This is a genomic window from [Leptolyngbya] sp. PCC 7376 (assembly GCF_000316605.1).
Classification (GTDB): domain Bacteria; phylum Cyanobacteriota; class Cyanobacteriia; order Cyanobacteriales; family MRBY01; genus MRBY01.
This window is the reverse complement of record NC_019683.1, coordinates 2422205-2537547: the sequence shown is the minus strand read 5'-3', so window position 1 is coordinate 2537547 and position 115343 is coordinate 2422205. Positions and strand designations below refer to the sequence as shown.

87 protein-coding genes, 1 tRNA gene and 3 pseudogenes (1 of these 91 cut by a window edge) are annotated in these 115343 nt (G+C 44.4%); 41 read left to right on the top strand and 50 right to left on the bottom strand.

Going from position 1 to position 115343, the window contains the following annotated elements; translation table 11 throughout:
• Window positions 1–103: 103 nt before the first annotated feature.
• From LEPTO7376_RS11215 to LEPTO7376_RS11205, 3 genes are all read left to right on the top strand, one after another.
• A complete protein-coding gene (locus tag LEPTO7376_RS11215) occupies window positions 104–4348 on the top strand; it encodes a filamentous hemagglutinin N-terminal domain-containing protein (protein ID WP_015134292.1) in 4245 nt (1414 codons plus the stop codon).
• Between the two features lie 66 nt (window positions 4349–4414).
• On the top strand, window positions 4415–6214 hold the full coding sequence (locus LEPTO7376_RS11210; protein WP_015134291.1) for a ShlB/FhaC/HecB family hemolysin secretion/activation protein: 1800 nt from the start codon (window positions 4415–4417) through the stop codon (window positions 6212–6214).
• A gap of 84 nt (window positions 6215–6298) precedes the next feature.
• The gene (locus LEPTO7376_RS11205; protein ID WP_015134290.1) at window positions 6299–9031 is read left to right on the top strand and encodes a CHAT domain-containing protein; all 2733 of its coding nucleotides are present in this window, start codon (window positions 6299–6301) and stop codon (window positions 9029–9031) included.
• A gap of 21 nt (window positions 9032–9052) precedes the next feature.
• Here the strand turns inward: LEPTO7376_RS11205 and LEPTO7376_RS11200 are convergent, their stop codons facing one another.
• The 7 genes from LEPTO7376_RS11200 to LEPTO7376_RS11170 form a co-directional block, all read right to left on the bottom strand.
• On the bottom strand, window positions 9053–9955 hold the full coding sequence (locus LEPTO7376_RS11200; RefSeq protein ID WP_015134289.1) for a histone deacetylase: 903 nt from the start codon (window positions 9953–9955) through the stop codon (window positions 9053–9055).
• Between the two features lie 36 nt (window positions 9956–9991).
• The gene (locus tag LEPTO7376_RS11195; protein ID WP_041763503.1) at window positions 9992–11215 is read right to left on the bottom strand and encodes a glycosyltransferase; all 1224 of its coding nucleotides are present in this window, start codon (window positions 11213–11215) and stop codon (window positions 9992–9994) included.
• Between the two features lie 70 nt (window positions 11216–11285).
• The gene (locus LEPTO7376_RS11190) at window positions 11286–13070 is read right to left on the bottom strand and encodes a fatty acyl-AMP ligase (RefSeq protein ID WP_015134287.1); all 1785 of its coding nucleotides are present in this window, start codon (window positions 13068–13070) and stop codon (window positions 11286–11288) included.
• 62 nt (window positions 13071–13132) lie between these two features.
• Window positions 13133–13936: an SDR family oxidoreductase gene (locus LEPTO7376_RS11185; RefSeq protein WP_015134286.1), complete on the bottom strand. Its 804-nt coding sequence runs from the start codon at window positions 13934–13936 to the stop codon at window positions 13133–13135.
• A 101-nt stretch (window positions 13937–14037) separates the two neighbouring features.
• Window positions 14038–17376 carry an aminotransferase class I/II-fold pyridoxal phosphate-dependent enzyme gene (locus tag LEPTO7376_RS11180; protein ID WP_015134285.1) on the bottom strand — a complete coding sequence of 1113 codons (3339 nt, stop codon included), beginning with the start codon at window positions 17374–17376 and terminating at the stop codon, window positions 14038–14040.
• Between the two features lie 260 nt (window positions 17377–17636).
• On the bottom strand, window positions 17637–19511 hold the full coding sequence (gene glmS / locus LEPTO7376_RS11175) for a glutamine--fructose-6-phosphate transaminase (isomerizing) (RefSeq protein ID WP_015134284.1): 1875 nt from the start codon (window positions 19509–19511) through the stop codon (window positions 17637–17639).
• Window positions 19512–19590: 79 nt separating this feature from the next.
• Window positions 19591–20154, bottom strand: a complete 564-nt coding sequence (locus tag LEPTO7376_RS11170) for a DUF3172 domain-containing protein (protein ID WP_015134283.1) — start codon at window positions 20152–20154, stop codon at window positions 19591–19593.
• A 125-nt stretch (window positions 20155–20279) separates the two neighbouring features.
• Between LEPTO7376_RS11170 and LEPTO7376_RS11165 the strand changes: the two genes are divergently transcribed.
• Both LEPTO7376_RS11165 and LEPTO7376_RS11160 read left to right on the top strand, forming a co-directional pair.
• Window positions 20280–20648 (top strand): DUF86 domain-containing protein, encoded by a 369-nt coding sequence (locus tag LEPTO7376_RS11165; protein WP_015134282.1) that lies wholly within the window; start codon window positions 20280–20282, stop codon window positions 20646–20648.
• 33 nt (window positions 20649–20681) lie between these two features.
• Window positions 20682–21323 (top strand): histidine phosphatase family protein, encoded by a 642-nt coding sequence (locus LEPTO7376_RS11160; RefSeq protein WP_015134281.1) that lies wholly within the window; start codon window positions 20682–20684, stop codon window positions 21321–21323.
• 31 nt (window positions 21324–21354) lie between these two features.
• Here the strand turns inward: LEPTO7376_RS11160 and cphA are convergent, their stop codons facing one another.
• Window positions 21355–24060 (bottom strand): cyanophycin synthetase, encoded by a 2706-nt coding sequence (gene cphA, locus LEPTO7376_RS11155; protein ID WP_015134280.1) that lies wholly within the window; start codon window positions 24058–24060, stop codon window positions 21355–21357.
• A gap of 214 nt (window positions 24061–24274) precedes the next feature.
• Window positions 24275–25117 (bottom strand): cyanophycinase, encoded by an 843-nt coding sequence (locus LEPTO7376_RS11150; protein ID WP_015134279.1) that lies wholly within the window; start codon window positions 25115–25117, stop codon window positions 24275–24277.
• 246 nt (window positions 25118–25363) lie between these two features.
• On the opposite strand from LEPTO7376_RS11150, the gene trmD reads away from it, so the two are divergent.
• The 5 genes from trmD to LEPTO7376_RS11125 all read left to right on the top strand — a co-directional run bounded on the left by trmD (window position 25364) and on the right by LEPTO7376_RS11125 (window position 30557).
• Complete coding sequence (trmD, locus tag LEPTO7376_RS11145) at window positions 25364–26065, top strand: tRNA (guanosine(37)-N1)-methyltransferase TrmD (RefSeq protein ID WP_041765487.1); 702 nt, start codon at window positions 25364–25366, stop codon at window positions 26063–26065.
• Window positions 26066–26092: 27 nt separating this feature from the next.
• On the top strand, window positions 26093–26911 hold the full coding sequence (locus LEPTO7376_RS11140; RefSeq protein WP_015134277.1) for a hypothetical protein: 819 nt from the start codon (window positions 26093–26095) through the stop codon (window positions 26909–26911).
• Between the two features lie 83 nt (window positions 26912–26994).
• Window positions 26995–29385, top strand: a complete 2391-nt coding sequence (locus tag LEPTO7376_RS11135) for an HD family phosphohydrolase (protein ID WP_015134276.1) — start codon at window positions 26995–26997, stop codon at window positions 29383–29385.
• 80 nt (window positions 29386–29465) lie between these two features.
• Window positions 29466–30227, top strand: a complete 762-nt coding sequence (locus tag LEPTO7376_RS11130) for an MBL fold metallo-hydrolase (RefSeq protein WP_015134275.1) — start codon at window positions 29466–29468, stop codon at window positions 30225–30227.
• A gap of 99 nt (window positions 30228–30326) precedes the next feature.
• On the top strand, window positions 30327–30557 hold the full coding sequence (locus LEPTO7376_RS11125) for a DUF3134 domain-containing protein (protein ID WP_015134274.1): 231 nt from the start codon (window positions 30327–30329) through the stop codon (window positions 30555–30557).
• Between the two features lie 151 nt (window positions 30558–30708).
• Here LEPTO7376_RS11125 and LEPTO7376_RS11120 read toward each other — a convergent pair whose 3' ends face one another.
• Genes LEPTO7376_RS11120 through LEPTO7376_RS11105 form a run of 4 tightly spaced genes read right to left on the bottom strand, consistent with a single transcriptional unit; the run spans window position 30709 to window position 35952 of the window.
• Window positions 30709–32406 (bottom strand): DUF2079 domain-containing protein, encoded by a 1698-nt coding sequence (locus LEPTO7376_RS11120; protein WP_015134273.1) that lies wholly within the window; start codon window positions 32404–32406, stop codon window positions 30709–30711.
• Window positions 32407–32442: 36 nt separating this feature from the next.
• On the bottom strand, window positions 32443–33429 hold the full coding sequence (locus LEPTO7376_RS11115) for a glutathione S-transferase family protein (protein WP_015134272.1): 987 nt from the start codon (window positions 33427–33429) through the stop codon (window positions 32443–32445).
• Window positions 33430–33480: 51 nt separating this feature from the next.
• The gene (locus LEPTO7376_RS11110) at window positions 33481–34503 is read right to left on the bottom strand and encodes a DUF2325 domain-containing protein (protein WP_015134271.1); all 1023 of its coding nucleotides are present in this window, start codon (window positions 34501–34503) and stop codon (window positions 33481–33483) included.
• Window positions 34504–34542: 39 nt separating this feature from the next.
• A complete protein-coding gene (locus LEPTO7376_RS11105; protein ID WP_015134270.1) occupies window positions 34543–35952 on the bottom strand; it encodes a DUF697 domain-containing protein in 1410 nt (469 codons plus the stop codon).
• Window positions 35953–36189: 237 nt separating this feature from the next.
• Here LEPTO7376_RS11105 and LEPTO7376_RS11100 point away from each other — a divergent pair, with 237 nt between their 5' ends.
• The gene (locus tag LEPTO7376_RS11100) at window positions 36190–37026 is read left to right on the top strand and encodes a PTPA-CTERM sorting domain-containing protein (protein WP_015134269.1); all 837 of its coding nucleotides are present in this window, start codon (window positions 36190–36192) and stop codon (window positions 37024–37026) included.
• A 103-nt stretch (window positions 37027–37129) separates the two neighbouring features.
• Here LEPTO7376_RS11100 and LEPTO7376_RS11095 read toward each other — a convergent pair whose 3' ends face one another.
• The 7 genes from LEPTO7376_RS11095 to LEPTO7376_RS11065 all read right to left on the bottom strand — a co-directional run bounded on the left by LEPTO7376_RS11095 (window position 37130) and on the right by LEPTO7376_RS11065 (window position 44396).
• Window positions 37130–37357, bottom strand: a complete 228-nt coding sequence (locus LEPTO7376_RS11095) for a DNA-directed RNA polymerase subunit omega (RefSeq protein ID WP_015134268.1) — start codon at window positions 37355–37357, stop codon at window positions 37130–37132.
• A gap of 67 nt (window positions 37358–37424) precedes the next feature.
• Entirely contained in the window at window positions 37425–40448 is a 3024-nt protein-coding gene (locus LEPTO7376_RS11090; protein ID WP_015134267.1) for a DEAD/DEAH box helicase, read from the bottom strand.
• Between the two features lie 22 nt (window positions 40449–40470).
• Window positions 40471–40543 (bottom strand) — tRNA-Arg (locus LEPTO7376_RS11085).
• A 126-nt stretch (window positions 40544–40669) separates the two neighbouring features.
• Window positions 40670–41893 (bottom strand): ABC transporter permease, encoded by a 1224-nt coding sequence (locus tag LEPTO7376_RS11080; protein WP_015134266.1) that lies wholly within the window; start codon window positions 41891–41893, stop codon window positions 40670–40672.
• A gap of 65 nt (window positions 41894–41958) precedes the next feature.
• Window positions 41959–43407 (bottom strand): bifunctional orotidine-5'-phosphate decarboxylase/orotate phosphoribosyltransferase, encoded by a 1449-nt coding sequence (locus LEPTO7376_RS11075; protein WP_015134265.1) that lies wholly within the window; start codon window positions 43405–43407, stop codon window positions 41959–41961.
• Window positions 43398–43682 carry a DUF3288 family protein gene (locus LEPTO7376_RS11070; RefSeq protein ID WP_015134264.1) on the bottom strand — a complete coding sequence of 95 codons (285 nt, stop codon included), beginning with the start codon at window positions 43680–43682 and terminating at the stop codon, window positions 43398–43400. Before LEPTO7376_RS11070 ends, LEPTO7376_RS11075 begins: the two co-directional genes overlap by 10 nt.
• Before the next feature lie 15 nt (window positions 43683–43697).
• Window positions 43698–44396 (bottom strand): response regulator transcription factor, encoded by a 699-nt coding sequence (locus LEPTO7376_RS11065; RefSeq protein ID WP_015134263.1) that lies wholly within the window; start codon window positions 44394–44396, stop codon window positions 43698–43700.
• 67 nt (window positions 44397–44463) lie between these two features.
• Here LEPTO7376_RS11065 and LEPTO7376_RS11060 point away from each other — a divergent pair, with 67 nt between their 5' ends.
• Window positions 44464–44886, top strand: coding sequence for a gamma-glutamylcyclotransferase (locus tag LEPTO7376_RS11060; RefSeq protein WP_015134262.1), 423 nt, complete (start codon window positions 44464–44466; stop codon window positions 44884–44886).
• Window positions 44887–44917: 31 nt separating this feature from the next.
• On the opposite strand, the gene LEPTO7376_RS11055 is transcribed toward LEPTO7376_RS11060, so the two are convergent.
• The 8 genes from LEPTO7376_RS11055 to LEPTO7376_RS11025 form a co-directional block, all read right to left on the bottom strand.
• Entirely contained in the window at window positions 44918–46153 is a 1236-nt protein-coding gene (locus LEPTO7376_RS11055; RefSeq protein ID WP_015134261.1) for an EAL domain-containing protein, read from the bottom strand.
• 67 nt (window positions 46154–46220) lie between these two features.
• Complete coding sequence (locus LEPTO7376_RS11050) at window positions 46221–47381, bottom strand: 5-(carboxyamino)imidazole ribonucleotide synthase (RefSeq protein WP_041763494.1); 1161 nt, start codon at window positions 47379–47381, stop codon at window positions 46221–46223.
• A gap of 105 nt (window positions 47382–47486) precedes the next feature.
• Window positions 47487–47948, bottom strand: a complete 462-nt coding sequence (locus tag LEPTO7376_RS11045) for a cyclic nucleotide-binding domain-containing protein (RefSeq protein WP_015134259.1) — start codon at window positions 47946–47948, stop codon at window positions 47487–47489.
• A gap of 42 nt (window positions 47949–47990) precedes the next feature.
• Window positions 47991–49301: a HEAT repeat domain-containing protein gene (locus LEPTO7376_RS28385; protein WP_216700293.1), complete on the bottom strand. Its 1311-nt coding sequence runs from the start codon at window positions 49299–49301 to the stop codon at window positions 47991–47993.
• A 78-nt stretch (window positions 49302–49379) separates the two neighbouring features.
• Window positions 49380–51008, bottom strand: coding sequence for an NTP/NDP exchange transporter (locus LEPTO7376_RS28380; protein ID WP_216700292.1), 1629 nt, complete (start codon window positions 51006–51008; stop codon window positions 49380–49382).
• A 197-nt stretch (window positions 51009–51205) separates the two neighbouring features.
• Entirely contained in the window at window positions 51206–52357 is a 1152-nt protein-coding gene (locus LEPTO7376_RS11035; protein WP_015134258.1) for an iron-containing alcohol dehydrogenase family protein, read from the bottom strand.
• Between the two features lie 58 nt (window positions 52358–52415).
• The gene (locus tag LEPTO7376_RS11030; protein ID WP_015134257.1) at window positions 52416–52937 is read right to left on the bottom strand and encodes a Ycf51 family protein; all 522 of its coding nucleotides are present in this window, start codon (window positions 52935–52937) and stop codon (window positions 52416–52418) included.
• Window positions 52938–53170: 233 nt separating this feature from the next.
• Complete coding sequence (locus tag LEPTO7376_RS11025) at window positions 53171–54862, bottom strand: DMT family transporter (RefSeq protein ID WP_015134256.1); 1692 nt, start codon at window positions 54860–54862, stop codon at window positions 53171–53173.
• Window positions 54863–55097: 235 nt separating this feature from the next.
• Here LEPTO7376_RS11025 and LEPTO7376_RS11020 point away from each other — a divergent pair, with 235 nt between their 5' ends.
• The 5 genes from LEPTO7376_RS11020 (at window position 55098) to LEPTO7376_RS11000 (ending at window position 59863) form a co-directional block, all read left to right on the top strand.
• Complete coding sequence (locus LEPTO7376_RS11020; protein WP_225901202.1) at window positions 55098–55961, top strand: tetratricopeptide repeat protein; 864 nt, start codon at window positions 55098–55100, stop codon at window positions 55959–55961.
• A gap of 91 nt (window positions 55962–56052) precedes the next feature.
• Window positions 56053–56907: an ABC transporter permease gene (locus LEPTO7376_RS11015; protein WP_015134254.1), complete on the top strand. Its 855-nt coding sequence runs from the start codon at window positions 56053–56055 to the stop codon at window positions 56905–56907.
• 203 nt (window positions 56908–57110) lie between these two features.
• Window positions 57111–57539, top strand: coding sequence for a photosystem I reaction center subunit II PsaD (locus LEPTO7376_RS11010; protein ID WP_015134252.1), 429 nt, complete (start codon window positions 57111–57113; stop codon window positions 57537–57539).
• A gap of 254 nt (window positions 57540–57793) precedes the next feature.
• Entirely contained in the window at window positions 57794–59314 is a 1521-nt protein-coding gene (gene trpE, locus LEPTO7376_RS11005) for an anthranilate synthase component I (protein WP_015134251.1), read from the top strand.
• A 159-nt stretch (window positions 59315–59473) separates the two neighbouring features.
• Complete coding sequence (locus LEPTO7376_RS11000; RefSeq protein WP_015134250.1) at window positions 59474–59863, top strand: RidA family protein; 390 nt, start codon at window positions 59474–59476, stop codon at window positions 59861–59863.
• 27 nt (window positions 59864–59890) lie between these two features.
• Here LEPTO7376_RS11000 and LEPTO7376_RS10995 read toward each other — a convergent pair whose 3' ends face one another.
• Together LEPTO7376_RS10995 and LEPTO7376_RS23540 are read right to left on the bottom strand one after the other, a co-directional pair.
• Window positions 59891–61144, bottom strand: coding sequence for an FIST N-terminal domain-containing protein (locus LEPTO7376_RS10995; protein ID WP_015134249.1), 1254 nt, complete (start codon window positions 61142–61144; stop codon window positions 59891–59893).
• Window positions 61145–61565: 421 nt separating this feature from the next.
• Window positions 61566–62843: a putative sugar O-methyltransferase gene (locus LEPTO7376_RS23540; protein ID WP_015134248.1), complete on the bottom strand. Its 1278-nt coding sequence runs from the start codon at window positions 62841–62843 to the stop codon at window positions 61566–61568.
• Between the two features lie 643 nt (window positions 62844–63486).
• Here LEPTO7376_RS23540 and LEPTO7376_RS10980 point away from each other — a divergent pair.
• Window positions 63487–64041, top strand: coding sequence for a peroxiredoxin (locus tag LEPTO7376_RS10980; protein ID WP_015134245.1), 555 nt, complete (start codon window positions 63487–63489; stop codon window positions 64039–64041).
• A gap of 78 nt (window positions 64042–64119) precedes the next feature.
• Entirely contained in the window at window positions 64120–65442 is a 1323-nt protein-coding gene (locus tag LEPTO7376_RS10975; RefSeq protein WP_015134244.1) for a dihydrolipoamide acetyltransferase family protein, read from the top strand.
• Between the two features lie 667 nt (window positions 65443–66109).
• Here LEPTO7376_RS10975 and LEPTO7376_RS10970 read toward each other — a convergent pair.
• Together LEPTO7376_RS10970 and LEPTO7376_RS10965 are read right to left on the bottom strand one after the other, a co-directional pair.
• A complete protein-coding gene (locus LEPTO7376_RS10970) occupies window positions 66110–66664 on the bottom strand; it encodes a YqeG family HAD IIIA-type phosphatase (protein WP_015134243.1) in 555 nt (184 codons plus the stop codon).
• A 45-nt stretch (window positions 66665–66709) separates the two neighbouring features.
• The gene (locus LEPTO7376_RS10965; RefSeq protein WP_015134242.1) at window positions 66710–67348 is read right to left on the bottom strand and encodes a class I SAM-dependent methyltransferase; all 639 of its coding nucleotides are present in this window, start codon (window positions 67346–67348) and stop codon (window positions 66710–66712) included.
• Window positions 67349–67503: 155 nt separating this feature from the next.
• On the opposite strand from LEPTO7376_RS10965, the gene LEPTO7376_RS10960 reads away from it, so the two are divergent.
• From LEPTO7376_RS10960 to LEPTO7376_RS10950, 3 genes are all read left to right on the top strand, one after another.
• Window positions 67504–68361, top strand: a complete 858-nt coding sequence (locus tag LEPTO7376_RS10960) for a Tab2/Atab2 family RNA-binding protein (RefSeq protein WP_015134241.1) — start codon at window positions 67504–67506, stop codon at window positions 68359–68361.
• 177 nt (window positions 68362–68538) lie between these two features.
• On the top strand, window positions 68539–71082 hold the full coding sequence (locus tag LEPTO7376_RS10955) for a filamentous hemagglutinin N-terminal domain-containing protein (RefSeq protein ID WP_041763491.1): 2544 nt from the start codon (window positions 68539–68541) through the stop codon (window positions 71080–71082).
• A gap of 112 nt (window positions 71083–71194) precedes the next feature.
• A complete protein-coding gene (locus LEPTO7376_RS10950; RefSeq protein WP_015134239.1) occupies window positions 71195–71761 on the top strand; it encodes a hypothetical protein in 567 nt (188 codons plus the stop codon).
• A 15-nt stretch (window positions 71762–71776) separates the two neighbouring features.
• On the opposite strand, the pseudogene LEPTO7376_RS27550 reads toward LEPTO7376_RS10950, so the two are convergent.
• Window positions 71777–71973 (bottom strand): annotated as a pseudogene (locus LEPTO7376_RS27550) (IS1 family transposase); the annotation flags it as partial.
• 22 nt (window positions 71974–71995) lie between these two features.
• Window positions 71996–72257 (bottom strand): annotated as a pseudogene (locus LEPTO7376_RS26925) (carbonic anhydrase); the annotation flags it as partial.
• Between the two features lie 518 nt (window positions 72258–72775).
• On the opposite strand from LEPTO7376_RS26925, the gene LEPTO7376_RS10945 reads away from it, so the two are divergent.
• The 4 genes from LEPTO7376_RS10945 to LEPTO7376_RS10930 all read left to right on the top strand — a co-directional run bounded on the left by LEPTO7376_RS10945 (window position 72776) and on the right by LEPTO7376_RS10930 (window position 75557).
• A complete protein-coding gene (locus tag LEPTO7376_RS10945; protein ID WP_015134238.1) occupies window positions 72776–73789 on the top strand; it encodes a hypothetical protein in 1014 nt (337 codons plus the stop codon).
• A 136-nt stretch (window positions 73790–73925) separates the two neighbouring features.
• Window positions 73926–74048, top strand: a complete 123-nt coding sequence (locus LEPTO7376_RS29060; RefSeq protein ID WP_225901201.1) for an IS1 family transposase — start codon at window positions 73926–73928, stop codon at window positions 74046–74048.
• Between the two features lie 197 nt (window positions 74049–74245).
• Window positions 74246–74827, top strand: coding sequence for a Uma2 family endonuclease (locus LEPTO7376_RS10940; RefSeq protein ID WP_015134236.1), 582 nt, complete (start codon window positions 74246–74248; stop codon window positions 74825–74827).
• Between the two features lie 505 nt (window positions 74828–75332).
• Window positions 75333–75557 carry a hypothetical protein gene (locus tag LEPTO7376_RS10930; RefSeq protein ID WP_041763487.1) on the top strand — a complete coding sequence of 75 codons (225 nt, stop codon included), beginning with the start codon at window positions 75333–75335 and terminating at the stop codon, window positions 75555–75557.
• On the opposite strand, the pseudogene LEPTO7376_RS29055 reads toward LEPTO7376_RS10930, so the two are convergent.
• Window positions 75554–76428, bottom strand: a pseudogene (locus LEPTO7376_RS29055) (IS630 family transposase). The gene LEPTO7376_RS10930 and the pseudogene LEPTO7376_RS29055 sit on opposite strands and share 4 nt — an antisense overlap.
• Before the next feature lie 90 nt (window positions 76429–76518).
• On the opposite strand from LEPTO7376_RS29055, the gene LEPTO7376_RS10915 reads away from it, so the two are divergent.
• Window positions 76519–77466, top strand: a complete 948-nt coding sequence (locus LEPTO7376_RS10915) for a tetratricopeptide repeat protein (protein WP_051188769.1) — start codon at window positions 76519–76521, stop codon at window positions 77464–77466.
• A 126-nt stretch (window positions 77467–77592) separates the two neighbouring features.
• Complete coding sequence (locus LEPTO7376_RS10910; RefSeq protein WP_015134235.1) at window positions 77593–79452, top strand: CHAT domain-containing protein; 1860 nt, start codon at window positions 77593–77595, stop codon at window positions 79450–79452.
• Here the strand turns inward: LEPTO7376_RS10910 and LEPTO7376_RS10905 are convergent.
• Window positions 79449–79820, bottom strand: a complete 372-nt coding sequence (locus LEPTO7376_RS10905; protein WP_015134234.1) for a hypothetical protein — start codon at window positions 79818–79820, stop codon at window positions 79449–79451. The two genes, LEPTO7376_RS10910 and LEPTO7376_RS10905, sit on opposite strands and share 4 nt — an antisense overlap.
• Before the next feature lie 165 nt (window positions 79821–79985).
• On the opposite strand from LEPTO7376_RS10905, the gene LEPTO7376_RS10900 reads away from it, so the two are divergent.
• From LEPTO7376_RS10900 to LEPTO7376_RS23535, 5 genes are all read left to right on the top strand, one after another.
• Window positions 79986–81698, top strand: a complete 1713-nt coding sequence (locus tag LEPTO7376_RS10900) for a serine/threonine-protein kinase (RefSeq protein WP_015134233.1) — start codon at window positions 79986–79988, stop codon at window positions 81696–81698.
• A gap of 15 nt (window positions 81699–81713) precedes the next feature.
• The gene (gene cutA, locus LEPTO7376_RS10895) at window positions 81714–82043 is read left to right on the top strand and encodes a divalent-cation tolerance protein CutA (RefSeq protein ID WP_015134232.1); all 330 of its coding nucleotides are present in this window, start codon (window positions 81714–81716) and stop codon (window positions 82041–82043) included.
• Window positions 82044–82170: 127 nt separating this feature from the next.
• The gene (locus LEPTO7376_RS10890; RefSeq protein ID WP_015134231.1) at window positions 82171–84273 is read left to right on the top strand and encodes a BON domain-containing protein; all 2103 of its coding nucleotides are present in this window, start codon (window positions 82171–82173) and stop codon (window positions 84271–84273) included.
• Window positions 84274–84636: 363 nt separating this feature from the next.
• Window positions 84637–84852, top strand: coding sequence for a hypothetical protein (locus LEPTO7376_RS26395; RefSeq protein ID WP_015134230.1), 216 nt, complete (start codon window positions 84637–84639; stop codon window positions 84850–84852).
• Between the two features lie 253 nt (window positions 84853–85105).
• The gene (locus LEPTO7376_RS23535; RefSeq protein ID WP_015134229.1) at window positions 85106–91318 is read left to right on the top strand and encodes an SdrD B-like domain-containing protein; all 6213 of its coding nucleotides are present in this window, start codon (window positions 85106–85108) and stop codon (window positions 91316–91318) included.
• Window positions 91319–91481: 163 nt separating this feature from the next.
• Here LEPTO7376_RS23535 and LEPTO7376_RS10880 read toward each other — a convergent pair whose 3' ends face one another.
• Window positions 91482–91889, bottom strand: coding sequence for a universal stress protein (locus LEPTO7376_RS10880; protein ID WP_015134228.1), 408 nt, complete (start codon window positions 91887–91889; stop codon window positions 91482–91484).
• 160 nt (window positions 91890–92049) lie between these two features.
• Between LEPTO7376_RS10880 and LEPTO7376_RS10875 the strand changes: the two genes are divergently transcribed.
• Window positions 92050–93246, top strand: coding sequence for a phosphoglycerate kinase (locus LEPTO7376_RS10875; RefSeq protein ID WP_041765481.1), 1197 nt, complete (start codon window positions 92050–92052; stop codon window positions 93244–93246).
• Between the two features lie 420 nt (window positions 93247–93666).
• Complete coding sequence (locus LEPTO7376_RS10870) at window positions 93667–93909, top strand: DUF4327 family protein (RefSeq protein ID WP_015134226.1); 243 nt, start codon at window positions 93667–93669, stop codon at window positions 93907–93909.
• A 150-nt stretch (window positions 93910–94059) separates the two neighbouring features.
• On the opposite strand, the gene LEPTO7376_RS10865 is transcribed toward LEPTO7376_RS10870, so the two are convergent.
• The 7 genes from LEPTO7376_RS10865 to LEPTO7376_RS10835 form a co-directional block, all read right to left on the bottom strand.
• Entirely contained in the window at window positions 94060–94437 is a 378-nt protein-coding gene (locus LEPTO7376_RS10865; protein ID WP_015134225.1) for a hypothetical protein, read from the bottom strand.
• Between the two features lie 104 nt (window positions 94438–94541).
• A complete protein-coding gene (locus LEPTO7376_RS10860) occupies window positions 94542–94886 on the bottom strand; it encodes a hypothetical protein (protein WP_015134224.1) in 345 nt (114 codons plus the stop codon).
• A gap of 99 nt (window positions 94887–94985) precedes the next feature.
• Window positions 94986–95780, bottom strand: a complete 795-nt coding sequence (locus LEPTO7376_RS10855; protein WP_015134223.1) for an ion transporter — start codon at window positions 95778–95780, stop codon at window positions 94986–94988.
• Window positions 95781–95800: 20 nt separating this feature from the next.
• Window positions 95801–95992, bottom strand: coding sequence for a heavy-metal-associated domain-containing protein (locus LEPTO7376_RS10850; RefSeq protein ID WP_015134222.1), 192 nt, complete (start codon window positions 95990–95992; stop codon window positions 95801–95803).
• A gap of 11 nt (window positions 95993–96003) precedes the next feature.
• The gene (locus tag LEPTO7376_RS10845; protein ID WP_015134221.1) at window positions 96004–96756 is read right to left on the bottom strand and encodes a hypothetical protein; all 753 of its coding nucleotides are present in this window, start codon (window positions 96754–96756) and stop codon (window positions 96004–96006) included.
• Between the two features lie 22 nt (window positions 96757–96778).
• Window positions 96779–97411: a peptidoglycan-binding protein gene (locus LEPTO7376_RS10840; RefSeq protein ID WP_015134220.1), complete on the bottom strand. Its 633-nt coding sequence runs from the start codon at window positions 97409–97411 to the stop codon at window positions 96779–96781.
• A gap of 46 nt (window positions 97412–97457) precedes the next feature.
• A complete protein-coding gene (locus LEPTO7376_RS10835; RefSeq protein WP_015134219.1) occupies window positions 97458–98744 on the bottom strand; it encodes a pitrilysin family protein in 1287 nt (428 codons plus the stop codon).
• Between the two features lie 125 nt (window positions 98745–98869).
• On the opposite strand from LEPTO7376_RS10835, the gene LEPTO7376_RS10830 reads away from it, so the two are divergent.
• Window positions 98870–99646, top strand: coding sequence for a biotin--[acetyl-CoA-carboxylase] ligase (locus LEPTO7376_RS10830; protein ID WP_015134218.1), 777 nt, complete (start codon window positions 98870–98872; stop codon window positions 99644–99646).
• Window positions 99647–99707: 61 nt separating this feature from the next.
• On the top strand, window positions 99708–100355 hold the full coding sequence (locus LEPTO7376_RS10825; protein WP_015134217.1) for a PAP/fibrillin family protein: 648 nt from the start codon (window positions 99708–99710) through the stop codon (window positions 100353–100355).
• 3 nt (window positions 100356–100358) lie between these two features.
• On the opposite strand, the gene LEPTO7376_RS10820 is transcribed toward LEPTO7376_RS10825, so the two are convergent.
• The 5 genes from LEPTO7376_RS10820 to LEPTO7376_RS10800 form a co-directional block, all read right to left on the bottom strand.
• A complete protein-coding gene (locus LEPTO7376_RS10820) occupies window positions 100359–101246 on the bottom strand; it encodes a hypothetical protein (RefSeq protein ID WP_015134216.1) in 888 nt (295 codons plus the stop codon).
• A gap of 145 nt (window positions 101247–101391) precedes the next feature.
• On the bottom strand, window positions 101392–101601 hold the full coding sequence (locus tag LEPTO7376_RS10815; protein WP_015134215.1) for a hypothetical protein: 210 nt from the start codon (window positions 101599–101601) through the stop codon (window positions 101392–101394).
• Window positions 101602–101638: 37 nt separating this feature from the next.
• Window positions 101639–102244 carry a dephospho-CoA kinase gene (coaE, locus tag LEPTO7376_RS10810; RefSeq protein ID WP_015134214.1) on the bottom strand — a complete coding sequence of 202 codons (606 nt, stop codon included), beginning with the start codon at window positions 102242–102244 and terminating at the stop codon, window positions 101639–101641.
• 103 nt (window positions 102245–102347) lie between these two features.
• The gene (locus LEPTO7376_RS10805) at window positions 102348–102821 is read right to left on the bottom strand and encodes a universal stress protein (protein ID WP_015134213.1); all 474 of its coding nucleotides are present in this window, start codon (window positions 102819–102821) and stop codon (window positions 102348–102350) included.
• Between the two features lie 179 nt (window positions 102822–103000).
• Window positions 103001–104707, bottom strand: coding sequence for an ABC-ATPase domain-containing protein (locus LEPTO7376_RS10800; RefSeq protein ID WP_015134212.1), 1707 nt, complete (start codon window positions 104705–104707; stop codon window positions 103001–103003).
• A 272-nt stretch (window positions 104708–104979) separates the two neighbouring features.
• On the opposite strand from LEPTO7376_RS10800, the gene LEPTO7376_RS10795 reads away from it, so the two are divergent.
• The 4 genes from LEPTO7376_RS10795 to LEPTO7376_RS10780 all read left to right on the top strand — a co-directional run bounded on the left by LEPTO7376_RS10795 (window position 104980) and on the right by LEPTO7376_RS10780 (window position 109273).
• On the top strand, window positions 104980–105435 hold the full coding sequence (locus LEPTO7376_RS10795; protein ID WP_015134211.1) for an EVE domain-containing protein: 456 nt from the start codon (window positions 104980–104982) through the stop codon (window positions 105433–105435).
• A gap of 123 nt (window positions 105436–105558) precedes the next feature.
• Window positions 105559–108186 carry an ATP-binding protein gene (locus tag LEPTO7376_RS10790; RefSeq protein ID WP_015134210.1) on the top strand — a complete coding sequence of 876 codons (2628 nt, stop codon included), beginning with the start codon at window positions 105559–105561 and terminating at the stop codon, window positions 108184–108186.
• Between the two features lie 185 nt (window positions 108187–108371).
• Window positions 108372–108851 carry an SMC-Scp complex subunit ScpB gene (gene scpB / locus LEPTO7376_RS10785; RefSeq protein WP_015134209.1) on the top strand — a complete coding sequence of 160 codons (480 nt, stop codon included), beginning with the start codon at window positions 108372–108374 and terminating at the stop codon, window positions 108849–108851.
• Between the two features lie 83 nt (window positions 108852–108934).
• A complete protein-coding gene (locus LEPTO7376_RS10780; RefSeq protein WP_015134208.1) occupies window positions 108935–109273 on the top strand; it encodes a DUF760 domain-containing protein in 339 nt (112 codons plus the stop codon).
• A gap of 112 nt (window positions 109274–109385) precedes the next feature.
• Here LEPTO7376_RS10780 and LEPTO7376_RS10775 read toward each other — a convergent pair whose 3' ends face one another.
• Window positions 109386–115343, bottom strand: the 3' portion of a protein-coding gene (locus LEPTO7376_RS10775) for a filamentous hemagglutinin N-terminal domain-containing protein (protein ID WP_160148440.1). It continues 18 nt past the right edge of the window; only the last 5958 of its 5976 coding nucleotides appear in the window; its start codon lies beyond the right edge, outside the window — the gene reads right to left on this strand; the stop codon is at window positions 109386–109388.

The following is a 115343-nucleotide window of genomic DNA, read 5'->3' as shown; positions in this document are numbered from 1 at the left end:
TTGATGCTAATAGTCTTGTCTTAGTTCGGCACAAATCAAATAGTTTGCCATTTCGTTCTACTAGGGTTGGCGATCGCTAATATTCTGAAGACAACGGGTCGATATGAACCGCGCATCTAATCCAATTACAACGACATTTTCTTTTTCACGCTGGGTTGCTCTACTTACAGGAGTTGCTGTGGGGACAATAGTCTCTGAAGTTCCCAGCCAAGCGCAGCTGCTACCTGATAATACCCTCGAGGCTGAGAGTTCTATCGTTAGCCCAGACAACATCATCCATGGTGGCGCGACACGAGGTAGCAACCTTTTTCATAGCTTTAGCGATTTTAATGTTGAGACAGGACAATCGGTTTATTTTGCTAATCCAGTCGGCATTGAAAATATTCTCGGTCGGGTCACAGGAAGTAATGTCTCAAATATCGATGGTTTATTAGGAGTTCACGGCACCGCCAATCTATTTTTACTCAATCCCAATGGTGTGATCTTTGGTGACAATGCAGATCTAGATATCAGTGGTTCGTTTATTACCAGTACAGCCAATAGTTTTACTTTTGCTGATGGCAATAAGTTTAGTGCGACCCCAGCAACTGGGGAATTGCTGACAATGAGTGTACCCTTAGGCGTTCAATTTAATAATCAACCCCAAGGCGACATCATCAGTGTGGGACTTTTGGAAACTGGCCAAAATCTTATGCTTCAAGGTCAAAATCTTTATCTGGAAGGGAAACTGTTAGCCGGTAATGATCTTTCTCTACATGCTACAGATACGCTGAGGATTAGAGATACTGCAACAGACCCGTTTACTGCGCGAACAGGAAGAAGCTTAACTTTACAAGGTGATCAAGGCATTGACATCTTGGCGCTACAGCATCTGGAGCAAACGCCATTTATCAGTGGAGGAAATCTTTCTCTAATTAGTGATGGGGTAATTTCCGCAGATGCACATTTTGCTAGTGTCGGAAACTTACAATTTCTGAACCGTAATGGTGGGCCAGGTAATATTGTCAGCTACTATGACCCAATTATTTCTGCCATCGGCGATGTTGTGTTTGGTAACTACACAGGAGCCGCATTAAAAGTCGAAGCAACAGGTAGCATTCAAGGGGGCAATATCCGTATCTTTGGGCCAGATACAACCCTTATAGCAGATGGCTCAGGCTCTGATGAAGATCTATTAGCTAGTAGTCGAGCCGCCATTCTTCGGGCAGGGGTTGATGCCCTTTCTCTGGATACTCTGCCGCAAACAGCTGAAGGTACAAATTTTTCCGCAGGTGTAGTATCAGGCCAGCCAGCGGGGAGTATCGTTGTTGGCAGTATCAATACTTCTAATCAATTTATGGGCGACGGCGGCCCCATTATCCTAGAAGCGAAAGGGAATATTATTACCACTGATACTTTTGATGATGTGTTTGGTTTCCCAACTAGCCTAGGGTCTTTCGCATCATCAAATTCTGTAACCGCAGGTAGTGGAGGAGACATCCGGCTCAGTGCTCTGGCAGGAGAAATTCTTACTGGAAACATAGATGCAATTTCATATGTTGGAGGCCCCGGTGCTGGTGGAGATATTTCAATCTTGGCATTGGGAGATATCACCGCAGAAGATGTTTCAACGATCACGGTATCAAATGATGGTGGTGTAGGAGGCAATATTGAAATCACATCGATGTCAGGAGCTGTTGCAGTTGAGGATATTTTCTCCGCAGCAAATAACTCTCCTGGAAGTGCAGGATCAGGGGGAGATGTCACAATTTCTGCCTCGGGGGATATTCTTGTCGATGGGGAAATATTCGCTCGATCAGATGCAGAGGATGGCTCCTCTTCCAAAGGCGGTGATATTCAGTTGTCTACAATCTCAGGAGATATTACTGTCCGTGAGCCAATAGATACTAACTCATTTGCCTTTGGCGGAATCGCTGATAGAGCAGGTAATGTTGCTATTTCATCCCAGTCTGGAGACATCTTACTGATTGGTGGCTACTATAGCGTGATCGGCGCTCGTTCATTGTCCCAGCCATATGGTGATGGTGCCAGTGGCGGAAATGGTGGCAATATCACAATAAGCTCGACCTCGGGAAACATCGATATTCGCCAGGATCCTCGCCGGACAAATGCTGAACAAATTGCAGGGATTTTGTCTGGTTCATTTGGCGAGACTGTTGATGCTGGATCTGGCGGAGATATCGTGATTGCGTCGACATCTGGAGACATCACCATTGATGCAAGTATAGACACTTATTCCTCGTCGGAAACGAGGACTGCTGGTGTTGGTGGTAATATCACAATTTCCTCTCAATCTGGCGCTATTACTCTAACTCAAAGTTTGTCTTCAGCATCGCAGGCTCCAGATGTTGATGATGTTAGTTTTGGTTCAAACAAGATCTCTATTGAATCTGGCTCAGGCAATATTTTTACAAGTGGAAGCATAGCTTCTCTAACCACCAGTAATGGTCTGACAGGTATAGCAATTGCATCGCAGTCAGGTGATATTGAAATTAATAGCAGTCTCGTTGCTCAGGGGAGCGATATCCGGATCAGAGCTCCGCAAGGCTCGCTCTTCGGTGATAATGCTGTTTTTGCTACTAGTTTTGGCAATCCTGATTCTGGTTCCATTCGCATTGATGCTGGTGATACTATCTCTGGCTTGGAGTTGATTACCCTTGCATCTGCTGGTCAATCTGGTATTGTTGACATCCAAGGATTCGGTGATTTGCGTATTACAGATACGAAAGTCGTTACTGGTGCCGAGGTAACATATATTCTTCCTCCCAGTTCGCCTATGTCGCCACCAAGGATAATCACACAGTCAATAGGCGAAGAAGGACAATCAGGTGATACTTTTATCACTAGCACCGGGAATTTGACCCTAGAGAATGTTGAGATTTTGAGTGATACTTTCAACAGTAATTCTGGTGGTGATATTGGTATCCAAGATGCTAAATCAGTAGTTCTTCGTAATAGTCAACTGCAAACTCGCACTAATAATATTGGAAATGCTGGGAACATTTTTGTTGAGGATGCCTCGACTGCCATGATTGATGCTACTCAGCTATTGGCATCCACTAGTGGATCTGGTGCAGGCGGCAATGTATTCCTAGAAATTCCGACTATTCAATTTGATAACAATGCTCAAATCGCAGCTTCTACTTCAGGTAGCGGGTCTGGCGGTAATATTATTTTTGATTCTGGGAGTGATACTCTCACCCTCTCTGGTGATGGGACGATCAGTGTTGAAACAAGTGGTACTGGTCAGGCTGGAAGGTTTGTAGATAAAGACAACTTTGAAGCAGGCCGCTTTTTACTGCAGATTCCTTTTATTACTATTGATGGTGTTGAACTTACTGCCTCTACTAGTGGAATCCAAGATGGTGGTGATATCGAGATTCAAACCACAGATTTGAGCTTTGCTAATGGTGGAGAGATTAACGCTTCAACTTCAGGTAGTGGGAATGGGGGAAGTTTGACGGTTAATGGCAATAGTCCTTTGACATTGCGTGGGGATGGTCGTCTCACTGTCGCATCTCTAAATCCGATGGGTGGGCGAGCGGGAGACTTGATAGTGCATAATACCTCTATTCTTGCACTTAGGGATGGTGTGGAATTATCAGCGGAGAGCGCGTCAGAGCTTGGTGGCGGCAATGTAAATATTAACGTGGATAATCACCTTTTTCTGACTGGTGGGAGTTTGATCAATGCTAGTTCGAGCAATGCAAATGCCGGTGATGGGGGTAATGTACTTATTCGTCTCGGTGATGGTTTTTTAATTGCGAGACTAGAGCAAAACAATGACATTATTGCTAATGCAGTGGGAGGAAATGGCGGAGATATTGGTGTCAGTGCATTGCAAATTTTTGGTTTTACAGAACAAAGTAACAGTACTTTCTCTCTTCTGCGAAGTAATCTCACCAACGATATTAGCGCCAGCTCTGAATTTGGTCTCAATGGCGTTATCACTCTTTCCACCCTCGATCTTGACCCCAGTCAAGGTTTAACAGAACTACCGGCCACTTTGGGCGATCGCACCGATCAAATTGCGGCCGGTTGTGACCTCGGTAATTCAGAAAAACAAAGTGAATTTGTTGTCAGTGGTCGAGGAGGACTACCATCTAGCCAGAACAACTTAATTGGTGCGGGAGGTGTTTCTGTACCGTGGGTCCTGGCTTCAGATGATGAACCCATTGCACTCATGGATCAGACTCAGTTACCTACATCAGCGACTCTTGAGGAGGCGCAAGGAGTGGCAATTGATGCAGAGGGGAATACGCATTTTGTAGCTCATCGGAATGTACTAGCTAGCCCTGAAATACAAGCCGCTTCATCAGATTTTTGTCAAATGGCGCACCAGCTCTAGATCTGCAATATCTCCCTTGATCGTCTTTATCATTTCCATTGTTTACTTTTGCCCTAAATCACCTGCATGTTGTTGCCTCACTCTTCTCAAAAAGCTTTAACCCAGCGCTCTTTAACTTGTCCTTTATCCCTATCGAAGATTGCCAAAACCTCAGTGGGATGTGGTCTCGGTTTGGGAATGTGGCTGTTACAAGGGGTGACTTTTTCTGGGTCGGCGATCGCCCAAATTCCGACGCCAGAACGACCGGGAACCTCCCCTAGCTTGGAGCAACCTTCAGAGGCCGAAACATTACCTGCTTTACCGACCCTCGAAGATTTACTCGGCCCCGATTTTGTACCTGCTGCACCATCAGAAGTTCCCTTACCGGGCGATGGTATTACATTTACTGTCGAGCAATTCATGCTAACGGGCAGCACTGTTTATGAAGATACTGATTTCGCTGAAATTTTTGCGCAATATACAGATCGACAGATTACTTTCGAAGAAGTATTAAAAGTCCGCGATGCCATTACCCAACGCTATCGAGATGACAACTATTTAACGTCTGGTGCCATCATTCCCCCACAATCTTTGCAGGATGGGGTGGTCGAAATTCAAATCGTGGAAGGTCGTGTTGAGGATATCGTCATTGAAGGAAACGATCACCTCAAAGCCGAATATGTGCGAAGTCGTCTGGGGTTAGGTGCTCAAACACCATTACGGATTAGCGACCTCCTTGAACAAATTCAGTTGTTACAGCTTAATCCTTTATTAGAAAACATATCTGCTGACCTCCAAGCAGGAACCGTGCCGGGGACAAATTTGTTGGTCGTGACGGTCAATGAAGCAGATTCTTTTGATGTCGCTTATCAACTAGACAATAACCGTTCCCCCAGTGTCGGGACTCTCCGCCATCGCCTCAGCGTCAGGGAAGGTAATTTAATCGGCTACGGAGATGCGATATCAGCCAACTATTCCCACACAGAAGGTAGCGATAGTTTTGATCTCTCCTATACGTTACCTGTCAGTCCCCACAACACTTCTGTCACGGCTTATTACAGTACAACTAATAGTGATGTTATTGAGGATCCGTTTACAGCTCTTGATGCTTCATCGGAAGCTTCAGTTGTCGAACTTACTGTGCAACATCCCCTCATTGAAACGCCTACAACGGATTTAGTACTGGGCTTAATTGGTTCCCATCAACGCACTCAAACGTCCCTTGGTATTGATAATATCGGTGGTTTTCCATTATCAGCCGGAGCCGATAATCAAGGTCGTACAAAAGTAAGTGCTCTCCGTTTTTTCCAAGCCTGGAGTAAGCGCAGCCCAGAACAGGTAATTGCCGTGCGATCGCAGTTTAATTTTGGTCTTGATGCTTTTGGCTCCACCATTAATGACGATGCGGATGTGCCAGATAGTCGCTATTTTTCATGGTTAGGACAGGGGCAATGGGTGCGTCTATTGGCTCCGGATACTCCCCTCATTGTGCGCGGCAGTTTACAGTTAACCCCAGATTCTCTGCTGTCTTTAGAAAGATATGGCCTAGGCGGACAAAGTACTGTGCGGGGCTACCGTCAGGATGTTTTGCTCACCGATAACGGGGCGGCTCTCTCAGTGGAAGCTCGTATACCTCTCTGGCAAGATTCTGACCGCAATCTTTCGCTGCAACTAACCCCTTTTATTGATAGCGGTGTCGGTTGGAATAACCAAGGTGCAAATCCAGAGCGTAATTCTTTATTGGGTGTCGGCACAGGATTACGTCTTCAGTATGGCGATGCGAGCTTAAGGTTCGACTGGGGTGTTCCGTTAATTAAACAGAGTGATACAGATAAGACTTTGCAGGAGCAGGGACTTTATTTCACGCTCAATGTGCCGTTCTTTTAGCCATTCTTGTCCTTCAAAAAGCTATTTAGTATTCCAAGAAATTATTTAAAACAATTACGTCAAACAGGTAGCAGGTTGAGAGTTATGGTCGGATTTAAAAACATCAGAAAAATACGGTATTGGTTATTGGGTCTCGCGGCGCTATTCTTCTGCGCTTTTAGCACCCCAGTATTCGCATATTTATCGCCATCAGCAACCGTCGAACCTGAAGCACCAATCACCGAGGCGATCGCCCTCACGCCCGGCAGCCTGGATATCGCCCTCACCCCCAGAAGTTTAGATCACGAAGCTCAAAATGCTTATCAGCTAGGTCAATATCAGAAGGCCGCAGATTTATTACAGCAAGCCCAGCAACAATATAAACAGCAGGGACAACAGACAAAATCGGCGATCGCCCTGAGTAATTTATCGTTGACTTACCAAAAATTGGGTCAGTGGGATGCAGCAGACGAAGCGATCCAACAGGCTCAACAACAGCTTGCAAATCAAGAAGTTTCTTTAGCAGTACAAGCTCAAATTTTAGATGTACAGGGACAACTCGATTTCGCCACAGGACAGCTCGATTCAGCAATTGAAACTTGGCAGCAATCGGAGGAACTCTACGGTCAAATTGAAGATCCTCAACGGCAAATCTTGAGTCGTTTGCACCAAGCCCAAGCCTTTCAAGCGCAAGGATTATTCAATAAAGTTTCCCGCACCCTCGAAACATTAGCGGAAACCGTCAGCGAACAGCCAGATACCCTTACCAAAGCCACCATTCTCAGACAATTGGGAGATAATCTGCGCACCACAGGCAATTTAGACCAAGCCAAGGTTCAATTAGACGACAGTCTCGACATTGCAACCAGATTACAAAATCCGACTTTAATGGCAGCCAGTAACCTCAGTTTAGGAAACTGGGCACAGGGGAAATTCAACACGGCAGTGGAAGCAAAGCAACGTTCTGAAGCTAATGGTTTTATGCGCCAGTCCCTCGGGTATTACCAAGAGGCAACCAAACTTTCCGAGGGAGAACTCAATACTCAAGCCACTCTCAATCTGATGCGTCTGTTGATCAGTCCCAGTTTGCCACAATGGAAATTGGCGCTACAGCTTTATCCTTCTCTCAAAGATTCTTTAGCAACCCTTGCCCCCAGTCGCACCAAGGTTTTAGCCTATGTGAGTTTGGCAGAGAATTTGATCACACTGCGGGAAAATCAGGTTGCTAATGCACCAAGTTGGGACGAAATTGCAACGTTACTCATCCCCGCCCAAAACCAAGCCCAAGCGCTCCAAGATAATCGGAGTCAGTCTCTGGTATTGGGAACATTGGGTCATGTCTATGAAAAGTCCCAACAGTGGAATATCTCCCAAGAACTTTCTCGTGAAGCTTTAGCTGCGGCCAAACAAGTCCGTGCTGATGATCTCAGCTATCAATGGGAATGGCAATTGGGTCGAGTACTTAAGGCTCAAGGTCAAGAGTCTGAGGCGATCGCCGCCTATACCCGCGCTTTCAATACTTTAAAAATTATTCGTAGTGATTTGGTGACAGCCAATCCAGATGTGCGGTTTTCCTTCCGTGAAAAGGTCGAACCTATTTATCGGGAATTGGTACAGCTTTTGGTAGATCCTGTGCCAGAAGTGAATGAACTAGCTCAACTCAAGGCCAATCCCAAAACCCAAGGGACATCCTCCAGTCAGGATCAAGAACGACTACGGCAGGCGCGCGATGTTATGGAATCATTGCAAGTGGCCGAGCTAGAAAATTTCTTTCAGGCGGCTTGCATCGATAAAACCGTTAGCCTTGACCAAGTTGTCAGCGAACAGGACACCACAGCGGCAGCCATCTATGCCATCTTGTTGGGCGATCGCCTTGAAGTGGTCATGAAATTGCCGAAAAAGGCAGATCTCATTCACTACTCCACTCCTGTTGCACGGGCTGATATCGAGAATTTACTGACAAAATATCGTGCTCAGTTGACCAAAGGCCGCAATGTCGTGGAGCAAGGTAAAACTCTCTACAATTGGTTGCTTCGTCCTGCCGCAGAGCAAGGATTACTATCACCCGATGATCTCAAAACCCTCATTTTTGTATTGGATGGAAATTTGCGCCTGATTCCGATGGCAACGCTCCATGATGGCAATGATTTCTTGGTACGCAAGTATGCTGTTTCTCTAGTGCTGGGTTTGGAAGTGCGTGATCCACAAATCCTACCCACTCGCGAAGAGCTACAGGTATTGGCCGCATCCCTAGAAACACCTCCCCCAGAAGAAGCACAATTTTACTCGGATCTTCCCGGAGTAACGAAGGAATTAGCGCGCATCGAATCCACAGAAATGCCAACGACATTGCTGCAAGATCAAGCATTTACCAGCGATGCACTAACCAACGCATTGCAAACGAGTGAATTTAATATTGTGCATTTGGCAACCCATGGACAATTTGGCAGCGATCGCCAAAACACCTATATCCTTTCTGCGGATGGTCGTCTGGGTATCGATACCTTGGGTCAAATTTTCCGAGGAAGTCGCCAAGCTGATGCTCGCTTAGAAATGCTGATCCTCAGTGCTTGTAAAACAGCAACTGGTGATAGTCGAGAAGTATTGGGAATCGCCGGAGCCATGGTGCAATCTGGAGCAAGAAGTGCGATCGCCACCCTGTGGAGTGTGGATGACCAAGCCAGTATTTTGTTCACCGATACTTTATATACAGAGTTGGCAAAACCGGGCATTAGTCGTGCTGAAGCAATGCGTCGCGCACAGGTAGCCTTACTAGATCGTTATCCCGGACGGCCTCGTTATTGGGCCCCCTATGTGTTAGTTGGCAGTTGGCGCTAAATGTCCCAATTTTAGTTTGGGTTAAAAAATATCGTTGGCGGCGCGGTGCAAAAGAGAATGACGATAAACCAAATCATCAATATTTTTTGAATACCCCCCGCCAATGACACAAGCCACTGGATATCCCGCTGCATGGCAAGCACTGAGCACCATTCTTTCTCGACGATAAATTCCTCGGTCAGTCATCGCTAATTTACCGAGGCGATCGCCTACATGGGTATCCACTCCCGCATCAAAAAAAACTAAATCGGGTTTCACTGCGGAGAGGAGATCATCAAGGTGATTGGCGAGGATTTGCAGATAACCATCATCATCTAAACCAGCAGGCAACGGAATATCGAAATTACTGTTTTGTTTTTTGCTGGGAAAGTTAATCTCGCAGTGCATCGAAAAGGTATAAACATCCGGTTCATCTTGAAAAATAAATGCTGTGCCATCCCCTTGATGAACATCGAGATCGATAATTAAAATCTTTTTTGCCAGACCTAAATGTCGGACTGTTTTCGCGGCGATCGCCAAATCATTGAGAATGCAAAATCCAGAGCCATAGGTGGGAAAAGCATGGTGAGTTCCCCCGGCAGTGTTGCAAGCTAACCCATGTTCAAGGGCTAATTTTGCGGTTGTAACGGTACCACCAATTGCTGTCAGCGTTCGGGTCACAACGCCTTTGCTCCAAGGCAAACCGATGCGTCGCTGGGCTTTTTTATCGAGGGTCCCATTGCGATAGGCATCAATATAATTTCGGTCGTGAACCAGCTCAAGCCAATCCATCTCAGGAAATTCCGGCTCATAAACTTGCTCTGATCGAATCACGTCATCCCGCAGCAGCATCTCATACAGCCGCTTAAATTTCGGCATCGGAAAGCGATGTTCTTCAGGGATTGGCGTAACGTAATTTGGGTGATAAATGACGGGAAAACCCATGGTAGAGCTCAAGCAACTTGAGACAGTGTAGCGATTTTACTGGGTTTGGGCTTGGTCAATCTGCCGCTGTAAATATTCAATCCAAATATAACTAGGGTCATTTTTCTCGGAATGATTTGCCAAGATGTTTTTGCGTAATTGTTGGCGATCGCCCTCATTCTCAATCAAACTGGCTAATTTCTGAATAAAGTCCTCACCACTATTCGGATCAAACAAAATCCCATTTTGGTTAGGCTCGATGAGATTTCTAGTCCAATCGCAATCCGGTGCCAGAATTGGGGTTCCTACATAAAGGGACTCTTGCACTGTCCGACCAAAGGTTTCCTTAAGAGATGCAGTCACATGGAAATCCACATTGGCTAGCAAATTGGGTACTTGGTCATGGGCAACTTCTCCTAAAATTTTGGTTGGGAGTTCTTTCATGAAAGGATGGGTGGCGATCGCCTCATCGAGTTCCCCACGACCCGCAACTAAAATCGTGAATTTCTGAGTTATATTTTGTTGTTTTAGCTTAGCCAGATGTTGCAGCGTAAAATCCCAATTCTTATCGGGAGAAAGGCGGCCTAAAAATAAGATTTTGATATTTTGATCAACATCAGGAAGATTGTAGTTTTGGGCAAAAAAATCTGCTTGTTTTAATAGCTCTGGATTTTTAATGACTGGTGGCCCAATGACCTTGGCATAGTCAACATTATTAATGCCCCAAGCCTGTAATTTTTGTTCAATAAAACGGCTACCTACAAGGGTTATGGAACATTGGTTATAGAGCCATTTCGTCAAAAACAAAGCCGCTGTCTTGGCAATTCCAACCAAAAATCCCGGTACATAATCGGGGATGTAATCAATAAAATTCGTTCGATAGCAACCGATATAGGGAATATTATTTTGTTGCGCATATTTTAGTCCCGGTAAACTAAAGAGCGTTGTCCATAACCGTTCTGGCTCTTCAATTTCGATTACGTCTGGTTTGAATTGGGCGATCGCCTCCTCCATCATCTTCAGCGTAGAGCGCTTAGGATTACGTTCTTGGGGCACATCCATCCATTCCTCACTCGCTAAAGAAATAATTTTGATATTGGGAAAAAGATCACCAATATAATCTGACCACTTGGGATAAATTGACGCTATTTCTTGATAGCTAGACACAAAACAAAGTGCTTCATGACCCGCAACCGATAACTGCTTAATTCGTTCGTAAAGCGTAATGCTAACCCCATCATGGGACGGCAAAAACGTGGCCGAAATAATAACAACTTTCATTTTGTCTTTCGTCAGGGTATTAAAACTGGTAGAGGTTGTTCGCGAACCACCCTCACACACATTGCAAAACCTAGAGACTACCAGCTAATTCGGTAATACCTTTGCTTTCAGAAACCTCTAATTTCCATTCACCCACAACATTTAGACCTTCACCATCGAGATAAAGTTGACGACATTTGCGACGCTGAATTTTACCGCTACTGGTCTTCGGAATCGTGGCGGTTCTAATAAGAACGATGCCATAAACTTCGACGGAATGTTCTTCATAAATTGCCTTACGAATCGCGCTGACAACTTCTTCCACATTGAGTTTACGGATATGGCTCCGCTCAACTTCATGAACCACAACTAAACGTTCATCATTTTCGGCCTCAATGGAAAACGCCGCCCCCAAAGATGGTCGCAATGCTGGGTGACATTTTTCGACGGTGGCTTCAATGTTTTGGGGATAACGATAACGGCCCCATAGGATCATGACTTCCTTCATGCGACCCGTGATGTATACCTCGCCATCTTTCACAAAGCCTAAATCCCCTGTTCGCAAAAATGGCCCGCGATCGCCCAAATATTGCTTAAAGGTTTCTGCTGTTTCTTCGGGTCTTCGCCAATAACCCTGACCAATGCCGCCGCCACAAGCCCAAATTTCGCCAACCTTGCCATCTTCTAGCTCTGTTTTGGTTTCAGGATTGACGATCGCCACCTGATCATCTAGCCAAGGTTGACCACAACTCACGATGCCTAACTCACTTTCGGCGCTAGGAACAGCCCGATTTTCTTGTAAGGCCTCTGGGTCAAGATATTGAATGTTGGGCACTTTTGTCGCCTGGCCACCTGTGATAAATAACGTCGCCTCAGCCATGCCATAACAAGGATAGAAATATTCTGGCTTAAATCCAAAGGGAGCAAATACCTCGGTGAATTTTTTAAGGGTTGCAGCTCGCACTGTCTCTGCACCAGAAAATGCCAATCGCCAAGAACTCAGATCTAAATTTTCGAGTTGGGTCGGATCAACCTGTCGCGCCACCAGATCATAGGCAAAATTCGGAGCGCCACTGGTGGTGATTTTGTAATGGGAAATAGTTTCTAGCCATAAACGAGGCCGCTGAATTAACTCTACTGGCGACATCATGATCGACGGAAAACCCGTGTACAACGGCTGAATAATTCCACCAATTAAACCCATATCATGGAACACCGGCAACCAAGTGCCCATAATGCTTTCGGTGTTGTACTCAAAGGCATTACGGATGGTTTCAGAATTATTGAGGAGATTACCCTGAGTGATCATGACACCCTTAGGCTTACCCGTTGAACCCGAGGTGTACTGGAAAAAGGCGAGGTCATCAGCTGTCACTTCAGGATCCTGCCAATTGGTGGCTTCATCAAGGGGAATCTTATCCATTTCCACCAACTCAAGATGGCTGAATTTAGTCGCAACGCCCACACTTTTCAAAGGATTCTTGGCAAGTTTACCCTTGAAATAATTAATGACTTCCGAAGTTGTGACAACTGCCTTCGCCTGGGAATCTTCGATCCTCTCTAATAACTTATCGAGAGCATCGGCGTTCTTACTAGGATTGATTGTGACGGCTACCGCACCCGCATAGGAACAGGCATAAAAACTCGCTACGAATTCCAAGCCATCACTGTAGGGAAAGAGCAATAAAATCCGATCGCCCTTCTGAATTTTTGTTTGGAGATGGGCGGCGATCGCCTTAACTTTGGTTTCTAGTTGTTGGTAGGTGAGGCTGGTGACATTGGTCGGCGTCTCAGAAACGAAAGAATAAGCTAACCGATCTGGAGTAGTAGCAGCGCGATCGCGGAGAACATCAACAATGGTGGAATAGGTTTTCATCGGTTAATTACAACTAGAAACGAAGAATAATTTGGGCGGCGATCGCCAGAATAGTTACAAACTTAATTGCCCCGAACCTTACGGACAATACCGTCAAAATACCAGTTCAGCACAGGCGCGAGCAAACTATGGAGGCGATTGAGTAGCGTCAGTTCTAAACCCGGTGCGATCGTAAATTGTTGCTTTTCAACGCCTTGCAAAATAACAGCGGCAAGCTTATCCGGCTGCCACATTTCAGCCGTCCCCGTAATTTGTTTGGTTTCCTCGGGCTTCGTCTCATTTTCAGCGGCAAGTTGAGGCGTATCGGTGTCGGGTGGATAGACAATAGAAACCCCAATCCCAAAACATTTCAATTCTCCCCGCAGTGATTCCGCCAAACCTCGCAACGCGAATTTGGAGGGGCCATAGGCGGTATAACCATATAAACCAATCAAAGCTGCCCCAGACGAAATAATCACAATGCGACCTTTCTGCCGTTGTTTCATGGCGGGAATTGCCGCTTTAATCGCATACAACGTCCCCAAATAATTCACGTTAATGGCCTGCTCAAAAATCTCTAAGGGCATTTCCTCAAAATAACCAGGCTGCGCCACTCCTGCTGAAGTAATCAATAAATCAGGCACACCAAGCTTGGCGATCGCCTCTTCCACTACCGATGTAATTTGTGTCTTCTCAGAAACGTCTGCTGGAAAACAAAGAATCTTTTGCTCAGAGTTAATACACTCTTTCTCTAAATCAATTTTTGCACCCTCTAAAAGTTCTGGGCGGCGGGCAATCAGCGACAAACTATACCCCTGTTGGAGCAGGAGAGTGGCGATCGCCTTACCAATCCCACTCGACCCACCCGTAATAATGGCGTGCTGCATATATACAAAATTCTCACTGACAAAAAATAATGTGGCTCTATGCCCCCATTTATTTCCCTTTCAAAGGGAGGTGGCGAAGCCGGAGGGATCAAAACTTTCGGCTAGGAAATAATCTCTAACTTGCGACCAACCTCAGCAATGATCGTCAATGCCTTATCAAGATGCTCCTTCGTGTGAGTTGCCATAACACTAGTCCGCAGAGAAGCCTGATTTCGGGGAACCGCAGGATAAACCGCCGAGTTCACATAAACTCCAGCCTCCAACAATTCCTTACAGAAGACCATACATTTCAGGTCATCACCTACAAGCACCTTAATCACAGGCGTTTGAGATTCACCAACCGTGAACCCAAGCTTTTCCAGACTATCTTTCCAATACTTTGCATTCTTATGGAGAGTTTCGACACGCCAAGGCTCTTCAATCAAAATATCGAGGGAAGTAGAAGCCGCAGCTAGAGAAGTTGGTGGAATAGATGCCGAGAACAACATTGAACGACCGTTAAAGCGAATCCAATCAATTACTTTGGCCTCAGCTGCAACCCAGCCACCAATTGATGCCAAACTTTTCGAGAATGTACCGCAGAGAATGTCACTACTGCCGATCATGTCGAAATACTCTTCTGTACCTCGACCTGTTTTACCCAGGACACCGAGGGAATGGGCATCATCTACCGCCAGCGTTGCACCATAACGATCACACAATGCACGCAATTCAGGTAGCGGTGCAATATCACCAGTCATCGAATACACACCATCAACCGTCACCATCGTTGCAGACTTGCCAGCAACCTGCTGTAATTTCTTTTCGAGATCTGCCAAATCATTATGCTGATAGGTCATTACCTTACAGCGACTCATAAATGCACCGTCGTAAATACATGCATGGGCTTCGCTATCGAGAATGATCGTCGTATTTTCATTCATCAATGCTGAGATAAACCCGAGGTTTGCTTGATAACCTGTCGTAAAGACTAATGCATCTTCATGACCGACAAATTTGGCGAGTTTTTTCTCTAATTCGCGGTGTTGGCTAGTAGAACCATTTAATAAGCGTGAACCCGTTAAGCTTGGCCCATCAACAAGAGCCGCTTTTGCCGCTGCACCCCGCACTCGCATATCTGCTGTGAGGCCAAGATAATTATTTGACCCCAACATGACTAGCGATCGCCCGTCAAAAATACAAGTGGCACCTTCATTTCGTTCTAGCTCACGGAAATAAGGCAATAAACCCTGAGCTCGTAGCTGATCCGGTAATGCGAAGTCCCGTGCTTTTTGCAGAACGTCATTATCCTTTTGGAAGGCCAGTCTGAGACGAGAATCTAAATCAATGTCACCCGTGCCATTATTCGATGCTACCTTGCCATTCTCTGAAGTGTGCTCTGCACTTTCACCAGACACTAATTCATAGGACCATGCATCCGTGGCCTTATTCGCCTCCGCGACAATATTTTCGGCCAACTGCGCCACCGTAATATCTTCAAAAAATTGCTCCATTGGCACAGTTAAATCAAAATTATCTTCGACATAACCTTTAATGGCGATCACTTGGATTGAGTCCAAACCGAGGCTTCCAATCTGCTGATCTGGGCGAATCGTATTAGCAGCTAACCCTAACTCCTGCGAAATTTGTTCACAGAGCTTTGTCAATAATGTTGAAATTTCCGCAGCTTTTGATGTTGCTGGATCTGTTGCACCGAGACCAGTTTCTCCCAAAATGTTTTGCCCCACAACAATTAATTCATTATTTAAAAATGCCTCACGACAGGCATGGCGCTGGATTTTGCCACTAGAGGTTTTTGCAATACTACCTGTTTTAATTAAAATCACCCCATAAGCTTGCAGTTCATGGCTTTCTGAAACAGCTTTACGGATAACACCCACCACTTCATTAACATCCAGATCCCGCAGATAGGTTCGTTTAACCTCCTGTACGATCACCAACCTTTCTTGCCCATTCTGGTCAATGGAAAACGCGGCGCCACAGTTTTCCCGCAAAGCCAGGTGAGATTTTTGAACTGTTAATTCGATGTCATGGGGATAATGATTTTTGCCGCGGATAATAATTAAATCCTTTAGACGTCCGGTGACAAACAACTCGCCTCGACTAAAGAAACCAAGATCGCCCGTTCGTAGAAATGAAGCATGATCTTTTTCTTCGAGAGTCGCCTGGAACGTTTCTTCTGTGGCTGATGGGGCGTTCCAATAGCCTGCTGCAATGCTGCCACCACTTACCCAAATTTCACCGACCTGTCCATCTAGACAACAGGTAAAGGTATTCGGGTCAACGATCGCCACTGTCGTATCCATATAAGGACGACCACAACCGACAAAAATATTTTCGGATGGGGCAAGGGATGCTGTTTGAGCCGATTCATTTAGTACAAGATTTTCTGGCTGTACTGTTTTGACAATAGGGCTTTGGTGTTTTTTGCCACCAGTGACAAATAGTGTAGTTTCTGCCATGCCATAGCAGGGATAAAACGAGCTGTGGTTAAACTTGCTAGCACTGAACTTCTGGCTAAATTTCTCTAGGGTTTCCGCCCGTACTGGTTCTGCGCCACTATAGGCTAAATCCCAACTGGATAGATCTAAGCTTGCAAGCTGTTCATCAGAAATACGGTTAATACACAGATCATAGGCAAAGTTTGGGCCACCGCTGGTTGTTGCTTTGTATTTGGAGATCGCCTTTAACCAACGTAAAGGGTTTGCCAAAAAGGCAAGGGGAGGCATCAATACACTGGGGAAGCCGACATAAAGTGGTTGCAGAACATGACCGATTAATCCCATGTCATGGAAGAGGGGTAACCAACCAACACCAACGCTATTTTCGCTATGGCCAAAGGCTTGGTGGATTAACCGTTGGTTATGAATGATATTGCCATGGGTCACCATTACCCCTTTTGGTGTCCCTGTAGAGCCGGATGTATATTGCAGAAATGCTAAGTCTTCGGACTCAATCGGTATGGGGGCAAAGTTGTCTGGATTATCGTCGATCGTATTTGTGGCAATGATCTGCAATTGGGAAAGCTCAGTGTTTTCTTCCCAACGTTGTTCGATCTCGGTCAGAATTGTGGTGGTGGTTAGAGCGATCTTTGCCTGGGAGTTGTTGGCGATCGCCAGTAGTCTTGATAATTTCTGATTGCGTCTGGGTCGATAAACCGGAACCGCGACAACTTTTGCATAGAGACAACCGAAAAAGGCTTTAATAAAATCCAATCCAGAAGAATAAAGAAGTAATGCTTGTTCCCCCTGCCAAGGTTTGAGGTGGGCGGCGATCGCCCGTGCTTGCTGGTCTAGCTCACTGTAAGTCAGACTGTCCGACTCCGTTTCCCCATCTTGCAGAAAAATATAGGCCTGCTGATCGGGCTGATTTTGCGCTCGATGACCCAGAATTTCTAAAAGGGATGCATGGATTCGGGGGGGATTTGGCAGGGTTACCATAAAGCAATCAATTTAAGGGTGTCGGTTACTGGAAGTGATTCATACTAAATTTCCTCAGACTATCGGCAGTAGAGATAACTTAGTTTTTGGGCGTTTTCATATAAGGATGTGAGCTTAGGAAATTGTTTGTTTGACCAGTTGTCCAGTTATTCTAAGCCCACCCCTATTTTTTATAAAGTTTTTGCAAGCAGTATATACTACTCCCTCAAGCTTGTGTTATACACACTCGACTTCAGAGGGACGATCGCCACAAGCCTGAATTACTCTACCGTGACAGACTTTGCCAAATTACGAGGTTGATCCACATCTAGGCCACGATGGGCTGCAATGTGATACGACAGCAACTGGAGGGGAATCACCGCTAACAACGGCGATAGTATTTCCTTAACTGGTGCAACAGGCAATACTTTATCAAAGGTGTGTCCTGCCTCTTGATCATTACTCGCTGTTACACCGATTAATAGGGCATCACGGGCTTTTGCTTCCTGGGCGTTGGAAATCACTTTTTCATAGATCTCTCCCGGCATGGCGATCGCCACCACAGGTACTTTTGTATCCAGCAATGCGATGGGGCCATGTTTCATCTCACCTGCAGGATAACCCTCGGCGTGGATATAACTAATTTCCTTTAATTTCAGTGCACCCTCAAGAGCAATAGGAAAATTTATACCTCGCCCGATGAAAATAAAATCATTAGTATCGACAAAGGCATGAGCCAGCTCTTCAATATCTTTTTCTTGCTCCTCAATGATGGATTCAATCTGTGCTGGCACTTGTTTTAATTCATCAATGAGAGCGCTAATTTCGACGGAGGAAAGGGCTTTTCGTCTGGCCGCCAGTTCCATCGCCAGAAAATAGAAACTCATTAACTGCGCTTCGAAAGTTTTCGTTGCCGCAACCCCAATTTCAATTCCTGCATGGGTGAACATCACCTGATCAACGATCTGGGTAATCGTACTTTCGGAACGATTGGTGATGCCGAGTAAGCGTGGTTTGAATTTTGCATCGGTTCGATGCGATCTCCGTTCTTTCTCCATTTCGAGGGCAGCGATCGTATCTGCTGTTTCACCAGATTGGGTCACTCCGATGGTGAGAGTGTTGGGCATTATTGGTGAGGGAGAATAGCGAAATTCTGATGCATAGTACACAAACGTGGGAATACCCGCCAATTGCTCTAAAAGATATTTCCCAACGAGGCTGGCATGCCAACTGGTTCCACAGGATACGATTTGGATATGGTCAATATTATCGAGAAATTCTGGTGGGTTAATCGAGAGATTGATCGGATGTTCTGCGTCTAGATTGAGATAGGCCTCAATATTGGTACGGACAACGGCAGGCTGCTCATAAATTTCCTTGAGCATATAGTGCCGAAAACCCTGCTTTTCAACTGCAACAGGATTCCAGTCGAGGGTGCGAGGCGTTTTCTTAAGACGCTCGCCCGCAAAGCTATAAATCTCCATTCCGAGGGGCGTCATCCGTGCCATCTCGCCATTTTCGAGGGTCAAGATTGCGCTTGTGTGTGGAATCAGAGCTGTAATATCCGATGCACAGAAAAATTCACCTTGTCCAAACCCTAGAGTTAAAGGAGCCTGCTGCCGTGCCACAATCAACTCATCTGGATAGTCTGCGCAGATAACACCAATGGCAAAGGCTCCCTCTAAACGGGCGATCGCCTTCTGTACCGCGTCCAAAAATGGCTCATCACTACCAACTGTCTCTTTCAATAAATCAGAAATAAGGTGAGGAATAACCTCTGTATCTGTCTCCGATAGGAAGTTATACCCTTTTTCCTGCAATTCCAGTCGTAATTCTCGATAATTCTCGACGATGCCGTTTTGAACAACCGCGACTCGTTGCGACATGTCCAAATGAGGGTGGGCATTGTGTACTTCAGGCTTTCCATGGGTTGCCCAGCGCGTGTGCCCAATACCAATCTGCGATGGCGTTTGTTGGTTTTCTAACTGTTCCCGTAGATGATAAAGCTTGCCTTTTGCCCGTACCGAATGAACTTGATCATCCCAAATTGTGGCGATCCCTGCCGAATCATAACCGCGATACTCCAGACGCTCTAGTCCACCGACTAGAATATCCGTTGCCGCTTGCGTTCCTAAATAGCCGACGATGCCACACATCGTGATACTCCTCTCAACACACAAAAAATGACTAAACCTATCCTAGTATCCTTTCCCAAGGCTTCCGTTCATCCAAAACTTAAAAACTATCTGATTCCGGCACAATACCGTTACCCGATTGGTTGAGGAAAAGATTACCAGCCGCATCATTCTGATAAATACAGTTAATTTTCGGAGAACCTTGTAAACTGCCTGTATAACCAAACGTATTCATCCGACGCTTACAATCATTAACCTGTTCCGATGTGATGAGGTTTTGTTTTTCAAGGATGGCCCAATTATTTTGTCGGATCACACAGCCGGGCTGCATCTGGGGCTGCGTTACGAAAACATTAAAGGGATTGAGCGTGACATACACCTGCATATTTGTCACAATCGCACTAGCACCAAATTGCTGACACAATTCAGCGTCAGGAGCTTGGCGATCAATCTCGAGGCGGGAATCAATACGTGCCGGGTTAGAATTGGTACTGGAACTGAAGCCAATGCCTGTTGTAACCCCTAAGACAAAAATTCCCCCAAATAGGGCAAGGGTTGCATAATTAAAGTTGAATAGCGGCTTTTTTACTGAGTTCTGCTCCGGATATTGTTGCCGTCGGTCATAATTCGGGCGATCGTAGCGAGAGCGGGGTTTACGTTTCATTAGGACTTAAAATTTTAAGGAATAATGGCTCTAAAGCCTCTGCAAACTCTAGTAAATTTCTAAATGATCACTGTACTCAATATAGCGATTTAGATTCCTCAACGGAGGTTCTTTCGAGGTTTTTCATGGCGGATCGGCATACTCTAACTTTGCTTGATATTTTGATTTCGGCACGATTGGCAATTAATTATATTTCAGAGATGTCTTGGAGCGATTTCCTCGGAAATATTATTGTGCAGGATGCAGTGATTCGACGTTTGGAAATTATGGGTATTGCGTCGCGGAATGTCCCCCGTGAGCTCCAGGAAGAAATCCCCCAGTTACCTTGGTACGAGTTAGAGCAGATTGCACGGACGATGAGTGAGGAATATGCGGTGGTGAATATCGCATTTGTTTGGGATCTGGTTCACAATGATTTGCCTCGTTGGTCTCGTACTTTAGAAGTGATTTTGCCTGATAAAGGGTTTGCAACGACAAAGCTTGAAGTTAATTAAGATGCTTGGTTTTTGTGGGATTGGTGAGCGATTGTGCGCAAGGTTTGGTTGGTGCGGCATGGTAATCGTCTAGATTTTATTCAACCGAAATGGTTTGTTTCTGCTCAATTTCCCTATGATTCACCGTTATGTCCTGCTGGGACATTACAGGCTCGGGAGTTAGCGCAGCGGTTAAAGAGTGAGGTTGTTGGGCATATTTTTGTGTCACCCTATCGTCGGACGTTGGAGACGGCTATGGCTGTGGCGATCGCCTATCAATTATCCTTAAAAGTTGAAACTGGTTTAGGGGAATGGCTGAATCAAGATTGGATGCCGGGAAAACCGAAATTAACGTCTGAGCCGTTGCAATATGCAGATGAGTTAATTGAGCGAAATTATAAAAGTTTTGTTGTGCCGCAATATCCAGAGAGGCGATCGCCAATGTTGCAGCGATCAGCCAAAACCATGCAATTTTTATTGACAAACTATGCAGGCAATCTGTTGGTTGTTGGTCACAAAGAGCCGTTAATTGGTTGTGCGATCGCCCTATTAGGAAAAGAACCCGAGTTTAGTTTTGATGTCTGTGCCATTTCAGAATTCACTCAGACGGGCAAGCATTGGGACTGTACCCTTGCAAATGATCAAACCCATCTCAGTGACCCAGGAGTAAAAGTTGCCCCATGTGACGAATGCTAGGACGTTTTAAAAGCACCGCACTGATTCTTATCTAGTTGAGTATTGGCGTGGAGCTAACGATTTCTGCAACCTCACTATTTGAGTGATGACCATTCGTTTCGGTGGCAATGGCATCGTCTTCTTTCGGGTTTCGTTCTTGAATCATGGCGATCGTCCGATTAACAGTTTCAGGGAAAATCACGACAAGGGAATCCTTTGGTGCATTATCGAGAGCTCCATTGAGCGCCTGCCTTTCGTCGAGGATTATTTCATGGTGACAGTCTGGATTGTGTTGACGAATGCCTTCAATAATTAAATCGGCAACTTCACCACTTTTCCGTCCTCGCTTATCATCGTCTTCTTTAACGATAATTTTGTCGAAAACATCAGCAGCAATCTTACCAAGCAAGATTAAATCTTCATCGCGGCGATCGCCAGGTCCACCCACCACACCAATGCGTTGACCTTCCCAATTTTTGACGAAAGCACCTACAGCTTCATAACCAGCCGGATTATGAGCATAATCCACCAGCGCATGATATTCACCAAGATTAAAAAGATTCATCCGACCTGGAGTTTGTGCTGCAGAAGGCTTAAAGGTGCGTAATCCTTGGCGAATATGTTCAATATCAACCCCCTGAGCAAATGCCGCTAAACAAGCCGCTAATGCATTTGCGATCATAAATGGTGCCATACCACCCATTGTGACAGGAGCATTTTTTACTGACTCGACCCGGAGTTTCCATTCCCCTTCACAGATAGTGATAAACCCATTTTCATAAATGGCCGCTAAACCACCACGACGTACATGTTCGAGGACTAGTGGATTATCCGTTTGCATCGAAAAGTAAGTGACTTTCCCTCGTACCTTTTCTGCCATTGCTGCGACAAGCGGATCATCCGCATTTAAGACAGCATAACCCTCAGGGCTGACCGTTTCCGCTACAACTCCCTTAACCTGAGCCATTTGCTCAATCGTATTGATATCGCCAAGGCCGAGGTGATCGGCGGCTACGTTGAGGACAACACCAATATCACAATTATCAAATGCCAAACCCGCTCTGAGCATGCCACCTCGCGCAGATTCGAGGACAGCTACTTCTACCGTTGGATCTTGCAAAATCATTGCCGCACTCTGAGGCCCAGTATTATCACCACCCTGTGCGAGATAATCACCGATATAAACGCCATCAGTGCTGGTATAGCCGACAACTTTCCCGGTTTGCCGATAAATATGTGCCGTTAAACGAGTTGTGGTGGTTTTACCATTCGTCCCTGTCAACGCAATGATGGGTATACGGCTAGGTGCACCATCTGGGTAGAGCATGTCAATCACAGGCGCTGCTACGTTACGGGGAAGGCCACGACTAGGGGCAACATGCATCCGGAAGCCAGGCGCTGCATTAACTTCAACAATGACACCATCTGTTTCTGGTAGTGGTTTTGTGATGTCTTCAGTGACAACATCGATTCCTGCAATATCCAGACCAATAATTTTCGCTGCACGTTCAAACAGCCAAACATTGTAAGGATGAATATCATCAGTGCGATCAATGGCAATCCCGCCTGTACTGAGGTTTGCTGTAGCTCGAAGGTAGGCGACTTCGCGATCACGCAACACTGTATCCAGAGAAATATCTTGGCTTTCAAGGACTTTGAGTGCTGTTTGATCAACGACAATTCGGGTTAAAACATTATCATGGCCATCACCACGGTTGGGATCGCGGTTTGTTTCTTCAATTAATTCTTCGACTGTCCGCCGACCATCACCAACAACATGGGCTGGAATTCTTTGGGAGACCGCTGTTAATTTGCCATTAATGACAAGGACACGGTGATCACTGCCTTGGTAGTAGCGTTCAATAATAACAGAGTGAGTTTTCGAGGCTTCACTCGCTAGATCGTAGGCAACTTCGGCATCTTTCCAAGTTTTGACATTGATGGTGATACCGCGACCATGGTTGCCATCTAATGGTTTAACGACCACTGGGTAACTGCCAACATCTTCAATAGCATCTTCGAGATCATCGAGGTAACGGATCACAACACCGCGAGGCACGGGGACGCCAGCATCTGCCAAGATGTTTTTTGTCCCTTCTTTATCGCAGGCAAGTTCAACTGCAAGGATGCCAGAGTTGTTGCTGAGAGTAGCTTGGATTCGCTTTTGATAAATGCCATAGCCTAACTGGATCATTGCTCTTGCACTAAGCATTGACCAGGGAATTCCCCGTGCTTCTGCTTCTTTAACAATGGTTTCTGTGCTGGGGCCGAGGGCCGAACTGGCTTTTAGATCTCGGAGGTCTGCGAGATCTTGCTCTAATTCTTCTTGAGGGTAGCGGCCTGTCTCAACAATGGATTGGCAGAGGCGAACGGCAGCACGACCGGCGTAACGACCGGCTTGCTCGTAAATATATTCAAAAACAACGCTGTAGACACCATCATCACCAGTCATGCGAGTGCGACCGAAGCCAACGGGCATTCCTGCTAATTCTTGAAGTTCTAGGGCAACATGCTCGACGATATGACCCATGAATGTGCCTTCACGAACGCGACTGAAAAAGCCACCTCGGCAACCAGGGGAGCAGTAATGTTCGACTAGGCTGGGTAGGGTTTCACTCAGCGCTTCATAAAAACCATCGATCTCATTGGATGGGGTTTCCGCAATTTCTTCAAGATCGAGCCGCATCACAATTAATTTCTGGCGTCGAATGCTCCAATAATTCGGACCTCGAAGGGTTAGGGTTTTAAGGATTTTCATGGTCGGCGTTGGAGGTTGGTTGTGGCTAGAGCAATTCTGGTTCGGGCTTGAACGTCGTGGCGATCGCCCATCTCAAATTAGCTAGAAATTAGTCGATATCTAGAAGCGATAATTTGACGTTTCGGGGGCGATTACGAAGTTGCTAATTATTCTATGACAATTTGTTTGCAGATTATTTGTCGGATAGCCCTCATCATTTAAAGGTTTCCGGACATTACTGGGAGCTTCCGGACATCGGTCGTTGCTTCTGGATGTCATAGCGATCGCCATGGCAAAGAACATGCAAATGGAGACCATGTAAACTCAGAGGTTGGGTTGTCTCCGCACTAGTTTGGTTAGTATGACTCATTTCCCGTGCATCTACGATAGTGACAGTACCGCGGCCGATCACCTCAAGATATCCATCTCGTTCAAACATGGCGCAGGTATCTTCATCAATACCAATGCCTAGACGATCAGGATGTACCGCAATCGTACTGAGCAAGCGGGCCATACGGTTTCGGTTGTGAAAATGCTGATCCACAATGATTTCGGGGATAATGCCGAGGCCCATGGCAAGATCGACTAGGCCACGATTTGGTGACTCGCCACTGCTGCCACCCGCAATCATGTGATGACCCATTACTGCTGCCCCTGCACTCGTCCCTGCAAGGGCAATTTCACCATCATGAACGCGCTGACGAATGCGTTCCATCAATGGAGTATCTGCCAGTAGGCCACATAATCTAAGCTGATCACCGCCTGTCATAAAGACGCCAGTGCAACCTTCCACAAATTCTTGATAATAACGATCTTCCGCGTGGACACGATCACGCACATCGAGTACCTTAACCTTGCTCGCACCCATATCTTCAAAAATCCGTTGGTAGCGATCGCCGATGAGGAGCGGTTCCCGTGAAGCAGAAGGGATAATTGCAATGGCCGCATCAGTCCCACCAGAACGGCGGAAAAAAGACGATAAAATTTCTTTTCCATGTACCTTATCCTCAGCACCACCGATGACGAGAATAGAGCTTTGCGTCGAGATTTGATTAGAAAAGGTGGTTTCTGATGGCATTATGGTTAGTCTTCAGGACAAATAATGATAACAAGACCCAAAGGCTTGGGGAGGGTCAAATGAGATAATGTCTCACATCGTTGCAGGGAGCGAATAGCTATTCCAGTCAGGAATGCTAAGGGATGCGAAATACAGCAAACCCGCAAAAATCCACTCAATTATTACATAGTCCTTGACATTCTCAAATCTCAAAAATATCCAATTTTCATCCCCAAAATTGCGGACAAAAATCTCAATCCTATGGCCATTCAGTTCGATGTAATTACGCTTTTTCCTGACTTTTTTCAGTCCCCACTCCACTCCAGCTTACTCGGCAAAGCATTAGCTAAAGGTATTGCTAAAGTGAGTCTCACTAATCCGCGAGATTTTGCAACGGATAAGCACCATCGTGTTGATGATGAGCCCTATGGTGGCGGCGTTGGGATGTTATTAAAACCGGAGCCATTGTTTGCTGCGGTGGAATCTTTACCAGTGCTACCAAAGCGGGAAGTTATCCTTGTGACTCCCCAAGGGCAACGAATGGATCAATCGTTGCTAGATGAACTGACGACTTATGATCAACTAGTGGTGATTTGTGGCCACTATGAGGGGGTAGATGAACGGGTTCGTCAACATCTAGTAACAAGGGAAATTTCTTTAGGGGATTTTGTCTTAACCTGTGGTGAGATTCCCGCTTTGACGTTAATAAATGGAGTTGTTCGTTTATTACCTGGCACTGTGGGGAAACAGGAGTCGCTTAAGGCTGAGAGTTTCCAGGTGCCGCTGTTAGATTATCCGCAATATACGCGACCCGCAGAATTTCGGGAGTGGTCTGTGCCGGAGGTGCTGCGTTCAGGAAATCATAAAAACATTGCGGATTGGCGGCGGGAACAACAGCTTTTACGGACTCAGGAGCGGCGGCCAGATCTGTATGAGCAGTGGCAACGTCAGGAACAAGGGTCAGAATAGTGGTGCTCAAATCAAGCACATAATTTTATGGATGTAAGTTTATTTCATCGTTTGGCTGGGGCTTGGTTGGGGTATCGGCAGGTGATTGTCCAATGGCCAGAGTTGGAAACGGTAGGGGCGATCGCCGATCAGCTTTGGCAAGAGTTTCTGGTGGCTAGGGATTGGGAGAAAGTCATTCATTCATCTCATAGTTGGCAGCCTTGTCCGTTAGAAAATGCTTTGGCTTTACTGCCAGTATTGCTATTTTTCCATGAGGACCCGAGTTATCTGGGCGATCGCCTTGGACGATGCAACTTGCCTTCAGGACAGCTGGCGATTGTACAGGATTTAGGCCAATGTCTAAGTGACTGTCTGCGGGAAAACATTGTCCCTGATCAATTTAGTGATTTGTTGGAGCGGCGATCGCCAGAGTTTCTTGTTGGAACAGCTTTTTTGGAATCAGCCTATGATCGAAAAGAGTCTTGGCAAGGCTATCAAAAACAATTGACCGCGACGACATTCACTCCCGCTGCAAAGTTATTACTGCGGTTGTATGGCGCCATGATTTGGAGTGGAGGCAACTGTCGGCAAGGCCAAACATTACTGCAACACAGTCAAGCCATTGTACAAGTTTGGGGAAAGGTTCTCTGGGGGGCACTGTGCGGCGATCGCCACTCTAATTATCGTTATAACTTTGGGGAAACTTGTGACTCCTCATTACTCGACGTTATTGCCTTCTGGAGCCGTTGGTCGGGACTTCCAATAAAAAATCGGTTAGAGTTGGAGCAACTTCCTGTGATTGCTAATGCTCAGGGTCTAAAATCTCGTCCGTCATTACAGCTTATTTCCCAACGTCATTTAACCTAAATGCCCACCATCTAGATGTGTTTTAAATCGTCTGTTAACTGTACCTTTCTCCTAGGTGGTTGAGCTCACTTTAAAGACTTTATATGAATTTTTGGTCTAGTTTTAAACATTACTGGCAGAATGCCACCATAGTGCAAACGCCGCGTGCAAATACGGGGCTTAATCAGACACAGCGTAAGCAAGCGACTTACTCTTCTGCGGCGATCGCCGTGCTGACAGTCGTGGCTTGTACTGGCATTATCGGTGAGCGGTTTTATAACCAACCCCAGTTGGCAGTCGATACCATTGCCCCGAGAAAAATTGTTGCACCAATAGATGGTGAATTTGAAGACCCAAAAACGACAGAAGAAAAACGTCAGGAAATCCGCACAGGATCGATTCCCAGTTTAAAGCGCGATATCGATGCGACCAGTGCGATTAAACAAGATATTCGCAATGTTCTGAGTGATATCACTCGTATTCGCAATATTGCTGGGGATTTTCCGTTTATTGAGCTGGAAATTTTATCAATTCCCAGTCAGGTTGGACTACGGCAATTATCAGATGAGCAATGGCAAGAGTTTGTGGCGATCGCCGATCAGCTTACCCAAGAGGAAGTGCCTCCCCTTGGTAGGCTGATGCCCAATGATATTGATATTGCGCCGCCTCTTCGGGAGTTGTACACCTATTCCCAAAATCAAGACCGGGCAACAGCTGAAGTACAACAGCTAATGGCCCGCATTCAAATTGCTCGGGAAAGCTTTCAACAAGCAGAACAAGCTGCAAATGAAGCAGAACAAATCCTCTTCCGCCGCCACCAAAGTTTGTTATTGCGGTTATCGTCAACACAATGGGCTGATGCTCAGACACAGCTCCTGAAAGTTAGTGATCGCATTTTGACCCAGGGGATTCCGAAGGGTATTGCCGATATTCTGCTCAAGGAAACGATTCAGGTGCAGATTGATAATGAGGAGATTGCAAGTCCTTTTGTCGTAGATGTGCTGTCTACCCATTTGCGCCCTAACCTAATTGAAGATAAAGAAGAAACAAAACGACGTTCAGAACAGGCTGCCCTTGCTATTGAGCCGATTACTGTCTCTGTCAGTGCAGGAGATGTAATTGTCGATAGAGGCGAAACGATTGACCAGTCTGCTTTTGTCTTACTTGATGGCTTTGGATTAAGTAACCGTCAGATTAACTGGTGGGGCTTAGTGGGTTATGCCGTGATGGTGAGTGGCAGTGTTGTCCTGATGGTGCTCGTAATCCGCAAAGTACACCGTCCCATGCGTTGCCGCGATCATTTGTTGCTGGCTCTAATTAGTCTGAGTACGCCGCTATTGGTCTTTTTTGATGTCCCCTACAGTAATCTTTCTGCGGTGGGATTACTTACTAGCAGTCTCTACAGTCCGGCGATCGCCTTTACCCAGGTGAGTGTGTTGTCAGGCATTGTCGCTGTGAGCAGCGAAACTCTGCAATGGCAATATCTGGTCACAGGAACTGTTGGTGGTTTAATTGCGGCATTCCTTGGCGGTAGGTTGCGATCGCGGGAGGAACAGGCGACGATGAGTGGTATTGTCGGGATTTCCCAAACCTTAGTCAACTTTTCCTTAAGCCTCATTGCCAGTGCTAGTGCCGGAACATTATGGTATGTTTTCCTCCCGGAGGCTGCCTTATATGGCTTTTCAGGCACCGCTTGGATTGTTGTTGCCTTAGGGATTTCGCCGTATCTTGAACGTCTTTTTGATCTTGTAACACCAATCCGTCTTGCTGAATTATCAAACCCAAATCGCCCATTACTAAAACGCCTTGCCCTAGAAGCTCCTGGTACATTTCAGCACACAATGTTTGTTGCGTCTTTAGCGGAAGCGGCGGCGCGAGAATTATCCTGTAATGTCGAGCTGGTGCGCGCCGGAACTTTGTACCATGACATCGGTAAGATGCATGATCCGCTTGGGTTTATCGAAAATCAGATGGGTGGGCCCAATAAGCATGATGTGATTGATGATCCTTGGAAAAGCACAGAAATTATCCGCAAACATGTCACTGAAGGGATTGTGATGGCTCGCAAATATGGTTTGCCCCAAGCCATTAGGGATTTTATTCCTGAGCACCAAGGGAAGTTATTGATTTCTTATTTTTACTATCAAGCGAAAAATCAATATCAAGCAGAAGGCAAATCGATCGAGATGCTCAATGAGCAAGATTTTCGTTATGTAGGCCCTATCCCCCAATCCCGTGAAACTGGTTTAGTGATGCTTGCAGATGGTTGTGAAGCAGCGCTGCGATCACTGAAGGACGCGACACCAGAACAGGCCATTATTATGGTCAATAAAATTTTCCGGGCGCGTTGGCAGGATGGGCAGCTTGATGATTGTGGTATTCGTCGAGAAGAGTTGTCCTATATCGCTGAAATATTTGTGCGGGTTTGGCAACAGCATAATCACCAACGGATTGCCTATCCGAAAGCTGCTTTAGAGCCTCAGTCAAAGGCATAGAAATCTATTCGCTATTCCGCTATCACAACCTTGAAGCAGAATCAGTTAAGCTTTGTAAAGTGGTTGACTAAAGGGAAAGTATGCAACTGACTTATTTGGATAGTAATAGTTGGCTCATTGAGATGGCTGGCAAGCGGATTTTGCTGGATCCTTGGCTTGTGGGTTCTCTTGTTTTTGGGAATACACCGTGGCTTTTTAAAGGTGATCGCCCCCAAGATCGTGAAGTGCCGGATAATGTTGATCTGATTTTGCTATCTCAAGGGTTAGAGGATCATGCTCATCCTGAAACGCTTAAGGTACTTGATAAATCATTGCCTGTGGTGTGCTCTCCTGGTGGTCAGGCGATCGCCGAAAAATATGGTTATGAGACTATTCATTCTCTAAATCATGGCGAAGTTTTTACGCTCGACACCCTCGAAATTCGAGCAGTAAAAGGTTCCCCTGTTGGTCCCACCACTCTCGAAAATGGCTACATTTTGACGGATTTGACGACGCAGAAAAGTCTTTACTATGAGCCCCATGGCTACCATTCTGAAGAGCTAAAACAATTTGCGCCGATTGATGTGGTCGTCACACCACTGATTAATCTCAAGTTGCCTCTGCTCGGTGCAGTTATTAAAGGTCAAGAAACGGCTCTCAAAGTCTGTGACTGGCTGAAACCTCAGGTCATTTTGCCGACTGCAGCTGGTGGCGATGTGCATTTTGATGGCTTTTTGATGAAATTTCTCAAGCCTGATGGCACAGTGCAGGAATTTGCTGAGATGCTGGCTACACAAAATTCTGGGACTCGTGTGATTGAACCTGAACCGGGTGAGGCGATCGCCGTTCTGAGCGAAGCATAAATAAAGAATCAGAGCCTTTGTAATATCGGTCGCTAAATTTGATATAATCAAGTGTTTGAATTGCCAAGACTGTCATAATCTGAGAATTCACCAAATTTTATGTTCAAAAACCCTTCCCTGAGACAAGAACCCCGTTATGCACCGGCTTCCGTTCTCAATCTAGAACAAAAGACATCTCTGCTGGAGTGGTTAGAGGAAAATAACCGCATCATTTATCGCGAGAAAAAAGAAGAAATCGATGAAATGTCTGATGAGCAGGACATCTCCGAACTCATGGATGACGATGGCTTTGAAGAAGACGATGACGATGACGATGATGACGACGATTAACTGCCTGTTATCACTCTTTTTGTTTTGACTAGACGCGTTATTGTCTGTCACCAGAATGAATTAAAAAATCCCTCCGAATTTTTCTTGAGATAGAAAAGGTTTGGAGGATTTTTATTGGTGTTGTTTCGCATCGAATAGAGTGCTTTTGTTGTTAATCTCGGGGTTCACTAATGATTGGCAAAATTTGTGTTTGATAATAGTCTTTCCAAAGGCGATCGCCCTCAGGATTAAGCTCCTCTAATCCTGTTTTCGCAAGCAAAATTACACCACTACGAAAATCCATCAGATCATAGAGATCTTCATCTAACCAACTTTGCATAATTTTTGGATAGTTATTTAAGTCTTCCCAATCACCATCGAATGCTGGCTGATATTCGATGAGCTGCTGGAAGTCAATGACAATGTAATCGACTGTGTCGATCTGATTTTCGTCATTCAGAATTTGTAGATCTGGTACACGGATAATTTCACGACGGCTAGAGAGCTGAGGCACGATATAACGAGTGGCTGCAACACTCGCATCTTTGGGGATTTGACCCATGATTTGACGGATATTTTGGCTATGTTTCCATTGCTGCGCTGGGGAAACATAAATCCAAGGATCAAAAGAATCTGGAATGGCGAAATAGAGACTGCGGTTCGGGCTAGAAATCGCGGTAAAAAAGATTGATAGGCAAATACAGGTCAACCAAAAACGTCTAAAAAATGGGCTGATGGTTTTAATTGTTCTGGGACGGGACGGGCGAAAAAAGTTTTGGAATGTTTCACCAGACCACCAAAGGATTGTGCCGTAACAAACTCCCGGAACGATCGCCAAAGCATAACGGACATGCAAAGTGAGCACTAAATTTCCTTTTCCTAATAGAAGATTGAGAAGAGGAGCACCAGTAATCACCCAACTACTCGGGGCGATCGCCGGGATGAGAGCATAGGGCAAAAAATGGCCTGCGAGATAACTGATTGTCCGGTCAGTGGGCGTAAATAATTCTTTGAGTAAGACACCTGGATTCGAGAGCATCGCCCAAATGATGTCGACAGTAGAGGCTTCGGGAGCATCGGTAAATTGGCCAAATTGCTCCAACATAAATCGCTTGGAAATATCATCGGAAAATAACGGCATGATAATATTTGTGGCAGCTAACACATAACCGAAACTCACTGCACAAACCGCACTACCAATTAGCGGAAATCGACGGCTAATGAGCATATAAAAACCAACGCCAAACAGGACTAATCCTGCGTCTTCGCGAATGGCTAAAATACAAACTCCCATCGCTGCAAACAGCCACCACCAGCGTTTTTCCATCGCCAACAATAAAGTGAATACAAATAGAGGCAGTTGAAAATTGTCGTTGAAATTTCCCAGTGCAGGGCCGATGATTGCATTCGCACCATAATAGCCAAAGGTGATCCAACGGGCTGGTGCTGGTGGGAGATATTCTCTGGCAAGGATGTATAAAACTAAACCTGCCGCAGCGATCGCCGTAACGAGCAAAACCACCAAAATAAAGGCGTGGGGGAATAGCTTATAAATGGGCAACCACAGCAAAAGTGCTGGCGTAAAATGTTGCCCGAGACGACGGTAACTAACGCTCGGAATCTCTTGGGCATGTACCACATTCGTTGAGAGTTGAGACGAGAGGGTACTTTCAAACCATCTACCATGAGCGCTATTCCACATGACCTGATTGAAAATACCTTGGTCATAGGAGGCATAAAATGTGAAGTAGCGGTTTAGGGCGATCGCCAAACAGAGCGTAAAAAAAATGCCTGCGACAATTAATATTGGCCGCCATTCTTCTTTTTGGAGAGGAGAATGATTTTGACGGACTTGCTCTGTCGTTTGCATGGAGTTGATCGCCACAAATTAACCCTACAAATCTTATCAGAGGGTTGTGGCAAGATCTTGGCGCTGGTGGGGTTGCATCAGGTCTGCGGAGTCAATGCCGAGGGGAATGATGCCACTGGGATTCAGAGGGAAAAGGGAGCTGTAATATTCTTGTTTGATGGTGTCTAGGGGGCAGGTCGCCTTGATCCCGGGTTGTTGGTAAATATCGCGCAGGTAACCCCAAAGATTGGCATAATCGCGGATGCGGTGGCGATCGCACTTGAATAAACCGTGATAAACCAAGTCAAATCGAATTAGGGTAGTAAATAGTCGCACATCGCAGAGCGTCAGGGTTTTACCTAAAAGATAACGGCGATCGCCCAATCGTTTGTCAAGAAAATCCAGGGTTTCAAATAACTCGGTAACGGCTTGATCATAGGCGACTTGACTTGTGGCAAAACCGCAGCGATACACACCATTATTCACGGTGCGATAAATCAAATCATTGAGGCGATCGCCTTCTTCCCGTAATGACTCTGGATATAAATCTCGGTCTGAATACTTTGCCCACTCGTTAAATTGCTCGTTGAGCATCACAATAATTTCTGAGCTTTCATTATTAACAATGGACTGAGTCTCGCAATCCCATAAGGCTGGCACAGAACACCGTCCCGAATAACCTGACTGGCCTAACTGATAGAGTTCTTTCATACTGCCGCAACCGGTCGGGTCATTTTCCAGACGCCATCCACCCACTGACACATCGGCGATCGCCACACTCATTTCAACGCAGTCTTCTAACCCCTTGAGAACGCGGGTCACCATCGTTCGGTGTGCCCAAGGACAAGTTAAGCCCACATATAAGCGATATCGATTTTTTGCTGCTGGAAATGTTTCTGAGCCGATAGTCCCCCGAAATTCACTCTCCACTCGCTGGAAATTGCCTTGGCGATCGCTGGGGGCAAGTTGTGACATCATCGTTTGCCACATGGTTTTCCAGACAAATTGCGCCGTCTGAATTAAAAACTTGGGAGGGATTGCCATACTAAAAAATTGCGATGAATGCTATCTGTGCGTAATTGCTAAAAACGAAAATTATTTATTCCACATCTGCGCCAACTGCTGCGTTTTAAGACCTGACTCAATAGCCTCTAAAACTCTTGTCATACCCGTCGTTTTAATAATTTCAAAAGACCTGTCTGCTTTTTTGCAAGCATCCATTGCTCGTTCTGTCATCGAATGGCTGGCATAGCCGGTGATAATCAAAATCAAATCGTAGTTGTTAACCTGTGCTTCTCCTTGAGTCGATAGTTGTAACCCATCCTGCTCGCTATACCATTGCAATTCGACCTGGGAATTTCTGAGGCGATTCCGTACGGCGGTTTGGAGACGGTCATGTCCCCCAAAAACGAGGACTTTACCGATGAGATTGGCATAAAGTTCAGGTTTGCTATCGGATTTGCGGTGGCGGGATTTCGGTTGAATATTGGGGTGATGTTCAGTACGGGAACGGTTTTCGAGGGCTTTGTTGTAAATGAAATTTAGGGTTTGTTCGTGGGTTCCTCGAAGTCTAGCGACAGGGCCTTCTTCACTATGTTGATTAATTTGAGCAATTAGGGCATCGACCACTTCGTCTAATGCACCTAATTCTTTGAGGTCATCAATGTAACTCCGGACGGCGATCGCCGCATCTGTGGCACTAAAAAAGTCATTTTGTTCATTGACCATTTCCAGCAGATCATCCCGGAGATCTGTTTGCCATTTTTGAACTTTTTCGCGAGCTTTCTCTTCTAAAAGTCTTTCTTCACGGAGAACAAGTTGATTATCGACAATTTCTGATGCTTTTTCTGGTATTTCGGCTATTTCTTTTTTAATATCATCTGCTTTTTCTTGGAGCTGACTAATCATTTCAGCATTTTGATACCCTTCCGCCCGATAGGTACTAATCATTTCCTCCACTTTTTTGAGGAGAGGCTGTAATTTACTTTCGCGCTGCCGCACTATTTCTTGGTATTGCTGATCTCGCTGCTGTTGTAATTTACGTTCTTCTAAGTCTGTTTTTGCCGCAAATAATAGATTTTCGACCGATGCTTCTAAGTTTTCGAGTTCGACATCCATGATTTTTATGAATTTTAGCCTGCCCCTGATCTTAGCGACTTAAGTGATTGTTTGGGGCGATCGCCGCGCAAGGACTTTTTGGGAGAAGGATTGTAGGAATTGGCTGCGTTGATTTTCGGCAAACATCGTTTTTAGAATCTGTCCAAGCTTATCGAGATTAATGCCGTCCGATTGTTGATGGAGGGGTTGCTCTTGGAAATATTGGATGAGGGTTAAGCCTGCAATGTGGGTTAAATAGGCGGCACTGACTCCTTGCACTGCTCCCCCAGCAACATAAGTCACCACGTTAGTTTTGAGGACTCCAGCGATCGCCTGGGTCGAGAGTTCAACGAGGCCGAGTTGGATCATTTGTTTGCCAATGGCTGTGGCGATCGCCTGGGCTTGGGATAAGGTGATTTTTTGTTGATAAATGGCACCGAGATCCACAATCATCTGTCCAGTCACTGCTGCTGTTGCCAACAGATCTAAGGCGGCTACGGGATTCGCAAATGTAGCCCCTGCTGCTAGCCATTGATACTTTTCGATGATGGGGATGGCTTTCTCGCGTCGATGTTTAGTCAGTTGCTGTTTCGCCTGATGTTGGACGAGCCCAGCGGTACGCCAAATGGTTGACCACACCAATTGTTGTTTGAGATCAGCGTTGCTGAGCAAGTTGTTGAGATGGGTTTGAGCCGCAGTTAAATTAGCTTCGGGCTGCTCAAAATATTCTGTTTCGGTTCCATCTGCTTGGATTTTTTTGACTTTAATGTGTTGGGGAGCTGCGGTAATCCCAATGACATCTTGGGCGGCGATCGCCGGGTAAACATGCCTGCGGAGTTGAGTGAGGATCAGTTCGCGCTGTTCTGACTGATATTGATCTTGCTTATTAAATAAAAGAATGATTTTTTGGCGCGCTTGGAGCCAATGTTTGAGCGTATCCCACTGGGATGCCATCAAATCGCCTGTGACGAGAAATAAGACAAAATCTGCTGCAAAAACGTCATTTTGAGCGGCTTGGTCATAACTCTCTAAATCGGTAAATAAAGGTTGAGTTTCGACGAAAGATGTACCGAGTGCGGCTGTCTCTAAATGTTGTTTGAGGCTTGTTTTTCCCGTACCGCGTCCTCCGGCGATCGCCCCAGTGATTTCTGTGCGGTCAAATTGTTGTGGTAGCTCAGTGAGAGTTTGAGTAAACTGTGAAAAATTCTGATCAGGAGCTTCAGCTTGAAGGGCAGTAACCCATTCTTGAGCAAGCTCAATGGAGTTCTCAACGTCTTGTTTTGTGAGGGGATTGCTGAGATCTTCGAAGGCAAGGGTTGGTTTATTTTGTTTCCAGAGCAGCAAACCACCCATGGCGATCGCCCCCCAGAATAACCATTCTCCAAGGTCAAGAACACTCGTTTGGCAGCGACTCAAAACCGCTAAACCCAAGGACAAACCCAGACCGCCAATCAAAATCGGTTTTTGCATTTGCCTACCCATCTGCTTTCTAACAACTGATGTCTATATGCTACTGCGAAACGGTGTAGGGCTTAAGGATGCTAGGTTATCGCTCCAGTTCTTTGAAGAAATATTAAAGAGATGGCTCCAATACGATCTTTTTTAGTTTTGAAAGGACTTGCACAGGGCAGATCTGCATAACTTCCCTCACTGCGAACGATAAGTAGGCACAGGTAAAAATCACAAAATCAAATCAAATCAACAATCATGATGAACCGTTTTGGACTAAGTATCCTTACCCTCGCCAGTGTGGTTGCTCTAGCTCCCACTGCTAATGCTTTCGATATTAAAGGCTGGAACTATTCCGTGGATTCGGATAATGACAGTACCAGCATCAACGGTGTCGGAGGAACCGAGTTTGAAATTTATGGCAGTGCTGTTCAGCAACATGATGGGAAAACTCGATTTGCCGCTCGCACCAAAATGCCTTTAGATGGCGTATTACGAGAAGCGGCAGAAGGTGGTCGTATCAGTTGGGGAGATCTAATTATTAACATTGCTTGTGATGCATTAGATCAAGTAGGGCGTGAGTCTTTGTTTGGAATTCGTTTTGCCGCAAACAATGAGTCTGGAGTTTCCGGGCTTGGCGTTTATGGTGATATTGAGCTAATGGAAAACGCGCAGGGAAATAACAATCACACCGCAAGCCTTGCAGAACACAATGAGTATGTCATTGGCGAAGGAGGCTCACCTCAAACTGGAACCTTACCGATTTCCTATTTTGACGAAAGCACCCACGTGCCGTCATTAATTAAGTCTGGAACTTTTCTTGGTGCTGTAGAGATTATCGAAGATACTAGCAGCTGGGGCTTAGAAGGATTTGACAGATTGGGTGGTCATACAATCGCCCTACAGTGGGATTATAATTTGATTCCAACTCAGCAGGGACAAGAAGTTTGTTATCACCTTACGCCTGAATGTAATAACGATATTCAAGGAGGAACATATACTACTGCTGTACCAACTCCTGCAGCGGTTTTGCCTGTTTTGAGTGGTTTGTTTGCCGCGGCCAAGCGCAAAGGAAAGAAAGAAGCACTTAGCTGATTTTCTGTCGCTAAATTCATTTGTGTTTGCATAAAAAAAGGGCGATCACCGACTTTCGATGATCGCCCTTTTTTGTTTGCTAAAAACTTTTTGAACTGAAACTTTATTCGCCAATAATTTCAGGCTGAGTAAGCTCGTCAGACATTTCAATAATTGCGCGGATGGGGGGCTTCATGAGCGGATCTTCGACGGAATCAAAATCTTCGTAACGACGACGTTTGGCGCGCTTCGCGACTTGGACTGTAATGCGATAACGGTTGGTCGCTGCCTGCATCAGGTTTTCCGAGCGGTGCATAATCTCGGAGGAGTTAAAAGAGCTGCGTTTTTGCATTCTATCTGTTGTGACGAGTACTTTTTGCTTAATATCCCATTATAAACGTTCACTGGGAAAACCCCATTTAATCTTCAATCAGGCGATCGCGGTCAAGGAGCAATAAGTCTCGCAATTGGTTGGTGTCGAGTTCAGTGACCCAGTTTTCGCCAGCATTAACAGTTTGTTCAGCAAGTTCTTTTTTGCTCGCAATCATGGCACTAATTTTTTCTTCGAGAGTGCCTGTTGAAACGAATTTGTGAACCTGAACATTTTTCTTTTGGCCAATGCGAAAAGCTCGGTCTGTGGCTTGATTTTCGACAGCGGGATTCCACCAACGATCCACATGGAAAACGTGATTGGCGCGGGTCAAGTTTAAACCAGTTCCACCTGCTTTGAGAGACAAGATGAAGACATGGGGAGCATTTGGGTCATTCTGGAAGCGATCGCACATTTGTTGGCGGACTTCTCGTTTGGTTGCGCCATAGAGAAATAAAACTTCTTTGCCAAGACGCTCTTCTAGATAGGGTTTGAGGAGTTTCCCCCATTCAGAAAATTGCGTGAAAATTAACGCGCGATCGCCTTCAGTAATGAGCTCTTCCAGCATTTCTTCCAAGCGTTGGAGCTTACCGGAACGCAGTGCAAAATGTTGGGAAAGGGCTGGTTTTTTCTGTAAAAGAGCTGGATGGTTGCAAAGTTGTTTGAGGCGAAGCAATAGGGTCAAAATTAAGCCGCGTCGCTTAATGCCATCAGTTCCTTCAATTTCTTCTAGGGATTGATCGACTAGTTTTTGATAAAGATTTGCTTGATCCTTGGAGAGGCTACAAAAGATTTCCATTTCCTGTTTTTCGGGCAGGTCTTGAATAATCGTTTTATCCGTTTTCAGTCGTCGCAAAATAAATGGTTGCGTTAACTGTCGCAATGAATTTAAGGTTTGGCGATCGCCGTATTTTTCAATGGGAATGGCAAAGCGGCGTTGGAAAAATTGTTGATTGCCGAGAAAGCCTGGGTTCAGAAAATCGAGGATTGACCAGAGTTCTTTTAGACGATTTTCTACGGGTGTACCTGTGAGGGCAATTTTGAAACCCGCATCCAATTCCCGTACGGCTTGGGATTGCTTTGCTTGAGGGTTTTTTATATTCTGCGCTTCGTCAAGAATAATGCCTTGCCACGGCACGCCTGCTAAATCCTTTTTATCGCGGAATACTAACGAATAACTCGTCAAAATCACATTGAATTTTTTCGCTTGGGCCGCAAAAGCTTTCCCTTTTTTGCGGCGATCGCCATGGTGAATAATCGCGCTGAGAGTCGGTGCAAATTTCTGGATTTCCCGCTCCCAATTACTAACCACTGAGGTCGGACAAACTAAAAGGACAGGCTGTTTGAACTTCTTTTCCTCCTTGAGTTTGAGGAGAAAAGCGATAGACTGCATGGTTTTACCTAATCCCATATCATCCGCCAAGCAAGCGCCCAAACCCCACTGCTGCAAGAAATTGAGCCAGCTCATTCCTTTCTGTTGATAAGGCCGGAGTGTGCCTTTAAGATCCTTGGGAACGTCGAGGAGTTCTAAACTTTCGTTGGTGGTGAGGTGGGAAATGAGTTCCTTTAAAATGCCTGATGCATCGAACCCAACCACTGGCAATTTTGCAAACATTTGGCCATCCTCAGAGCTAAATCGCAGGGCATCTTCTACTCGCAATTCCTGAGCATTGGTCTTAAATTTATAAACTTCCTGAGCCGCTCGCACATCCGTTGGTTGTAATGCTAGCCATTGCCCGCCTACTTCGACTAAAGGCGATCGCCGATCTAATAATTGCGCAAATTCTTTTTCTGTAAGGGTTGTATCACCCACAGCTACATTAAGTTGATACTGCAATAAACTTTGCAAATTGAGGCGATCTTCATCCTTAACCTTCGCGGAAATCTTGACCCCAAGTCTTGCTTCCTTTGCCCCAGCTTCCAGTCCTGGCGGCAAAATCACCCCTAAACCTTTATCTTGGAGCTGCCATGCTATGGAACGAATAAACTCATATGCTTGAATCGCATCCAGTTCACAGGCGACGGGTTGAGATGTTTCTAAACTGTCAATAATTGGCGTATAAAAACGCGACGCAAAGCCTAATCCCTTCAGCAAAATTTCTTGGGGTTGAGCTGTATCTGTCCAAATATGTTTAGCGCTAATGACTTCTTCGTCATTACCCAGAGCTTGCAACCCATAATTCAATGACCATGTTTCTTTGCCTTCTTCTGGTGGTACTAATTGAAAACATGTCCGAAATAATGACTGATTCAGTGCAAATTCTGGGGGTTGTACCAAATGCTCCCGCACTGGGAATGTCCAGCTTTCGTAAGCGTGGCGTAATTGTTGAGGCGATCGCCCATCGAGTTCAAAAATTGGTTTAGCTTTAGCGAGGCGATTGGCCCAAGGAAGAGAAACCGCATTTTTCGGGAAATTCTGGAGTGGTTTGGCGTGGGGACGAATCTGAGCATCCACCATCTGCGTCAGAAAACTGAGGAGAATTTTCTCCTTTAAATCTGGTGTGGCACAGATTTCTGGCATGAACTGTAAAAACTGCGCAAATTGCTGCTGCTCTGCCACGCTATCTAGTAGCGGTACCCAGGTTGCGAGATGTTCGCCATTTTCGAGTTCAATCACATGGGGTAAAAACTTTTGGCGAATGAGGAGCGCTAAACTCCAGCGATACACCTGTAAATAAAATTGCAATTCCCCTGCCAATGCATCAGAGCTGAGGGGAAATTGCCCAAGAATTTTGGCGGTTTGTCTAGCATTCAACGCGAAACCCTCAATCTGCCATGTCTCCATGTAGAGGGTGGTTTTACCGGGTAATGTCTCTTGGTTTGACAGTAAAGGGAATGCGGCTTTGGTTTTAGTCGCTTTTTTTGAGGGCAGTGTGAATTCGGTGGTTTGCCATTCAGCAGCCTCTGGTAGCGTGATTTTGTACTCTTCTAGAACAGCTTTTAGGGAAGGGCGATCGCAGGTAAATGGATGGAGTGGCGGTTCAATCTCAGACGAACTGCGCCAAACTTCACCCCACAGGAAAAAGTAAGACTGTTGTCCTTGAGCGATCCAAGTTCCGTGTAAAACTGCCATAGAGTGCAAATTGTCGAAGAAACGGACGCAGTAGGATTTGAACCTACGACCGACCGCTTAGAAGGCGGTTGCTCTATCCACTGAGCTATGCATCCACGCATTTTTAGCAAATAAAAGTATAGCAGATATAGTTTGATGGGAAATTTTAGTCTTGAAATTCCACTAACTTTCTCAATTCACGACATGATGCAAGGCAAAGTGAATTTATTCGCCAAAGAAAATTACTCAGATCTGAGGGCAACAATCGGGTCGAGTCTTGCAGCTTGGCGAGCTGGAAAGACACCAAAAAATAGACCAATACCACCGGATACTCCCACCGCGATGAGAATGGTGTTTGCGGAGATGGGAGCAGCTAAAGGGGTAAAAGTGTTTGTGAGGATAATGCCACCGAGTCCGAGGCTCGTTCCGAATGCGCCGCCAATGGCAGCAAGGATAACCGATTCGATAAGGAACTGAAAGAGGACATCTTCTTGGGTTGCGCCGAGAGCTTTGCGGAGACCGATTTCACTAGTTCTTTCTGTCACAGATACCAACATAATATTCATGATGCCAATGCCGCCAACAAGGAGGGAAATTCCGGCGATCGCCGCGAGCATAGTGGTGAGTGCTCCAGTAATGGTATTGGCGACTGCGAGGAGATCTTGTTGGGATTGCACACTAAAATCATCCTCATCAACAATTTGGTGGCGGAGACGCAGAAGATTTTCGATCTGAAATGTCATGGCGCGAACTCGATCTTCCCGCTCACCAGATACGGAAATAAACGTGACTTCTGTACCAAAGGGCGATGTCCGTCCCACCACTTGATTGGCCATGGTCGTCAGCGGAATATAAACAGCGTTATCGAGGTTCGTGCCAAGAGATGCGCCCTTTTCTTCCATTACGCCGACGATATCGAAAGAGATATTGCGCACACGGATTTTTTGTCCCACTGGATCGACATTTTGAAACATCTCTTCGACAATCTCTGAGCCAACCACAGCAATACGTTTATTGCGTTTAAGATCATCTTCGACGACAAAACGACCCCGACCCAAAATAAATTCCCGCACGTCTGGAAATTCTGGCGTGACACCGACAATCAATGATTCTTTATTGACCCCGCGAAAGCGCACATTACCGCGTCCATTAATCTGAGGGGCAACGCCTGCCACATTTGGCACCTGTTCGGCGATCGCCTTGGCATCTTCCCAAACAAGGGTTTTCGGGAGATCAATGGTGGTGCGTTGGGCAGCTCGGGAGCCAGGGATGATAAATAGGACGTTGGAGCCGAGGGATTCAAATTCTTCGGCGGCAAGTTTTTGAGCGCCTTGCCCCAATCCCACCATCGCAATTACAGAAGCATTGCCGATAATAATGCCCAACATGGTTAGGCCACTGCGCATTTTGTTGGTACGCAAGGTGGCGATCGCCATTTGTAGATGTTCGAGAACGTGTAATCCCATCGGCAAATTTCACTTAAATGTCAGACCTTTCCTAAGGTAATCAAAAAAGCCGTTGGTTGACAGAATTAATGTTGCGTCAAGCTATCGTATTGTTCCTTGGTGATGCGCCCTGTATCGAAAAGTGTTTCCGTAATTTCAGAAATGGTCAACACTGAATAGGCGTTGTAACCCTGAGCTTTAATGCGATCTTTGACGCCACCTTCATGGTCGATGAGTACCACCATATCTTTCACCACAAGACCTGCCGATTCAAGTTTTTGTGCGCCTTCAACGATACTTTTGCCGCTAATTAAAATGTCATCGATCACGGCAATGGTTTCACCCTTTTCAAAATGTCCTTCAATTAATCGCCTTGTGCCGTGGGCTTTAACTTCTTTGCGCGGAAAAATCATTGGTGTTTTTAGTTTTAAAGCCAAGCCCGTTGCTGTCGGCAAAGACCCATAAGGAATCCCTGCAACACGATCAAAATCCAGCTTTTCGACAATCTCAGCATAGGCTTTGAGAACTTCATTAAAAACCTGTGGATTTGAAATGATTTTCCGCAAATCGATGTAATAAGAAAACGTTGCGCCAGAAGCCTGTACATATTCCCCAAACATTAAACAACCTAGATCAAATAGCTGCAAAATGAGCTTTTCTTGGGGGTGACGGTTCGGAAACTTTAGTTCGGTTTTCCAAATATCACAGCTTGCTTGATCAGGAATAAATGGTGTACGAATTGATTCAATTCTCTGGCGTAAATTATCAACCGTTTGAGTGCAATTCTCTTGGCTTAAAAAGTCATTCGGCACCGGAATTAAAAGTCCTGAGCCATTACTATTCAAGCCTGCCTGCAAAATATCTTCGAGAGGATGTTTATCTTGCCAAATACTCCGCGCTAATATCCATCTCTCTGGGGCAATTTTTCTCACCCGCGCAAAGGTTTCTGGGCGATCGCCACCAATTTCGAGAGCTACTTGTTCTGGTGTCCCCCACTGTTTTGTTTCTTTGACTAGGTGAAGATAAAATGGCGTTTCTAGATCGGGGTAGGCTTGAATGCTAAGAGCACCAGGGTTGGAAGTACGGCATTGCAAAAAAACGGCTTTGTCGGGGTAGAGCAAAAATGGGGCGATGTGATCCTGTCCGGGGTATGGACTAAGAGTCACTGCATCGACATTCCAAGTTTTGAAAATTGTCTTTGCGAAAATTGTGCTGGTATTCAGATCTGCTTGTTTTGCATCGAGAATGACGGGTAACTCAGCGGGGATTTTCTCTAAAACTTTGCTCAACAATTCAAATCCTGCCACCCCAAAGGCTTGGTAAAAACCGAGAGTTGGTTTGTAGGCACAAACAAGATTTGATGTTTGCTCAATAATGCCGAGTAACCACTTTTCTAAATCGACCAGCAAATTCCCACTATTAAAAGCTATGGGTAACATTTCGGGATTTGGATCAAGTCCAGCAATCAGAATGGTCTGGTTACGGGTGATCGCCGCCGTGAGCTTATCGTTAAATTGCGAATAATTTAGCTCCAATCTTGAAGATCCTCCCCTTGACGTAGATGGCTATAGGCACGCCCAGAGCTATGAATTTCGCGGGTTGTGGCAAATAATGCTTCTTCCGTTAAGCCCCACTGCTGAAATAGCAATTTCAAATCCTGCTGAATTTCCCGTGCTCCCGGAAAGCCTTTATAACGGATATGCAGTCGCGCTAATTCAACTAAATGATGTTCTGTCGGATTACCTTTCAGAAGCTGATCAATCACGAGGCGATCGCGATTAGCTTGGGGATGAACTTGATCTTGGGGCATAAGATTGCGGATAAATTACTGCGTTAAACCATGCTTGAGTGCATAGCGAACCAATTCGGTACGGCTATTAGTACCTGTCTTACCGAAGAGACGACTGACGTATTTCTCAACGTTACGGACACTGGTTTCAAGCTGCTTGGCAATTTCTTTATTCATTAGACCCTGCGCCACAAGATCCAACACACTTTGTTCACGGGGAGTCAGGTCAATTTTTAGGGGAGGCGGTGTGGTGACCAGTTGATTTTGTTGGCCAAGGAATTGCTTAATCTCTTTTAGATCTTTGGCAATGCCATCAAGATTTGCGTCGCCACCACCCTGACTTTCGGCGATCGCCGCGTCACGGGTCAAAAGATTTTTAACAATCGCTTCTAGTTCTTCCGGCTCAAAAGGCTTCGGTAAATAGGCATCACAGCCGGCTTGATAACCCTGAATGCGATCACTGGTCATGCCTCGTGCTGTTAGGAAAACCACAGGTAAAGTCTTAAAACGAGGATCTTCGCGTAGTTTTTCGAGGAAATCATAACCGCTCATCTGCGGCATCATAATATCTGAAATCACGAGATCCGGTGTAAAAGTTTGGAGCAATTCCAACGCTTTTGTCGCACTTTCCGCCGCCGTCACTGCTAAATTCTCATCATCATCCAAATAGGCTTGTACAGACTCACGTACGCCCGGTTCATCATCTACGAGCAAAATATTGTAGGTTTTATCCATTGCCTCTGCCGAATTTGGGATGAGTTGATTATATCCCTTTCATTTCGGTGGTTCTAGGTGTGGAAAGATGGAGAGAACCGAACCTTTACAGGTATTTGTCTATGGCACATTAAAGCCGGAACACGTTAATTTCGAGCTATTTTGTGCTGGTCTAATTCAGTCAGTAGCCCCTGCTCTGACCAAAGGGCGACTATATCAAATTCCGTTTTATTCGGATAAATATCCCCGTGGCTATCCGGCAATGACGTCGGAAGAGGGTTGGGTGGAAGGATATCTACTTCAATTTAAAAATGTTGGAATTTTAGAGAAATTGGATCGGCTGGAAGGATATAAAGAAGGGCGATCGCCAGAAGAAAACGAATATCAGCGCCAACGCATCCAAATTTTCACCCCAGATAAAACGCCACTCACAAAAGCTTGGGGCTACATCATGACCATTGAACATGTCCAAGAATTACAAGGGACGGCTCTGAATAAAACTGTTTGGTAGTAGACGATCGCCAACAACTTAAACAGGCTGTTTAGGAGACAATCGGCAAAGGCTGAGTCCCTTCTAAAATACTGAGCGCTTCCTCAAAGATTTTCGGGCGGGAGAAGTGATAGCCCTGCCCCAAAGTACAACCGAGATCTTTGAGTATTGCTGCCTGCTCTGCTGTTTCAATACCTTCCGCGATGACACTCATCTCAAGGGCTTTTGCTAGATTAATCATTGCGGCACAGAGACTTGCACTTTTGGGTTTGGTCGCGAGTCCATCCACAAAGGATTTATCGATTTTGATATTATCCAAATGATAATCATTGAGATATTGCAGACTGGAATAGCCCGTCCCAAAATCATCTAATGCTACTAAAAAACCAAGCTTTCGGACATCTTGAATCCACCGTTGGGCAACTTCGCTATCGAATAAACTACGCTCTAAAATTTCCAACTTGATTTGGTGATTTGCGATGCCTAACGCTTTGATTTTTTCGACTAATGCTCGGGTAAATGTCGCCTCTTCAATCTGACGGCTGGCAATATTAATGCTCATAAATAATGGCTGATGATAAGCCGCTTCAAATCGTTTGAGAGCTTTGCCGCTTTCTTCGATTACCCATTCGCCAATAGGCAAGATTAAGGAGGTTGATTCGGCAAGGGCAATGAAGATATCAGGACGAATAAATCCTCGCGAAGGGCTTTGCCAACGGATCAAGGCTTCAAATCCAGCGATCGCCCCAGTCTGTAGATTAACGATGGGCTGATAGTGGAGACAAAATTGCTTTTCGGCGATCGCCACCCGTAGCTCACTTTCCATGCGAATCAGATCAACTGCCTGATCGATGCGACGATTGAGGTCAATAGCCGGCTGCGTTAAACTGTCTTCACTCTTGGGTTCTAGCGGTTTGCCATGCATCCGCCAAGAGGTTTCCGAACGGAAGTAACGCATGACGACGAACAGCAACATCCGTAAGATTGGGTCAGCAGATTCAATGCGAATATTAACTTGCTCTTTTGTGACGATGGTGAGGAGAACGTCGGTCTTGGCAACGGCGGCAGCAGAACGGGTACGACCATCTACAAGGGCAAGCTCACCAAACATGATCCCCTGCTTTAAAACATTGAGGATAACGGGCTTATCATCAATGACTGTCGAGATGGCAACTTCTCCCTCTTCAATAATGTAGGCATAGTCACCAGGGTCACCCTCTTTAAAGATGAATTCCCCCGCTAAAACGCGCCGTCTTTTGAGTCCTTCGTAGTGTCCCTGTGTTTCCATGAAGTGCGATTAATCCAAGCTGGGAAATTAGTTGTGCTCACCGTTGCTATACAGTCTATAACACTCTTTATTCATCACTCTGTGCGTACCATAATCTTTCGATTTTTTTGGCGATCGCCATGAGAGTTGAACGGTCATCAGTCGGACTGGTAATTGTCACATGGCCAAGTTTTCTGCCAGGACTTGCACCAGCTTTGCCATACCAATGGACATGACTATCAGGCATCTGAGTGAGTATTTGCCGTTTATGATCATAATCACTATCACTATGCTCAAAGCCCAGTAGATTTACCATCACTGCTCCCTTCACTAATAGATCTGGGCTCCCTAACGGTAATCCGGCGATCGCCTGAAGTTGCATGGCGAACTGAGAGGTTTGACAAGCATCTAAACTAAAATGCCCAGAATTGTGAGTGCGAGGCGCAATCTCGTTAACTAATACTTCACCAGCGGGCGTTAAAAACAACTCGATGCCCATAATTCCCACTAATCCAAGATTCTCCGCAAGGGTTTGGGCAATATGAATAACTTTGTCTTCTACTGTGTTATTGACGGCTGCGGGGGCAATCGCCCAATGACAAACTTGATGAATCTGTTGCGTTTCAACTACTGGAAACACTCGTATGTCCCCAGAAGCACTGCGGGCAACCATGACTGCCAATTCTTGTTCAAATGGGACAAAGGCCTCTAACAATAAAGGCGTTTGCTCTAATCCAGTCGGGAGAGCCTTTAATTCAGCCTCATTCTTGATTACAAACGTACCTTTGCCATCGTAACCATGACGACGAGCCTTAATAACGAGGGGATATTGCCAACCTTCAGGCAGCCCATCCGTCAGTGACCAAGCTTGGTAGTGAGGTACTAGGATGTTAAATTTTTCACAGCAGCGACGCTGATCATATTTATCGAGTAGCGGCTCTAGAAAAGCTAATGATGGACGAAAATTTGCCCCCTGCGCTGCCAACTTACCCAAGGCTTCCAGATCGACGAATTCATTTTCGAAGGTCACTACCGCACATTCTTCTGAAAGTTTAGCTGTTGCAGTAATGTCCTGTAGATCTGCCAATATTGTTTTATCTGCCCGTGCTACAGCTGGGTCGCTAGCATTCGGAGTTTGCAACCATAGCTCTAGGCCTAATGTCTTCGCTTCTGCACCCATCATCCATGCGAGTTGACCGCCACCGATCACCCCTACTCGCTGTTTCATACTGTCCTGAACCTCTTGCATGTTAAGACTGTCGAACCGAAGTCCCGCATCTATTAAACGGCAAGACATTGGTCCATTTATTAAAAAGATAGATTAGTTTAAAAACTGCTAGAAAGCGTTACGGATTTAGGCTTGGGCGTTAATGCTATTCAGCTGGTGTTCGTAGGTTTTTACCTTACTGTTAAGTTCACGAATTCGACGAGATAGAGCACGGGTAACGTTCACCGCAATTTCTGGGGTTTCCTCAATCGCATCAATAAGTTGGAGTTGGTTGAGGGTAAGACAGTCACATTTTTCGAGGGTTGTGACAGATGCTGAGCGGGGTTCTGCATCAAACAGCGCCATTTCCCCAAAAATGGAGCCTTGTTCGAGCTGAACGAGTTCTTGGTCACCGAGGTGAACTCTAACGCGACCGGACACCACAATGTACAGCGATCGCCCCTCTTCTCCCTGTTCGAAAATAGTGTGGCTGGAGGGAAAGGATAGCTCATCCATCACAGAAGCCAGCTTAACGAGGAACTCATCCCGAAGCTCCTGAAAAATCGAGACCCGGCGAATAAATAATAATCGGTCAAAACTACTTAACATTGCTCATGGCGAGAGGGGGAATACAGCGATATTACTAGAACCTTAGCCTAAGGCACTTAATTCTAAACGTAATTGTTCAACTTGGGCATTAACAATCGGGTTCGGGTCATTGGTTAATGTCGGCAATAATTCCAAACAAATACGAGGACTCGCTTCTTTAAGGTAAGCCAAGACGGCTTCGCGGACAAAGCTATTGGGGTGACGTAAACAAACCAGCACAGCATCTTGTCCCAAACTCCAATGTTGAGCCTTTGCCAGGTGGAAACAGCAAGCGAGGAACCAGGGTGAAATGAAATGGCGCAGTTGGATCAAATGGCGGAGGCGATCGCCCGGTGCCATAACCTCATAGGGCAAAATTTGTTCGACACTGCGGAGTCCTAATAAATCGGCTTTTGTACCTGTGTCAAATAATTCGAGGAATAGGCGTTTCTGTGGCAAGTCAAGGGTATTGTCCAAAATCTCTAAACCGAGGGCAATACTCGATTGAGATTCTGAGTTGAGGTTAAGAATGGCTGCCTGAATCGCGCTAAGGGGATACAGCAGTTTCATTAATAAAAAGCACCGTTCAAAAACATCCTGTTTTGCACCATCCAGAGCTGCCCTTAGTAGATTCACTTCTTCTGAATCGATTTGGGGATTCGCAAAATCTTTTGCGGCCATATACATTTGCCCAAGGAAGAGTAATTCTTGATCGATTAATGTTTCGATACCAGAACGCCCTAGTCGCTCAAGTACTGCTTCAATCCCTTGCTCAGGAGGCATTTTGGAGATAACCCGCAGCAGATTACGGCGATCAATGCCCCAACTACTCATGAGACGTTGAATTAGAGCCTCAACAAGTTCCGGTGTTGCGATTTCTGCCATCACAGACCACACTTGCTGACGAGTAAATTCACTTTGTCGTGGGTCTTCGGAAACGTTAATTAAGAGTTCTGCCGCATCATTGCCCAGAGCCACCAAAGCTGTTTTTGCTGCTTCTCGGGTCGAACTAAACTGTAGACCTTTAATAAGAGAACCGTAATATTCGTCGAGACGTTTGTCGGCGATTAAACCGAGGAGAGCGCAGCGCACTTTCGCAGAGTCATCCTGCAGCAATTCGGGGATGTAAGTATGCACCAAGGTGGAATGGAGAGCATCGGGCAAAGATTCAACGCCCACCACTCGCTCCCTTTCTTTGTGAGAGTTGAGCATTTCCTCAAGGGTGTAGGTGGCTTCCCGTTTTTCCATGGTGCTGCCGCGCTGAATAATCAGGTTTGCCGCAGTACCGCGCACTAGGGGATCAACTCGTTCGTTGAGATAAGGTTTGAGGGTTTTTGCATCGAGATTTGGTTCACATAGCCATAGATAACGCAAAGCTAAAGCGAGTACGTCTAAGGGTGGTTTTTGCTCGATTAAATCCTGGACTTGTTCACGATATTCGGGTTTCGGCGATCACAACATTGACTCCAAGCTTTGGCGCTGGAGATTTGGTGTAAATTGATGCAACATCGGCGCGAGAACTTCGGAAAGGTTCATCGGGTCAATGCGATCAAGTAACTGAATACAAGACTTGCGATCGCTCTCTGTTTTACGTTCTTCGAGAGCTTGTACCACTGCCCGTTTAAAGGCATTCAGATCAATATTGCCAAAGCCGAGGCGGCCTTGCTCAGCTCCCTGTACCAACAAACTTACATAACTAGATCTCAAGAACCAGGCGCTGGCTGCCCAGATAACGGAGAAAAAGACGATGCCACCAACAAAAATACTCCCTTGGAGTTGCCGGAGAGTTTCTTCTGTCGCAGTATCGCCAAACATAATGTCGATAACGGCGATCGCCCCTAACAAAGCCGCTCCAGTGACCCCCGTCGTCAATGGCTCCGCAATTCCCTGCACCCATGTTTGAATAGAGCTCCTAATCTCCGAAGGCAGTGGCTGAAATAAAAATGGTTCGATCCCGGCGATCAAGGTGTAGCGCAATAATTCATCGAAAAATCGCAGGGTAATCGCACTAAAAAATAAAATCTGGGCACTATCAAACGACGCAAAAAAAAGTCGCTTATCCAGCAAGATCGTCCCCAAACCTAGTACTGAAAGCGATACAGGCAGAAACATTGCCGCGACAAATACCCCTAATCGTTCCACTGCACGACTGGAGACAAACCACTGGGTCAGTAGTTCAAAAAGCCCTAGAATTCCCGCAAAAAGCCCTAGAAATCCGGCAATATCGTCTCCTTGGAACTTAAGCTCCAACTCTCCAAGATATTGCACCTCCACAAGGAGATAAAGCACTTCTCCCATGATAAAAAATAGGAAGAGCGGCACAATGTAGCGCTTGAGGGATTTGGTCAGTTTGCGGCTCGTAAAGTCTGATTCAAATTCTTCTAAATCTTTAACCGGTGTATTGGGAAAGGCTTGTTTATACCGCTGGGTCAGGTAAAACAACATACCACCGCCCACCAAGATCATTCCTGACGCTGCGATCAGCATATTTTCTAAGCCGACAAACTTAAGAAAAATCGGCAAAGAAAAACCGGAAATAACGTCACCTAACAGCAAACCACTGGAAATGATTGGATAGGCACGTTTAATTTCGCGAATATTAAAAAGCTGGTTGGCGGCAACTTGCGAATTCAGATCATTGAGAATATCTTCGGCATCCATCCACAGTCGCAGTACAAATACTGTGACAAAGGCTAAAACCCCATCGAAATACTGCATATCGAGGCTAACTCGAAAAACCAGTAAAGGGAGTGCCATCAGCAGCACAATGAACATTAAGACGCGCTGTAATGCCCAATTATTTTGCAACCAAGAGTAGAGAAAGCCTAAACCGGAACCTAACATGGCGCTGACGATATAAATCATCGGCAACCAAGCTGCACCAAAACCCCCTTCTTCTGGAGGCAACAAAAATAACGCCGTGGTCGTTTGCTCCATCCACAACAAACCCACCGATGTCGCCGTATAGAACCCAAACATCAAAAGGGTACGTTCCCCTTCTTCTTGGCGGAGGTTTAGGGTCTGTAGGAGTTTTTGGGTCCAGTCGTTTTTGGCGCGAGGCCGGAGGGCTTGGGATTTCATAGGCGATGGATGCTACCTTGCCGGAAGAGCAGTCTGCTCTCCAGTTTATACCTTACCTAAGATTCCCGTATCCCCTATAATCCGTCACAATTATTGGCTTTCTGTCGGGTTGTACGCCGATTTTTGCCTTTTTTGAGAGGTTTACGGGGGATTACGTGGCGATCACCCCATCATTTTCTTGTTCTACCCATTGTGAACTAATCGTTTGTGACGGTTTCCGTGATTTTCTGAGCGATGGGGACTTGAGTTGAAACCATTGCTGCCATCAATTGATCTGGTGTGACATCGAAAGGCAAACGGTGAATATCAGACTGGGGTTGGCAAGTGATTTCAGCAGCGGTTTGAAGTTCCTGTAGCGTTATTGCGGATAAACCAAGATCTGCCAAGTTTTTTGGGAGGCCAATGGTTTGATAAAACTGTAAGAGTTGTTGACGGGCAGCACTGGCCAGCTGACTACCAAGACACATTTCCTCTAGACGGAGCTGCACCAAAATACCATAGGCGACTTTTTCCCCATGAAGGATGCTATGAGCTGCTTCAAGGTGAGTTAGGCCATTATGGACGGCATGGGCAGCAACGGTTCGGCAATTCGCGCCACCGAGACCTCCAATTACCCCAGCTAGTAAAACGCTTGCATCAACGACTTCTTGCCATTCTGGGCTATCAACATCGGCGATCGCCTGTTCTGATTTCTGAAATAAAATATCCCGCAAAACCCTAGCTTGTTGGACTGCGGCAATAGTCAGGGTATCCGTGGAATGGCCGCTACTCACTGATGCTTCATACCATTTGGCGATCGCATCGCCGATTCCAGCGACCAACGTGCGTTTTGGAGCTTGCTTAACAAGGCTATAGTCCAAAATTAAGAGATTGGGACAGTGACTGAGACCGACATCATATTGAAAAGCCCCAGCATCGGTATAAATATTTGAGAGCGCTGTCCAGGCTGCACAAGTTGCACCGGATGTGGGCATCGTAACAATTGGACAATTACGTTGATGGGCCAGTAGTTTTGCTGTGTCGAGTGCTTTGCCACCACCCACACCGATCACAAAATCAGCTTTGTGGGATTTGAATTTCTTGTTGAGCTGTTTGAGGGAAGCTTCTGAACAATCTGGATTATAGAAAGCTGTCTCTAGCTCTAAGGATTGTTCTTTTGCAATGGTTTCTAATGTCTCTCTTGTCACTGCCACAGAATGCTTGCCGCCAACAATGAGAGGACGTTTCCCCCAGTGGGCGATCGCCACCCCAGATTCGGATAAGACCTGTTGGCCTTTAATGACCTGAGCTGGGCCGACAAAAATTTGTATTGATGGCAAGACTGTTTGAGTCAGAGAGACATTTTCCATAATAAAAAAACTGAAAGCAAGACTAAAGCGCGATGATATTAATCGCTATCCCACCAACCTAACTAATTGGTTCGCTAGTTGGTAGCTTGGCGATGTTGTCCTCATAAATCTGGATGTCGAGATCCGCTGTTTCTCGTGCGGCGATCGCCCGACGAACTTGGCCGAGATAGATTGGCTCTGAAACACCAGGTTCAGGATGTTGAATTGTTCGTAACCGCACAGTAAAGCGATCATCTCCATTACCGATGCGACCATAGGAGAATAAATCACCAGACGCCTGTCTGAGAGTGGCATCCACTTCCGCAAGACTGATCTCTGGCTTTACCGACACAACCGCCAAATTAGAGCCATTGTCGTAAACCAAAGAATAACGAATTGAGCCTGGCACAACACTACGGCTAAATAAGCCCAAACCTAAGCCAAACAGACCGATCGTCAACACGATCATAAAACCTGTTGTGCCCACCAGTCGAAAGCGAATGCCCCACTTAAACAAAAAGCTGGTGATCGCCAAAACAGCAAACACGAGGGTCGCATAGGCTGACCATTGGGTGTACAACAAAAAATCAAGATTATCCATGGTTTAAAACAGAGCAGATTTAAACAGTTGTGCAGAGAAAAATTTTAAAGTGACTACCATTATCACGGAAACTGTCCGAATTAAAAAAACCAGCGAGGCGATCGCTGGTTAAACTCAAGCTTGTTGTTGTTTGCATCGAATAAATCTCAAACCTCGCGTTCCCAGCACGAAAGCCCGAAATATTTCTTTACATTAACTGTATCGTATCAGAACATACAGTTTTTGCAAGGGGATTAATCTGCGGCTTTTACTTTGCTTTTGGCTTTCGTACCATAGAGTCGTTCGAGATTAAGTGCTAAAACTCCAGCTGTTACGACGAGCATTCCGAGAACCTGTTGCCCGCTGAGCGTTTTGCCGATAATGATTAGAGACAAAATCGAAGTCAGTACAGGCCCAGTTGCACCGAAAATTGCAGAAATTGCAGCACCGATATAACTAACACCAATGTTATTCGCGAGGTAACTCAGTAAAGTTAATACCCCCAGGATCATACCGCTGAGCAATACACTGAAGCCTTTGCCTGGCTCAACACTGATAGACCAAGAATCGGGCATAAAGGGAGTAAAGGTAAGGAATAAACTAATACTCGCGAAGACCAAGATTGTTCCGAAATTAATCACACTAAATGGCACAGGGTGAATTTTTTTGGTGCAAGCCTGAATCAGAAGAACATGTACTGCAAAAGAAACCCCAGAAAAAATTGCGGCGAGGACACTGCCAAAGGGCAAGCTCAACTGGGCACCACCTGAAGGAGCAGAAATTAGTCCAACTCCTAAAACAACCACAAAAGCGACTAACCAACGGATATTGCTCGGTCTTTCCCCAAAGGACAACCAAGCAAGCAATAACGTCACAATTGGGAAGATGAAGAAGATTGTGATTGCAACCCCTGGCGATAGAGGGCCGAGGGCAGTGTAGATCAACACTTGTGAAAGGAAGAGCGCAAAACCACAACCTGCGACCTTCGCCATCAACATCCAATTGCGTTCCTCGAAAAACTTTTCGATGTCTTTAAAACTCGAAGGATGTAAGGATTTTGCGATCAGGCACATGACCGGCACGACAAAAATCATCCTAAGGAACAAGATTAAGAGCGAATTTCCGATCCCTGGCGAAATATAACCACCTGTTTTGATAAAGCCAAAAATAGAGCTTTGGTTCAGGATGATGCTGATAACAACGTTCTGAAGCGACAGGATCAGCGACGAGAACAGAATTAAGATTAAGCCGAGCTGCGGTTTTGAGAATGTAAGTTCTTTTTTGACCGGAGCCGTATCTTTCGGACTTGGGGTATAAACCTTTGGTTCTAAAGGTTCGTCTTGGATAATATCGGTTTGCTCATAACCGTAATCCGTCGTGGGCTGCATTGCCGTGGACTGCTGGACGGATGTTACTGGCGGCGGCGCAACGTAACGGGGTTGGCTATTGTTTAATTCTTCTTTGAGTCGATTAACTAGGGCATCAAGGATTGCTTCTCCTTGTTGCTCCAAGGTATACATCTGACTGAGTTGTTGGGACAGGGAGCTGTGGTAGCTATTCAGATCCAGCTGTAATGTTTTGAACGTACTGCGAAAAGTCTCATCTAGGTCTGAGATCAAACGATTTGCGTTGTTACTGTAGTTCTCTACCTGGGGACTACCATTGCTGTAGCTACTATTCGGGCTAGGGTTTGCGCTCTGTCTACTAACAATATTTCTGAGTTCGGCGGCCAGAGTTGGTGCCATCTGTTGCATCAGCGATCGCCGTTGTGCTTCAAGGGAGGAGATTTCCTGTTGAAGTTGGGTTTTGTGCTGCTGAAGTTGTTGGATTTCTCCTTGGAGTTGAGAGGTCAGGTTTTGTCGGAGTCTGTCTAGATCGGCATTGATCTGTTCCAGACGCGCCTCGGTACTGCCCGAACCCTGAGGAGAAGATTGATCTGATGGCATTAGCTCACTGTCCTGTGTGGTTAGATTTCGGGAAACTCCGTAAAACTACGTAGAGTCCGTCAAAATCAGTGATTTTTTAGGTTTTTCCTACTTTTAAGCAAAGCATATCGGAAAAGTTGCCCTCATTGTAGGGGAGGTTCTGATTCTGTGACTAGCTTTTTTTGTTGATATTTACGTTAGTCAAAGTACTTCATCTCAAATTTTTCTATATCGTTCCATAGAGGTGGCGATCGCCTTGTTTAATATCGTTGTAAATACAGAACAAATCTTGGGGCTTGGTATGGGACGAGAGATTGCGGTAACGCAACAGAATTTTGTGGAGGATGTATTGACTGCATCCCATGAAACAGTCGTGTTAGTGGATTTTTATGCGACGTGGTGTGGCCCCTGTCAACTGCTAAAACCGATTCTTCAATCGCTGCACCAGGAATATGATTTCATCTTGGCGACAGTGGATATTGACAAAAATAAAGAGCTTGCTGATGAGTATGGCGTTGAAGGGGTGCCCGATGTGCGTGTGGTAACCCAGGGCAAATTGATTCCAGGTTTCGTTGGAGTATTGGAAGAGGGCAAAATTCGGGAATTATTGGAAAATCTTCAGCTTCAGTCTTCTCTCTCCGCATTGCTGACACAACTAAAAGCTGAGCAAGCGGCTAATAATTTACCTGCTGCCAAAGGCATTCTGGATCAGTTGTTTCAGAGTTATCCAAAGCATCCGAAAGTGGCGATCGCCGCGGCTGAGTTTCTGATTTCCCTTGGCAAAATTGAACAAGCAACCCAATTACTGAATACGATTGCTCCAGACCAGACTGAATATTTAGCGATCGCTGATCAGTTGAGGGCGCGGATTTTTGTGCACAACATTGCTCAACTGGAAGTCCAGTCAGAATTGGATGAGAAGTATGTTGGTGCAGCTAAACAAGCTTTAGCCGAACGATATGAGTCAGCATTGACTGCTTTACTCGATATTGTGAAGGGTGATCGCCGTTACCAAAATGACGGAGCCCGCAAAGCAATGTTGGTAATTTTTGTCCTTCTCGGTCAAACCCATCCCCTCACCCAAAAATTTCAACAACAACTAATGCTTACTCTGTATTAACCTTGAAGCATTAACCCCCAATCATGGCTGCACTACCCTACTAATTCAGATTTCAACATCATTAGATATCTGGTAATTCCCGAGAAACATCATGGTTGACACTCTACCTACCACTGAGCAAGACACACTTCCCGACATGAAAAAAACGGCATCTCGCAACCGCTGGGCGATTTCATGGCAAGCCCTCTTTGCTAGTTTGATGTTTCTCTATATGTATCTCCCAATTTTTGTATTGGGTTTCTATAGCTTTAATGAATCTGCCTACAGTAGTTCTTGGCAAGGCTTTTCACTGAAGTGGTATGGCATCCTCTTTCAAGATCAGCGGGTCTTTACTGCTCTCCAAAAAAGCTTAACTGTTGCTCTGGTCTCTGTGGCGATCGCCGCCGTCGTAGGTACGATGATGGCCGTGGGTCTCGCAAAATATCGTTTTCCAGGGCGTACTTTATATGTTGGGATTTCCTATTTACCGTTAATTGTGCCGGATATTGCGATTGCCGTCGCAACCCTAGTATTCCTTGCGGTCATTGGATTACCCCTCAGCCTTTGGACGATTATTGCTGCTCATGTTGTATTCTGCTTGGCCTATGTGGCGATCGTTGTCTCCTCACGTTTAGCAGGCCTTGATCCCAACCTTGAAGAAGCGGCCCTTGACCTTGGTGCATCACCAACTCAAGCATTTATTAAAGTGCTCTTGCCGGAACTTGCTCCCGCGATTTTAGCTGGATGCTTACTGTCATTTGTCCTGAGCATGGATGACTTTCTTATCTCTAGCTTTACCGCTGGCACAGGCTCGACAACTTTGCCGATGGAGATCTTTAGCCGGATTCGAACAGGCGTGAAACCTGACATTAATGCTCTCAGCGTATTGCTGATTTTAGTGTCGGGAGTTGTGGCTTGTGTGGCCGAATATTTGCGTTATCAAGGCGAAAAACGCCGTCTCCGTTAAAGGTTCTCTCTACAAACTCTCATCTACGCTATAACCATAAATCCACTGGGAATATGGATGAAATTGCTAAAAAATCAGAAGGGCTTGAACATTTGTATTACAAACAGCAAACATCTGTTACAGATCTTGACACTTGCCCAGTGGGGTAGGGGTGTGGTGATAGCATTTGCGAAACACCCTTTATTTAATAAAGATTTTTGAGCATGTCTAACGAGCTTACTGGAAAAACACCGAAATTCGGTGGCAGCACGGGTGGTCTTCTCTCCGCTGCTGACAGAGAAGAAAAATATGCTATCACTTGGTCTAGCAAGTCTGAGCAAGTGTTTGAACTGCCTACTGGTGGTGCTGCAATTATGAACTCTGGCGATAACTTGATGTACTTCGCGCGTAAGGAACAGTGCCTTGCCCTCGGAACTCAACTTAAAACCCAACTAAAGCCTAAAATCAGAGACTATAAAATTTATCGTGTTTACCCCTCTGGTGAAACACAGTTCCTTTATCCCCTCGATGGTAAGCCTTCAGAGAAGGTAAATGAAGGTCGTGAGTATAACGGCAAAGTTGCCCGTAATATCGGTAGTAATCCTGAGCCTGCAAAACTTAAGTTCTCTGGTACTGAGCCTTATGAAGCTTAGATCTTTACGACGCTAAAAAGACCTAAGAGAATTGTTTGCGGAAGTGAATTGTTTGCTGTATGTCACAGGCTGCATATTGATCTAGTCTGGCGATCGCCTATAGTTGCTAGATTGATAAATAAAGTCTGATATGATGAGAGGCTGAACAATAGAGCTTCCGCTTTGTTGTGAGTAAGCATTTCCATTATTTTTCAGTTTGATTGTTTCCATGTCCGTTATGGCGGCTAGGTGGAGCATGATCTTTGCAGAGACTTATGATTTTTCCTGATTTCGAGCAGTTTTGTCATCTCAGTAAACAGGGCAATTTTATTCCGGTGTATCAGGAATGGGTTGCTGATCTCGAAACACCAGTCTCCGCTTGGTATAAGGTTTGTGCAGATCATCCTTATAATTTTCTTCTTGAATCGGTAGAGGGTGGGGAAAATATTAGCCGTTATAGTTTTCTCGGTTGTGATCCAGTTTGGATTTTAGAAAATAGGGGCGATCGCACGGTACAGAAATTTCGAAATGGCCAGGAGGAGATTTTCGCTGGCAATCCCTTTGATGTCCTAAAAAATTGCTTGGCGAGTATTCATCCTGTGACTTTGCCAGAGCTCCCTTCCGGTATTGGTGGCCTATTTGGCATGTGGGGCTACGAGTTGATGCGTTGGATCGAGTCGCGTGTCCCTGTGTTCGACCGTCAAGACGATGATTTGCCAGATGGTCTCTGGATGCAAGTCGATAATCTAATTATTTTTGATCAGGTTAAGCGTAAAATCTGGGCGATTACCTATGCTGATTTGCGGGATCCTGAGACCTCTCCAGAAGAGGCTTACCAAGAGGCCTGCGATCGCGTTACAAAGTTGGTCGTTAAACTAAAGTTGCCATTGCCGATTGCTGCGAAGCCATTAGAGTGGACCGACTCGAAAACAAAAGAGCCTCTCGCTTACGACAGCAACACTTCAAAAGACTTGTTCTGCGACAACGTTCGGAAAGCTAAAGATTACATCAAGGCTGGTGATATTTTCCAAGCTGTATTGTCTCAGCGATTAAAAACTCGGTATGACGGTCATCCTTTTGATCTATACCGTTCATTGCGCCTGATCAATCCGTCTCCTTATATGTCTTTCTATAACTTTGGGGATTGGCAGCTCATTGGCTCTAGTCCCGAAATTATGGTGAAGGCAGAGCAAAATCCTGACGGTAAATTAGAAGCTGTATTGCGCCCCATTGCAGGGACTCGTCCGCGCGGGCAGAACCATGCAGAAGATGTGGCTTTCGAAAAGGATTTACTTGCAGATCCTAAGGAGATTGCTGAGCATGTCATGCTCGTTGATCTGGGTCGTAATGATCTGGGCCGAGTGTGTAAAAAAGGTTCGGTGACTGTCGGGGATTTGATGGTGATCGAGCGCTATTCCCACGTGATGCACATTGTTAGTAATGTCATTGGGGAACTCGATCCAGAGCAATCAGCTTGGGATTTGTTGCAGGCTTGTTTCCCTGCAGGAACCGTTAGTGGTGCACCAAAAATTCGGGCGCTAGAAATTATTAACGAGTTAGAACCGGAACGCCGCGGCCCTTATTCGGGGGTTTATGGCTATTACGATTTTGAGGGTCAACTTAATACTGCTATCACTATCCGCACAATGATCGTGCGATCGCAAGGCAAGAGTCATGATGTGTTTGTTCAAGCAGGCGCAGGTATTGTAGCGGACTCGGAGCCAGAACGAGAATATCAAGAAACGCTTGATAAAGCGCGAGGCATGTTAGAAGCAATTCGTTGTCTACAGGCTTAATCTCAAAGTGAATTGTAGACATTTTAATCCCCTTAATCATGGTGATTGACGGGACTTTTGTTAGAGAAGCCAACTTCTATTTTTGTATGGGTTTTATTTTGGGATTCGCGTCGCATGATATAAACCCTAGTGAAATTATGGAATAAAAAGGATAAAAAAATGCCGAGAGAAAATTTTTCTTCTGGGTCAAATTGGGAGCCAATTATTGGCTATTCGAGAGCGGTAAAAGTCGGGTCTTATATTCACGTTTCAGGGACAACTGCTTCTGGTAAAGATGGTGAATTGGTCGGTGTTGGTGATGTGCGAGTTCAGACCGTTCAATGTTTAGAGAATATTCAGGCTGCGTTGGAAAAAGCTGGTGCATCGATGACTGATGTGGTGCGCACCAGAATGTATGTGGTGAATATTGATGACTGGGAAGCGATTGGTAAGGCCCATGGAGAATTTTTCTCGGATATTCGGCCTGCAACGGCAATGGTTGAGGTGAGTAAGCTGATTTCGCCTGACATCCTGATCGAGATTGAAGCGGATGCCTACGTCGGTGAATAAAGGATGAGTATTTTGGGCAACACTTGATTATTTTTGTGGACGGACAATCCCAAAGACTGATGTGTAGCCATGTAAAAAGGTGCGATCGCCGACAGGGCCGATTTCACCATTGCAGAAAAATCCACCGATATTGGGATTAGGTAAATAGGATGCGAGTTTATTTGCATCAAAATTAAGTTCGCCATATAGTCCTTTGCCTCGTCCCATACAAGAAAACATCAACACACCAAAAGGTTCTTGGAAATTGGATTCTTGTTCGCGATATTGCTTGAGAAGTACTGTTAAATCTTCGGCAGAAGTTTCAGCATCTCTTAAATGAAATTGGATGCGCTGTCCAGGACGAATGCGATCGCCAATAGCCATTGCTCCTACTTTCGGGTCGACACCGAGTAAATTGCGTACTAAAAAATCACCATGGATGAGTTTTTGTTTGAAAGCATCCATCGCAATGCCAATAAATAAGGAATCCTGAGCGAGCACTTGGTCATCATCATCGAGGCTGGCGATCAGAGACTGCAACATTTTGAGTGGTGATTTGGTTGTCGTCTCGTTCTCACTTTCCAAGGAGAGTTCGGTGATAATATTTCTCTCGCATTCAGAGACTTGATACACTTCCCCGATTGGTCGGCAACCCTGCGCCACAATGGCATCGATTTTGATATTGCCTGTGATTGCTACGCCCACAGTTCCTTCCCGAAACATTGGCGATCGCCCTTGATCTTGAACATAGCAAAATAGGCCATTTGTGCGACCCATACCACCAGAGCTTGCTAATCCTCCGACCTTCACTGCATTGGGATAAGCAAAATCTAGTCCTGCCAGCAAGTCATTAATGTTGGAAGAAAAGGGGTCTGCAAAAATAATAAAATCCGGTTCTTCACTACTTTCAACGCTGAAAATACTGGTCCAACGATCAGGTGAACTATCGAGGTCAGGGATATCTTTGTCGATTAGTTGAAACGGCTTAATGGTGACATCGGGCAGATGAGCGACGGTCAAACTTAGAGCTGGACGGTCTTCCAATTCTTGTGGTTGATTATTATCATCCGTGCCGATAATGCTCGCACCACCGCAACCCACCAAAACTTTCATGGGTAGCATTTCAGTGAGAAGAGGCACAACCCGCGAATATTCACTAGTAAAAGCTGAGGAAATAAACACAATGCCCAGATCTGCTGTGCCCGTTAATTTTGGTTTGATCTGATCCACAACCTCGGCGATCGCCCCCTCTAGGGATGCGCGGGTCGACAATGCGTTGAGCCATTGAAATTGGTCAGTCATAGTTTTTCCTCAGCAGCGGCAATAGATAAGTTCGACGGGGCAAGCGGGACTCTGTATGAAGTGTAACGAGTTTCCCTGACTGCATTAGACAGTAAAGCGAGGCAAGACAAGCTTAATGTATTGATCCTTTAACATACCACTACAATCCTTTTGCGGAAATACCTAGCAATAGTCACTTTTCCCTCAGACCAAGAACGCAAAATTCAGGATTTTGGCATTGTGGCAAAAGTCCATAAAGAAAAATCGATTCTATCCTTGGCGAATTCCCAAAAAATGGGTAGCGATCGCCCCTTTCAAGGAAGCACGGGAGGATAAGGCATTAATCTATTGGAATTGATCTGTAAATAAACTCGAATATTTAAGTTGTTTTGAAAATCTCAATTCATATAGTCTGCTTTTTCTCACGCCAACAACTCTTTTTTTACATTGCTTGGATACGATATAGCTCCTCAAGATACCCTTCACGTATCCAGCATTTATGTCTATAAAGTTGTTTGTATCCAGTCTCTTTTTGAATGAAATTATTAACGGTTTTAGGATGAAAACATTCATGATTAATACTAAGGAAGAAATCAGTTGTAATCCTTCTGATTTGAACCAAATATTCTTGAATTAAGTTGTCATCTATTTCAGGCAAGCTATCTTGATTTATTGTTAATTTATAATTTTTATGTTTGAGATTAACACATTCCCAATATGGCAATATTTTGATAGATCCTGAACTATTTGATTCTCCATAAAGAACAACGTCATCAAGTCCTATGGAGTGTAAAAGATAATGTCCAGCTAACAAGCAAGTTATTGGCAAATCTAGCAAAGTATAATCTAATATGCCTAAACGTCTAGAATACATAGCTGTGATGCCAATTCCACCTCCAAGTTCACAAACTCTTCCTTGACAATTAGTTAATTTCGCAATTCTTATAGCACTGTATAAACCGTGAATATGTCTATAGTGAAATAAACCTTTGTCAGTAGTTAAGCCATCAGTATGGATTATATTCAATGGAGGAGAAATTGAAATATTCAATACTTGTTCTATATCATTTATTAGCTGATCAACATTTACTTGCAAATTGTTTCCCCAAGGACCATTCTCTGGGTTTTCAAAACGTAATATACCTAATGATTCACCAAGACACACTAATTTATCTAGATAAGTTAATGAAACTTGTTTGGGATCAAGATTTCTATTGTATCCATCTATACAAGTGGTAACTCCCCCAAACCAAACAAAGGACTTGCCGAAATCCCTTAAGTAGTCGGCTAGTTTTTTTGCATTGCCTTTGTCTATTGCTTCCATTAAATCAGGTAATTCGTCGCGAAGTATGCCTGTCCATAAATCTTCTCCATTACGATTTAAGTTCGATTTTTTTTCATCACCTAAAGATTGGTGATAAGCATTAAGAAGTCTTTCTGCAACTTTAATTCTGTTTGGATTGTCTAGCGCTTCTTCAGACCCTATACGAGTATTTGGTAGTGGATGAATTGCTGGGTGAGAGAGAAGTCGCTCTGTTGAAAAATCATCCAATGAATTAAATAATGCAGGACTTCGTGAATGAGTTATTAGATTTTTCAATCTTTCAATTTGTTCTTCTTTTGAAGTCACCTCTAACCTCAATGATTGGACTTGATCAACATAACGGCGAATATAAGGAATTGATAAGAGTGATTGTTTGATGATGTGTTTGATATTCATGATTTAAAAATAAATTTTAAAATCTAGTAAATGAGTAAGTAATGAAAATGATACTGAAAGAGATCGATTGATTGAATTAAAAATGCACAATGAAATTCTTGTTGAATTAAATGGTGTAGTTGTACAAATAAAAATAATTGGAGTTGTGCTATGTCATTATTTATTGTCTGACTCTTCTTTGATTATTTACTATAATTTGACATTTGAATTTCTATTGAATCAATTTCTTTGTATTTTACAACTTAACAACTATTGTGATCTTTTGTCTCAAAATCAGAGTTTATCGTATCCTATTTCGTGAGAAAAAATAGAGGTTTTAGCCTTTCACTAGGACAGGCATAGACTCTAGAAAAGATGTTTAATAATTAAAAGAAGGATAGAGGAGAATTATGAAATATCCAGCATGTCTATCGGAAAGAAATTATCAAAATATATGTTGTCTAGGGAAACAAAATTATATTTGTGTAGACTGTTCCTCTCAGTTTGTTGCCTATCCAAAGGCCTATCAGGATTATAGCGATGAAATGTGTCGTCATATCTACGCTAAAAATGTCAGCATTAGAGCGTAGAAACAAGTGGCGATCACCCATTGATTTCCTGAGAAGCGTTACAACAGATAAGGTGAATTTTCTCTGACCCGCATATGTTTAAAGTTCTTCGTCCCCTACTGATGTCCCTTTGCCTTGCTATTTTGCTGTGGTTTCCAGCAAATGATGCCCTAGCGCTTGGCGGTAAACAGCCGGATTTAAACGCCCCAGCCCCTGAATTTACGCTGTTAGGCAATAACGGTGATGGTGATATCGATGAATTTTCCCTCAGTGATTATCTCGGTCAATGGGTGGTTCTTTACTTCTATCCCCAAGACTTTACACCTGGTTGTACTCTTGAGGCACAGCGCTTTCAGCAGGATTTACCGAAATATAATGAGCGCGATGTGCAAATCCTCGGTGTCAGCGTAGATGATGTGGATTCCCATGAGCAATTTTGCGATGCTGAAGGTCTTAAATTCCCCCTTCTTGCGGATGCTAAAGGTGAAGTGAGCAAAAGCTATGGCTCCTATCTAACAGGTTATTCTCTGCGCCATACTTATCTCATTGATCCTAAAGGTCTTTTGCAGAAAATCTATCTCGGTGTAAACCCTGCAATCCATAGCCAAGAAGTCCTTGCAGACCTTGATTCTCTAACCGCAAATTCCTAAACTTACCTCCCCCAATGGGGTAAAATCAGCTAGTTAAACGTTTGTCCACATCGTTGTTTTAGAAAAGAAGATTCCTCCATGATTCACGATATTTTCATGCCCGCCCTCAGCTCCACGATGACCGAAGGAAAGATCGTCTCTTGGACTAAGTCACCGGGCGATAAAGTTGCTAAAGGTGAAACCGTTGTCGTGGTGGAATCTGATAAGGCTGATATGGATGTGGAGTCTTTTAATGAAGGATTCCTCGCAGCAATTGTTGTTGAAGCTGGTGATGAAGCGCCTGTTGGTTCGGCGATCGCCCTGATTGCAGAAACCGAGGCAGAAATCGAAGAAGCAAAGCAAAAAGCGGCAGCCTTAAAAAATGGTGCTGGTAGTACTCCGGCTCCCGCAGCAGCTCCGGCTCCAGTCGCAGCTCCACCCCCCGCTCCTGCACCTGTTGCAGCTCCTGCTCCAGTGGCAGCATCAGCACCTGCGCCTGTGGTAAATGAAGGCAGAATTGTTGCTTCTCCCAGAGCAAAGAAGCTTGCAAAACAATTTAGTGTTGACCTTAAGGCTGTTGCTGGTAGTGGCCCTCACGGTCGGATTATTGCTCAGGACGTTGAAGCGGCGGCGGGTAAAGCTCCCACTGCTCCAGCGGCAACTGCAACAACCACTGCGGCGATCGCCTCTGCACCTACTCCTGCCGCAAAAGCAGTTCCGGCACCGGCACCTGCGGCATCCGTTACTCCCGGCGAAGTTGTTCCCCTCAATACTCTTCAGCAGGCAGTCGTTCGCAACATGAACGCAAGTCTCGAAGTTCCAACTTTCCACGTTTCCTACGACATCGCAACTGACAAGCTCGATGCACTCTACAAGCAAATTAAGAGCAAGGGCGTAACTATGACTGGCCTCCTCGCGAAGGCTGTCGCTGTTACTCTCCAGAAGCATCCCGTTGTGAATGCAAGTTTTGGTGATAATGCCATCAAATACAGCAATGGCATCAATATCGCAGTAGCTGTGGCAATGCCCGATGGCGGTTTGATTACCCCTGTGCTCCAAGGCGCTGATCAAATGGATATTTATTCTCTATCTCGCAAGTGGAAAGATCTCGTATCCCGCGCCCGCTCGAAGCAACTCCAGCCTGATGAGTACAGCACTGGCACATTTACTCTTTCTAACCTCGGGATGTTTGGTGTAAGTAGCTTCGATGCAATTTTGCCTCCGGGAACTGGTTCTATCCTTGCGATTGGCGGAGCACAGCCTAAGGTGGTTGCGACGGCAGATGGTCTATTCGGCGTAAAGAAGTCCATGACAGTGAATATCACCTGTGACCACCGCGTTATTTACGGTGCAGATGCTGCGGCATTCCTGAAGGACTTTGCAGACCTCATCGAGAACAATACTCACTCTCTAACGCTCTAAATCTAAAAAGTATTTTGAAAAGCTAGGTGCGGCGATCGCCTGATTTGTCACCCTACAATTATTTCATTTTCCAAGAGTAGGCTCCTCAAATATGAGGAGCTTTTTTATTGCGAGGATAGCGAAGGTAATGAGCTCAGTAATTTTATGATTTTCACTATGAGTAAATACTCAATAAATGATCGTGAATAAATACCTAAACTCACGATTGAAGCTATCAATAACTGAGTCTATTTTGGGGATTTTAAGCAATTACAAAACAACTTCAATAGTGTTTGCTCTGCCGAATACTTACACAAATTGCTCTCTTTAATTACGCTCTATAAAGATACGTATCCTAAAAGTTATAGAAGACATAGGGAAAAACCTATCTTTTTTGCTGTACCTAAGTATTATCAAATACAGGGTATTTATAGGCCAAAATTCTATGTTTTTCGGCAATATCTCTAGACAAAATTGCTGAATGCTTCGCTGAGTCCTATCCCTTAGCAGGCAATATAAAAAGCTACTCCCAGTGGAAGTAGCTCAATCAAGAAAGTGAATTTAAAAAGGTTTCTTATATGGGGATCTATAAAAAAGAGGTGATCCCTTGTTATATTTCGTGACTATGATTATGCCTGAAGGAGTCACAGTAGTGACTTTTCATAATCTTTTTTTATATTCGTAAGCGTTATCTTCTGTTGCCTTTTGTAAAGTTGTGTTTCATGCCATCTAGAGAAGCACCAAGAAACTTTGAGAGCCATACTTCTGCGTTGCGAATGGGATATTTACGATTGGCCTTAAGGGGATCGACCATCGGCTCTACCAAAATAGTGAATAAGCCCAGGCGATTTCCAGCGAGAACATCGGTGAACAGGCGATCGCCAACCATTGCGACTTCCTGAGGTCGGAGATCCATTGCGTCCATAGCTTTGCGGAGCTTGGCGCGGGATGGTTTTTTTGCGCCGAGGAGATAAGGGGCATCGACCATTTCGGCAATGCGCCCGATTCGTTGATGGCTGAGATTATTGCTAACGAGCCAGATATCGGCGGCACGCTTCATTTCGGTAACCCATTGAAGGAGATCCTCGGAGGCGCGTGCTTGTCGTATAGGCACAAGGGTTTCATCGACATCGAGGATCAGTCCTTTGATCTTGTTGCGACGCACAATTTCGGGAGTGAGATGCAGAATTGTCTGACCTAAAATCAGGTTTGGTTCTAGCAAGCTGGGATTCAAAAGCGCCATAACAATTCAACAGGATCGAAGTAAATTTAATGTTTATTTTAGCGGCTATAGACTGGGTTTTTGACTTTGGATTATCTGTAAGCTGCCGCCCGCATGGAGTTCTTTCTTGATGATGTTAAATCCAGCTGCTATGAGCTGTGATGGGAGATCGGCGCGAATCATTTGCCAGGCGGTATCAGTCTCAAACAGATACATAAAGGTATAGAGGCTCGGTATAAAAAGGGGATTGGTGGGTTGGTGGAGATCAATAAAAGTGAAAATACCGCCGGGTTTGAGGACACGATAGACTTGCTGGAAAATTTGGGTGAGCTGCTCTGGTGTCATTTCGTGGAGAGCAGCGCTGGTATGGACAATGTCAAAACTATTGTCGGGAAGCTCCATATTTTCAGCGGCACTGATGACGTAGGTTGCCTGAGGGACATTTTCTTTTGCGAGGGCGATCGCCAGAGGGGAGAGATCAAGTCCGGTGACCTGATTAGAATATTGAGTTAAAAACTGGGTGGTTTGGCCAGCACCACAGCAGAGGTCAAGGATTTTCGGGTTTGACTTATCTTCGTTAAGAATGCCTTGGAGTGCCAGATTGCGGAAACGGGTTTCGCCACCAACGGTGAGGGCTGCGAGGCGGGAAATGGTGTCATAAATCCATTGGTATTTGTAGCTCAATGGTCGTAAAAAAGTTGCCATGGCGATCGCCTCCCGAAAAACACAGACAGTATAGTTGCATAGCATAGAAGATTTTTGCGGGTAGGCGTCGCATCCTATCACTGCCAGAAATTATGAAAAGACAAGGCAATAGGGCAAAATCAATAGAGATTTATTTTGTGTAGTTGAGACTTGCTGTGACTATTTGGGAACTGGATTTTTATTCGCGTCCGATCTTGGATGACAATCAAAAAAAATTATGGGAAGTGCTCATCTGCGAAGCGCCCACCAGCATTAAACAAGGTGATGGGGATCTATTCCGGTATAGCGAGTTTTGTACGAACACAGAAGTCAACTCGATTACGCTAAAAAAAGCTATAGAAAAGGCGATCGCCGAAGCTGGTGTCAGCCCGAGTAAAATCAGGTTTTTCCGTCGTCAGATGAACAATATGATCTCGAAAGGCTGTGAAGATGCGGGTATTCCTTCTGCCCCCTCCCGCCGTGCCTACACTCTGATGCAGTGGATCGACCAACGCACTCGTGAGGTTTATCCTGAACATCCCAATTTTGATGAACAGGCGGCCCGCAATACCTCGGTGCAATATCCCTCTCTTAATGCCGTTGCTCTACCTGATGCTGTGCGAGGAGATAAAGGCGATAAATGGGCAATTGTTTCTCTAGAAGCCTCTGCATTTGAAGATTTTGATGATTGGGAAATTGATTTTGGTGAGCCCTTCCCGCTCAATAATTTAAACTCTGATACAAAAATTCCTGGCTTATTGATCTTCTCGCCGCGAGCGGTTCCCTTGGCTGGCTGGATGTCTGGCTTGGAGCTGAGCTTTTTGCATCTCAATCAACAGCCTCGTCCCAGTATGGTTTTAGAAACCGGGGTTAGTGATAGCTGGATTGTGGCGGATCTTCCCAATAAAGGCACCGTTAAAGAAGCGAAAAATTTTGAGACGGCAAAAAAGAAGGCCGAAGGTATACATTTCCTCGCTATACAAAATAGTCCTGATGATGAACGTTTTGCTGGGTTCTGGATGCTAAAGGAATAGGTTTGATCGCAGAGGCGATCGCCACAAATTTCCAAGCGTAATCGACAATCCTAGAGAGTCGACATGATTGTCTAAGAAGATTTTCCTGACCTTGAACGAATTCCCAGAAAAGATGAGTGTTGCTAAATCTGCATCGAATTCTTTCTACCGGGACAGCTTATGGTCAGCACAGGAAAAATGTTGTGTCAATGTTTGAAAGGCGATCGCCAAACCTTATTACCGGTACTATTTGGCCTCTTCTGTACCCAAGCTGTTTTGACCGCACCATTAGCAGCCCAGACGGAGATCATTGCCGACACAACCCTTGATAATCCGACCTCAACGTTTTTTATTCCAGATATTGTCCCTAGCATTGACCTTTATTTTATTTTGGGCGGCGTTGAACAAGGGGAGAATCTCTTCCATAGCTTTGAAAAATTCTCTGTTCCTGAAACAGTCTTTGCTCTTTTCAATAACGCAGCAACAACTGAAAACATTATTGCCCGTGTCACAGGGACTGAGATTTCCGAGATTGGTGGTTTTATTCAAACAGCAAATCCAGCCAATTTATTTCTAGCGAATCCTAATGGCATTGAAGTGATTCAAGGCAGTGTGCCCAATATTTTTTTAGGTGGCGGTAGTTTTGTCGCGACAACGGCAACCGATATTTTATTTCCGAATAATGCTGTCTTTGATCAAAATACAACCAGCTTAGATCCACTACTCTTTGTCTCTGCTCCTATTGGTTTAGGACTAAGTGAAACCAGTAAAAGTATTGATATTAAAGGCTCTTTGGCGAACTTAGATGGTGGTGCAACTATTTTGGTTGCTGATGGGATTAACCTTGAAGGCGACTTTGGTATTGATAGTGACATTTCGTCATTTGGAGGGGATGTTGCTCTCGTTAGCGTTGCCGGTGGTAGTCAGGTTGATTTAGTTGATACTTTTCCGATTGCTCGTACTGACACAGTGGGCAGCGATATTAATTTTGATTTTGCCAATATTCTTTTCCGTGCTCCAAACCCAGAGATAGAACAGCTTTATCTCTTTGGCGATAATTTAACGATCAATACTTTCTCGAAGATTGCCCTCGAAACAGATAATGTGGATGGTCAAGGGGCGATCGCCACCTTTGATTTTCAAGGCGATATCAACATTAGCGATACCTCTGGCTTGGAATTCACTAATCCGAATACTGGAGGCGATACGAACATCAATATTCGCGCCCAGAACTTGACTGCGAATCAAGCTTTCTTTCTGTTTAAAACTGCTAGTACAACAGAGAGAAGCACTATTAACTTCGATATTGCAGAAGACTTGGTATTTGATGACCTCACTCGCTTCAATGTTTCTAATGGTGGGGCGCAAGGCGGATCAGATATTATCTTTCGTGCAAATAACCTGCGAGTGCAGGGTGATACTGTCTTCGATATTCGTTCAGAAAGTTCCTACCTAGAAGCGAATAACAATTTACCCCGTCCAGAAGTTCTGTTTGATATCACCGAGGAATTTACTCAAGATTCCTCGCAAATTCTTGTGGATAACTACAGCGCCACTGGTGATGGTGCAGACCTGCGGATAGAAACAGCGAGATTTCGAATGCTGAATGGCTCCCAGTTGACGAATAGCCCATTACGAGGTGGAAATGGCGGCAAAATTTTAATTAATGCGAGTGAATTCTTAGAGTTATCGGGGCGTGATACAGCACAAGATGGCAATATCCTATTAGCTGACTCCAATAGTGCTGGAAATTCAGGTGGCGTTGAGATTAATACTGGACGATTAATTCTCAGAGATGGTGGCATTATTGCAGCTGGTACTTTTTTTGATGGTGATGGCGGTGCCGTGACAATTAATGCCTCTGAATCTGTAGAGTTGTCGGGCCGTAGTGAACGATGGGCGTCTGGTATTTATGCTGATTTATTGAAGAGTAGCGGGAATGGCAAAGATATTACGATTAGGACGCCTCGGTTAACAATCCAAGATCAAGCTGTAATTACGACAGGGAACTTTCAAACGTTAAATCGATCCCTTGAGGGACTTCCAGCCGGGACAGGGAAGCCGGGGAATATCAATATTTTTACGCAAGATTTGAGATTGTTTCGAGAGAGTTTGCTGAGTACGAATGCGAATAATACTGATGGCGGCAATATTAATATTGAAACGGTGACGCTCATCGCTTTGGATAACAGTGATATTACAGCGAATGCTACAGCTGGTTCTGGTGGCAGGATTTCAATTACTGCTCAGGGGATTTTTGGTACTGCTTTCCGCGATCGCCTCACATCCAGAAGTGATATTACGGCAACCTCTGATCTCGGTGCTGAATTTAATGGGGTTGTTACGCTCAATACGCCAGATGTAGACAAAACCTCTAGTTTGGATAAACTACCTGCTGATATTACTGATGCAAGTGATCAAATTGCAGCTGCTTGTGCTGCGGAAACAGGAAGTTCTTTTGCCTTAGTGGGGCGCGGTGGCATCCAAGAGAACCCAAGAATTGCACTAAATAATGGAACACTTTGGCAGGATCTTCAGAGTTATGTCGGAGAATCTAATACTACTGACATTCAACAGGCGACTCGGCCTCAAGACATTCAGCAGAGCATCGAACAACAGCCAGTGATTCAACCAATTACAAGCTGGCAAACAGATAATGCTGGACAGATTCAGCTTGTTTCTCAAGTCACCAAAAGTGCAGATACTTTAAGTTGTCGTCAGCACCAGAACATAACAAGCTGATGCGTAAATAAAGTTAACGCATGCTAAAGATGAATCAAGATTGAGTCAATGTGCCTATGCTTCAATCAGTTTGGTATACCCTTTAAAGATAAGTGGCTCACGTGAAACCTATATGTCAGAAAAATCATTAAAATTGCACCTTGGCTGTGGTCATAAAATCCTGCCGGGTTATGTCAATGTCGATAAATTTGGTGAACCAGACCTACTATTAGATTTAGAAGAGTTTCCCTGGCCTTGGGAAGATAATAGTGTTGAAGAAGTTGTCATGCATCATGTTCTCGAACATCTTGGGCAACAAACAGATGTGTACCTTGGCCTTATCCAAGAGCTTTACCGCGTCTGTAAAAGTGGTGCGATCATTGATATTCGGGTGCCACACCACCGTCATGATAATTTCATTACTGATCCTACCCATGTTCGGGCGATTACTCCGGGAGGCCTCAGTATGTTTTCTAAGAGACTTAATCAGGAATGGAAGAATACAGGTGCTGCAAATACAACACTGGGGTTATATTTAGACATTGATTTTGAAGTAGTATCTAGTGTCCATGTTCCTTCTGGAGAATGGGCGAGAAAATGGCTTGAAAAGGAGATTACATCTGAGGCGCTAAATGAGGCCGCCCACAGGTTTAATAATGTGTTTGAAGAAGTTCAGATCAAATTAAAGGCTATCAAGTAACAGTACTTGATAGTCCTAAATGTGTAAGGATGCATTGTAGTGGTGGACAAAAAGCCAGATAGCTCCGATGTGATTCTCTAACTTCTTGGAGAAGGATAGAGTCTTTCGGAATAGAGGTGAAACCCTCTGATGCACAGTGCAGTTAAAACGCTCAATGTAGCTGTTTTATCTATCTCTTTGCCTACAGCTTGATGACGTTTACGAGGGAAGAGACAGTGTCATACTTCGAGGGTTTTCGAGCGTGCCGCCTTCGCCGCCGTTCGCTGCGCCAAATGGAGGAATGATATTACCTGCATTGCGGATGACGAAAAGTTCGCCAATACTCTGTCTGGGTGATTAGGCCGGGATCAACGCGGGAATCCGAACAACAAATGAAGAGGATGCGAGGCTTGTGGCCATGCTTTAGCTGTTCAAATAGGTCAACATGACTAGCGACATAGCTTTGTTTATATTTGTCTAGCCCGCGAATGAGTTTTTTCGCTGTTGATCGCCTAATCTCGAGGTTATGTTGCAGAGCAGTAGCTTTAGATTATTCCTGTATTTTAAATCGATGTGTACGCGGGATCAATTGTTATACAAGCAAAATCACCTAAAGCTTTGCGCGAAATTATAATAAATCATAACGCTACATTTTCAGGATCAATGACATAGCCTTTTCTAAAGTGAGTGAACAAAAAAAATTATGGCCATGTTTCAGCAGAGTCATAATTTGTTATCCAATGGCACTGCTGAAAATCAGCATGTCAACCTGGTTGATCGAGTCAAAATACAAGAATAAAAAGGTATAATTTTCTTGCCAGAATATCATTTAAAAAATCATTAGAACTAATAAAAATCAAATAAGATGTTGAATTTTCTACAGCTCCTTTCTACATATTTAGTCAATACTCACACTGATATGCCGTGTTTTGCTGTTATCTAAAAAGATAATTGGAGAGACTACATAAAATAACAGCTTGATTTTGCTTGCTCCACCAATATATTTACTATTTTGGAATTATTTCGCAATTAAACATGATTAATATGAAAAATTCAAATAAAAAAATGTCTGCTATTTTCCTTCGACTATTAATCTTTATTGCAAAACTCTTGTTCGTTATTTCTCATAAATTCTCTCTGAAAGAGAGAAAAAGTATAGACAAACAGTTAAAACGATATGTAGAATTTGTAGAGAAAAAAGCATTGGATTACTCCGAAAATCTGCCTCCTTTTCCTCTCACAATAAAAGATAAAGAAATAGAAATTCATACCTTACTTTGCAAAAAAGATATTGGAATGTATCTATGGGCAATTCGTTCACTTCTTCTTTATATGAAGATTGATTGTCCTGTGGTAGTGCATGATGATGGTTCTCTCAGCAAAGACGATATCAAACTAATAGGTGAAAGCATTCCAAATATAACTATTATAGAGCGAAAATTTGCAGACAAAATAGTCGAAGAACTACTCGAAAATTATCCTTCATGCAAAGAATATCGAGAACGTGTTCCATGGGGAATTCAATTATTTGATTACCATCTTTTATCTAATGCTGGTTGGATTCTGTCATTCGATGCAGATATTCTCTTTTTTAGATTTGGGGATGAATTAGCAAAATCGATGAAGCAAAAGGATTCCATTGTTTACAATAACGAATATGGTAGTGATGTCTATCGAAAACATCTTATTCTTACTGAGATGTATCCTGATATTATTAAGGAATTGAATGCCGGTTTATTATTCTATCCCAAATCATCAGTATCTCTAGAGATAATAGAATCTATTGTCACATCGTTAATAGAAAACAAAGAAAAAATACGTTCATTTGCTCCTCTGAGATTTGGTAGCCAGATAATTTATGCAATTATGCTAGGAATCAAGAAAACAAGACCTTTGTCTAAAGTTTATTCCGTGAATCCATCATCTCGAGTAGGGAAAGATAATTTAGTCTGCAAACACTTTTGTAGTGGCTGGAAAATGGGATTTTGGATTGAAGGCATCTATACTTTACTAGCAAGATCTGAATTCTTCACTGAAAAAAAGAGTTGATTTTTGCTCAATTTTTTTAATACCAAGAAAATCAGTGATTAGTAAAATTTTCTTTTCTTTAAAAGGAGTAGATATTTTGATAGTCCTACAGGTGTAAGGATAATAAAAGAGAAATTAAACCAAAAGACTCCCCCAAATGATTCACTGTCTCAGTTGTCAGTCCACAAGAGCCGTCAAAAATGGTCGTATCCATAGCGGCAAACAAAACCATAAGTGCCGTGACTGTCTGTGGTCGCCGCTTTATTTAGAGGATGTCTGAAAAGGGTCTGACTGTAACTTTTGTCATTATGAGCCTGACGAAAAAATAGGAATTTCAGAGGATTTTCTTTGTGGAATCACCTACATGTCTATGCTCAAAATATACTTTTCAGACATCCTCTTAGCTACTCAAGATAAAACCAAGTTAAATATATCTGCCATTGCTGTAGTCGAAGAAGCTCGCATCAAGGTGAGTGATTGGGTTGCAGCAGTTCCCCAAAAACAAAAGCGTTATCACCCGAAGAGTATATTGCCCTAGAAGCGGATTTTGAGGTACGGCATGAATATCGAGATGGGGAGATTATTGAGATTATCGACGGAACAACAAATCACAATACAATTACGCTGAATTTTGTGTTTTGTTTTCTCTCTTACTTCCGCGATAAAAACTATGAGATTTACTCCAATGATGTGAGGCTCTGGATTCCCAAAACAAATAAATATACTTACCCTGATGTAATGATTGTTCGGGATGAGCCGATCTATACAGATACAACTAAGATGACGATCACGAATCCGATTGTCATTGCGGAAGTGTTATCAAGCTCCACACAAAATTATGATCAAGGAGAAAAGTTTGATGCCTATCGTTCTATTCCAAACTTCTCTGAATACTTACTGATTGACCAATATCAATGCTACGTAAAACATTTTGCGAAGACGGCTGAAAATCAATGGCTTTTGACTGACTGCAAAGGTGTTAATGAAACGATTGCCTTGGCTTCAATAGATTTTGATCTAGCTCTAAATGAACTCTACAAAGGCATAGTCTTTGAATAATGCTGAGATGATCGTCTGTTGAAAGCCCCAACTTCTCGAGAAAGTTGGGGATTTATCATTTCTTGAGGGATCACAAGCATTTTTGAGCCGAGGCGCTATGAGGGAAGAAATATCTTCGTGTCGAAATTAGCTTGCAATGAGTCAAGAAAAGCGTCAAGGGCAATACGCACGAAATCTTTATTTGATTTGAGTGTTAGCCAATATTTTATTACTAAGAATATAATCTGGCTGACAAAGAAATTGATTCTATACGGAAGTCAATGACATGTCTAATAAGCACCAGATTGTTTTATCTAAATTATTGCAATTAGTCTCTAATCATAGGAGAGATTCGTCTGTTGTTTATCCGTTTTTGCAAGAACATATTGATTATTTAGATAATACTTTTTTAAAGCTTATTCAAGGGAGATTTAAAACTATTCCTAATCATATAAAAGATGACGAACAGAAAGCATGAATTGCTAATGATTTAGGGGACTTAGGAGATCTTATTAATCAGTTTCCGTTGGGGGATAAAAGTATAAATATCGAAATTGGAATTGTTTGTTATGAAACAGCTTTGCTTCTTATCGAGAAAAAACTGAATCCATTAATATGGGCAAGAATCAAGAATAATTTAGGTATTGCTCTTTCGTATAAAACTCAGGGCAACTATGCCAATAATGTTGAGCAGGCAATACTTTCTTATAAATCTGCTCTCAAAATCTATAGCAGCGAAGGAGAAGGTTAGGACATAGAACAGAAGGCTATTCTGATGGCATCGAACAAATCCTCAGTCTTCTTGATGAGCTTACTTACCTCCTTCTTTAACCTCCCCCAAAACTTCTCTATCTTGTTCAGGTGTGGTGAGTAGGGTGGCAAAAATATCACTTCACATCCTGCCTTCGCCACCAATGTTTGTATTCTTTCCTTTGGATGAACACTGGCATTATCCAGAATAATAATTTGACCCGGAATCAACTCTGGCACTAAGCAATCCTCTACCCATTGGCAAACTAAGGCGCTGTTGGCATAGCCCTCAAATACCATCGGTGCTATCTGCTCTCCCTCTCGCCATCCTCCAATCACGCTAACTCGTTCTGTACGATGACCTAACTTCTCTGCGATAAACCTCTCTGACTTATGGCAGTAGCCATACCCATAATCTAAGGTATTATCAAATCCACTTTCATCGATATATACGAGTCGTTCTTTGGACATACTGCTTCAGTTGTGCCACAAATGCTTTTTTCTAATTCTTTATCTCTCTCTTGATATCGATAGGTCTTTTTTTTTCGAGTAAATTCAATTTTCCGTAGAGCTTCACGTCTGGATGCATCACTAATAGACTCTGGCCATTTCTCCGCCATTTCCTTCTGGGTTAGATGCCCATATTCCTCTGCAAAAGCACGAAAAGCATCTAGATCATTAATCTTCGGTTGAGGGCCTCGACGGTAATCTGTCTTCGGAGCGACTGAACCGATTTTCTCTCGTTGTTTCAGCCACAGGTCTAGCGTATTTCGGCTAATACCAAAGAAGCGACAGATATCACTTTTTCGTTCACCTTTATCGAAGGCGGCAACAGCTTTTAGGCGTAAATCAAGACTATGGGGAGCAGGCATGGCATCTATGTTTATTGCTTCTATCCTATTCTGTCTTAACCCACTCCTTGCCTGCTATATACTCGCGAAGACTTTCCAGAAAGCTGGGCAATGACTCAAAACAACCTAGCAAATATCTACACGGAGCGTATTTGGGGAAATAAATTACAAAATATTGAAAACGCCATTAGATTTTGTCAGCAAGCTCTTGAAGTTTACATTCACGCTTCTTTTCCAATAGACTGGGCAGCGGCTCAAGTTACATTAGGAAACGCCTATATGCAGAGAATTAGAGGTAAAAGAGAAGAAAATATTGAATTTGCAATTGATGTATATAGACTCTCTCTGGAAGTTTATAAGAGTAGTACTTTTCCTAAACAGTGGGCAACTGTTCAAAATAACTTAGCTATGTCTTATCGATGTCGCCTTAGAGGGGACAGAGCAGAAAATATCGAGTCTGCAATTATTACCTACAAAGAGGCACTTTGTGTTAGAACTCGCGAAACATATCCAGTAGACTGGGCAATGACTCAGAACAATTTAGGAAATGCTTACAGTGAAAGAATATTGGGGAATACTGCAAGTAATATTGAATGTGCAATTGATGCGTATGAGCGAGCTCTCGAAATTAGAACTTATAAAGCATCTCCTGTAAATTGGGCGAGAACTTTAAGTAATCTTGCTATTGCTTACCGAAAACGTATCAATGGTGAAGCTGCGAAAAATATAGAAATATCTATTAATGCACTTAAGTTATCTCTAAAAGTAAGAAACCGTGAAGATCTTCCTATAGAATGGGCAATCACTCAAAATAATTTATCCCTTGCATACTTAAACCGTGTTGAAGGAAGCCGAAAAGACAATATTGAATCTGCAAAAAGTGCTTGTGAAGCAGCTCTTGAAATTTACACTCAAGAACAAAATTCTCATCAATGGGCAACAGCTCAGAACAACTTGGGTTTTGTGTATTGTGAACGGATAAAAGGAAATCCAGTAGAAAATATTAATGCTACTATTAAGAGGATGTCTGAAAAGTATATTTTGAGCATAGACATGTAGGTGATTCCACAAAGAAAATCCTCTGAAATTCCTATTTTTTCGTCAGGCTCATAATGACAAAAGTTACAGTCAGACCCTTTTCAGACAACCTCTAAAGCTTACCAGCGAGCACTTGAGATTCGAACATTGGATGATTATCCCCTTGATTGTTTGCAATCTGCCAGTAATCTAGGCAATCTTTATTTCGTAAATAAACAATGGTCAGAGGCGATAAATACTTACAAACTAGCAATTAGTGCTATTGAAAGTGTTCGTAACATTGTGCTTAGTGATCGCCATCGTCAACAAATCATTGATAAGTCTATTCGGGTTTTTACAAACATTACCCAAAGTTATGTTGAACTCAATCAGACTGATCACGCTTTAACCTATGCTGAACGTAGTAAATCCCGAAATTTAACAGAACTTCTTTTTAGCCGTGAGCTTTATCCGAAAGGTGATGTTGACCCAGAGATTATCGAGAAACTCAAAGAATTTCGTCGCCGAATTCCCACTCTAGATCGTCAATTGCAAGTCCTCGAAGAATCTAATCGTAATAATACTAATCCTCTGACTCAGCAAGCTCGCGAACAAATTTCTGCTGAATTGAAACAAGCGAGAGCCGAGTTAGATCAAGTACTTGAAAAGATTAAGCCTATCGATCCGACTTTTACGCTGACCCAAACCGTTCAACCCATCACTTTTGCAGAGATTCAGGATTTATTAGATGACCAAACTGCCATTGTGGAGTGGTATATAACCGAAGAAAAAACCTTTGCTTTCCTAATCACGAAAGATCAAGCTCAACCGATTCTCCATGCCGTTGAAACTGAGATTATTGCTGAAGCTGTCCAAAAATATCTAGAGCTTTATGGTCAAACTCATCGCTTCACTAAGACAGAAGCGAAAGAGCAATTTGCAATAGTCTCAAAAGCCCTCTGCCAAGCCCTTCACCTTGACCAAATTCTGGAACAACTCCAGCAATTCGATCTGAATAAACTCATTCTCATTCCCCATCGCCAGCTACATTTTCTCCCCTTCCATGCCCTTCCCCTAAGCGATGATCGTTGTTTACTCGATAAATTCTCCGCTGGTGTCAGTTACGCGCCCAGTTGCCAACTCCTGCAAGTCCTCGAACGCCAAGAAAAATCAGCAAATGATCATTTCTTCGCCATTAAAAATCCCACCCAAGATTTACTCTTCTCCGAGCTGGAAGTTGAAGCTATTAGCGATTATTTCCCTGAAACCGACATTCTGGATCGAAAAAATGCCTCTGAAACGAATTTCCGCAACCATCCCAACCTCGAAAAACTGAATTGTCTCCATTTCTCCTGCCACGGCACATTTGATTTTCAGTCTCCCCTCAACTCCGCCTTAATTCTGAACGACGACAATGAAGATAATGCCGATAACCGTCTCACTCTCGCTGAGATCTTTGAACTCAACTTGCCAAACTGTAGCCTTGTTAGCCTTTCCGCCTGCGAAACTGGAATTACTGACCTGAATTCCCTCGGCGATGAATACGTCGGCTTACCCAGTGGGTTTATTTATGCCGGAGCTTCTGCTGTGATTAGTAGTCTTTGGCCAGTGAGCGACCTTGCTACATCGATTTTGATGATCCAGACCTATCACTATCTGAAAAATGGTCTCCCTAATCAAAAAGTCACAGCGTTTTCACCATCACCATTTGGCTTTAGTTTTCAGGGATTAGACGGTTCACTCCAAACTGGAATAGCTCCAATTGCAAGGACAACTGAAACCATAAATTCACCAGAACAATTACCGACACCCGCTCAAGCCTTAAACGCTGCCCAAAACTGGATGCGCACCCTCACTCCAGAGAAAGGACAAGCATTTCTAGACGAGATTAGTCCAATCGTGAAGCGGAGATTACCAGAAAAAAAAGCCGAACTTTATCTCAATACACTCACTGCTGTGCTTCTTAAACCAGAGTCAGAGTATTGTCATCCTTATTACTGGGCAGCGTTTACCGTTGTGGGAATTTAAGTGCGAGTGGAACACCACTTCTTAACGCTTTTTTTCGCGACATAAAGAACAATCGGTGTCGCAATAGCAGTCGAAATTTGACCAGCAGCAGCTAGAGCACCCACTGCCGCAGTCAGTAAACCACTCATGACCTCATCCATAAAATCCTCATCACAAATAATGTGACTAAAACCTTGAATATACTTGTCTATAGGTTTCTCACTATCTCGTGTAATGTTGATACCAAACTGTGGAGCAAGGGCACTGATTGCTTGCTCGATATTGCCATCACACAGTTCAATGACATCTAAGGTCGAGAGACTCTCTGGAACCCCATCGAAAGATTTACGAAACTTGGATAGTTCTTCAGCAGAAAGGATTGTGGCCATAGTTTTTAAGTCTTTAACCCGATTTTCTTTCAGGTTATCACCACTCAAAGAACACTAAGAAAAAATCAGTTGGCGATCGCCCTTTTTCTTATCCTGTGGGATTCTACGTAATGAATAAAAGCGGAGATGTAGAATACTCTATGTGCTTTCTCGCCCTAATTTTCTATGCAGTCATCCCTGATTAACGGTCGCTACCAAATTATTAAAACCCTTGGACAAGGGGGCTTCGGCGATACGTTTTTGGCGAAGGATATGCAGCTTCCTTCCCAGCGGCAATGTGTGTTGAAAGCCCTGAAGGTTCAGGCAACTAGCCCTGAAATGGTGCAAGAGATTCAGCGAAGATTTCAGCGGGAAGCGGCAATCCTAGAAGGCTTGGGAGAAAATAATCCGCAAATTCCGCGACTGTTTGCCTATTTCGAAGATCAGGGCAAATTTTATTTAGTTCAAGAATGGATCGATGGACTCACGCTCCAGGATATTGTGCAGCAGCGGGGCTGTATGTCTCTGGAGCAGGTAAAGGATTTACTGGTGGATTTATTGCCAGTGCTGCAATCGATTCACGACAAATACATTATTCATCGCGATATTAAACCCGAAAATATTATTCTGCGGGAAAGTGATCAACGACCTGTCTTGATTGACTTTGGGGCAGTAAAAGAAGCGCTCACCACATCGATTTATCCGGATGGGAGTAGTCCCGTTTCTGTGGCGATTGGGACGCCGGGCTATATGGCACCAGAACAGGGTACAGGTCGCCCTGTTTATTCGAGTGATCTATATGGACTGGGTTTTACCGCGATTTATCTTCTCACTGGCAAGTCACCCCAACATTTCGCGACGGATACCCAAACAGGTGAGTTGATTTGGCAACAAGATTTTCCTTATATAAATAGTCCTCTCGGTCAGGCGATCGCCAAAACTGTAAAATTCCATCCCCGCGATCGCTTTCCCACTGCTAATGCGATGTCGCATGAGCTACTCAATCAATCCACTCCAACCCAACCTTTCCCAACGTCATCGCCCTCCATACAACCTGTTATTCCCAGTTCTCCATCAGTTCAACAAAGCAACCCGACTCAAACTACGGCAACAAGGGTGATTGGTTCTCCTGCTCCTGCGTTGCAGACATCGGCGACGGCCACACCTGTCGTGGTAAATCCATCTCCTCCCCCTCAAAAACAAAAATCGGGTGGCTGGAAAATCGGTTGTGCATTGTTATTTTTTAGTTTGTTGGGACTTGGGGCTGGGTTATGGTTGGCCTTCGCTGTTTTAGGGCGATCGCAGGTACAAGATTTTCCCCCAAGCTCAGAACTAGATCCTCCCACCGAAAATCCTATTGACCCAACTCCGGAAGAACCCGAACCAGAGCCAGAGGAACCAGAAGAACCCACACCTGTGGAGCCAGAACCCGAACCGGAGCCAGAGCCGGAGCCGGAGCCAGAGCCTCAACCAGAACCGGAGCCTCAGGAACCAGCTTTCCCTTTAATACCAGTCGGTAAAAACGAAGAAGATATTGCTGAAGCGCTGGGGACTCCCACAGAGCGGCGGACAGGATTTTGGCCAGATAGTATCGCTATTCTCTACAAGGATTACGGCCCGCAAAATGTGTCGCTCGGTTATGTCGTCGATGACAAAAAATTTAACGTGCGCCAAACAGAAGTGACGTTTCCTATCGGCACAGATGTGACTTTGATTCAAAATACAGCAGAAGAATTAATCCCCGAGAAAGTCCCTAAAGAAATTCTTGAGGCGATCGCCGACGTCCATTCTGGTAATAGTGATTTACGATCTTTCCGCACTAAAAAATATCGTGGTCAAATCCAGCGAAATGACAGCGGACGTTTATATCTGGGCGTTTGGGATAAAGATTTTCATTAGGATTTGGACTGCATCATGAAGGATAAAGAGGCGATCGCCGTAGTCACGACCACAGGAAATTTAGAAGAAGCCCAACGAATTGCGCGGGAGATTGTGGACGAAAAACTCGCAGCCTGTGCTCAGATTACGCCGATCGAAAGTATTTACCGTTGGCAAGGTGATGTGCACCATTCGCCAGAATTTAAAGTGGTCTTTAAAACTGTCTCTGTAAATTACGAGGCGATCGAGAAAGTAATTTTGGCTAGACATTCCTACGAGCTACCAGAGATTTATGCGATCGCCTTGGCCCAGAGTTATGCACCCTATGCAGAATGGATTTCCGCAAATACCGAAACCCTAGCGTAGAGATGACCTTTGGCCAACTAAACTTTTGTCCTGATCCATCCTTATATGTAACTGTTGAATGAACATGGGCTAAATTAAAGTCAAGTTATTTGGCATTCAGATTCGAATATTACGAGGTTAAAGAGTTATGCCTGAATCAAACCAGCAGGATAATGGCGATCGCCTCGATTTCGATATTCTTCGCAATGCGATTTTGGGAGAACAAATTTCTGAATATGAAACGAAAATTAGTGATTTAGAAGAACAGATTAGTGGCGTACGAGAAGAGATGCGTGCCCAGGGTAACGAAGTTCAAAGTGCGATCGAAAAGAAAATTGATGAGATCCTACAGGTGATTCAAGTCGCCCCACCCCAAGCGAAAGAAACACCCGTCTCTCCTCCTAACCAAATCCCAGCGCCAACTCCAGCCCAAAACAAGCCGCAACCAGTACCTGTGGCTCCGAAATTTGTTGAACAAACACCCCCTTCGCCTGCCCCGACTCCAATCCAAAACAAGCCGCAACCAGTACCTGTGGCTCCGAAATTTGTTGAGCCAACACCCCCTTCACCTGCCCCAATCCCTCAACCAAAAGCTTCTCCTACTCCTCAACCTCCCAATACACCACCATCCGTTACCCCTCCAAAATTAGATCTAACTCCTCCAAAAGTCGTTACACCAGAACCAACTTCTCCAAAAGTAACCACACCAGAACTAACTTCTCCAGAGCCAGAATTGCCAAAAGAACCGACAGATACCAGTGCGAGCGTAGATTTTTTCTCCACACAAATTAATGGCATCCTCAACAATCAAGCTGCCCCTAAACCTGAAACAAAGCAGGAACAGCCAACTCCAGAGCCGACGAATACTAATGCGACAATAAATGCTTTCGCTGCACAGATTAATAGCATCCTCACTAATCAAGTGTCCGTCGAGACCCCGACAAACCAGGAACAGCCAATTGAGGTGATGGCTTCGCCAATTCCAGATGTTATTGAGCTACCTAGTCCACCACCACAGACAACTCCCGTTACAACACCACAGCCATCAGCTTACTCTGCACCTCAAACCCAATCGTCTGAACGTCAGCAACATCAACATGTTGTCCCCGATGATAGAGCTGCTCAGATACAACAATTTCGGGATTTGATGTGGAATGAAGAAGTGCTGCGTTTACGTCAGACAAATGCTCAGCTTGATCGCCAATTGCTGCAAATTGATCAATATATCGCTTCATCCCAACAACCCCTCGATGAGTTGTTGCCGCTAATGACTGACCTGGTGCAGCTGAAAATTCAAGAGGCTAAATCTGTACCGGAATCTGTTGAACCTGTCATTGTCCAGTCCTCAAATTCTTCAGAATCTCCACGGCCAATATCGAAGCCGAGACGTTTTCCTTGGCGAGGTCTTTTGGTTGGATTATTTGTACTTTCGTTGATTCCGATTGGATTGTATGGCTATTGGTTAAGACGAATCTATTTATTTGAGCAAGAGGTGGCGATCGCCTTACAAACAACGCCAGAACTTGCTCTATATCGCCTCACACCAGATATCAGCCCAGATATTCGCGATAAGACGCTTTATCTCACTGGCCGCTTACCAAGACAAGAACTCAGTGACCAAGCGGCGGCGATCGCCCGTCAGACTTTGCCAGATTTTGAGCTGAGCAACAATATTTTGGTGATTGAAGAACCTTTAGATAAAGCCCAACGCCAAGCTGAAATCGAGAAAATATTGACTCCCCTCAATAGCGTTAATGGCATTCAAGTAGATGCCCAACTCGACGGCGATCGCGTTACCCTTGCCGGCACTGTTTTACAAGCTGACGATATTACAACGATTATTGAGGCCGTCGAGCAAATCAACGGCATCGAACAAATTACGAATAATATCCAAGTCGAGACCCAGCCTATTAGTACCCGTGTCTATTTCGACCAAAACTCCGCTGTCGTCAAACCTCGTGATATTGACCAGAAATTATTATTAGTCAAACAATACCTTGCCCGATATCCCAACATCAATCTCCGCATCATTGGCTATCAACACCCCACCGAATACACTGCCGATGTTGCTCTAAAACGTGTGCAAGCAGTGCAATTGCTCCTTGAAGATAAAGGCATTGATCGTCGTCGAATCATTGCTTTTGGCGTTAAGCAGCCTCCACCAGATATCACCTCAGATGATCCCATTTGGTTAAGCCGAACCGTAATTTTCGACATTGCCCGAGATACTTCTAATGCTGGCAACCCCTAATAGCGAATAATCCTTTCGCTAGAAAACCACCATTTCATCAAAAACTGTAAAATTAGCGACCTTTTCCTTTTGGTTTCCCGTGGTTCACAATGAGCTGATGAATTTGTGATGCACTCAGAAAGTTCAGCTATTTTGCGGATGAAAAACTCTGAGCTCCCATAAAATCGTTAAAAGTCGCTAGTGCAAAATACAAATTTTCACAAAAAAAGATTGTGCTTGAGGGTTACTTTACATTAGCTTCGTCAGAGCTTCATATAAACCGTCTGTTCTTCACTAGGAATTCACGTAGGCTCTCGAAAACTCATGTTAGAAGTGTACTTACGTAGATATAACCACTCACTTTTTTTACGAGGAACCTAATTCATGCTTAAGAACATCTCCTTGGCGGCAATCGTAGCTCTCGGTACAGCTACCGTAATGGCACCTCCTGCATCTGCAAATACAGCTTGTTCTCCTAACGATCCAACTTGTATTCCTCAAGATATTCCCACTCCTCCCGCTGTTTTAGCGGCCCTCGGTATGGGAGTTGCTAGTTTGCGTCGCAAGAAATCTGAAGAGAATGGTGATGTTGCTGAGTAAATCTAAATAAATCTGTCTAGATTTGTTTTGCTCGCTATCTCTATTCGTTTTTTCTTTTTTTGAAGTTGGAGTGCATGGCGCGAATACTAAATCATCACCGTGCTGTGTGCTCTTCTGTCTCTATATACCAACTTTTTATAATAGTCTTTCTCTCACGATTTAATTCATTTCAAGAAGCTGAGAGAGAAGCACGAGTCTTAAATTTCTCAATCACCTAATTTACTCATTTTCGTCTCCAGGAGATCTCGGAAAAATGTCCGGAACATTCGATATCAACTCACTTGCTTCAGCTCTGCCAACAAGTGTGAACTTCAATCTAGGCGCAGGTTTTGCCACTTCTGATGCAGATAGTTGGTTTGACGTTCAGATCGCTGACGAAGAACAAGCTGGCTTTTTGCGCGGTTTGATTTTGGATGGATATTGTATTGATGGCGATTTAGAGATTGACCAAGATACAGATCTTAGTGACGGTACTATCGATAGTACTGTCTACACCGCGAAAGTTTATTCTAGCTATGACATTGCTGCCATGGATGCTGAGGATGCTTCCGGCACTGATGGCGAAATTGATTACATTGACAATCCAGACAATCTTGATTCCGTAAACTGGCTAATTAATCAAGATTTTGACCCAGCTGATTTTGGTAGTCCAAGCTTTGATATTTTCAATTTCGTTCAATTAGCCATTTGGCAGCTAGTTGATGGTCGCATACCAGCTAACAGGCAAGCTTTTTATGACCTCTATCAGACTGAGGTTGATCAGATGGTCAATCTTGCTCTAACTAATGGAGAAGGTTTTGTCCCCACTGAGTTTGGTCAAAAGGTTGCTGTTGTAATTGTTCCTGATGTCGATGGCGAAGCTCCTGTTGTTGCGAATGCTCAAACTATCATTGCTGCTGTTGAGATTTCTCGGTTAGGTGATCGTGTTTGGGAAGATTTAGATGCAGATGGCGTTCAAGACGTAGGTGAGCAAGGCATTGAAGGTGCAACAGTAAATCTTCTTACAGACTTAGATGGTGATGGCGTTATTGAAGATAACGAAATTATCGACTCCACAACCACAGACGAGAACGGTAATTATCACTTTGATGTAATTGCGGGTGACTACAAAGTCCAATTTGAAACTCCCGATGGCTTTGATATGTCGAGCCCTGTCGACCAAGGTGGTGATGATGCTTCTGATTCTGATGCAGGCGTGAGTGGTGTTACAGATACTGTTTCCCTTGCTCCTGGTGAAAACAACCCCACAATTGATGCTGGATTCTTCAAGACAGCGAGTCTAGGCGACAAAGTATTTGTTGATAGAGACCGCGATGGCATCCAAGATGCTGGAGAAGAAGGCGTTGAGGGCGTAACAGTAACGCTGACTGGTGGTGGTGCAGACGGTGTAATCGGCACAGCGGATGACACAACTGACACAACAACAACAGATGCAAATGGTGAGTATCTCTTCGATGGTCTCAATCCTGGCGAAGAGTACAAGGTGACCTTTGATGCATCCACTGCAACAAATGCAAGTGACTTCGATGGATTCACCGATGCCGACCAGGGTGGAAATGATGCATTAGATAGTGATGCCGACCCCACAACTGGAATGACTCAGATTGTCACCCTTGCTCCTGGTGAGTTTAACGACACATTGGATGCAGGTTTAGTAGAGAAGACAGCGAGTCTAGGCGACAAAGTATTTGTTGATAGAGACCGCGATGGCATCCAAGATGCTGGAGAAGAAGGCGTTGAGGGCGTAACAGTAACGCTGACTGGTGGTGGTGCAGACGGTGTAATCGGCACAGCGGATGACACAACTGACACAACAACAACAGATGCAAATGGTGAGTATCTCTTCGATGGTCTCAACCCTGGCGAAGAGTACAAGGTGACCTTTGATGCATCCACTGCAACAAATGCAAGTGACTTCGATGGATTCACCGATGCCGACCAGGGTGGAAATGATGCATTAGATAGTGATGCCGACCCCACAACTGGAATGACTCAGATTGTCACCCTTGCTCCTGGTGAGTTTAACGACACATTGGATGCAGGTTTAGTAGAGAAGACAGCGAGTCTAGGCGACAAAGTATTTGTTGATAGAGACCGCGATGGCATCCAAGATGCTGGAGAAGAAGGCGTTGAAGGCGTAACAGTAACGCTGACTGGTGGTGGTGCAGACGGTGTAATCGGCACAGCGGATGACACAACTGACACAACAACAACAGATGCAAATGGTGAGTATCTCTTCGATGGTCTCAACCCTGGCGAAGAGTACAAGGTGACCTTTGATGCATCCACTGCAACAAATGCAAGTGACTTCGATGGATTCACCGATGCCGACCAGGGTGGAAATGATGCATTAGATAGTGATGCCGACCCCACAACTGGAATGACTCAGATTGTCACCCTTGCTCCTGGTGAGTTTAACGACACATTGGATGCAGGTTTAGTAGAGAAGACAGCGAGTCTAGGCGACAAAGTATTTGTTGATAGAGACCGCGATGGCATCCAAGATGCTGGAGAAGAAGGAGTTGAAGGCGTAACAGTAACTCTGACTGGTGGTGGTGCAGACGGTGTAATCGGCACAGCGGATGACACAACTGACACAACAACAACAGATGCAAATGGTGAGTATCTCTTCGATGGTCTCAACCCTGGCGAAGAGTACAAGGTGACCTTTGATGCATCCACTGCAACAAATGCAAGTGACTTCGATGGATTCACCGATGCCGACCAGGGTGGAAATGATGCATTAGATAGTGATGCCGACCCCACAACTGGAATGACTCAGATTGTCACCCTTGCTCCTGGTGAGTTTAACGACACATTGGATGCAGGTTTAGTAGAGAAGACAGCGAGTCTAGGCGACAAAGTATTTGTTGATAGAGACCGCGATGGCATCCAAGATGCTGGAGAAGAAGGAGTTGAAGGCGTAACAGTAACTCTGACTGGTGGTGGTGCAGACGGTGTAATCGGCACAGCGGATGACACAACTGACACAACAACAACAGATGCAAATGGTGAGTATCTCTTCGATGGTCTCAACCCTGGTGAAGAATATAAGGTAACCTTTGATGCTTCTACAGCGGTTAACGCTGATGACTTCCTAGGTTTCACTGCAGCAAACCAAGGTGGTGATGATGCATTAGATTCTGATGCTGACCCCACAACTGGAATGACTCAGGTTGTGACCTTGGCTCCCGGTGAGTTTAATCCCACTCTTGACGCTGGCCTCATTGAAAAAGACCCTGGCATTGACATTGAGAAGTTTGTTAATGGCGAAGATGCTGACACTGCAGCGGAGGCGGTTGAGATTGCAGCTGGTGCGGATGCAGTCTTCACTTATGACGTAACCAACACTGGTAATGTCGCTTTCGCCGGCGCTGATGTTGTTGTGACTGATGACAACGGTACTGCTGGTGACACTAGCGATGACTTCAACCCTGATCAGATTCTCTCTGGTGGATTTAATGTTGGTGATGTTAACCAGAACAACTTCCTTGATGCTGGTGAGACTTGGAAATATACCAAGACTATTGCTGCTCAAGACTTGAGTACTGGTGCAACAGTTAACAATGTTATTGACTTTGACAATGATGGTACAGGTCATGCACTTGCTGCTGGAACAGTCATTGATACTGAGTACTCAGATTTAGGTGTTACTATCTCGGCGACTGGTGGTTCTGACCAAGCGATGATCTTCGATAGTGCTAACCCCACTGGTGGTGATGGTGATCTTGCTACTGCAACTGAAGGTAATATCCTCATCATCTCTGAAGACGGTGATTCTTCTGACCCTGATGACGAAGCGCATGGTGGCGAGCTTATTTTCAAGTTTGATTCTGCAGTTGATATTAATAGCATTAGCTTTGTTGACATCGAAGAGTCCGGCGGTAAGGTCTTCGCTTATGACAGCAACGGCAATCTAATTGATACAACTAACATTCCTGCTCCTGGTGATGGCAGTCTTCAAACGCTAAATATTGACAACAGTGGTGTTTCGAAGATTGTTGTTGATCTTGTTGGCAGCGGTGCGATTTCTGGCCTTGACTTCGATAGCTTTGAAGATGGTCCTGGTCTCTACACCAACATCGGTAAGGTTACTGTTAATGGCTTAGAGGATGATGACCCTGCTAACTACGTTAATCCTGAGCCTCAAGATCCAGGTATTTCGATTGAGAAGTTTACTAACGGTATTGACGTCACTGACCTAAGCGACTTGCCTGAGATTGCAGCAGGTACTGCGGTTACCTTTACTTACCTAGTAGACAACACCGGTGATGTGGCTTTTGCGGCAGCCGATGTTGTAGTTACTGATGACAACGGTACTGCCGGTGACACAAGTGATGATTTCACTGCGACTTATGTGAGTGGTGATGATAACAACAATGGTTTCTTGGATACCGATGAAACTTGGCTCTACACTTCTGAAGTGCAAGTTGCCCAGGATTTGAGCGTGGTGACTACATCTAAAGATGTCACTTTCGATTTCACTGGTTCTTCCACTTCGACAGGCTCTTCTTACGGCAATATTCGTACATTCAATAAGGATGGCGTAGTTGTTGATGTGAGTGCCTTTAGCCGTGACACCAATGGTGTTTGGAGAGATGGTTTCCTCGGCAAATATAGCCATGGTTTAGGTGTTACTAACAGTGATGGCGATGGCTCCCATGCGGTTGAAAATCAAGGTTGGTTAGATGTCATCCTCTTTGAATTCAATCAAGATGTTGTTGTCGACAAGGCTTTCCTCGATTACGTTGGTCACGATAGTGATATCACTATCTGGATCGGCGATCGCGATGGAGCAGATATCTCTGAACTAAGCGATAGTCTCCTGGATAGCTTCACTAAGGAAAATAACAACGGTGGTAGCAGTGATCGCTGGGCGAACTTCAATGGCGACGGTATCTCTGGCGATACGTTAATCCTTACTCCAAGCACTAAAGACCCTCATGACCTTGATGACCTGTTTAAGCTGAAGAAGCTGAATGTCGATGTTGCTGGTGAAACAACCATTGGTGACTACATCAACACAGCAACTGTTACTGCTGGTGATGTTAGTGATAGTGATGATAGTGGTTATACCAACCCTGAATTCAATCCTGAGCCTGGTATCGAGATTGAGAAATTCACCAATGGCATGGATGTTGATTTCAATAACCTTCCTGAAATTGCGGCTGGTTCTGATGTGACATTCACTTACCAAGTAACTAACACTGGTAATGTGTCATTCGCGAAGAACGATGTAGTTGTGACCGATGACAATGGTACCGCTGGTGACACTAGCGATGACTTCACTGCGGATTATGTGAGTGGTGATGTGAACAGCAACAACCTCCTCGATGCAGGTGAGACTTGGCTCTACACTTCTGAGACCGAAGCCGCTCAAGACTTGAGTGTTGTCACTGCATCTAACGATGTCACTTTCCATCTCACGGGCAATAGCTACACGACTGGTCATGTGGGTAATACCCGCTCTTACAGCTCTGAAGGCGTTGACGTTGATGTGAGTGCATTCAGCTATAGCAATCACTATGGTTGGGAAGATGCTTACCTCGGTGCTTATGGTGGCGGTTTAGGTGTCACTAATCTCGATGAGTCTGGTTCGGGCCATCGTGTCAGCAATAACAACAATATTGACTATGTGGTCTTTGAATTTGACCAGAGTGTTGTGGTTGATGAAGCGTATCTCGCTTATGTCTATGGTGATAGTGACATCTCTATCTGGATTGGCGATCGCAATGGTGACATCACTTACTCTAACCTTGCCTCTACTCTCAATAGCTTCGGCCGTGAAGATAACTGGGGCGGTTCTTCTGACCGCTGGGCTGACTTTAACAGCGCTCAGGAATCAGGTGACACTGTCATCATCTCAGCGAAAGTTGGTGGTAGCAACGATCGATTTAAGCTTAAGAAATTGAATGTTGATGTTGCTGGTGAAACAGTGATTGGTGACTACATTAATACTGCAACTGTTACTGCTGGTGACGTTAGCGATAGCGATCAGAGTGGGTACACAAATCCTGAGCCTACTATCGATCCCATTCACTATGAAGTTGGCGATATGCATCTCTGCAACTACAAAGAGAAGCACATCAATGGCTATGACATCATTCAGCTCACTTCTTCCCATGGTTATGCGACTCAAACCTTTGATGGTTTAACTGGCACTTACGACATTATCGTCGGCTACTTCGATGAAAATGATGGTCAGACTAGTGCTTCTGTTTCCATTGATGGTCATGTTGAGGCGTCTTGGGTTTGGAATCAAAATCTTGGTTCGAGCTACGTTTCTGACCATAACCAAGCGCAGTATGTTCTCAACGATGTACATCTCGGCACTGGTGATGTGATTAAGCTTGCTGCTGATAAGGATGGCGGTGAATTTGGTCGCTTCGACTACGTGAAGGTTGTTGCTTCTGACACAATCTCTGCTGCTGAAGCTGGTGTTCAAAATGATCTAATCATTGTTTAGATTGATACTTCTTTAAGTTGAAGATTTAGGGGATGATCGCCGAGATCACCTCTAAACCCTCAAAAAATAATCACAATAAAAAAGCCGTTTCCTTAAATTTCCAGGAGACGGTTTTTTCTATATGTCCAATTAACTTGTGGTCGTAGCGCTTATGATGACTTACTTAGGGCACGACTAAAACGGGACACGGCGAAAGATTAGTTACCTTACTGGTAACACTCTCTGCTGCACCATCATTCGTTAATCCCATACCTCGGCATCCCATCACAATCAGATCTGCTTCAATCTCATCTGCGACATCGCAAATCGTAAACGACGGCATCCCTTCACGCTCAATCGTATCTGCTTCGATACCAGACTTTTCAAATAAATCGTGAGCACCTTTCAGTAACTTTGCGACGGCTTCCTCAGAGTTCATGACATTTTTTGCATCACCTTCTGGTGCTGATGGCTCGACAACCGACAATAACACTAGGCGACTTTGACACGTTTTCACGAGATTTACCACCGTTTCTGCGGCATCACGGGCTTCGCGGCTCTGATCAATCGGAAAAAGAATCGTTTTAAACATAAGTAAATCTACCTCCTAGTCATAGGTTCCGGTCAGATCTGCTTGGAGATACTTGTTTCGGAAACTGAACTCTAGTTTAATTCTGTAGGAAGAGGGCTCTTCTTCTGAAGAGAAGATGACAGAACTTTATAAAAAGCAATTAAATTGGAGGCTCTTAGTAGTGGCTAAGAAAACTGTTGCAAATCTCACTCAAAGTGATTTGGAAGGAAAGAAGGTTTTTGTACGGGTAGACTTCAACGTTCCCCTAACTGATAGCGGCGTGATTACCGATGACACTCGGATCCGTGCAGCATTGCCTACTATTAAATACCTCACAGAGAAAGGTGCGAAGGTTGTCCTCGGCAGCCACATGGGTCGTCCAAAGGGTGAAGTGAATGAATCCATGCGCTTAACACCCGTTGCAGCGCGTCTATCCGAGCTTCTCGGTACAGATGTTGTGAAGTGTGATGATTGCATCGGTGATGCAGTGTCTGCTGCTGTTTCTGGTTTAGGTAATGGCCAAGTTGCTCTCCTCGAAAACCTCCGTTTTAACCCCGGTGAAGAGAAGAATGATCCTGAGTTTGCAAAAGCACTTGCTGCTAATGCAGACATTTATGTAAACGATGCATTCGGTACAGCTCACCGTGCTCATGGTTCTACCGAAGGCGTAACGCACCATGTTGGTACTTCCGTTGCTGGTCTGCTCATTGAGAAAGAACTGAAGTTCCTCAAGGGTGCGATTGAAGCACCTAAGCGTCCTTTGGTTGCAATTGTTGGCGGCTCTAAGGTTTCCAGCAAAATCGGCGTAATTGAGACGCTTCTTGAAAAGTGTGACAAGCTCCTCATCGGCGGTGGCATGATCTTCACTTTCTATAAGGCTCAAGGTCTTTCTGTTGGTTCTTCTCTCGTGGAAGAGGACAAGGTTGACCTCGCAAAGTCTTTGTTAGAAAAGGCAGATGGCAAAATTCTTCTTCCCACTGACGTTGTTATTGCTGATAACTTCGCGCCTGATGCGAATGCTAAGACTGTTAGTGTTCAGGAAATTCCTGATGGCTGGATGGGTCTAGACATTGGTGCTGATTCCGTTAAGGTTTTCCAAGATGCACTCAATAGCTGTGGCACTGCAATCTGGAATGGCCCTATGGGTGTATTCGAGTTTGATAAGTTTGCTGTCGGTACTGAGGCGATCGCCAACTCCCTTGCTGGTCTTACTGCCACTGGCACAGTAACAATCATCGGTGGTGGTGATTCTGTTGCAGCAGTTGAGAAAGTTGGTGTTGCTGAGAAGATGAGCCATATCTCCACTGGTGGTGGTGCTAGTCTCGAACTTCTCGAAGGCAAAGAACTTCCTGGTATCGTTGCTCTTGATGAAGCTTAAGTTCTTGTTTGCTTTGATTTTGAAGCAAACTTAGATTTGCAACCAGATATTACGAATCTCTCTAAATCCTCCTTGATAAGGGGGATTTTTTATTGCGAACACTCCATGGATAGCCTAAAGAAATAACTTTGTTGATCTAAGTTTTAATACTGAGGTGATTTGTTTTAGCTTTTCATCGACCTCGTATGTGACACTCACTTCATTATTTATTGATGGATAATGCTATTAAGTTATATGAATAAAATCTTTCTTAAGATAGGAAAAAAATGAAAGAGTTAACTGTTAAATGAAGTATGGCAGGTTGAGTGATGCAATAAGCATTTCTTAGATTGGTGTTGGTGATATTTTTAAATAGCCAATCGAGATTGCTTTCTGCCTTTAAATTCTTCAAGCTGTATAGCTTTCTTTCTGGATGAAATCATGATCGAGTCTACTCTCGCTTTCTCGACGCCTTTCTTCACGTCCCTTAGTCAAATACGCGGAGAGGTGCAGGCCTTAGTTGAACGAAACCTTGTACGCCGCAATCAATCCCTCTATTGTCTCTGTGAATTTATTCCACCCCGTGAATGGAACAGTGTGGAGTCTGAGCTAGAGAGATGTGATTATTTATTACGGGATTGTATCGGTGATTTATTAAGCGCAGAAAAATGGGAAAACGATTAACTCCAAAGTTTTTGGATGGTCGTCTTCCCAAAGTTAAAGTATTAAATTGATAGATAGTTTGTCCTGTATTCTCATCATTTGAAATTTGCTATGCTTTTATTCTGAAAAAGCAGAGAATTTTCAAATTTTAGGCAGAGAAAATACAAAGTATTATTCGGCGCTCGATTCTTTACGTAGTGTTTCTAGCTCTGTCTTTAGCATTGTGATTTGCTCAGTTAAGACCTGAATTTCTTTTTCTAACTCAGCATCTTTGACTTCGACAGCAGAGGTGGAAACTTCGCGATCGCCTGCTGCTTTGCTGCTATCTTTCTGGAAAACATTTTCGAGAAATTTACGAGCTTCCGCTTCGGTCATTTCGCCTTTTTCTGACCATTCAGCGGTGCGATTCTCAAGCTCAGTGCGAAATTCAGTGATGGTTACGTCCCTTTTTTGGGGGTCTTTGATGGTTTCGACAAGGGTCGCGGCAGCACCAACGGTGACACGAAATCCTTTCTGGACGAGGTCAAAAATGTTGGGGGATGTGTTCATGGGCGGTTATTCCTGCTACTACAAAAAAGAGTGATGGAAGAAGTTAGCATCTTTTTTTTAGCCTAGCGCAACGGTTTACAAACCGCCTTTATCCTAGGGCTTAGTTATGCTTGGGCGAGATAATTGTCAAGGTCTTCCAACAAGCGAGGGAGTTCGGCTTCACTCGTAATGCGGAGGCGATCATCGCGGAGGGTAATTAATACTTTTGCTGCGAAGGGGCTGGGGTAAATATTCGGGTTGCAGAAAATTTCTAGGAAAATTTCGCCTGTATGTTGATATTCCATCGATTGCTTTGGTGCAGGTCTGCCTGAGCTAGCTGCCGTTCCGGCGATCGCCCGCATACTGACCATGAGACTATCAATATCAGCCTTGAGAGCTTGGGCGGCCTCTGGCGTAAAGCGAAAAGAAACGGAGCCCTGCAAAAGATTGATCGTAAATGGCACAGACATAGATTTACCAGAAACACTGCAGATTTATCTTAGGAATGACTTTTACTTCTGACAATTTTTTGGTGATCTTTTATTTAGGAATGTCGATAATTAATAACATCAAGAATCTTGTTCAAGAATTGTGCCGCAACGTTTACAAAACTGTGCATCTTGGTCATGGAAAGCTAAGCCACATTTGCCACAGTCTATTTCTCGTTGGCTCGTACTTTTAATAAATTGGCGGACGAGATCCCCAAGCTGCCATGGGATTACCGCAATACCTGTCAAAATCATCATTAAAGTGACAAATTTTCCAGCGTAGGAAATCGGAATCTGATCTCCAAATCCCACTGTTGTCATCGTGACTATGGCGAAATAAAGTGCATCTAAAAAGTTCTTGAAAATATAAGGATTGACGTTATGTTCGACTTGATAAATTAAGCCTGAATAGATAAAAATAATCGTAAACAGAGTCAAAACAATCCGACTTAAAATAATCGTATCTTCTGCTTTGACATTTAAAATCGAGATTTCTAGTCTAAAAAATCGAATTAGTCGTAATAATCGGAACCAGCGGAATAATCGCAAAAAGCGCGCATCGAAGAACCCAAAAAATAATGGGGCGATCGCCAGTAAATCAATAATTGCGGCAATACTGAATAAAAACTTGAGAGGAGCTTCCGCACAAATTAGTCGCAGACAATATTCAATAGTGAATAACCCAAGAATTGCATAATCCACATAGGACAGAATATCTGAAATATTTGGTGGCAATGTATAGGTTTGTGCAACAAAAATACCCGAAGACAAAAAGATGAAAAAACAAAGGACAATATTGATACTTCGACCAATAACACTTTCGAAGTCATCAAGATATTGCCCAATCGTTAATCGCCAAGACGTTTGACTCGTCATTTGCTACTTTGGCTTAGGTTTTAAGCGGGTGTATGACCTACTGCAACAATAATTGATTTGAGTTCAGCCTCTGAAGCTGTTGTCTCGACTGTGACCGTTTTATTGTCTAAATCGACAGAAACTTTGGCATCACTCTGCTTAGATTCGATAGCTTTGGCAATGGCTGAACCACAACCTTCACAGACAATGGATGGGACTTGAATTTCTATCATGATTTCATCTACTAAAATATCTTAGTGAAAATAATATTTGCAATTATCCCGATGAGTAACGCGATAATTATATCTATACAAAATTTGAGGATTACTTTAACTTTGTTGTGTTTTTCAGGTATCTGATCTGGGTCTTTGTATATTGACCTTTCGTTAATTCTGCTCAAATATATTATAGATGTTTTAGGTTTATTCTTTTTTTCTCTCCGGATAGCTTCTACTTTTTGATCGATCAAAGTAGATATTGGTTGTCCCAGTAACCAGAAAATTATGAAAGCTAATAATGTTAGGTTCTTTGTCCAATAAAAGATGAGGATTAATAAATAATATAAGCTCGAGGTGGTGAAGAGAGAGGAAAGGAATGGCTTTGTCTCTTCAATGGCGATTTCATTCGGCTGTTCTTGATGAAGCAGAATTCTTCTTATGCTTTCATATATTCCTCGTATTTGTATTATTTCTTTTTGGTCTCGCATAAAAGTGAATTCCGTAATATCAACTGAATCCCTTTGGATTGAAATTGTTATGCCAGACCCTCTTATTTTTAAATTATCTATACTTTGAACATGAAAATTTGATAATGTGCCTATGTCAAAAATGTCTAACTCCCTATCTTTATGAAAACAGCTTATTTCCGGCCTTTCTTTCAGTGAGTTAAGTAAGTTGAGTATTTCTTCGATATCATCCAAATATAAAGTTATAGGATTAAAAGTAGATCGATATCTATGTTGGTTTTTCCTGGTAGGGTACTTTTCTTGGGAGGCCATTACATAATGATGCGATTCTCTTCTATTCTAAAAGCTTTTTCCATGTTTGGTAGCCGACAATGCCGTCACCATCTAGCTTAAACGCGGTTTGAGCTGCGATTACTGCTTCCAAGGTTTGAGGTCCAAAAACACCATCGACTGTCCCAGGGAAAAATCCTTTTGTTTTTAAGCGTTGTTGAAGGAAAGTCACTGATTCACCATCCATCCCTTCTCTGAGTAATGGAAGGTTGTCAACTGTGCGTTGATTTGCTGCTTGAGAAGCGGTTGAAGGTGAAGTGTTTGTATTTTGGGCTGGGGCGGTGTCGGTTGTTGCTGAGGGTGCCGTTGTATCGGTAGAGGTGGCTACAGCTTCTGTGGGGAAAAGGGTTGCCCAAGTGGCTTGATTTGTGATGCCTGTTTCTGGTAATTTTGCAGCTTTTTGGAAGCGATAGACGGCGATTACTGTGGCTTCGTCATAGGTGCCTGTCACTTCGCCAGTGTAATAGTTGAGGAGTTGTAAGGTTGTTTGGAGCTCGCGTACTGCTGTGCCTGTGCTGCCACTACGCAATTCGGGTCGAATAATCTGGGCGATCGCCGGATTGATGTGTAGAGTGAAGCCGCCTGTGAGGAGAGCGACTGATAAGCCAGCGGAAAAAAGAGCAGAACGTAGAAACATAGCAGTGATCAATTAAAACTCGATGGTAGTGCAAGGCGATCGCCTTTTACGATAGCTCAATGTCTTCGAGCAGGGAAAGCGCTTCCACAGACCCAGCTACCGAAACATAGGGCTTTGTAAAGTGACGTTGCGCAGCGGCATGGGTTTCCGTTGTGGTGATGCGTTCGATATGGGTTTTAAAATCTTGGTCAAATTTCACGCCGAGGCCAATACTTTCATACCACCCAAAAATCTGTGCCAGCTCTGCATTCGTTTGTTTGCCGAGGGCATATTGTCCCAACAGTTTATTTTTTGCGATCTGTAATTCTTCTTCGCTTAGAGGTGCATCAACCAGTCGCTGGGTTTCTTTGTGAAGTCCCTGGAGGGCGATCGCCGTGTTTTTTGGGGCAGTGCCGATATAGGTGACAAATTGTGATTGATTGAGACGCGTGGGAAAAAAGGCTGATACATCATAGGCTAGCCCTTGCTTTTCCCGCAGCTCTACAAACAGACGACTAGATAAGCCATTACCGAGGTAAGTACTCAGCAATTTCAGCGCAAAGAAATCATCATCCTCAACTGTCCCCGTCAGATAGCCCAAAATTACAATGGCCTGTTGACTATCCTGAGTCGTATGCCAATTGCCTCCAGTGGGTTTCAGATTTGCAATTTTGAGAGCTTCTAATGCGTCCTCAGGATTTTGCCAATCACCAAAAGCTTGTTCTACCATCGCTTCTGCTTGCTCAAGGGTGATTCGCCCTGACAAGCTGATAATTAAATTATCTGGTCGAAAATGTTTTTTATGAATAGCCTGCAAATCTTCCCGCGTAAAGCTTTTGACTGTTTCGTCAGTCCCTAAAATCGACATGCCATAGGGATGATCTGGGTACATATTTTCCCGAAATTGCTTGTAGGCAACATTGAAAGGCTGTTCCAGTTGGGAGCGAATATTTTGCAACGTGATTTTTCGTTCGAGTTCGACTTCACGTTCGGGAAAGGTGGGCTGTCGGAGGATTTCTGCGGCTAATCCCAAAATAGTTTGAAAATCTCTGGTGACAGATTTTAGGCTAATCGCCATGTAGTCGTTGGAAGTGCTTGCCCCTAGACTGGCACCAATGGATTCAACTTGTTCGGCGATTTCGACAGCGGCATAATTTTCAGTGCCTTTCGTGAGCACTGCCGCCATGAGATGGAATAATCCGGCCTGAGCAAGACTTTCCCAGCGTCCGCCAGCCTTTGGTAAAAAGATCCGCCCTGCCACCAAATCTGCAACGGGGTTTTCGGTCACAATGAGCGTAATACCGTTTGCCAATGTGTTGATGTGGGTCATTTGAGAAGAGGCGGTGGAAACCATTAGCAAAGGGCGCGGTGCTCGACAGCGGAATTTTTTCGTTGATATAAGACTTTAACAAATTGCGTCTTACTGATGTGACTCGGTGTACCGTACTTTGGTAGAACGTAGTCTTTCGATCACAGGATATGGATGTCAAGGCGATCGCCTCAATCTTAGAGCAGTTTTCAGGGAGCCGCGAAGAGTTGCCCGAGATTGAAATGTTTGAGGAAATTGGTTCGACGAATGAGGTGTTGTGGGAAAGGTTTCAGGCTCAAGAAAAAATGCCGAGGGTGGCGATCGCCCAGCGTCAGACAGCGGGACGAGGGCAGTGGGGCAAAACCTGGACATCCTCGGAAGGTGGCTTATTTTTGTCGATCTTGGTGCCGATTACGCTAGATCCCCAAGATGCTTATGGTTTAACAATTGCGAGTGTTTGGGGGATTGCGAGTCGATTGCAAGAAGCGGTGATTCCGGTAGAGGTTAAATGGGCGAATGATCTATTGTTGCAAGGCAAAAAGCTAGGAGGTATCAAAACTGAAACGAAGGTACAGCAGGGTAAAGTGACTGCGGCAGTGATTGGGGTGGGGATTAATTATTGCAATCCGGTACCGGACGTGGGAATTAATCTCGAAACGTTTTGGGCAAACCAACGCCAATTTTCGATAGAGTATTTAGCTGCACTAGTGATTGCGGGAATTAGTGAGGCGATCGCCCTTCTGAAAAATGAAGGGATGGATAGTATTCTTCCCAATTATTTAAAGCTATTGAAAAACTTGAACGAATTGATTGTTTATGAAGGCCATCTCGGCAAAATTGTTGGCGTTAATGGCAAAGGAGAATTGCTTGTGTTGATGGAGGCGGAAGGGTCGCGCAGCACAATCAAAATTCCACCTGGTGGCGTTTCTCTCGGTTATGACGGCTAGGATAGAGCCAATCTGAAACTTCCTTTAATCAACCTCATTTTTTGCAATTTCTTTCATCACTATGAGCATTGTCACTGAAACAAAACAAGCATTGATGACGGCGATCGCCACCATTGCTGCCGACGAAAATTTAGCCGCGGGTACACCCCTTACAGATCTCAAACTTGATCAGACGATCGCCGATCAACTGGAAATAAAAACTCTGGCAGTCGAAGCCGAAAATCCAAATCCAAATCCTCTGAAAACTTGTCCCGAATTTCTCGATGGTGCTTGGCTACTGATTTATTCCACCGCGCGAGAAATTCAGGTTTTAAACTCACTGCCACTGGGATTTCAGTTGGGTCGCGTTTACCAAGTGATTGATGTGGCGACCAAAGGATTTTACAACCAAGCCTTTTGTAAACATGCCACCAATTTTGTCGAAGGCTATGTCACAGTGAATGCAACATTTTCAGTGGCTCCTACTCCCGCGGATGGTATTCCAGACCGAAAAATCAATGTTGATTTTAATCAGCGATCAATTTTTATCACTAAGATTTTAGGCTTGCCATTCTTTTCAAAAAAAGCAATAAGTACTGTTTCTGCACGTAATCCAGTTGGTCGTATTCCCAGCCTTACCCTCACCTACCTCGATGAAGATTTTCGGATTGGGCGAGGTGGAGATGGCAGTCTCTTTATTCTGAAAAAAGTCACTGAGATTAAACCCTAATGATCAGTTTTCGTTGGAGCGGTAAACAAATTCACGGTTACGGGCGATCGCCTGTCTTGCGAAAAAGTACGAAGCGCCACCGAGAGGCAACCAAAAGATACTTAAAAAGAAACGTCCCTTCTGAGCTGTATTCTTAATTTCCTCCTCGGTGCCGAACTCAATGCGGAGGCGATCGCCGAGGGGATCGATGAGTTGCTGATCTTTAATACCTGCGACAACCACCACTGCTTGCCCATAGGGTAAAAGTTCACGCTCCAACTCAGTAAATGCGCTGTCAGCATGACGCCACTTTACTGGGTCTAGCTCAAAAAGTTCGTCACCATATTCCACATGACTCGGTCGGCGTTCACCATCCTCTGCCTCAGATCGTTTTACATTTGGGCGATCGCTAAACTCTGGCTCAACCTCAGAGATTGGGAATTTTTCGAGATCAAGATCAAATGGAATTTCACTGTCTTGATTATCTGTTAAAGAAATTTGCTCAACGGCATCAGACCATTCCAGCAACGTCGTTTCAACCGTCACATCTTCAGCGAGCGACTCATCTCGAACTGTGAGCTTTAAATTACCGCGTAAAACTTTCAATGCTGGCTCATCAGGCATTGTTGGTGCCGCTTTGCCGACGAGATAGCCGCTGATTTTAACGAGGTCTTGGTCCGGTGCTGCAACTGCCTCAGCAACGGTCATGGCAGGAATTTCTGCCAACTCCTTTGAGGTTTGTAAGGTTAATCCTGTCACCGCCATCATGAGCGAGCCAATCGAAAACATACCTGTGGCGATCGCCCCGAAACACATTAATTGATATTGCTCATATTCTCGACGCGACACATTACGCGGGATATCGCGCCACCATTGAAATCTCATCCGTTGTGGGACTTGCTCAGGAGTCATAGGAATGCCTAATAAATAAATTGGACAAGTAGAATGAGCACACCCGAAGGTCGGAGATATTTAGAGAAATTGTCGCGGTTGGAGGGGTCGCAAAAATACCAAAAAGCGTTTTGACAGACTTTTAGAATTAGAAAAAACTTAAAAGCTAAAAGCTGAGTTTTAATGCATTGACCGGTACATCATCCCAAGACTCCACCGTTCGGATGTGGGCTTGCCAACCAGCTGTTGTTTTATCAGTGGCCAGTTTTACTTTCCACTGTTCGTGACAATCTTGCGCAGCTTGCTCATTACAACAGGCTATACAAGCTTGGAGAATGCCTGTCGGGTCAATTTGTTCGTTTACCCAAATTTTCATCGTGGTTTACACCTTCCAAATCAAACGCACAGGTATTTTAACAAGATATTTCGATGGCCCGATCAACTTGATGATGGAGTGTTGCAAGATCCGAAGAATTGTCAAGGACGACATCTGCAAATTTTACTTTTTCACTCAACGGCATCTGGCTCTCAATGCGGGCGATCGCCTCAGTTTCTGTTAAATGATTGCGGTTCTGGAGACGCTGGAGTTGTTGCTGATTAGAGCAAGTCACCACCCAAGTTTCGGTCACAACATCAAATAAATTTGCTTCGATCAGGAGTGGAATGACGCAAATAACCGTCGTGTCAGGATGCTCCGCCAAGACTTGATTAAAGCGTTGGCGTACAAAGGGATGAATTTGAGCTTCGAGCCACTGCTTTTCGTGGGCATCTTGAAAGACAATTTGGCCTAAACGTTGCCGTTTTAAAGTCCCATCTTTCCCCGTAATCCCCTCACCATATCGCTGCAAAATGGCCTCAAGAATTGGTGATCCAACAGCAACAGCTTCCCTCGCATAGATATCTGCATCGAGAATAGGATAATGATATTTGTCAGCGAGGTAGTCTGAAACAGTACTTTTTCCTGTCGCAATACCACCGGTGAGACCAATGTTTCGTTGTGGAGTGAGTGTACCTGACATGAATTGAAATGGTCTTTTCGGTAAGTGGTGACAGAATATCTCAAGACATTCTAGCTGCTGTACAGAGGTATTCAGACAGATTAAGTTTTAAGTGTGCTCGATATTACTGGTGTTGCACGACCATCACAGAACAAGGCGCATGGTGTACTACATAGCTGCTCACACTACCGATGAGCACTTCGCTGATTCCCCGTAAGCCGCGCCGCCCGACGATAATCAGATCCGCCTCACTCTCTTTAGCAGCATTGCAAATCTCGACTTTTGGTTCCCCGATTTTGTAATTTACTTCCACTGGGATGTGGCGATCGCTGGCTTGTTTGGCGAGGGCTTGTAACCATGCCGACATTTCCGTGATGTTATTTTCAAATTCCTTCTCGCGGAGGGAGAGGGATTGTGCATCGAGAAGACCGCCATAGGCTGCCATTGCACTCATTTCGGGGACAGTGTTTAGTTGCGGTTCGACGCCATGGAAAATGTATAGATTGGCTTGAAACTTCTCCGCAATCGTCAAAGCTTGCTCAAAAATTTGTGGGGTATCGGCAAGGTAATCTAGGGCGACAAGAATTTTGCTAATCATAATGGCGCACAGCTCAAGGAAATCAATGAAGGCAAAGGTTTAGGGCGATCGCCATAGTTTTGTTAGATTGACGTATTAAGTCTGAAACTATGGTGTGTCGAAAGGCAAAATCCCGTTCACCTCTCCCACTTCAAGTGTGGCACTGTTTGAATTGATATAAGGTTGATTGGACAGAAAAATTATTGAATTTGTAGGGTTCTGAGACGATTGAGAGCAGCCACCAGTTCAAACTGTCGGAAATAGGCCAGATCCGCCTGGGGATATTCACTCAGAATATCTAGACCTTCTTCTTCGATATCAGCCATGATTTTTGCGACGAGGTCTTTTAGGGCTAGATTTGCCTCACCATATTTATCTTTGCCGTAGATGATCCCTAAGGCGATCGCCCGCAGTTGAGACGTTTCGACAAGTTGCTCAACCCCACCTAACCCAATATCCTCTGTCCCGAAACCGAGAGCATGGGTATCCCGTACTTTAATGGTGACCGAGCGTTTGCCACGACTGGCATCGATACTCTCCGAGACAGGAATGCGTGGCGTGATTTCCCCAAATGTATCTCCACCTTCTAATAGCCGTTCATTTTTATGAGCTGCGGCAATGCTTTGGGCCTCTGTCGTGACATCGTGAGGCTGGAAATTTTCCATGGCAATCACTGTACTTGCCACATCAAAATAATCGCCGCTACCTCCCATCACTAACACCGTCGAAACCCCATGATCTTTATAGAGTTGTCGCACTTTATCCACGAAAGGCGTAATCGGTTCTTTATCTTTTTGGATCAGCTGTTGCATCCGGCGATCGCGGATCATAAAGTTTGTGGCAGACGTATCTTCATCCAGTAATAGCGCTGTCGCTCCCACCTCTAACGCTTCGATAATATTGGTCGCTTGGGAAGTGCTGCCACTGGCATTGTTACTACAAAATCGTTGTGTGGATTGACCTTGGGGCAAATGGTTAATAAACGGCGAAATATCTACACTGGCGATACTACGACCATCCTCTGAACGCACTTTTACCGCACTGGCATTGGTAATGACCCATTCACGGCCATCTCCCGGCACATGGTTGTAAACTCCAAGCTCAACCGCTTTAAGAAGAGTCGATTTCCCATGGTAGCCACCTCCTACAATTAGGGTGATGCCCTTAGAAATAGCCATCCCTTTTATCAGACCGTGGTTCGGACAATCGAAACTTACTTCAAGATCTGTCGGTGCTTCAAAAGGAACAACATTATCCGTGAGTGGACGAGGATCAACACCGCTGCGACGCGGCAAAATTGAACCATTGGCAATAAATGAAACTAATCCGCGTTTGTCCAATTCACTCCGGATCCATTCCGCATCTTCAACAGTTTCGATATGCTCTTTAATCGCTGCACCATCGAGATTTTCGTAGAGGAGGGATTTTTTGACAATCTGCGGCAGGTCATAACACAACATTTCTTCGGCTTGCCGTCCGAGGATAGAGCGTCCTTTTGCAGGGAGTCCTACCCAAAATCGCACTTCAATATCTTGGTCATCGATAAAAACTGAAGTCCGCTCAAATACTTCTTGAGCCGGCTCAATGCCTTGGATTAGGCCGCTTTTGCCTGTGCCTCTAAATCCACTAAATTCTTTGGCAACTTGGGCAAACTGCCGTGAAAGGTAATCCCGGAGAGCGATTTCACGGCTGAGGGTGCTGTAAAGGTCTTCTGAAAATTTGGCGATCGCCTGGGGAATGATCACACTGCATTGAGTCGGCGCAGCGAAAGGATCCCCCTGGACATAATCAATAATGAGGGTGAAGTCATCTTCAAATTCGTATTCCCCTTTAATCTGCTTGTATGCCTTGTAGCCTCGACTATCGAGTTCGAACAATAACGTAGAAAGTTGGGCTTGGCTTTTCATAAAAATCGTCGGGTGAGCAATCCTTTATTGGCGGGAGTTGTTATGCATCGATGACAAGTTTTTACAGATTACACCCAAATGTTTAAAAATCTCAAACAAAAAACAAGGTTTTCGCAATAATACGAGATCTTTTTTTGTGTTTGTGCTATCAGTTGCTATCGCTCTTGAGACAGGTCAGAAAATCTCTGTATAGGTAGAGGTGAACTGCGATAAAACAGAGTAGATTTTGAGTAGAGATTAAATGTCTTGGGTAAGATTTTGCTGCGAGAGTTATGCGTAATTGGTTAATTAAATCTGAGCCAAGTGACTATAGTTTGGCAGACCTACAGGCCGACAAGGTTGCGATTTGGGATGGGGTTCGGAATTATCAAGCTCGTAACTTTTTGCGGGAGATGGAGGTGGGCGATCGCCTGTTTTACTACCATTCCAATACCAAACCTCCGGGCATTGTGGGATTGGCGACGGTGACGAAAGCGAATGTGGTTGACCCGACGCAATTTGATGCCGAACACAAGTATTTCGATCCGAAATCAACACCCGAAAAACCTCGTTGGCAAACGGTCGAAATTGCCTATGACAAAACCTTGGCGGAGATGATTACTCTGACTCAATTAAAAGAAGCTTTTAGCCCCGATGATTTTGCCGTAGTGCGTCGCGGTAATCGTCTTTCTGTAATGCCCGTTGCTGACGACATTGCAACACAACTTTTGGAGATGGGAGGCGTTTAGAGGCGATCGCCTTATCCCCGTTTTTCGTACATTGACAGCCCAAAATCTCTAGTTCCTTAACTTGTTGCGATATCTGCTGGCGTTAGATAACTACTGCTATCGACATTCGTTCCACAGCCAATTATGACCGAGTCTTCTTCCACGACAACGGAACAACTACAGCACATCGAGAAGTTCGATGGGTCATCTCAAGCTGTACAAAAAGTGTTGTGCTTGGCCACAACTGAAATGGTTTTGGCGCAACTTAAGGCTGTGATCATGCCGATGGTAGAAGTAGAAGGGCATTTTTTTCAATCACTAACTGAGGCGATCGCCTATCTCAACACAGAAACAGTGGATTGTGCTTTAGTAACTGCTGCCTCGGTTAGTGATTGGCAGGCAAAGACTCATGCTGTGACACAAATATTGCCGACAGTTGCCTTGATAGATGGTGAAGATGATCCTTGCTTACAGGATTGTTTAGCGCTCGGAATTGCTGATTACCTTGATTGGAATATTTTGTCTGCAAGCCAGTTACGCCGCAGTTTTTTTCACGTGGCAAGACTACAGCAGGTGCAAGCGCAAAATAAAGATCTGAGTCGCACTTTACAAAAGATTGATGAGCGATATCGCTTAACCTTGGATGCTTCTAAGGATGGCATTTGGGACTGGACGATCGCCCACCAAGATATTGAGAGTAATGGCCGATTGTGGGAAATGTTGGGGTTGGGTGCTGAGGATACTCCCCTAAATTTTGAGGACTTTAAAAGACGCATTCATCCAGAAGATTATTTACCAACCAAAGTTGCTTTTAAACAACACCTCTATGAGAACAAAGATTTTTCAGTGGAAGTGCGACTTCGCCATGAACAGGGAGAATATCGTGACTTTTGGATTCGTGGTCAACTCCAACGGTCAAGTCTCCACAGTGAACCCCGAATGTGCGGTTTGATGACCGACATTACTGCCCGAAAACGTCGCGATCGCCGCAGTCGTTTTCTATCCCAGGCGAGTAGTTTGCTGAATGCTTCGCTTGATTGTCAGGCGACCCTTGAAAATTTGGCGTGGTTAGCGGTTCCTCGTATTGCGGACTGGTGCATCTTAGAGCTCTATGTCGAGAAAACAGGCGAACATCCGATGGTGGCGAGCCATCGTAATCCATCCCAAGAGTCACTCGTTAAACGTTTTTTTGATGAACTCATCCTTGTTTCTCCAACGCCTCATATCCCGCAATATTCTTTTCAGTTGTCAACGGAACAGCAGCAGTTGTTAGCAACGGATTATGGTTGGTCGCCAGAGCTGATCGAGCAATTAAATTTACAGTCCTATATTTGGATTCCGCTGCAAGTAGGTAAACGCTCTCTTGGGTCAATTTTCTTTGCGTGGGGAGATTCCCATCGTGCCTGCTGTAGCGAAGATTTGGCGTTATTGCAGGAACTCGCTTATCGGGCCACTTGGTCTATCGAAAATGCGCGACTCTATGATGAACGGCAGGCTGTTTATCAAGATCTTCAAGGGGCGATCGCCCAACTGACCACTCAGCAAAAACGCCTTAAAACGCTCCAACATTTAACGACTCTCATTAATCAGCGGTTGACGAGCATCCCTGAACTTTTAAAGGGTATTGTTCATCAAATTTGTAAAGATGTTCCCGCCGCTCAAATCTGTTCTATTGCCCTCTATGATGCAAACCAAGAGGATGATTTTTTTGTGGTAACTGATGGGCAACAACCGAAGGCGATCGCCTTTGCAGAGCTCCTCCATCAGGATAAAGAATGGCTCCTAAATGTTTATCAAACAGGGGAGCCTTATTTGCGTAATTTTCAGGTGGATGATCTGTTGCCTGCTTCTTTGGCCGCCGTAGCGATTGAGTCTGTATCATCTGGCCGACTAGGTGTCTTGGTGATCGGAAATTGGCAAATTGCCCGCGCATTTAATATTGAAGATTGCGAATTTCTGAGTGCGGTGGGAGAAGAGGCGGCGATCGCCATTGATAATGCTCGCCTCATTAAAACCCTCGAACAACAGAACCAAGAACTGATCGAAACGTCCCGCGTCAAAGACTTATTTTTGGCGACGGTTTCCCATGAGCTACGGACGCCGATGAATGCAATTCTCGGATTTTCCCAAGTGCTACTCAACCAACGCCGTTCTTTTCTCGGTGGTAGCGAACAACAAATCTTAAAACGTATCCTTAGCAATGGTCGCAGTTTGATGGCGCTCATTAATGATATTTTGGACTTCTCCCAAATGAAGTTGACTGAGCTTAAGCTCCTGCCCAGTGCCTTTAACCTTGAGTCCCTTGCCAGGGATATTGTGGCTGAATTGCAATCCCTCGCTGACGAAAAACAATTACTGCTCGATTTTAGTAGCCAGCTTGAAGATTGTTCTGTGACTCATGACCAAAAACGGATTCGCCAAGTTGTTGTAAATCTTGTGGCTAATGCTCTGTCATTTACTCGACAAGGTTCTGTTTCTCTGTTCCTTGCTGAGCAACCTGATGACGACACAGTCACCATTACCGTTCAAGACACCGGTATTGGCATTTCTCCTGAAAATCTTGATGATATTTTCAATGAATTTTGGCAAGTCCAACAGAATATGAACCTTGCAAAATCGGGCACAGGACTAGGTCTTGCGATTACTTATAAATTAGTGCAACGTATGAAGGGTACGATTCATGTAGAGAGCACTCTTGGCAAAGGATCTCGGTTTATCGTCACATTGCCTCGCAACTTAAATACCAATGCCGATATTGCTGTGTTGCCATAAAATTTAGGTCATCGGTTTCCGGTGAAAAATATAGTGTGGCGATCGCCTCTCATACCATCAGCAAAAGATGCTAGTGCATTATAAAAAGCCTTTCGAAATACATCGCCCATCTTGACTGTGCCAAATGTCTCGCTTAAATTGAGTTGCACCAAGGCCTATGCTGTTCTTAATATCTCTTTACGCCATTGAAGCTCTCCACAAAACTTGAAGCGATTCTCTACATCAAAGCGCAACCTGTCTCCCTAGAAGAATTGGCAGAGTCTGCTGGCGTGGATTTGGATTTGGATTTGGTCGAAGATGCTTTACTGCAATTGATGGCAGATTATGCCCATCGTGATAGCGCTCTTGAGGTTCTTGAAACGCCTAATGGTTATTGCTTACAGCTGCGGGAAAGTTGTCAGGCGATGGTCACAGATTTGATTCCTGCTGAGTTAAATACAGGTGCCCTCAGAACATTGGCGGCGATCGCCTTGAAGTCTCCTATTTTGCAGACAGAGCTGATCGAGTTGCGGGGCAGCACAGCCTATCAACATGTTGGTGACCTCGTGGCCCAGGGGTTTGTGAAAAAAAGACGGCAACAAGATGGACGATCTTTTTGGCTTGAAGTGAGCGACAAATTCTATCAGTATTTTGAAATAGATCAACTTTCTGAAGGATTTAATTAAGATTTCAGAGGGGTAAACGGTGTACAGTACGAAAAATTAACGTTAAAGTGGGACGTAAGAATCACATATTTTCGGAATGGCGAATGATTTTTAACTCTGACTTCTTTTCCTCAGACGTTGACGAGCAGACAGTAAATACCTTGATGGAATACCTGCAACAGCAGAATCAAGATGTCTTAAGTCGAGTTGCTCAGTCCGCTAGCCCGGAAGTGAAGGAGATTATTGCTCATAATGTCAGAGGTCTGATCGGGGTTTTGCCACCAGATGATTTTCAAGTAAGTATCACCACAGATCGCGAAAATCTCGCTAATTTACTTGCCTCGGCGATGATGACTGGTTATTTTATTGGCCAGATGGAGCAGCGAATGAATTTGGAGTCGAGTTTGTTGGATTCTAGTTCCTTGCCTTCAGATCTGGATTGATATTAGGTTTTTGAGTAATAAAAAAATTAAGTGTGATCGCCATTAAGGTTAACCGTGAGATTTTACGATTAGCTTTAATGATTTTTCTTTGGATGTGAATAAGATTGGAATGTTAATGGCATGAAGTCGTTAAAGTTTGTGTTGATGGGAGAGTATGGCCTACCAATTTGAATTTGTTACTTGCGGGGATTTTTTTGAGGGTTGTGGCTTGATAGTTTGGTTGTAAGTCTAAAGGAAGAATAGTAGAGATGTCGGGCGCGGTGGTGTTTTGATGCTGCGGTGAACGTAAGTCTATCCAAGTGGGCGTTTCCCAAAGTGATTGTTCAAAGCTTTCTGGAATGCCACCACGACCAGACAAGACAAAACTATTTTGGCGATTGGTTTGACAAGCCTCGTCTATTTGATTGCTAGGGTCAGTGAAATTTTCGGGTAGTTCCACTAATCCTGAGGTCGGGTCAATATTGGGGGTGTCGATAATGATACTGCCGTCTAAGCCGAGACGAGAGGATGCTGAAATATTCAGATATTGGCGTCCGAAAATACTATTGGTGCTGATGTTGATATTGCCGCCATTTCCGGCGAATGCGTTGGCGATCGCCTGATTGGTTGCACCGGGAAAATTAATCCAAAATGGCACATTAATTTCGATATTGCCACCATTGCCGCCGAGACCATTAAGACCAGCTGTCGCACTAATCACACTTGCATCGGACATTAATAACGCACGATTGAGATCGATCAGAATATTGCCACCATCACTACTAAGCGTTTCTGCTGTAATGTGTCCTAATTGCGCGAGTTCTAAGAGCTCTCCTCTAATCTGAATATTGCCGCCGACTCCTTGCCCTAAGGAATTTACTTCAATACCTGCTTGGTTGAGTACTTGAATTTGTGGCGCATTAATGAAAATATTGCCGCTGTCACCAAATGAGTTTTGGAGGGTATTTGCGGCGATCGCTCCACCTTGATCAATGATTAAATTCTGTCCGATGTTGGCGATAATATCTCCCGCGTTACCGAGACCAGACGTATTTGCAAAGATGCCAGAACGATTGCCTGCATTAACTGTAGACCCTGAAACATTGGGCGATCGCAAGGAAGAAAATAAAGTGTATTCGCCAGTATTGCCAGACAAAGATTCGACTTGCAAAAAATAACTTCCAGTCTCGTTGAACGCATAGCTAATGTAGGGATCTCGGTTTTCTGGACTCACATCACCGCCCACCGGAATAAAAAATACAAAAGCCGCGCCATTAACAATTGAGACAAGCTGAGTGACTGGCTGAATATTGGGATCTGTGCCACGACCTCCTAGCAAAGGTGAGGCATTATCATTCGTTGCCAGCGTATTACCTTGTTCATCCAATAGTGTGAGTTTCGTATCAGCAGTACTAAAGTCAATATCGAAAATGCCTCTCGTGCCCGCGCCCGCATCAAAACGATAAATATCAATGGCATCTTCTCCCTGTCCGGCGATCACCACATATGGACTAAAAGTAGAGCCGAGCAAATTCGGTTGTGGATCGTCGAGGGGATCAAGAATAAAATCGGCGTTAATTGTTTGGGCTGCTGCTAATGAATTGTTGTTGGTGCTTTCAGATGTGAAGGTTGGCAATGTCCCTCTGAGGGGGATCACTGGTGGTATGGCAGGAATTGGGCGATCGCCAAAGCTTGGATCTGTGCCGCTAATAGTAAGAGTTTCGGAAATGTTGAGTTCAATTTGTCCTGCTTGACCTAAACCTTGGGTACTAGCAACAATTTGCCCACCACTGTTGAGCGTTGCTTGTTTGGCCTGAATTTGGATGTCACCACCTGCTTCTGAGCTAAAGGTTTGGGAACTGAGAATGCCAGCATTACTGAGATTAAGTTTGTCCGTTTGAACAGTCAGTTTGCCACCTTGGCCACTATCCGCTGCTTCAGAAGAGGTAAATACCCCACTGAGAAACCCATTCTGATCAAAACCTGCAATCGTAAGTTCGTCATTCAAAATCAGATTAATCGCCCCAGAAGTACCCGTCCCTTTTGTTAACGCTTGAATTTGGGAGCCATTTTCGAGCAAAAGGCGATCGCCAAAAATTTGAATATCGCCACCATTCCCCACCGTTCGATCACTAACGGCTGTACTCAATTGGCTCTGATCGAGGTGAATTTCCTGTGCTGCACCCTGACTAAAGCCACGAATATCCAGAGAACCGGCGTCTCCTTGTCCTGCTGTTAGCGCGAGAATGCCACTATTTTCTAAGCTCAAATTATCGACTTGAAATTCAATATTGCCTGCTTGCCCAAAGCCAAATGTCGAACTATCCACATAGGCATTATTTGTTAACTGAATTGTGGGAGCTGTAAGTTGAATACCTTTACTATCACCTACCGCTCCAATACTAATTTCATTAGAAATTTGACTATTATTTGTCAAGGTAATCCGATCACTTGCCGTTAAGCTGATTTCTCCAGTTGTCCCGAATTCGGCGATCGCACTAGAAAGCCTCGTATTATCAAACTGAATAATCGGTGCTTGGAGCTGAATATCTCCCCCTTTTCCCTGTCCCAAAGCATTTGCGGTAATCTCTGCATTATTTAAAATGAGTGGTACTTCAGACTGAATTTTGATATTGCCAGCATCACCATTAATGGCATCAGTAGTAGTCCGTTGAAAGATTAATTGATTGCCAGATTTAAGTTGAATATTGCCACCATCCCCTAGGTTAATAATGCCCAAGACATCAACAATTTGATCTTGGGGAATAGTATTAACTAAATCAGCAAACATAGACTCATTAAAAGCTGTTAGATCGATGCCGATAAAATCGCCGACTTCTGTATTACTTAAAAATAAACGGCGGGCTTGGCTTTCAAGATTGGTTGCTTGTAAAGTTTGTGCCGCATCCAGCAGAATATTGCCACCTGCATTACCAGAAGCAATAACATCATCAGCTAAAATATTTCCACTAGCTTGGATGAAAATATCGCCGCCCCGCTCAAATCCACCGATTGCTTTAATCGTTTTAGTTTGAATATTTCCTGCACTAGTAAGCGTCACATTACCGCCGATGCCGCGCTCTGCCGTTGTATCAATATTCCCTAAGGACACATCGGCGATCGCCTGAACAAAAACATTTCCTGCCCCACCAGAACGAATCGAATAGTCATTGCTAAAGAGTGCTGCCGAATCGAGATTTAGCGCTGTACTTGTCGTCGTAATATCATCTGTTTGGACTGAGCCACCTGCTGAGATCCCAACATTTCTCCCTTGATTACTATTGCTCGTGTTGATCTTTTCTGTGATGACATTATTCCCAGCCTGAATATCTACATGATTAATAGCTAGTGGAACACGATTCGGCAATGTATTAGAGTCATTGAGTAATTTGAGACTAATATTTTGTGTGGTGATATTATTGCCAGCTTCTAAGGAAATAGTTCCTTCATCTGATGTGTAGTTACTAAGCAAGTTGCCTGTGCTAATATCTGTTCCGGCGACAAGCTGAATATCACTCGATCTTCCGGCAGAGGCATGGATATGGTTTAAGATATCAATACTACCTTGAGCATTTATATAGACACTATTTGGAGAAATAGTGCTTACAAGAAAATTGCCATTCGCATCAATTTGATTGACAATAATATTGTTGTTGGCAGAAATATTTACATCCCCAGAATCTCCAAGGAATCCAAAGGTTTCTGTTCGAATGTTCTCTACAGAAATATTTCCTCCAGACGAGATGTTAACATCTCCAGAAGTCCCAAATGAACCAATGCTTACCGTTTGAATATTATTAGTGGAAATATCACCTTTGCTCGCTGCCAAAGAGATATTTCCTCCAAGAGCACCACCCTTGCTGTCAATTGTGTGAATTTCAATGCCAGCATCACCAATGATATTTATATTGCCGCCGATAGATGAGAACTCATTAGAGCTTGTTTGTAATGTGTCTATAAAAACTTTTTCTGGTGTTTTGACTTGAATATTGCCAGGGGATTCCACAGCAGGAATGGTGTCGGTCTCATTGGTTTTAATCTGATTGATCTGAATCTCTCCTAAAGTCTCAATATCAACAGTGCCACCGAGGGTTTCGATGTTATTGAGATTTAGGTCATTGTCAACTCGAATATTGAGATCCCCACCATTAAATACACCACCAAATGGAATCACGAAGTCGCTAGGTGCAGTACTGATTTGTTGGCCTTGTAATGCTCTGCCTGCAGTGATTTCAACAGTCGGACCTATCGTTGTCAGCACAGGGAATGTGTTGGCAATGTTTGTGGGCACTGGCAGAATATTTTCGAGCTGAATATTATGGGCGGCATTTAATGTGATATTTGCGATATCTGAAAGGTTTCCCAGCTGAATATTCTGTGCTGTAATTTCTGTTCCAGCGTAGGTTGCAATAATTTGAGTGGGATCTGTGACGATAAAATCACCCATACCGTTTTGATCAAAGTCGGCGATCGCCCGAAACGTTCCCATCGGTGCAATATCACCATTGAGCTGAATATTATTATCAGCTTTTAGATCGACAGAAAAGTCTAAGTTGCCAAAGAAAAAAAGACCAGAAGCATCAAAGTCTTGGAGATTAATACTGCCACCAATGCTCTGCATTGTGACGGTATTCTCCGTGGAGATTTTTCCGAGAACATTAATGTCACCATCTAGACTATTTAATGTCAGACGACCTCCAAAAAAAGCATCTGTATCGAGGTTGCCAAGGATTAATTCATTGCCTGAAATAGTCAAGCTATGGCCATTAGTTTTAATCGTATTTGTTGGGTCTTCAAAAATAAAATTTCCGCCATCAATGCCATCAGAATTTGCCCGAAAAATAATTGCTTGACCTGGAAAGAATGGCAAGAGATTACTGAACTCCAGAATGCCATCACTGGCCAGAGGTTTGAGAGTGATATTATTTGTCGCTTCGAGCGTAATACTGGTCGTTTCAGTTAAGCTTTCTAATTCGGATTCATAGATAATTGTTGGTGTCGGATCATTGCCTAAAACTGTTCCGTTACTGCCTAGCGGATCATTACCAAAAGCATTGCTTAAAGTACCATTGTCATTGCCATCATTACTACCATCTCGAATTTCAATATCGACTGGATCGAGTAATAGAGTGCCAATATTTCCATTTGGAGCTGTGGTATTAACTTGACCGCGAAAGACTAAATTCTGACCTGAAACCTCAATAAAACCACCATTGCCATCATCACGTCCGCCTTTGGCTGAAATGTTTCCAGTAAAAAGTGTCTGGCCATCAGACCAAATAATAATGTCCCCGCCATTTCCTTGTTCTATTGCGTTTGCTAGAAAGGTCGCATCCGGGGTGATCGCCACCTGGTTGGCTGTCGGGAGTGATGAATTTTTAGGATGCCCGCCAATGATGAGGTTGCCACCACCGTTTGGTGCAGAGACATCAAGGAGCGCTGTGTCAGTAAAAATCAGGCGATCGCCCAAAATATTCAAATCACCTTGAGCTGATTGAATTTCACCATTAATGATTACTGTTTTACCGATTAATGAAAGCTCCTGAGATGGATTGAGATTTAATATGCCGTTCTGAGTGATATCGCCTTGGTAATTACTGAGGGCATTACTAAAAAGAGCATTACTGTTAATAGAAAGCAATTCTTGTGGTGAAGCTTCTAATAGATTCACTGTATTATTTTCAATGTTTAAATCTTGAGCTGTCGTCGCGAGAAAAGTGCCATTTAAATCAAGCTTTGCACCATTATTGAAAATAATGCCATTAGGATTTGAGAGGAATAAATTTGCATTTCCAAGAACACCTAAAGTGCCTGAAATTGTCGAGGTGTTATTGCCGTTGACACGAGTAAAAATTGTTTCTACTGTGCCAAGTTGATCACTATAGTCGAAATAAACTAAATCGTCAGGATTGATATTGAAATCGCTAAATTGATGCAGAAGTTTATTATCTTGAAATATTCCGCCATTAATTAAGGTCGTTATTTGGCCAGAGATATTGTCCTGAAACTGAAGAGTGGGGCGAACACCGGGCGGAAGGGCCGCATCAGGAATAATTTGTGCTTGTGCTGTAAGCGTTTGCAGAGAAAGACA

Coding starts and splice junctions, on each gene's coding strand:
- LEPTO7376_RS11215 (WP_015134292.1), top strand. CDS start 104: ATGAACCGCGCATCTAATCCAATTACAACGACATTTTCTTTTTCACGC.
- LEPTO7376_RS11210 (WP_015134291.1), top strand. CDS start 4,415: ATGTTGTTGCCTCACTCTTCTCAAAAAGCTTTAACCCAGCGCTCTTTA.
- LEPTO7376_RS11205 (WP_015134290.1), top strand. CDS start 6,299: ATGGTCGGATTTAAAAACATCAGAAAAATACGGTATTGGTTATTGGGT.
- LEPTO7376_RS11200 (WP_015134289.1), bottom strand. CDS start 9,955: ATGGGTTTTCCCGTCATTTATCACCCAAATTACGTTACGCCAATCCCT.
- LEPTO7376_RS11195 (WP_041763503.1), bottom strand. CDS start 11,215: ATGAAAGTTGTTATTATTTCGGCCACGTTTTTGCCGTCCCATGATGGG.
- LEPTO7376_RS11190 (WP_015134287.1), bottom strand. CDS start 13,070: ATGAAAACCTATTCCACCATTGTTGATGTTCTCCGCGATCGCGCTGCT.
- LEPTO7376_RS11185 (WP_015134286.1), bottom strand. CDS start 13,936: ATGCAGCACGCCATTATTACGGGTGGGTCGAGTGGGATTGGTAAGGCG.
- LEPTO7376_RS11180 (WP_015134285.1), bottom strand. CDS start 17,376: ATGGTAACCCTGCCAAATCCCCCCCGAATCCATGCATCCCTTTTAGAA.
- glmS (WP_015134284.1), bottom strand. CDS start 19,511: ATGTGTGGCATCGTCGGCTATTTAGGAACGCAAGCGGCAACGGATATT.
- LEPTO7376_RS11170 (WP_015134283.1), bottom strand. CDS start 20,154: ATGAAACGTAAACCCCGCTCTCGCTACGATCGCCCGAATTATGACCGA.
- LEPTO7376_RS11165 (WP_015134282.1), top strand. CDS start 20,280: ATGGCGGATCGGCATACTCTAACTTTGCTTGATATTTTGATTTCGGCA.
- cphA (WP_015134280.1), bottom strand. CDS start 24,060: ATGAAAATCCTTAAAACCCTAACCCTTCGAGGTCCGAATTATTGGAGC.
- LEPTO7376_RS11150 (WP_015134279.1), bottom strand. CDS start 25,117: ATGCCATCAGAAACCACCTTTTCTAATCAAATCTCGACGCAAAGCTCT.
- LEPTO7376_RS11140 (WP_015134277.1), top strand. CDS start 26,093: ATGGATGTAAGTTTATTTCATCGTTTGGCTGGGGCTTGGTTGGGGTAT.
- LEPTO7376_RS11135 (WP_015134276.1), top strand. CDS start 26,995: ATGAATTTTTGGTCTAGTTTTAAACATTACTGGCAGAATGCCACCATA.
- LEPTO7376_RS11130 (WP_015134275.1), top strand. CDS start 29,466: ATGCAACTGACTTATTTGGATAGTAATAGTTGGCTCATTGAGATGGCT.
- LEPTO7376_RS11125 (WP_015134274.1), top strand. CDS start 30,327: ATGTTCAAAAACCCTTCCCTGAGACAAGAACCCCGTTATGCACCGGCT.
- LEPTO7376_RS11120 (WP_015134273.1), bottom strand. CDS start 32,406: ATGCAAACGACAGAGCAAGTCCGTCAAAATCATTCTCCTCTCCAAAAA.
- LEPTO7376_RS11115 (WP_015134272.1), bottom strand. CDS start 33,429: ATGGCAATCCCTCCCAAGTTTTTAATTCAGACGGCGCAATTTGTCTGG.
- LEPTO7376_RS11110 (WP_015134271.1), bottom strand. CDS start 34,503: ATGGATGTCGAACTCGAAAACTTAGAAGCATCGGTCGAAAATCTATTA.
- LEPTO7376_RS11105 (WP_015134270.1), bottom strand. CDS start 35,952: ATGCAAAAACCGATTTTGATTGGCGGTCTGGGTTTGTCCTTGGGTTTA.
- LEPTO7376_RS11100 (WP_015134269.1), top strand. CDS start 36,190: ATGATGAACCGTTTTGGACTAAGTATCCTTACCCTCGCCAGTGTGGTT.
- LEPTO7376_RS11095 (WP_015134268.1), bottom strand. CDS start 37,357: ATGCAAAAACGCAGCTCTTTTAACTCCTCCGAGATTATGCACCGCTCG.
- LEPTO7376_RS11090 (WP_015134267.1), bottom strand. CDS start 40,448: ATGGCAGTTTTACACGGAACTTGGATCGCTCAAGGACAACAGTCTTAC.
- LEPTO7376_RS11080 (WP_015134266.1), bottom strand. CDS start 41,893: ATGGGATTACACGTTCTCGAACATCTACAAATGGCGATCGCCACCTTG.
- LEPTO7376_RS11070 (WP_015134264.1), bottom strand. CDS start 43,682: ATGCCCCAAGATCAAGTTCATCCCCAAGCTAATCGCGATCGCCTCGTG.
- LEPTO7376_RS11065 (WP_015134263.1), bottom strand. CDS start 44,396: ATGGATAAAACCTACAATATTTTGCTCGTAGATGATGAACCGGGCGTA.
- LEPTO7376_RS11060 (WP_015134262.1), top strand. CDS start 44,464: ATGGAGAGAACCGAACCTTTACAGGTATTTGTCTATGGCACATTAAAG.
- LEPTO7376_RS11055 (WP_015134261.1), bottom strand. CDS start 46,153: ATGGAAACACAGGGACACTACGAAGGACTCAAAAGACGGCGCGTTTTA.
- LEPTO7376_RS11050 (WP_041763494.1), bottom strand. CDS start 47,381: ATGCAAGAGGTTCAGGACAGTATGAAACAGCGAGTAGGGGTGATCGGT.
- LEPTO7376_RS11045 (WP_015134259.1), bottom strand. CDS start 47,948: ATGTTAAGTAGTTTTGACCGATTATTATTTATTCGCCGGGTCTCGATT.
- LEPTO7376_RS28380 (WP_216700292.1), bottom strand. CDS start 51,008: ATGAAATCCCAAGCCCTCCGGCCTCGCGCCAAAAACGACTGGACCCAA.
- LEPTO7376_RS11035 (WP_015134258.1), bottom strand. CDS start 52,357: ATGGAAAATGTCTCTCTGACTCAAACAGTCTTGCCATCAATACAAATT.
- LEPTO7376_RS11030 (WP_015134257.1), bottom strand. CDS start 52,937: ATGGATAATCTTGATTTTTTGTTGTACACCCAATGGTCAGCCTATGCG.
- LEPTO7376_RS11025 (WP_015134256.1), bottom strand. CDS start 54,862: ATGCCATCAGATCAATCTTCTCCTCAGGGTTCGGGCAGTACCGAGGCG.
- LEPTO7376_RS11015 (WP_015134254.1), top strand. CDS start 56,053: ATGGTTGACACTCTACCTACCACTGAGCAAGACACACTTCCCGACATG.
- LEPTO7376_RS11010 (WP_015134252.1), top strand. CDS start 57,111: ATGTCTAACGAGCTTACTGGAAAAACACCGAAATTCGGTGGCAGCACG.
- trpE (WP_015134251.1), top strand. CDS start 57,794: ATGATTTTTCCTGATTTCGAGCAGTTTTGTCATCTCAGTAAACAGGGC.
- LEPTO7376_RS11000 (WP_015134250.1), top strand. CDS start 59,474: ATGCCGAGAGAAAATTTTTCTTCTGGGTCAAATTGGGAGCCAATTATT.
- LEPTO7376_RS10995 (WP_015134249.1), bottom strand. CDS start 61,144: ATGACTGACCAATTTCAATGGCTCAACGCATTGTCGACCCGCGCATCC.
- LEPTO7376_RS23540 (WP_015134248.1), bottom strand. CDS start 62,843: ATGAATATCAAACACATCATCAAACAATCACTCTTATCAATTCCTTAT.
- LEPTO7376_RS10980 (WP_015134245.1), top strand. CDS start 63,487: ATGTTTAAAGTTCTTCGTCCCCTACTGATGTCCCTTTGCCTTGCTATT.
- LEPTO7376_RS10975 (WP_015134244.1), top strand. CDS start 64,120: ATGATTCACGATATTTTCATGCCCGCCCTCAGCTCCACGATGACCGAA.
- LEPTO7376_RS10970 (WP_015134243.1), bottom strand. CDS start 66,664: ATGGCGCTTTTGAATCCCAGCTTGCTAGAACCAAACCTGATTTTAGGT.
- LEPTO7376_RS10965 (WP_015134242.1), bottom strand. CDS start 67,348: ATGGCAACTTTTTTACGACCATTGAGCTACAAATACCAATGGATTTAT.
- LEPTO7376_RS10955 (WP_041763491.1), top strand. CDS start 68,539: ATGTTGTGTCAATGTTTGAAAGGCGATCGCCAAACCTTATTACCGGTA.
- LEPTO7376_RS10950 (WP_015134239.1), top strand. CDS start 71,195: ATGTCAGAAAAATCATTAAAATTGCACCTTGGCTGTGGTCATAAAATC.
- LEPTO7376_RS10945 (WP_015134238.1), top strand. CDS start 72,776: ATGATTAATATGAAAAATTCAAATAAAAAAATGTCTGCTATTTTCCTT.
- LEPTO7376_RS29060 (WP_225901201.1), top strand. CDS start 73,926: ATGATTCACTGTCTCAGTTGTCAGTCCACAAGAGCCGTCAAAAATGGT.
- LEPTO7376_RS10915 (WP_051188769.1), top strand. CDS start 76,519: ATGACTCAAAACAACCTAGCAAATATCTACACGGAGCGTATTTGGGGA.
- LEPTO7376_RS10905 (WP_015134234.1), bottom strand. CDS start 79,820: ATGGCCACAATCCTTTCTGCTGAAGAACTATCCAAGTTTCGTAAATCT.
- LEPTO7376_RS10900 (WP_015134233.1), top strand. CDS start 79,986: ATGCAGTCATCCCTGATTAACGGTCGCTACCAAATTATTAAAACCCTT.
- cutA (WP_015134232.1), top strand. CDS start 81,714: ATGAAGGATAAAGAGGCGATCGCCGTAGTCACGACCACAGGAAATTTA.
- LEPTO7376_RS10890 (WP_015134231.1), top strand. CDS start 82,171: ATGCCTGAATCAAACCAGCAGGATAATGGCGATCGCCTCGATTTCGAT.
- LEPTO7376_RS26395 (WP_015134230.1), top strand. CDS start 84,637: ATGCTTAAGAACATCTCCTTGGCGGCAATCGTAGCTCTCGGTACAGCT.
- LEPTO7376_RS23535 (WP_015134229.1), top strand. CDS start 85,106: ATGTCCGGAACATTCGATATCAACTCACTTGCTTCAGCTCTGCCAACA.
- LEPTO7376_RS10880 (WP_015134228.1), bottom strand. CDS start 91,889: ATGTTTAAAACGATTCTTTTTCCGATTGATCAGAGCCGCGAAGCCCGT.
- LEPTO7376_RS10870 (WP_015134226.1), top strand. CDS start 93,667: ATGATCGAGTCTACTCTCGCTTTCTCGACGCCTTTCTTCACGTCCCTT.
- LEPTO7376_RS10865 (WP_015134225.1), bottom strand. CDS start 94,437: ATGAACACATCCCCCAACATTTTTGACCTCGTCCAGAAAGGATTTCGT.
- LEPTO7376_RS10860 (WP_015134224.1), bottom strand. CDS start 94,886: ATGTCTGTGCCATTTACGATCAATCTTTTGCAGGGCTCCGTTTCTTTT.
- LEPTO7376_RS10855 (WP_015134223.1), bottom strand. CDS start 95,780: ATGACGAGTCAAACGTCTTGGCGATTAACGATTGGGCAATATCTTGAT.
- LEPTO7376_RS10850 (WP_015134222.1), bottom strand. CDS start 95,992: ATGATAGAAATTCAAGTCCCATCCATTGTCTGTGAAGGTTGTGGTTCA.
- LEPTO7376_RS10845 (WP_015134221.1), bottom strand. CDS start 96,756: ATGGCCTCCCAAGAAAAGTACCCTACCAGGAAAAACCAACATAGATAT.
- LEPTO7376_RS10840 (WP_015134220.1), bottom strand. CDS start 97,411: ATGTTTCTACGTTCTGCTCTTTTTTCCGCTGGCTTATCAGTCGCTCTC.
- LEPTO7376_RS10835 (WP_015134219.1), bottom strand. CDS start 98,744: ATGGTTTCCACCGCCTCTTCTCAAATGACCCACATCAACACATTGGCA.
- LEPTO7376_RS10830 (WP_015134218.1), top strand. CDS start 98,870: ATGGATGTCAAGGCGATCGCCTCAATCTTAGAGCAGTTTTCAGGGAGC.
- LEPTO7376_RS10825 (WP_015134217.1), top strand. CDS start 99,708: ATGAGCATTGTCACTGAAACAAAACAAGCATTGATGACGGCGATCGCC.
- LEPTO7376_RS10820 (WP_015134216.1), bottom strand. CDS start 101,246: ATGACTCCTGAGCAAGTCCCACAACGGATGAGATTTCAATGGTGGCGC.
- LEPTO7376_RS10815 (WP_015134215.1), bottom strand. CDS start 101,601: ATGAAAATTTGGGTAAACGAACAAATTGACCCGACAGGCATTCTCCAA.
- coaE (WP_015134214.1), bottom strand. CDS start 102,244: ATGTCAGGTACACTCACTCCACAACGAAACATTGGTCTCACCGGTGGT.
- LEPTO7376_RS10805 (WP_015134213.1), bottom strand. CDS start 102,821: ATGATTAGCAAAATTCTTGTCGCCCTAGATTACCTTGCCGATACCCCA.
- LEPTO7376_RS10800 (WP_015134212.1), bottom strand. CDS start 104,707: ATGAAAAGCCAAGCCCAACTTTCTACGTTATTGTTCGAACTCGATAGT.
- LEPTO7376_RS10795 (WP_015134211.1), top strand. CDS start 104,980: ATGCGTAATTGGTTAATTAAATCTGAGCCAAGTGACTATAGTTTGGCA.
- LEPTO7376_RS10790 (WP_015134210.1), top strand. CDS start 105,559: ATGACCGAGTCTTCTTCCACGACAACGGAACAACTACAGCACATCGAG.
- LEPTO7376_RS10780 (WP_015134208.1), top strand. CDS start 108,935: ATGATTTTTAACTCTGACTTCTTTTCCTCAGACGTTGACGAGCAGACA.